Source organism: Pseudomonas sp. B37(2017) (genome assembly GCF_002112885.1).
GTDB classification, from domain to species: domain Bacteria; phylum Pseudomonadota; class Gammaproteobacteria; order Pseudomonadales; family Pseudomonadaceae; genus Aquipseudomonas; species Aquipseudomonas paraglycinae.
The window spans coordinates 168360-283202 of record NZ_NEIX01000002.1 but is presented as its reverse complement, the minus strand read 5'-3'; the positions used below and the strand labels follow the sequence as shown (position 1 = coordinate 283202).

Annotated in this window: 106 protein-coding genes, 1 tRNA gene and 1 riboswitch (2 of these 108 running past the window's edge); of the genes, 52 read left to right on the top strand and 55 right to left on the bottom strand. The window is 60.8% G+C overall.

What is annotated here, in order from left to right:
- Both CAF90_RS07845 and CAF90_RS07840 read right to left on the bottom strand, forming a co-directional pair.
- Window positions 1-328, bottom strand: the 5' portion of a protein-coding gene (locus CAF90_RS07845; RefSeq protein ID WP_085605530.1) for a sensor histidine kinase. Its footprint begins 1058 nt before the window's first position; only the first 328 of its 1386 coding nucleotides appear in the window; it begins with the start codon at window positions 326-328; its stop codon lies off the left edge, out of view.
- Entirely contained in the window at window positions 321-992 is a 672-nt protein-coding gene (locus tag CAF90_RS07840; protein WP_007957980.1) for a response regulator, read from the bottom strand. The genes CAF90_RS07845 and CAF90_RS07840 overlap by 8 nt, the downstream gene beginning before the upstream one ends.
- Before the next feature lie 450 nt (window positions 993-1442).
- Between CAF90_RS07840 and CAF90_RS07835 the strand changes: the two genes are divergently transcribed.
- From CAF90_RS07835 to CAF90_RS07820, 4 genes are read left to right on the top strand one after another with little or no spacing between them, the layout of a single operon-like run.
- Window positions 1443-2420: a tripartite tricarboxylate transporter substrate binding protein gene (locus CAF90_RS07835; protein ID WP_085605528.1), complete on the top strand. Its 978-nt coding sequence runs from the start codon at window positions 1443-1445 to the stop codon at window positions 2418-2420.
- A gap of 58 nt (window positions 2421-2478) precedes the next feature.
- Complete coding sequence (locus tag CAF90_RS07830; RefSeq protein WP_007957976.1) at window positions 2479-2937, top strand: tripartite tricarboxylate transporter TctB family protein; 459 nt, start codon at window positions 2479-2481, stop codon at window positions 2935-2937.
- 1 nt (window position 2938) lies between these two features.
- A complete protein-coding gene (locus CAF90_RS07825) occupies window positions 2939-4453 on the top strand; it encodes a tripartite tricarboxylate transporter permease (RefSeq protein ID WP_007957974.1) in 1515 nt (504 codons plus the stop codon).
- Entirely contained in the window at window positions 4446-5483 is a 1038-nt protein-coding gene (locus tag CAF90_RS07820; protein WP_085605526.1) for an AbrB family transcriptional regulator, read from the top strand. Before CAF90_RS07825 ends, CAF90_RS07820 begins: the two co-directional genes overlap by 8 nt.
- Before the next feature lie 136 nt (window positions 5484-5619).
- On the opposite strand, the gene ung is transcribed toward CAF90_RS07820, so the two are convergent.
- Complete coding sequence (gene ung / locus CAF90_RS07815; protein ID WP_085605867.1) at window positions 5620-6315, bottom strand: uracil-DNA glycosylase; 696 nt, start codon at window positions 6313-6315, stop codon at window positions 5620-5622.
- A gap of 132 nt (window positions 6316-6447) precedes the next feature.
- Between ung and CAF90_RS07810 the strand changes: the two genes are divergently transcribed.
- Window positions 6448-7560: an enoyl-CoA hydratase/isomerase family protein gene (locus tag CAF90_RS07810; protein ID WP_085605524.1), complete on the top strand. Its 1113-nt coding sequence runs from the start codon at window positions 6448-6450 to the stop codon at window positions 7558-7560.
- A gap of 77 nt (window positions 7561-7637) precedes the next feature.
- Here the strand turns inward: CAF90_RS07810 and CAF90_RS29805 are convergent, their stop codons facing one another.
- The 5 genes from CAF90_RS29805 to CAF90_RS07785 all read right to left on the bottom strand — a co-directional run bounded on the left by CAF90_RS29805 (window position 7638) and on the right by CAF90_RS07785 (window position 16340).
- Window positions 7638-13196 carry a calcium-binding protein gene (locus CAF90_RS29805; protein ID WP_085605522.1) on the bottom strand — a complete coding sequence of 1853 codons (5559 nt, stop codon included), beginning with the start codon at window positions 13194-13196 and terminating at the stop codon, window positions 7638-7640.
- 2 nt (window positions 13197-13198) lie between these two features.
- Window positions 13199-14059, bottom strand: a complete 861-nt coding sequence (locus CAF90_RS07800) for a hypothetical protein (protein ID WP_085605520.1) — start codon at window positions 14057-14059, stop codon at window positions 13199-13201.
- Window positions 14060-14105: 46 nt separating this feature from the next.
- Window positions 14106-15305: a glycosyltransferase family 4 protein gene (locus CAF90_RS07795; protein WP_085605518.1), complete on the bottom strand. Its 1200-nt coding sequence runs from the start codon at window positions 15303-15305 to the stop codon at window positions 14106-14108.
- Between the two features lie 203 nt (window positions 15306-15508).
- A complete protein-coding gene (locus CAF90_RS07790) occupies window positions 15509-15913 on the bottom strand; it encodes a hypothetical protein (RefSeq protein WP_085605516.1) in 405 nt (134 codons plus the stop codon).
- Between the two features lie 178 nt (window positions 15914-16091).
- Window positions 16092-16340, bottom strand: a complete 249-nt coding sequence (locus CAF90_RS07785; RefSeq protein WP_256578466.1) for a hypothetical protein — start codon at window positions 16338-16340, stop codon at window positions 16092-16094.
- 298 nt (window positions 16341-16638) lie between these two features.
- A riboswitch (guanidine-I (ykkC/yxkD leader) is annotated at window positions 16639-16739 on the top strand.
- Window positions 16740-16802: 63 nt separating this feature from the next.
- Here CAF90_RS07785 and CAF90_RS07775 point away from each other — a divergent pair.
- From CAF90_RS07775 to CAF90_RS07705, 16 genes are all read left to right on the top strand, one after another.
- Window positions 16803-17870, top strand: a complete 1068-nt coding sequence (locus tag CAF90_RS07775; protein ID WP_085605512.1) for a putative urea ABC transporter substrate-binding protein — start codon at window positions 16803-16805, stop codon at window positions 17868-17870.
- An 18-nt stretch (window positions 17871-17888) separates the two neighbouring features.
- A complete protein-coding gene (locus CAF90_RS07770) occupies window positions 17889-18704 on the top strand; it encodes an ABC transporter permease (protein WP_085605510.1) in 816 nt (271 codons plus the stop codon).
- A complete protein-coding gene (locus CAF90_RS07765; RefSeq protein WP_085605508.1) occupies window positions 18701-19489 on the top strand; it encodes an ABC transporter ATP-binding protein in 789 nt (262 codons plus the stop codon). Before CAF90_RS07770 ends, CAF90_RS07765 begins: the two co-directional genes overlap by 4 nt.
- A gap of 12 nt (window positions 19490-19501) precedes the next feature.
- Window positions 19502-20227, top strand: a complete 726-nt coding sequence (locus CAF90_RS07760) for an urea amidolyase associated protein UAAP1 (RefSeq protein WP_085605506.1) — start codon at window positions 19502-19504, stop codon at window positions 20225-20227.
- 11 nt (window positions 20228-20238) lie between these two features.
- On the top strand, window positions 20239-20880 hold the full coding sequence (locus tag CAF90_RS07755; RefSeq protein WP_007957962.1) for an urea amidolyase associated protein UAAP2: 642 nt from the start codon (window positions 20239-20241) through the stop codon (window positions 20878-20880).
- A gap of 175 nt (window positions 20881-21055) precedes the next feature.
- Window positions 21056-24670 (top strand): urea carboxylase, encoded by a 3615-nt coding sequence (gene uca, locus CAF90_RS07750; RefSeq protein ID WP_085605504.1) that lies wholly within the window; start codon window positions 21056-21058, stop codon window positions 24668-24670.
- Window positions 24671-24695: 25 nt separating this feature from the next.
- Window positions 24696-26468: an allophanate hydrolase gene (gene atzF / locus CAF90_RS07745; RefSeq protein WP_085605502.1), complete on the top strand. Its 1773-nt coding sequence runs from the start codon at window positions 24696-24698 to the stop codon at window positions 26466-26468.
- A gap of 157 nt (window positions 26469-26625) precedes the next feature.
- Complete coding sequence (locus CAF90_RS07740; RefSeq protein WP_085605500.1) at window positions 26626-28113, top strand: sensor domain-containing diguanylate cyclase; 1488 nt, start codon at window positions 26626-26628, stop codon at window positions 28111-28113.
- Window positions 28114-28118: 5 nt separating this feature from the next.
- On the top strand, window positions 28119-28337 hold the full coding sequence (locus CAF90_RS07735; protein WP_085605498.1) for a cysteine-rich CWC family protein: 219 nt from the start codon (window positions 28119-28121) through the stop codon (window positions 28335-28337).
- 33 nt (window positions 28338-28370) lie between these two features.
- Window positions 28371-29063, top strand: a complete 693-nt coding sequence (locus CAF90_RS07730) for a pseudouridine synthase (RefSeq protein ID WP_085605496.1) — start codon at window positions 28371-28373, stop codon at window positions 29061-29063.
- Window positions 29064-29380: 317 nt separating this feature from the next.
- A complete protein-coding gene (locus CAF90_RS07725) occupies window positions 29381-30265 on the top strand; it encodes an alpha/beta fold hydrolase (RefSeq protein ID WP_085605494.1) in 885 nt (294 codons plus the stop codon).
- A 170-nt stretch (window positions 30266-30435) separates the two neighbouring features.
- Window positions 30436-30509, top strand: a tRNA-Gly gene (locus CAF90_RS07720).
- Window positions 30510-30857: 348 nt separating this feature from the next.
- Window positions 30858-31592, top strand: coding sequence for a zeta toxin family protein (locus tag CAF90_RS07715; RefSeq protein WP_085605492.1), 735 nt, complete (start codon window positions 30858-30860; stop codon window positions 31590-31592).
- Complete coding sequence (locus CAF90_RS29545; RefSeq protein WP_167443763.1) at window positions 31580-31747, top strand: hypothetical protein; 168 nt, start codon at window positions 31580-31582, stop codon at window positions 31745-31747. Before CAF90_RS07715 ends, CAF90_RS29545 begins: the two co-directional genes overlap by 13 nt.
- A gap of 611 nt (window positions 31748-32358) precedes the next feature.
- The gene (locus CAF90_RS29685) at window positions 32359-32838 is read left to right on the top strand and encodes a hypothetical protein (protein ID WP_256578465.1); all 480 of its coding nucleotides are present in this window, start codon (window positions 32359-32361) and stop codon (window positions 32836-32838) included.
- Window positions 32839-33068: 230 nt separating this feature from the next.
- Window positions 33069-33479, top strand: coding sequence for a PaaI family thioesterase (locus CAF90_RS07705; protein WP_039772722.1), 411 nt, complete (start codon window positions 33069-33071; stop codon window positions 33477-33479).
- A 253-nt stretch (window positions 33480-33732) separates the two neighbouring features.
- Here CAF90_RS07705 and CAF90_RS07700 read toward each other — a convergent pair whose 3' ends face one another.
- Both CAF90_RS07700 and CAF90_RS07695 read right to left on the bottom strand, forming a co-directional pair.
- Window positions 33733-34896, bottom strand: coding sequence for an ATP-binding protein (locus CAF90_RS07700; protein ID WP_085605488.1), 1164 nt, complete (start codon window positions 34894-34896; stop codon window positions 33733-33735).
- A gap of 257 nt (window positions 34897-35153) precedes the next feature.
- Window positions 35154-35522, bottom strand: coding sequence for a DUF6124 family protein (locus tag CAF90_RS07695; RefSeq protein WP_085605485.1), 369 nt, complete (start codon window positions 35520-35522; stop codon window positions 35154-35156).
- Between the two features lie 519 nt (window positions 35523-36041).
- Here CAF90_RS07695 and CAF90_RS07690 point away from each other — a divergent pair.
- The gene (locus CAF90_RS07690) at window positions 36042-36770 is read left to right on the top strand and encodes a bifunctional 2-polyprenyl-6-hydroxyphenol methylase/3-demethylubiquinol 3-O-methyltransferase UbiG (RefSeq protein ID WP_085605483.1); all 729 of its coding nucleotides are present in this window, start codon (window positions 36042-36044) and stop codon (window positions 36768-36770) included.
- Between the two features lie 40 nt (window positions 36771-36810).
- On the opposite strand, the gene tam is transcribed toward CAF90_RS07690, so the two are convergent.
- Window positions 36811-37581 (bottom strand): trans-aconitate 2-methyltransferase, encoded by a 771-nt coding sequence (tam, locus tag CAF90_RS07685; protein WP_085605481.1) that lies wholly within the window; start codon window positions 37579-37581, stop codon window positions 36811-36813.
- 216 nt (window positions 37582-37797) lie between these two features.
- On the opposite strand from tam, the gene CAF90_RS07680 reads away from it, so the two are divergent.
- Window positions 37798-38208, top strand: a complete 411-nt coding sequence (locus tag CAF90_RS07680; protein WP_011332870.1) for a low affinity iron permease family protein — start codon at window positions 37798-37800, stop codon at window positions 38206-38208.
- 49 nt (window positions 38209-38257) lie between these two features.
- Here the strand turns inward: CAF90_RS07680 and CAF90_RS07675 are convergent, their stop codons facing one another.
- From CAF90_RS07675 to CAF90_RS07640, 8 genes are all read right to left on the bottom strand, one after another.
- A complete protein-coding gene (locus CAF90_RS07675) occupies window positions 38258-38761 on the bottom strand; it encodes a DUF4142 domain-containing protein (protein ID WP_085605479.1) in 504 nt (167 codons plus the stop codon).
- Window positions 38762-38836: 75 nt separating this feature from the next.
- A complete protein-coding gene (locus CAF90_RS07670) occupies window positions 38837-38992 on the bottom strand; it encodes a KGG domain-containing protein (protein ID WP_077045875.1) in 156 nt (51 codons plus the stop codon).
- A 118-nt stretch (window positions 38993-39110) separates the two neighbouring features.
- Window positions 39111-40460, bottom strand: a complete 1350-nt coding sequence (locus CAF90_RS07665) for a bifunctional diguanylate cyclase/phosphodiesterase (RefSeq protein WP_085605477.1) — start codon at window positions 40458-40460, stop codon at window positions 39111-39113.
- Window positions 40461-40537: 77 nt separating this feature from the next.
- Entirely contained in the window at window positions 40538-41176 is a 639-nt protein-coding gene (locus CAF90_RS07660) for a LysE family translocator (protein ID WP_007957940.1), read from the bottom strand.
- Between the two features lie 60 nt (window positions 41177-41236).
- Window positions 41237-41653: a fosfomycin resistance glutathione transferase gene (fos, locus tag CAF90_RS07655; RefSeq protein WP_085605473.1), complete on the bottom strand. Its 417-nt coding sequence runs from the start codon at window positions 41651-41653 to the stop codon at window positions 41237-41239.
- A 4-nt stretch (window positions 41654-41657) separates the two neighbouring features.
- Entirely contained in the window at window positions 41658-42380 is a 723-nt protein-coding gene (locus CAF90_RS07650; RefSeq protein WP_085605471.1) for a hypothetical protein, read from the bottom strand.
- Window positions 42381-42415: 35 nt separating this feature from the next.
- A complete protein-coding gene (locus tag CAF90_RS07645) occupies window positions 42416-43153 on the bottom strand; it encodes a hypothetical protein (RefSeq protein ID WP_085605469.1) in 738 nt (245 codons plus the stop codon).
- Between the two features lie 21 nt (window positions 43154-43174).
- Window positions 43175-44086, bottom strand: a complete 912-nt coding sequence (locus tag CAF90_RS07640; RefSeq protein ID WP_170929364.1) for a LysR family transcriptional regulator — start codon at window positions 44084-44086, stop codon at window positions 43175-43177.
- Between the two features lie 79 nt (window positions 44087-44165).
- Between CAF90_RS07640 and CAF90_RS07635 the strand changes: the two genes are divergently transcribed.
- Window positions 44166-44654: a DMT family transporter gene (locus CAF90_RS07635; RefSeq protein ID WP_085605465.1), complete on the top strand. Its 489-nt coding sequence runs from the start codon at window positions 44166-44168 to the stop codon at window positions 44652-44654.
- 140 nt (window positions 44655-44794) lie between these two features.
- Here CAF90_RS07635 and yiaY read toward each other — a convergent pair whose 3' ends face one another.
- Window positions 44795-45943 carry an L-threonine dehydrogenase gene (gene yiaY / locus CAF90_RS07630; protein WP_085605463.1) on the bottom strand — a complete coding sequence of 383 codons (1149 nt, stop codon included), beginning with the start codon at window positions 45941-45943 and terminating at the stop codon, window positions 44795-44797.
- 154 nt (window positions 45944-46097) lie between these two features.
- Between yiaY and CAF90_RS07625 the strand changes: the two genes are divergently transcribed.
- Complete coding sequence (locus CAF90_RS07625) at window positions 46098-47117, top strand: DUF4917 family protein (protein WP_085605461.1); 1020 nt, start codon at window positions 46098-46100, stop codon at window positions 47115-47117.
- On the opposite strand, the gene CAF90_RS07620 is transcribed toward CAF90_RS07625, so the two are convergent.
- Window positions 47118-47660 carry a helix-turn-helix domain-containing protein gene (locus CAF90_RS07620; protein WP_007957913.1) on the bottom strand — a complete coding sequence of 181 codons (543 nt, stop codon included), beginning with the start codon at window positions 47658-47660 and terminating at the stop codon, window positions 47118-47120.
- Between the two features lie 108 nt (window positions 47661-47768).
- Here CAF90_RS07620 and CAF90_RS07615 point away from each other — a divergent pair, with 108 nt between their 5' ends.
- Both CAF90_RS07615 and CAF90_RS07610 read left to right on the top strand, forming a co-directional pair.
- The gene (locus CAF90_RS07615) at window positions 47769-48551 is read left to right on the top strand and encodes an aldolase (protein ID WP_007957912.1); all 783 of its coding nucleotides are present in this window, start codon (window positions 47769-47771) and stop codon (window positions 48549-48551) included.
- A gap of 26 nt (window positions 48552-48577) precedes the next feature.
- Window positions 48578-49459 carry a dihydrodipicolinate synthase family protein gene (locus tag CAF90_RS07610; RefSeq protein ID WP_085605459.1) on the top strand — a complete coding sequence of 294 codons (882 nt, stop codon included), beginning with the start codon at window positions 48578-48580 and terminating at the stop codon, window positions 49457-49459.
- A gap of 142 nt (window positions 49460-49601) precedes the next feature.
- On the opposite strand, the gene CAF90_RS07605 is transcribed toward CAF90_RS07610, so the two are convergent.
- Together CAF90_RS07605 and CAF90_RS07600 are read right to left on the bottom strand one after the other, a co-directional pair.
- Entirely contained in the window at window positions 49602-49946 is a 345-nt protein-coding gene (locus tag CAF90_RS07605) for a YegP family protein (RefSeq protein WP_085605457.1), read from the bottom strand.
- 22 nt (window positions 49947-49968) lie between these two features.
- Complete coding sequence (locus tag CAF90_RS07600; protein WP_085605454.1) at window positions 49969-50550, bottom strand: DJ-1/PfpI family protein; 582 nt, start codon at window positions 50548-50550, stop codon at window positions 49969-49971.
- 169 nt (window positions 50551-50719) lie between these two features.
- On the opposite strand from CAF90_RS07600, the gene CAF90_RS07595 reads away from it, so the two are divergent.
- Window positions 50720-51634 carry a DMT family transporter gene (locus tag CAF90_RS07595; RefSeq protein WP_085605452.1) on the top strand — a complete coding sequence of 305 codons (915 nt, stop codon included), beginning with the start codon at window positions 50720-50722 and terminating at the stop codon, window positions 51632-51634.
- Here CAF90_RS07595 and CAF90_RS07590 read toward each other — a convergent pair.
- The 4 genes from CAF90_RS07590 to CAF90_RS07575 all read right to left on the bottom strand — a co-directional run bounded on the left by CAF90_RS07590 (window position 51624) and on the right by CAF90_RS07575 (window position 54967).
- Complete coding sequence (locus CAF90_RS07590; RefSeq protein WP_085605450.1) at window positions 51624-52856, bottom strand: SAM-dependent methyltransferase; 1233 nt, start codon at window positions 52854-52856, stop codon at window positions 51624-51626. The two genes, CAF90_RS07595 and CAF90_RS07590, sit on opposite strands and share 11 nt — an antisense overlap.
- Before the next feature lie 90 nt (window positions 52857-52946).
- A complete protein-coding gene (locus CAF90_RS07585; protein ID WP_085605448.1) occupies window positions 52947-53564 on the bottom strand; it encodes a TPM domain-containing protein in 618 nt (205 codons plus the stop codon).
- A gap of 28 nt (window positions 53565-53592) precedes the next feature.
- Complete coding sequence (locus tag CAF90_RS07580) at window positions 53593-54345, bottom strand: YgcG family protein (RefSeq protein WP_085605446.1); 753 nt, start codon at window positions 54343-54345, stop codon at window positions 53593-53595.
- 13 nt (window positions 54346-54358) lie between these two features.
- Window positions 54359-54967 carry a LemA family protein gene (locus CAF90_RS07575; RefSeq protein WP_007957897.1) on the bottom strand — a complete coding sequence of 203 codons (609 nt, stop codon included), beginning with the start codon at window positions 54965-54967 and terminating at the stop codon, window positions 54359-54361.
- A 259-nt stretch (window positions 54968-55226) separates the two neighbouring features.
- On the opposite strand from CAF90_RS07575, the gene bglX reads away from it, so the two are divergent.
- The gene (gene bglX / locus CAF90_RS07570; RefSeq protein ID WP_085605443.1) at window positions 55227-57518 is read left to right on the top strand and encodes a beta-glucosidase BglX; all 2292 of its coding nucleotides are present in this window, start codon (window positions 55227-55229) and stop codon (window positions 57516-57518) included.
- A 147-nt stretch (window positions 57519-57665) separates the two neighbouring features.
- Here the strand turns inward: bglX and CAF90_RS07565 are convergent, their stop codons facing one another.
- The 9 genes from CAF90_RS07565 to CAF90_RS07525 all read right to left on the bottom strand — a co-directional run bounded on the left by CAF90_RS07565 (window position 57666) and on the right by CAF90_RS07525 (window position 66805).
- Entirely contained in the window at window positions 57666-58823 is a 1158-nt protein-coding gene (locus CAF90_RS07565; protein ID WP_007957893.1) for a phosphatidylserine/phosphatidylglycerophosphate/cardiolipin synthase family protein, read from the bottom strand.
- A 1-nt stretch (window position 58824) separates the two neighbouring features.
- The gene (locus CAF90_RS07560) at window positions 58825-59415 is read right to left on the bottom strand and encodes a YceI family protein (RefSeq protein ID WP_085605441.1); all 591 of its coding nucleotides are present in this window, start codon (window positions 59413-59415) and stop codon (window positions 58825-58827) included.
- A gap of 81 nt (window positions 59416-59496) precedes the next feature.
- On the bottom strand, window positions 59497-60267 hold the full coding sequence (locus CAF90_RS07555) for an IclR family transcriptional regulator (protein WP_085605439.1): 771 nt from the start codon (window positions 60265-60267) through the stop codon (window positions 59497-59499).
- 59 nt (window positions 60268-60326) lie between these two features.
- Window positions 60327-61784, bottom strand: a complete 1458-nt coding sequence (locus CAF90_RS07550; protein ID WP_085605437.1) for an amidase — start codon at window positions 61782-61784, stop codon at window positions 60327-60329.
- On the bottom strand, window positions 61781-63091 hold the full coding sequence (locus CAF90_RS07545; protein ID WP_085605435.1) for a citrate-proton symporter: 1311 nt from the start codon (window positions 63089-63091) through the stop codon (window positions 61781-61783). The genes CAF90_RS07550 and CAF90_RS07545 overlap by 4 nt, the downstream gene beginning before the upstream one ends.
- A gap of 79 nt (window positions 63092-63170) precedes the next feature.
- Window positions 63171-64346 carry a M20 aminoacylase family protein gene (locus CAF90_RS07540; protein WP_085605433.1) on the bottom strand — a complete coding sequence of 392 codons (1176 nt, stop codon included), beginning with the start codon at window positions 64344-64346 and terminating at the stop codon, window positions 63171-63173.
- A 143-nt stretch (window positions 64347-64489) separates the two neighbouring features.
- A complete protein-coding gene (locus CAF90_RS07535) occupies window positions 64490-64792 on the bottom strand; it encodes an amidase (protein ID WP_085605431.1) in 303 nt (100 codons plus the stop codon).
- Window positions 64789-65868, bottom strand: coding sequence for a serine hydrolase (locus tag CAF90_RS07530; RefSeq protein WP_085605429.1), 1080 nt, complete (start codon window positions 65866-65868; stop codon window positions 64789-64791). Before CAF90_RS07530 ends, CAF90_RS07535 begins: the two co-directional genes overlap by 4 nt.
- 31 nt (window positions 65869-65899) lie before the next feature.
- The gene (locus CAF90_RS07525) at window positions 65900-66805 is read right to left on the bottom strand and encodes an acyl-CoA dehydrogenase family protein (RefSeq protein ID WP_085605427.1); all 906 of its coding nucleotides are present in this window, start codon (window positions 66803-66805) and stop codon (window positions 65900-65902) included.
- Window positions 66806-66958: 153 nt separating this feature from the next.
- On the opposite strand from CAF90_RS07525, the gene olsB reads away from it, so the two are divergent.
- Window positions 66959-67714 (top strand): L-ornithine N(alpha)-acyltransferase, encoded by a 756-nt coding sequence (gene olsB / locus CAF90_RS07520; RefSeq protein ID WP_007957877.1) that lies wholly within the window; start codon window positions 66959-66961, stop codon window positions 67712-67714.
- A complete protein-coding gene (locus CAF90_RS07515; protein ID WP_085605425.1) occupies window positions 67714-68508 on the top strand; it encodes a 1-acyl-sn-glycerol-3-phosphate acyltransferase in 795 nt (264 codons plus the stop codon). The genes olsB and CAF90_RS07515 overlap by 1 nt, the downstream gene beginning before the upstream one ends.
- A 14-nt stretch (window positions 68509-68522) precedes the next feature.
- Here the strand turns inward: CAF90_RS07515 and CAF90_RS07510 are convergent, their stop codons facing one another.
- The gene (locus CAF90_RS07510) at window positions 68523-69095 is read right to left on the bottom strand and encodes an ACP phosphodiesterase (protein ID WP_085605423.1); all 573 of its coding nucleotides are present in this window, start codon (window positions 69093-69095) and stop codon (window positions 68523-68525) included.
- A gap of 171 nt (window positions 69096-69266) precedes the next feature.
- Here CAF90_RS07510 and CAF90_RS07505 point away from each other — a divergent pair, with 171 nt between their 5' ends.
- From CAF90_RS07505 to CAF90_RS07495, 3 genes are read left to right on the top strand one after another with little or no spacing between them, the layout of a single operon-like run.
- Window positions 69267-69569 (top strand): helix-turn-helix transcriptional regulator, encoded by a 303-nt coding sequence (locus tag CAF90_RS07505; RefSeq protein ID WP_007957866.1) that lies wholly within the window; start codon window positions 69267-69269, stop codon window positions 69567-69569.
- A 33-nt stretch (window positions 69570-69602) separates the two neighbouring features.
- On the top strand, window positions 69603-70766 hold the full coding sequence (locus tag CAF90_RS07500; RefSeq protein ID WP_007957864.1) for an MFS transporter: 1164 nt from the start codon (window positions 69603-69605) through the stop codon (window positions 70764-70766).
- Between the two features lie 32 nt (window positions 70767-70798).
- The gene (locus CAF90_RS07495; RefSeq protein WP_085605421.1) at window positions 70799-71848 is read left to right on the top strand and encodes an alkene reductase; all 1050 of its coding nucleotides are present in this window, start codon (window positions 70799-70801) and stop codon (window positions 71846-71848) included.
- Between the two features lie 249 nt (window positions 71849-72097).
- Here CAF90_RS07495 and emhR read toward each other — a convergent pair whose 3' ends face one another.
- The gene (emhR, locus tag CAF90_RS07490) at window positions 72098-72730 is read right to left on the bottom strand and encodes an efflux system transcriptional repressor EmhR (RefSeq protein WP_007957850.1); all 633 of its coding nucleotides are present in this window, start codon (window positions 72728-72730) and stop codon (window positions 72098-72100) included.
- Between the two features lie 266 nt (window positions 72731-72996).
- Here emhR and emhA point away from each other — a divergent pair, with 266 nt between their 5' ends.
- The 5 genes from emhA (at window position 72997) to CAF90_RS07465 (ending at window position 81317) form a co-directional block, all read left to right on the top strand.
- On the top strand, window positions 72997-74154 hold the full coding sequence (gene emhA, locus CAF90_RS07485; protein ID WP_007957848.1) for an efflux RND transporter periplasmic adaptor subunit EmhA: 1158 nt from the start codon (window positions 72997-72999) through the stop codon (window positions 74152-74154).
- Between the two features lie 3 nt (window positions 74155-74157).
- Window positions 74158-77322, top strand: a complete 3165-nt coding sequence (emhB, locus tag CAF90_RS07480; RefSeq protein ID WP_085605419.1) for an efflux RND transporter permease subunit EmhB — start codon at window positions 74158-74160, stop codon at window positions 77320-77322.
- Window positions 77319-78779: an efflux RND transporter outer membrane subunit EmhC gene (gene emhC, locus CAF90_RS07475; protein WP_085605417.1), complete on the top strand. Its 1461-nt coding sequence runs from the start codon at window positions 77319-77321 to the stop codon at window positions 78777-78779. The genes emhB and emhC overlap by 4 nt, the downstream gene beginning before the upstream one ends.
- Before the next feature lie 287 nt (window positions 78780-79066).
- Window positions 79067-80326: an OprD family porin gene (locus tag CAF90_RS07470; protein WP_085605415.1), complete on the top strand. Its 1260-nt coding sequence runs from the start codon at window positions 79067-79069 to the stop codon at window positions 80324-80326.
- A 175-nt stretch (window positions 80327-80501) separates the two neighbouring features.
- Window positions 80502-81317, top strand: coding sequence for a methyltransferase domain-containing protein (locus CAF90_RS07465; RefSeq protein ID WP_085605413.1), 816 nt, complete (start codon window positions 80502-80504; stop codon window positions 81315-81317).
- Between the two features lie 104 nt (window positions 81318-81421).
- Here CAF90_RS07465 and pcaC read toward each other — a convergent pair whose 3' ends face one another.
- The 11 genes from pcaC to pcaR all read right to left on the bottom strand — a co-directional run bounded on the left by pcaC (window position 81422) and on the right by pcaR (window position 92382).
- Window positions 81422-81814, bottom strand: coding sequence for a 4-carboxymuconolactone decarboxylase (pcaC, locus tag CAF90_RS07460; RefSeq protein WP_007957838.1), 393 nt, complete (start codon window positions 81812-81814; stop codon window positions 81422-81424).
- A gap of 10 nt (window positions 81815-81824) precedes the next feature.
- Window positions 81825-82616, bottom strand: a complete 792-nt coding sequence (pcaD, locus tag CAF90_RS07455; protein ID WP_085605411.1) for a 3-oxoadipate enol-lactonase — start codon at window positions 82614-82616, stop codon at window positions 81825-81827.
- A gap of 12 nt (window positions 82617-82628) precedes the next feature.
- A complete protein-coding gene (locus CAF90_RS07450; RefSeq protein WP_085605409.1) occupies window positions 82629-83993 on the bottom strand; it encodes a 3-carboxy-cis,cis-muconate cycloisomerase in 1365 nt (454 codons plus the stop codon).
- Window positions 83994-84039: 46 nt separating this feature from the next.
- Window positions 84040-85335 carry an MFS family transporter gene (locus tag CAF90_RS07445; protein WP_085605407.1) on the bottom strand — a complete coding sequence of 432 codons (1296 nt, stop codon included), beginning with the start codon at window positions 85333-85335 and terminating at the stop codon, window positions 84040-84042.
- A 220-nt stretch (window positions 85336-85555) separates the two neighbouring features.
- Complete coding sequence (gene pcaG / locus CAF90_RS07435) at window positions 85556-86122, bottom strand: protocatechuate 3,4-dioxygenase subunit alpha (protein WP_085605403.1); 567 nt, start codon at window positions 86120-86122, stop codon at window positions 85556-85558.
- A gap of 1 nt (window position 86123) precedes the next feature.
- Window positions 86124-86828, bottom strand: a complete 705-nt coding sequence (pcaH, locus tag CAF90_RS07430; RefSeq protein WP_085605400.1) for a protocatechuate 3,4-dioxygenase subunit beta — start codon at window positions 86826-86828, stop codon at window positions 86124-86126.
- Window positions 86829-86864: 36 nt separating this feature from the next.
- Window positions 86865-88070, bottom strand: coding sequence for a 3-oxoadipyl-CoA thiolase (gene pcaF / locus CAF90_RS07425; protein WP_170929363.1), 1206 nt, complete (start codon window positions 88068-88070; stop codon window positions 86865-86867).
- Entirely contained in the window at window positions 88067-88846 is a 780-nt protein-coding gene (locus CAF90_RS07420; protein WP_007957829.1) for a CoA-transferase subunit beta, read from the bottom strand. Before CAF90_RS07420 ends, pcaF begins: the two co-directional genes overlap by 4 nt.
- The gene (locus CAF90_RS07415) at window positions 88846-89703 is read right to left on the bottom strand and encodes a CoA transferase subunit A (RefSeq protein WP_003222404.1); all 858 of its coding nucleotides are present in this window, start codon (window positions 89701-89703) and stop codon (window positions 88846-88848) included. Before CAF90_RS07415 ends, CAF90_RS07420 begins: the two co-directional genes overlap by 1 nt.
- Before the next feature lie 194 nt (window positions 89704-89897).
- Window positions 89898-91244 (bottom strand): MFS transporter, encoded by a 1347-nt coding sequence (locus CAF90_RS07410; RefSeq protein WP_085605396.1) that lies wholly within the window; start codon window positions 91242-91244, stop codon window positions 89898-89900.
- A 295-nt stretch (window positions 91245-91539) separates the two neighbouring features.
- Window positions 91540-92382 carry a pca regulon transcriptional regulator PcaR gene (gene pcaR / locus CAF90_RS07405; protein ID WP_007917109.1) on the bottom strand — a complete coding sequence of 281 codons (843 nt, stop codon included), beginning with the start codon at window positions 92380-92382 and terminating at the stop codon, window positions 91540-91542.
- A 642-nt stretch (window positions 92383-93024) separates the two neighbouring features.
- Here pcaR and CAF90_RS07400 point away from each other — a divergent pair.
- Both CAF90_RS07400 and CAF90_RS07395 read left to right on the top strand, forming a co-directional pair.
- Entirely contained in the window at window positions 93025-93225 is a 201-nt protein-coding gene (locus CAF90_RS07400; RefSeq protein WP_007957826.1) for a hypothetical protein, read from the top strand.
- Between the two features lie 375 nt (window positions 93226-93600).
- The gene (locus tag CAF90_RS07395; RefSeq protein WP_007957824.1) at window positions 93601-95076 is read left to right on the top strand and encodes an inorganic phosphate transporter; all 1476 of its coding nucleotides are present in this window, start codon (window positions 93601-93603) and stop codon (window positions 95074-95076) included.
- 556 nt (window positions 95077-95632) lie between these two features.
- On the opposite strand, the gene ccoM is transcribed toward CAF90_RS07395, so the two are convergent.
- The gene (gene ccoM / locus CAF90_RS29800; protein ID WP_007959205.1) at window positions 95633-95749 is read right to left on the bottom strand and encodes a cytochrome c oxidase subunit CcoM; all 117 of its coding nucleotides are present in this window, start codon (window positions 95747-95749) and stop codon (window positions 95633-95635) included.
- 145 nt (window positions 95750-95894) lie between these two features.
- Window positions 95895-96056: a hypothetical protein gene (locus tag CAF90_RS29540; RefSeq protein WP_007959203.1), complete on the bottom strand. Its 162-nt coding sequence runs from the start codon at window positions 96054-96056 to the stop codon at window positions 95895-95897.
- Window positions 96057-96241: 185 nt separating this feature from the next.
- On the opposite strand from CAF90_RS29540, the gene CAF90_RS07390 reads away from it, so the two are divergent.
- The 3 genes from CAF90_RS07390 to CAF90_RS07380 all read left to right on the top strand — a co-directional run bounded on the left by CAF90_RS07390 (window position 96242) and on the right by CAF90_RS07380 (window position 98875).
- The gene (locus tag CAF90_RS07390) at window positions 96242-97108 is read left to right on the top strand and encodes a LysR substrate-binding domain-containing protein (RefSeq protein ID WP_085605394.1); all 867 of its coding nucleotides are present in this window, start codon (window positions 96242-96244) and stop codon (window positions 97106-97108) included.
- Between the two features lie 88 nt (window positions 97109-97196).
- Window positions 97197-97667 carry a RidA family protein gene (locus CAF90_RS07385; RefSeq protein WP_074691428.1) on the top strand — a complete coding sequence of 157 codons (471 nt, stop codon included), beginning with the start codon at window positions 97197-97199 and terminating at the stop codon, window positions 97665-97667.
- Entirely contained in the window at window positions 97664-98875 is a 1212-nt protein-coding gene (locus CAF90_RS07380) for an aminotransferase class V-fold PLP-dependent enzyme (RefSeq protein WP_085605392.1), read from the top strand. Before CAF90_RS07385 ends, CAF90_RS07380 begins: the two co-directional genes overlap by 4 nt.
- On the opposite strand, the gene CAF90_RS07375 is transcribed toward CAF90_RS07380, so the two are convergent.
- Window positions 98845-99186, bottom strand: a complete 342-nt coding sequence (locus tag CAF90_RS07375) for a hypothetical protein (RefSeq protein ID WP_007959194.1) — start codon at window positions 99184-99186, stop codon at window positions 98845-98847. The two genes, CAF90_RS07380 and CAF90_RS07375, sit on opposite strands and share 31 nt — an antisense overlap.
- Before the next feature lie 243 nt (window positions 99187-99429).
- Between CAF90_RS07375 and rapA the strand changes: the two genes are divergently transcribed.
- Window positions 99430-102276 (top strand): RNA polymerase-associated protein RapA, encoded by a 2847-nt coding sequence (gene rapA / locus CAF90_RS07370; RefSeq protein ID WP_085605390.1) that lies wholly within the window; start codon window positions 99430-99432, stop codon window positions 102274-102276.
- A gap of 69 nt (window positions 102277-102345) precedes the next feature.
- Here the strand turns inward: rapA and CAF90_RS07365 are convergent, their stop codons facing one another.
- On the bottom strand, window positions 102346-103695 hold the full coding sequence (locus CAF90_RS07365) for an MFS transporter (protein ID WP_085605388.1): 1350 nt from the start codon (window positions 103693-103695) through the stop codon (window positions 102346-102348).
- Between the two features lie 304 nt (window positions 103696-103999).
- Here CAF90_RS07365 and CAF90_RS07360 point away from each other — a divergent pair, with 304 nt between their 5' ends.
- Both CAF90_RS07360 and CAF90_RS07355 read left to right on the top strand, forming a co-directional pair.
- The gene (locus CAF90_RS07360) at window positions 104000-104353 is read left to right on the top strand and encodes a YkgJ family cysteine cluster protein (protein ID WP_085605386.1); all 354 of its coding nucleotides are present in this window, start codon (window positions 104000-104002) and stop codon (window positions 104351-104353) included.
- A gap of 163 nt (window positions 104354-104516) precedes the next feature.
- Window positions 104517-106799, top strand: a complete 2283-nt coding sequence (locus CAF90_RS07355) for a bifunctional diguanylate cyclase/phosphodiesterase (protein WP_085605384.1) — start codon at window positions 104517-104519, stop codon at window positions 106797-106799.
- Here the strand turns inward: CAF90_RS07355 and CAF90_RS07350 are convergent.
- The gene (locus tag CAF90_RS07350; RefSeq protein WP_170929362.1) at window positions 106690-107586 is read right to left on the bottom strand and encodes an NAD(P)-dependent oxidoreductase; all 897 of its coding nucleotides are present in this window, start codon (window positions 107584-107586) and stop codon (window positions 106690-106692) included. The two genes, CAF90_RS07355 and CAF90_RS07350, sit on opposite strands and share 110 nt — an antisense overlap.
- 197 nt (window positions 107587-107783) lie before the next feature.
- Between CAF90_RS07350 and CAF90_RS07345 the strand changes: the two genes are divergently transcribed.
- Window positions 107784-109985, top strand: coding sequence for a hypothetical protein (locus CAF90_RS07345; RefSeq protein ID WP_085605382.1), 2202 nt, complete (start codon window positions 107784-107786; stop codon window positions 109983-109985).
- A 293-nt stretch (window positions 109986-110278) separates the two neighbouring features.
- On the opposite strand, the gene CAF90_RS07340 is transcribed toward CAF90_RS07345, so the two are convergent.
- Window positions 110279-110584 (bottom strand): DUF2288 domain-containing protein, encoded by a 306-nt coding sequence (locus CAF90_RS07340; protein ID WP_007959169.1) that lies wholly within the window; start codon window positions 110582-110584, stop codon window positions 110279-110281.
- A gap of 352 nt (window positions 110585-110936) precedes the next feature.
- Here CAF90_RS07340 and CAF90_RS07330 point away from each other — a divergent pair, with 352 nt between their 5' ends.
- The 4 genes from CAF90_RS07330 to livG all read left to right on the top strand — a co-directional run.
- A complete protein-coding gene (locus CAF90_RS07330; protein ID WP_085605380.1) occupies window positions 110937-112064 on the top strand; it encodes a branched-chain amino acid ABC transporter substrate-binding protein in 1128 nt (375 codons plus the stop codon).
- Window positions 112065-112295: 231 nt separating this feature from the next.
- A complete protein-coding gene (gene livH / locus CAF90_RS07320) occupies window positions 112296-113219 on the top strand; it encodes a high-affinity branched-chain amino acid ABC transporter permease LivH (protein ID WP_007959165.1) in 924 nt (307 codons plus the stop codon).
- On the top strand, window positions 113216-114472 hold the full coding sequence (locus tag CAF90_RS07315) for a high-affinity branched-chain amino acid ABC transporter permease LivM (protein WP_085605378.1): 1257 nt from the start codon (window positions 113216-113218) through the stop codon (window positions 114470-114472). Before livH ends, CAF90_RS07315 begins: the two co-directional genes overlap by 4 nt.
- Window positions 114469-114843 carry the beginning of a high-affinity branched-chain amino acid ABC transporter ATP-binding protein LivG gene (livG, locus tag CAF90_RS07310; protein ID WP_007959160.1) on the top strand. 393 nt of this gene lie beyond the right edge of the window, so only the first 375 of its 768 coding nucleotides appear in the window; its start codon is at window positions 114469-114471; its stop codon lies beyond the right edge, outside the window. The genes CAF90_RS07315 and livG overlap by 4 nt, the downstream gene beginning before the upstream one ends.

Sequence of the window (114843 nt, the reverse complement as noted above, 5' to 3'; positions counted from 1 at the left end):
GGGTGCCCGGTGGTGGGCCGGGCAGATTTTCATAGCCGGAAATCAACTTCTGGTTGATGTCGTTGACCTGGTAATAGATGCGACCCGCACTGTCGTAGGCAAAGGTATCGAGCGCCACATACGGCACGTCGGCACTGAGACTGCCATCACGCTGCGACAGACCGGCAGCAATGGTCCGCGCCGAGGCCAGCAGCGTGCGGTCGTAGGCGGTGTCGGCAGCTTCGCGACCGTTCCAGTACGCGCTCAATCCGCTGGCGAGCATCAACACCACCAGCAGCAGCGCGAGGTTCCACAGCAACCGCCAGCGCAGGCTGCTGGGCTTATGCATCGCGGCTTTCCAGCAGATAGCCCAGGCCTCGGAAGGTCACGATGGCCACTGAATGGCCGTCGAGTTTCTTGCGCAGGCGATGCACGTAGATTTCGATGGCGTCGGGGCTGGCCTCTTCGTCTAGGCCGAACACCTGCGCAGCCAGTTGCTCCTTGCTCATCACCCGACCCGGACGGGCAATCAGCGCTTCGAGCACTGCCTGTTCGCGAGAGGTCAGCGTCAGCAATTCATCGCCGAGTGTGAAGCGTCGGGTGTCGAGGTCATAGGCCAGCACACCGCAACGCTGCTGGCGTTCGCCGCCGAGCACGCTACGGCGCAACAGGGCTTTGACCCGCGCTTCGAGTTCGGTGAGTTCGAACGGTTTGGCCAGATAATCGTCGGCCCCAAGATTGAGCCCATGGACCCGATCCTTGACGTCGCTGCGAGCGGTCAGCATCAGCACCGGAAGGTTCTTGCCCCGGGCCCGCAGGCGCGCCAGCACTTCGAAACCGTCCATGCGCGGCAGGCCGACATCGAGGATCGCCACCGCGTATTCCTCGCTGCCCAGGGCCAGATCGGCAGCCACGCCATCGTGCAAGACGTCCACGGTCAGACCGGTGCTCTTGAGCGCCTGGGCGACGCTTTCGGCCAGCGGCAAATGGTCTTCGACGAGCAGGACACGCATGGATCTCTACCTCATTCAGGGATGGCCGACGCCATTCTTTGCGGCGGAGTTTACAGCCGCAACCGCCACTGTGAAGCCCGAAAACACGCGAAAGAATACTGAAAGGTTAGCGAAAGGTTGGGCCGTTAGAGTCGCTTCACCGAGGGTCCCGACTGCCGACCTTCGCCGTTTTGTCTGTCCTTACACCGTAGCTTCAAAACGTAGCTCTCGAAAAACGCCTCGATGCGTTTTCGCCAATAAGAACAATAACGAGGTACTGCACCATGCTGTCCACACAGCTTCAGGTTGACCCGTTTCATTCTTCCTCTCGAATTTCCCCGTTTTCGCTTGTCAGCGCGATCGTCGGCTGCACGGCGTTCAACCCGTCCGGGTCTGAGCCTGTTAGCCTGCGCGCGCGAAACTGCCGCACCTGAAACATCCCCAAAAACAACAACTCCCGTGGAGACACTCATGAACCGATCCCTGCGCCGTTTCGCCCTCGCCGCCGGTTGCGTGCTGTTCGCCGGCCAACTGATGGCCGAACCGAAACGTCCGGAATGCATCGCCCCCGCCTCCCCCGGCGGCGGTTTCGACCTGACCTGCAAACTGGCGCAAAGCGCGCTGGTCAACGAAAAACTGCTGACCAAACCGATGCGCGTGACCTATATGCCTGGCGGCGTCGGCGCGGTGGCGTACAACGCCGTTGTGGCGCAGCGTCCCGCCGATGCGGGCACTCTGGTGGCGTGGTCCAGCGGTTCGTTGCTGAACCTGGCCCAGGGCAAGTTCGGTCGGTTCGATGAAACCAACGTGCGCTGGCTGGCAGCGGTCGGCACCAGCTATGGCGCCATCGCCGTGAAAAGCGATTCGCCCTACAAAACGCTCGACGATCTCGTGCAGGCGCTGAAGAAAGATCCGAGCGCTGTGGTGATCGGTTCCGGCGGCACCGTCGGCAGCCAGGACTGGATGCAGACCGCACTGATCGCCAAAGCCGCCGGGATCAACCCGCGCGACCTGCGCTACGTCGCCCTCGAAGGTGGCGGCGAGATCGCCACCGCGCTGCTCGGCGGCCACATCCAGGTCGGCAGTACCGACATCTCCGACTCCATGCCGCACATTCTCAGCGGTGACATGCGCCTGCTGGCCGTGTTTGCCGAGAAACGCCTGGACGAGCCGGAAATGAAGGACATCCCGACAGCTCGCGAACAGGGCTACGACATCGTCTGGCCGGTGGTGCGCGGTTTCTACCTCGGGCCAAAAGTCAGCGACGAAGACTACGCCTGGTGGAAAGACTCCTTCGACAAACTGCTGGCCTCGGAAGACTTCGCCAAGCTGCGGGATCAGCGTGAACTCTTCCCGTTCGCCATGACCGGTCCCGAGCTGGACACCTACGTCAAGAAACAAGTGGCGGACTACAAGGTGCTGGCCAAAGAGTTCGGCCTGATTCAGTGATCGTCTCTGTCTAGTGCTCACGGCCCTGCCTCGCAGGGTCGTGGCCCAGGAGCTCCCCATGCTTATTCAACGCATTTTTGCCTCGGTGCTGTTGCTGGTCTGCGCCAGCCTGGCACTGATGGCCTGGCCGTATCAGGCGGCTTTTTCCTACGAACCGGTCGGCCCTCGGGCATTCCCCCTGCTGATGCTGGGCCTGATGGGCCTGGCGCTGCTGTACATGGTGTTTCGTCCGGCGCCCATCAAACACAGTGAGGACGAGCCGCCGCTGGATCGCGAAACCCTGACCAAGATCTCGATCTGCGTCGCCCTGCTGCTGGTGTTCGCCGGCTTGTTCGAACCGCTGGGCTTCATCCTCAGCAGCATTCTGATCGGCATCCCGATGGCGCGCCTGTACGGCGGGCGCTGGGTGCCCAGCGTCATTGTCACGACGCTGATGGCGATCGGTTTGTACGTGCTATTCGACCGCGTGATGGACGTACCGCTGCCCCTCGGCCTGCTCGACGTTCTGGAGAACTGATATGGATACTCTCGGTTATTTGGGTCAGGGCTTTGGCGTCGCGCTGAGTCCGTACAACCTGGTCACGGCCCTGACCGGCACGCTGATCGGCACCGTGGTCGGGTTGTTGCCGGGTCTGGGCCCGATCAATGGCGTGGCATTGCTGATCCCGATTGCATTCGCCCTCGGGCTGCCGCCGGAATCGGCACTGATCCTGCTGGCGGCGGTTTATCTGGGTTGCGAATACGGCGGCCGGATCAGCTCGATCCTGCTGAACATTCCGGGCGAAGCCTCAACCGTGATGACCACCCTCGACGGCTACCCGATGGCCCGCAAAGGCCTGGCCGGTGTGGCGCTGTCGTTGTCGGCATGGAGCTCGTTCATCGGCGCCTTCATCGCCACCTGCGGCATGGTGCTGTTCGCGCCGCTGCTGGCGAAATGGGCGATAGCCTTCGGGCCGGCGGAATACTTCGTATTGATGGTGTTCGCGATTGTCTGCCTGGGCGGCATGGCCGGTGACCGACCGTTGAAAACCTTCATCGCGGCGTTGATCGGTCTGTTCCTTTCCAGCGTCGGCATCGACGCCAACAGCGGTGTTTACCGCTTCACCGGCGACAACATTCACCTGACTGACGGCATTCAGTTCGTGGTGCTGGTGCTGGGCCTGTTCTCGATCAGCGAAATCCTTCTGCTGCTGGAGAAAACCCATCGCGGCCAGGAAGCGGTGAAGGCTACCGGGCGGATGATGTTCAACTTCAAGGAAGCGGCGTCGGTGTTCGTGGTGAACATCCGTTGCGGCCTGCTCGGCTTCATCATGGGCGTGTTGCCGGGTGCCGGTGCGACCCTCGCCAGCGCCGTGGCCTACATGACCGAGAAACGCATCGCTGGTGCCAGCGGCAAGTTTGGTCAGGGCGACGCCCGCGGCCTCGCTGCACCGGAAACCGCCATCGGCGCCTCCGCTTGCGGCGCGCTGGTGCCGATGCTGACCCTCGGCGTTCCGGGTTCGGGCACCACAGCAGTGATGATCGGCGCCCTGTCGCTGTACAACATCACCCCCGGCCCGCTGCTGTTCCAGCAACAGCCGGATATCGTCTGGGGCCTGATCGCCTCGCTGTTCATCGCCAACATCATGCTGGTGATCCTGAACATCCCGATGATCCGCATCTTCACCCGCATCCTCGCCGTGCCGAACTGGGCACTGGTGCCGGTGATCGCGATCATTACCGGGATCGGCGTCTACGCCGTGCACGCGACCACGTTCGATCTGTTCCTGATGGTCGGCATCGGCATCTTCGGCTACATCCTGCGCAAACTGGATTTCCCGCTGTCGCCAGTCCTGCTGGGCTTCATCCTCGGCGGCCTGATGGAGCAGAACCTGCGCCGGGCGCTGTCGATTTCCAACGGTGCGCTGGACATCCTCTGGTCGAGCCCGATCACCTTCGGTGTCTGGGTGCTGACCGCGCTGATGCTGGCGTTCCCGCTGCTGCGCATCTGGCGCCGTCGCTCCGCTGCCCGGAACGCGATTGCCGATGTTTGATCGCTCCTCGTTGAAACAGTGGTGGGGAACCCCGCTGGTCGGTCTGCTTGGCGGTTACATCGCCAGCCAGATCGGCTGGCCGCTGCCGTGGATGGTCGGCTCGTTGCTGGCGATCATCCTGGTGCGCTGCCTGACCCCATGGCAATTGGCTGAAATCCCTGGCGGCCGCAAGTGCGGCCAATGGATCGTCGGTATCGGCATCGGCCTGCACTTCACCCCACTGGTGATGGAGCAGGTGCTCAGCCACTTCGGCCTGATCTTCTTCGGCGCGCTGGTCACCAGCCTGTCGGCGGTGGTCGGCGTGTGGCTGATGCGCCGCACCGGCGAAGATCGCGCCACGGCGTTTTTCTCCAGCATGCCTGGCGGCTCCGGCGAGATGGTCAACCTCGGCGCCCGCAACGGCGCGATGCTCAGCCATGTCGCGGCCGGGCAGAGTCTGCGGGTGTTGGTGGTGGTGTTGTGTGTTCCGGCGGCGTTCAAATATCTGCTGGGTGACGGCACTCCGATTTCACACGCTGGCAGCGTCGACTGGCGCTGGCTGGCGATTCTTTTTCCGGCGGGTGGCCTGCTCGCCTGGCTCTGGCAACGTCTGCGTCAACCCAACCCTTGGCTGTTCGGCCCGCTGCTGGTCAGCGCGGCAGTGAGCATCGGCTGGGATCTGCACATCAGTTTGCCCAACGGTGGCAGTCAGATCGGCCAGTGGCTGATCGGCAGCGGGCTGGGTTGTCACTTCAACCGGCAGTTCTTCCGCCGCGCACCGTCGTTCATGGGCCGCACGCTGATCGGCACGGCGCTGACCATGTTGATCGCGACACTGGCGGCGTTGGGGCTGAGTGCACTGACCCACCTGGATCTGCGTTCGCTGACCTTGGGCATGATGCCCGGCGGGATCGCCGAGATGAGCCTGACCGCAGAAACCCTGCAACTGTCGGTGCCGCTGGTGACGGCGATGCAGGTGATGCGGCTGTTGTTCGTGCTGTTTCTGGCGGAACCGTTGTTCAAATACTGGAACCGTAATTCCGAAGCCTGATCCGGTTACTGATCGTTCCCACGCTCTGCGTGGGAATGCAGCCTGGGACGCTCCGCGTCCCAAAGCGGACGCAGAGCGTCCATTGAGGCGTTCCCACGCAAAGCATGGGAACGAGATTAGCTGCCAGCCCTGAGTTTCAGACCACCGACGGCAGGCGCCACTCGATCGGCGCTTCGCCGTTCTGCTCGAGGAATTTGTTGGTGCGACTGAAGTGCCCGCAACCGAGAAAGCCGCGATAGGCCGACAGCGGTGACGGATGCACCGACGTCAGCACCAGATGTTTGGTGGCGTCGATCAGCTTCTGCTTGCTCTGCGCATGAGCGCCCCAGAGCATGAACACCAGATGCGGTTGCTGCTGGCTGACCACTTCGATGATTCGATCCGTGAAGAACTGCCATCCCTTGTCCTTGTGTGCATTGGCGTTGGCGCGTTCGACGGTCATGGTGGTGTTGAGCATCAGCACGCCCTGATCCGCCCAGCTCTGCAGATAGCCGTGGTTGGGGATGTCGATGTTCAGGTCGCGCTTCAGCTCTTTATAGATGTTGACCAGCGACGGCGGCGCCGGCACGCCCGGTTGCACCGAGAAGCACAAGCCGTGGGCCTGGCCCGGGCCGTGGTACGGGTCCTGGCCGAGGATGACCACTTTCACCTTGTCCAGCGGCGTCGAATTCAACGCGTTGAAGATCATCGGGCCCGGCGGATAGATTTCCTTGCCGGCTGCCCGCTCCTGCTGCAGAAAAGTGCGCAACTCTGCCATGTAAGGCTGGTCGAATTCGGCACGCAGTGCCTCCTTCCAGCTCGGTTCGAGTTTGATACGGTCGTCAGCAGTCATGGTCATACCCGGCAAAAACAATGGGGCGAACCCTAGGAAAGCCGACCACGCTTGTCAATTGATCTGACGCAGATCCGGCACTTTCCCACACAGCGATCATACTGATCGTTCAAATTCCCGATCGAGGTCACGATGAATCTGCACTTCGAAGAACTCACCGGCACCGACGGCGCGCGCATCGGCGTGGCCACGCTGGATGCCGAAAAGTCGCTCAATGCGCTGTCCCTGCCGATGATCCACGCCCTGAGCGACAAACTGAACGCCTGGGCCAAGGATCCGCAAATCGTCTGCGTGCTGCTGCGCGGTAACGGCGCCAAGGCCTTCTGCGCTGGCGGCGAAGTGCGCAGCCTGGTGGAAGCCTGTCGCGCCCATCCCGGCGAAGTGCCGCCGCTGGCCGCACAGTTTTTCAACGCTGAATACCGTCTGGACTACAGCTTGCACACCTACCCGAAACCGTTGATCTGCTGGGGCCATGGCTATGTGCTCGGCGGCGGCATGGGCCTTCTGCAAGGCGCGAGCATCCGGATCGTCACGCCGAGCAGTCGACTGGCGATGCCGGAAATCAGCATCGGCCTGTACCCGGACGTCGGTGCCAGTTGGTTTCTGTCGCGGCTGCCGGGCAAGCTCGGTTTGTTCCTTGGTTTGACCGGCGCGCACATGAATGGTCGTGATGCGATCGATCTGGACCTGGCCGATCGCTTCCTGCTCGACGAACAGCAGCAGGAACTGATCGACGGCTTGTTGCAGTTGAACTGGCAGGAACAGACCGCCATGCAGCTCAACAGCCTGCTCAAGGCGTTGCAGCAGGAAGCCGTGGCGCAGATGCCCGAGGCGCAATGGCTGCCGCGTCGGCAGCAGATCGATGAATGGCTGGATGTCAGCGACGTAACCTGCGCCTGGAAAGCCATCAGCCTGCATCGGGACAGCAGCGACCTGTTGATTGCCCGTGCGGCGAAAACCATGAGTGAAGGCTCGCCACTGACCGCGCATCTGGTCTGGGAACAGATCATTCGTGCCCGCCACTTGTCGCTGGCCGAAGTCTTTCAGATGGAATACACCCTGAGCCTCAATTGCTGCCGACATCCGGAGTTCAGCGAAGGGGTCCGGGCGCGACTGATCGACAAGGATCACAAACCGCACTGGCACTGGCCGGACATCGCCCGGGTGCCGGACGCGGTGGTCGAGGCGCACTTTCACAAGGTCTGGGAGGGGCGGCATCCGTTGGCGGATCTGTCGCAATACTAAAACTGATCATTGCCCGCGATGGCACTCTCTTGAGCTCTGTCGCGGGAAGTTTGAGCCAGTTGCGAAACTATCTGCGATCAAACATTCAACTCGTAAAACTCGATTATTTCCTTCATTGCCCGCAACGCCTCTTCATCATTTCTCGGCAAGATATCCTCTACATCCCGTAAGGGAGGTAGAGGGTGCAAAAGCTCAGCGAGCTGGTTCGCCGTGTAATTTTTAACAGCGCCCTCTTCTCCTTGAACGCTGATGAAGCTGATAGCGGCATCGCCTCCTGAAAAGTGTTCGGAGACACGAACCTTTGGAGACATGCCATAACTCACTACGATGACGAGATCATTCCGTTCACGGTGGAACTTGAGTTGACCAATCGACAGTCCGACCTCCGAAAAATCTATACCGTCAGTTCCGCCGCCGGCATTGATTACCAGGTCTCGCCCAAGCCCATCATATTTATAAACATCATTGCCCCCGCCACCGGACAAGGTGTCATTGCCCGGCCCACCGTAAAGCACGTCATCGCCTGAGCCACCGCCGAGCAGATCATCTCCTTGCATCCCTCTTATTTCACCAGTGCCGCTGAGGGTGTCATTACCGCGACCGCCCACGAGCGGTAGAAAACGGTTCTCTCGAAAGGACTTAACCTGAGTAGCGTCCTGAACAGTGACGCCGTGATGATAAATATCGGGGACATTGCCTAATCGGCTAACGAGGTCTTTAAAACTTATGCTCGATCCGTCAGAAAACCTCACTCGTTCAATTCCGGAACCGCCGATGTCATTCGGATTGGGCAAAACGATTCGTACTTTTTGAGTTCCGCCCCATTCGATATCGAGTGTGGTGTACAGCATCTGGGCTCGAGGCGGTTGACGATGAGCGCCACGCAGTAGGGCCGGTGAGAGTTCAATATTTACCGTCTCAACCAACACAGCGCCCCAGGTTAGCTTCAACTTATCTGGTTTCGCCTCTTCCGGAAGAACGACTGTATCAACATCAAGCCCCGCAAACTCTTCATGCCACCCAGAGGCTCCAACCTCGGGGCGCAAAAAAACAGGGTTAAGCACGTCGACAATAATGGTGGTTGCGCCATCATGCGCTTCAACTATGTAAGTGTCGGGACCGTTTTCGCCGTAAAGCCAATCTTTTCCCGGCCCACTGATCAAATAATCGGCACCCGCGGAGCCGAGCAGTGTGTCGTTGCCTGCGCCAGCTGATAAAAATGCGCCTGGGATCCCGTCGCTCACCCCGCCGTACTTAAGCACTGAACCAGCATAGGTAACCACCAAGTCATCTCCTGCACCGCCATGAAAGAGATTACCCACTTCGAGATTTACCCTGCCGCCAGCGTCATTACCATGAACAACTTTATGTTTGATCGTTTGGGTAGTAGAGCTCCAGCGAAACGCTTTACGAACAGTTTCATGATTTTCAAAACTGCCAGCGGGGTACACGTACCACCCCTGAATGGCGCCCGTTTGGTCTATATCTTCAACTACAGCATCGCCCAAATTGAACGAAAACCCCGAATAACTGGAGCCAGACGGATAGTACTTCGGCTTTTGTTTCGGTAATTGCGCTGCTTCAGTTTTTACAAACTTGAACGTGGTTTTCGTTGCAGAATTTGACTGCCTTTCAGTCACCACAGCGTCAGCGGCAATCGCCCCCATCCACTCCGGTGTTTTGGAAAAGACTCCGGCTTCAACGTCCTCATGGATCAGTTCGGCGCTGATGGCATAGCCACTTTTGTCGGTAGCAATATGACTTCTAACCCAAACACCCTGATCGTTCAGTGCAAATCCTGATGCCTGCCGGGCCGCTGAGCGCTCTGTGTTCAGTTCCGAAAGAAAAAGGCTATCCCACCGGGTGTGACGACCCGTTTCACTGCCTTCCCTCTCAGTAGAAGCGGCTAAGTCATCGGGCAGTGTCTGGACGACTGCTTCGCTCTCACTCTCAATGTCCTGCTTTTTTTCGGGATCGGGTACCGCAGCAAATGTCGCAGACGGACCCGTTACATCTACCGGTTGCACCGTTAATTTGATTACATCCTGGAAATTCAGGATCACGCCATCGTTGAACCTGAACGTCGAACCTGCCCACTTTTCATGGTGACGAATCAGAAGCGCGTCACCAATACCATTCGACAGCCGCAACGCCGTGCCCACATCAATATTGACGATCTCGGCCTGCAAGTTCTCCGCAGAAAATCCATCACCAAAACTTACGACATTGTTGCCACCTGTATCGGTAACAACATCCAGTCCATCGCCCACTCCGAAGTAGAAAACATCGTTGCCCTGCATCCCTTCCAGATAATCGTTGCCGGCGCCACCCTCAAACACGTTATCGCCAGGGCCGCCGCGTAAATAATCGACTCCCTCCCCGCCAACCAGCGTGTCGTTTCCACCACTGCCCAGCAAAGTGTCGTTGCCTGAGCCGCCGTCAAGATAATCGGCGCCATGTTCTGCTTCGGATGTTTGCTCGTAGTCCCCCACCAAAAAGTCATCATCGGCACCGCCCAAAAGCGTATCGGCGCCCAAACCTCCCCAGAGCGTATCGTTTCCTGAATTACCTTGAATGTGGTCATCGTTGGTTCCGCCCGCTTTCAAGTTCGGCTCATCGCCATCCAGAGCGTCGGCGCCTGATCCGCCTATCAGTGTGTCGGAGCCACCCAACCCACGGAGTGTGTCGTCACCCACACCGCCATCGAGATAATCATCACCGTGATAACGAATCGGGTGTTCATGGTAATCACCGACCAATTCGTCATTCCCACCGCCACCGAAAAGCGAATCACCGGCACCGCCGCCCCAAAGGGTGTCATTTCCCTCACCGCCATCCAGAAAATCACTTCCGAAAAAGTCTGCGGCATCACCCGAAACGCCTCGCAGCACCTCGTCATCACCTTTCAGAACATCATTGCCGCTGCCTCCGTACAACACGTCGCTACCACCGTTTCCGGCAAGGAAGTCATCGCCACTGCCACCCGCCAACAAATCGTTGCCATGATGGCGACTGTCGAGACCGCCACCCCAATCCAGGTTGTCTCCCGATAATGTGTCATCGCCACTCCCGCCAGCCAGCGTGTCATTACCCTCTTCGCCGTACAGTGTGTCGTCGTCACTTCCGCCATCGAGCAGGTCACCTCCCCTGCCGCCATTGATAAAATCCCGGCCACCCTGCCCATAGAGGATGTCGTCACCGCCCTCGGTAGGACTATTCAATGAAAATTTGTCAAAGACGCTACGCATGCTGATGACGCCATCACTGAGTGGAACGTCGATGCGCTTGACTGTCCAATTTTGCTCATGTGCACCGGTTGTTTGATCACCGGACAAATTGTCATCACCTGCTCCCCCAATCAGCGTGTCTCGACCGTTGCCGCCGAGCAGCACGTCTCGCGAGGCAGTGCCGACAAGCAGGTCATCACCCTGCCCACCATCCAGCCAGTCGCCACGGCTGGCCTTTCCCTTTGTTGCATCGGTAAAGGCATTTTCCAGCGTCGACTGCTTGTCACCGAATAAACGGTCATTGCCGTCCTTGCCGAACAGTCGATCAGACCCGCCAAGACCAACGATGAGGTCATCTTTCGGTGATCCGTAAAGCAGGTCGGCTTTGTTCCTCTGTTTAACATTGGGCAAAAGCAAGGCGTTGCCCAACTCATCGTAAGAAGGCTGATCTCCGCGAACATTGGGGTCGTTATCTTTAATTTTCCAGTCGCCTTGAAGGACCAGATCGGGAGCGGGGAACACCTGGTCCTGGTAATCAGGAAGATCAATGCCGAGCATCCCCGGCTTGAAGTTCTTTACGACGATGAGATCACTCAGTCCGTATTGAATGTTCAGCGTGTTTTCAGCCTGATCTTCAATGAGCGTCAAGCTGATGGCTCGATCCTCCGTAAGCCAGATATTGCTGAGCGGAGCACTGCGTTCGAGAGGTGGGATCGGAAGTCCATTTATCAGCAACGCGCCCTCAACGTCCGCATCAAAAATTTCGTCTATTCCATCTCCGCTGGAGAACTCATACCGATCGTTACCCGGCCCGCCAGTCAGAGAGTCGTTGCCCTTGCCACCCACCAACACATCATCACCGGCCATACCGTACAACGCATCATTGCCATCGCCTCCTGTTAAAGAGTCATTGCCGCGAGCCCCTTGGATAAAGTCATTACCGGACAGTCCGCTGATGGAATCGTTGCCGCCACCGCCGTAAAGATGATCGGTATTCGTTCCGCCACCAAATGATCGACCGCCGTCATCACCAAACATGACCAGAGGGTTCAAGACACCTGTATTCATCGGGGCCTGTTTGCCAGAAGCCAGATCCGAATAGGAAAAGGTCTGGACAGTATTTCGACCGAACGATCCATTGGTTCGGGAAATCAGCCGGGCCAGCATTTCAGAGCGATCGGCAAGCCACTGTTCAGTGATGAAGCCCTCGCCCGTTTCGGGGTCGTAAAGCTCCAGGCCGCGTCCGGAAAAACCGTCGGCCCGCTCAATCACGATTTCACTTAGCTGCTTGAGGGATTTGCGTAACGCGGCGCCGATTGGCGTTGCCTGACTGGCCAACGTTGCCCAGTCCTTGGCACTGCCATACTCGCCAATGGTTCTGGTAACGATGCTTTGCGATTGAGACGGAGAAAGTGCGGAGAAAAATGTGTAGGCGTTGGAGGCGAAGGTTTCGTCGGTGGTAGGCGTGGCAGCCGAGTTCCCGTCGTAGGTTCGCCTGAGCATGTCAAAGAAATCATTCAGGTTATATCGCAATATCAGGCTGACAATGGGTGAGATGGGCGTACCGTTCACCACGTGCTGAATCAGTGGATTGATGCTGCCACTGGCAAGGGCGATATTTATCTGTTCGGGCAGGACTGAAAACAGGCTTTCAACCATATTCGACCCGAAGTTTTTAATCACTGCCTGCAATGCAACAGTGTATGAGTCCACGGCAAACAGAATATTCTTTAGATCGTCCAGCCTATTGAACTTAGCAAGATCATGATTACCTTTGATGTGGGAGTCCGGATCACCGGCAGAGATCAACCTCCAAGTTTCATATGGTTTTTCTCCACCCAACAGGCTGAAGCCGATTGTTCCAGACCATCCGGCGTTATGAAGGGTCGCTGTATCAACGTTGCCAATATCATCACGAAATAGTACTTCACCAATCGCGCTCGCATCGATTTCTGCAATTTGGCTTATGGAGGGCACAGTCCATGGAGCCAAATCATGTTCAACGGAGCCTTTTATCAGCGTATTCATGAGATTGACAGCCACCTGATTAGATGACTCTTGCATCTTGAAATCGCTAAATTTTTTATTTAGCCTCAACTCCCCCTGCCGCATAGTGTAGGCTCGGATCAACGCAGAGTAAGCGCCCACCCCGCCATTTGCATCAATTGCTACATCGAGCCAGAGTTTGGTATCTTTTAAAATGCCCTTTACGTTCTCGTCGAACGCAGAACCGTCTAAAATTTTCTCATCCAGGATATTTGACAATGTGCGGTAAAGTACAGCACAGCTTCGCCCCTCCACTGCCATCGCAAAATACTCTTCCTCCTCGACATTGAATTCCATTCCCTCACAAACATTTGCAGCCTGCAAAATTTCCGACTTTTCCAAATCACTGAATATGTAGCTCATATCTACTTCCCTGTAATAATTGAATGTGAAAGATAGTCACTGACAGCCTTAAGCGCTTCTGGAGCACCCCGCAAACCCTCGGTACCCAAATGTATACGAGCATCCCCACCTGCAAAGTCGAAATGGTGCAACCCGACCGTGCAATACGTACGCAAACTACCAAACTCCAAATTCTCCAGCTGCTCCTTATTCATTTTCAAAAGATATGCTTTACTCAAACCTCTTGCAGAAGCTTTAGATTCTGGCGAATTCAAACCATCACAATTTATCCTCCGTGGTGTTCCATCACGCCGGCGCCAGTCGTGCATAACAAAAGTTCGAACAGAGAATTCATTTTTGATACTGGGTGGAGGCGCGGTAAGCCAAAGTTCCAGGCCTGGATAGTTCTTCAGCTTTACAACCAGCTCATCCGGCCAATCCACATGCCGCCCGCCCATATTGTGCGGTTCCGTGGTATCCCTTCTGGTGTAAAGCCTGGCGGAAACCCGGAAATGCGTCCAGCTGGTGGGTGGTTCTACCCCAAGAGTTTCATACACAGGAAACAGTTCTTCTCCCGTCCACCAGAATGATCCTGAAAGAAGATCGGCAATACAGGACCCGTCGCTCCTTAATGTCGATCCAAAATGGAACCCGGGAATCTTTGTCCGGTCCAGCAGGCTGCCGCCAAGTATCGGGACCTGCTCCATACCCGCCAGCTTCCTGCTGCACGCCCCTTGTTTCTTCTGATAAATCTCCCGCGCTACTGCGGCCTCCTCCCATCGAATACAGAAATCAACGACCCAATAACAGATCGCTAATAACACGCCATATTTAACTCCCCTTCTGCACTGGCGAAAAACCTCCTTGCGAGACATCTTAAGCATTTCAAATCTCCATTTTAAAATGACCAATCACATCACTCAAAACAACTCACCTCATCAACTCCTTAAACACTTCAAAGTAACCGCTTACTCCTTTAACCACATCGAATTCGCTTGCCTTCAACCTCGCCGCATCCTTTATAGATCCAAAACCAGCGAAAGACGTTAAAACCCTGCACACTGCCGTGGCGATTTCTTCAGCGTCAAAAAAATCAACAAGTATCCCGCTGATCCCATCTTCGATAACTTCCTGCACGGGAGCGGTATTTGAACCTACGACAACACAGCCAGATGCCATTGCTTCCAATAAAGACCATGACAGTACAAACGGATATGTCAAATACACGTGAGCCTTTGAAAGACTCAGAACAGACCTGTATGTTTGATAAGGCAACCTCCCAACAAAGTGAACATTGGAAATATCAACATCCACCTCCGCGACCATCTTGCTTCGCCAGTTCGGGTATCCAATGGGCATCCGCCCATAACTGACATCATCCCCACCCACTACAATGACCTGCGCACTCGGGCACTTTTCCTGAATATAGGGAATGGATCTCATCAAACTATGAAAGCCTCGGTACGGCTCGAGGTTTCTGGCGACATAAGTCACGATAGGCTGACCTGCTCTTAACACGCGCCCACTCGGCAGCGTTACAAACTCGACCTTTTCTGATTCGGCAAATTGAACAATGCCTTCATGAATGACGCGAATTTTAGACTGATATATTTTCGGAAAAAGACCGCGCTGCCATTGTGTAGGTGCAATCCCGGCATCGCACTGCTCAATATTCAGGAGATGCATCGAATTCAAGATTCTAAGCCTTGAGGACGTATCCATCGCACAGGGAAACTCAGGATCGAAACCAGAGTCCGCCTCACGCGCTCGGTAATAGTACTCACAGAAATGAACCAGAGGCACGTCGGGATACACATCTTTGACGAATAGCGATTCACCCCACCCAGGATGAGCGAGAACTACATCAGGCCGAAAGCCTGCCTGGCTGAGTCTCTTCAATATTCGTTGAACTTGTTGCCCGTCCGCAACAGCCTCTTCATATCTGTACAAATAGTTATGAACGCCATTAATCATCTTCCTTGAGGGTCGATAACGAAATAATTTTACCCCTGCAATACCTGGCGCTGTATCGCGTCCAATTGCAATGACGCCCAGACGCCTGTGCAATGCTTCCAACGCCACATGACGAAACTGACCGGGAAAATTCTGATGAATGATAAGAAGATTCATATCTGAGCAATAACCCGCGCTTATACACCTCCATGAAATTGAAGTTTTTCAACGTCAACATGTGCATACAAACGCTAACAAATGGTCAGAAATAAAACTGTAGGAGGGTTCCGAGAACCTCCTAGGAGATGGTGCAATCCACACCAACACAAAAAACAGGCACAAAAAAAGCGGCGCTCAATGCGCCGCTTTTTTGCGGGGGGTTACCAGCGGTTGCCGTGTCGGTTGTAGTCGCCGCGTCCACTGTGACGGTCGTAGTTGCCACGACCCCGGCGGTCATCCCAGCCACCGCGACGGTGGTCGTCCCAGCGTCCGCGATCATGACCGTGCCAGCGACGGTTCTCGTAGTAGCGCGGAGCCGGTTGGTAGTAACGAGGCGCCGAGTAATAGCGTGGAGCCGGTTGGTAATAACGTGGCGCTGGCTGGTAGTAACGCGGCGCCGAATAATACGTGCTGCCGCCGGTGTAATAGGTGCCACCGCTGTTGTAGTACGAAGGAGACTGGGAGGTGTAGACCTCTGAGGTGTAGTAGCCATCTCCGTAGGAATAAGGGACGCATCCGCCAAGGGAAAAAAGCATCACGGCAAATAGAGCGATTCGGCGATACATGGCGGCCTCCTGGACCGCGGGTAGCCACACCAGCGACGCTGGCAGGCGTCAGTCTTTCATTCGGCGACTGACGAAATATCTGACAGCGTTTTCGGCATCCGGTGCGTTTCTGCAACAACTTGAAACAAGTGATTCATGAAACCTTGTTCATGCAGAAACGCCGTCATTCAGCCGCTGATTAGTGGTGCCCACCGTGGTATCCGCCGCCGTGATAACCCCGTCCGTAGCCGCCGCGATAGCCATAGCCGCCGTAGTAATAGCGGGCGCCGCCGTAGTAGCGCGGACCGTAATAACCACCGTAGTAATAAGGCGAGTAGTAGCCGGGATAGTAATAGGGCGAGGAGTAAACATCGTAGCCGCCGGCGTAGTAGTAACAACCGGACAGCCCCAGACCGAACACCGCAGCGAACAGTGCTCGACGCAGCATTTTCTTGAGCAGCATGGCGGCCTCCTGAAAGACCTGTGATAGCAGTCGGCACAGACCGGCTGACATCAGGTTTGACTGGCTAACCGCTACCGAGTGCCCACGCCGGACGAGCATCGGATCAGCGGCCATCGCGCTGCATCACGGTGCAAGCGCGCACCAACACAAAGCGTGGCGCGCACCCGCCAACTCAGCCCCTCCACCCACAAGCCACGTGGCAGACGGCTCGTCGCGACTTGGCACGCCTCTCGCTTTATTAAACCCGTGCAGGAGTCATCACAGGTTCGCGGCACCACAATTTGCAATGGCTGACTAGGGTTCCGGCTCGCATCTGCGAGTGGCTGGTCCGAGAGTTGGCGACCTCCAGTTGAGGTTACACGGCGGGACAAAAGCCCGGGAGACAAGCCACCGTTCGCGGTGCCGCGTTGCCTTCCTGTCCGCCCTCGATCAACTGGAGAAGCCACCATGTCCCGACCACGTTTGCCCGCCCTGCTCGCCGCCGCGTTCGCCGCGCTCATCAGCACTCAATCCCCCGCCGCGCAGAAAGACCACTTCAGTGTCTGCTGGACGATCTATGCCGGCTGGATGCCATGGGAATACGCCGGCAGCCAGGGCATCGTCGATAAATGGGCGAAGAAATACGGGATCAAGATCGACGTGGTCCAGCTCAACGACTACGTCGAATCGATCAATCAATACACCGCCGGTCAGTTCGATGGCTGCACCATGACCAACATGGATGCGCTGACCATTCCGGCCGCCGGTGGCGTCGACAGCACCGCGCTGATCGTCAGCGATTTCTCCAACGGCAATGACGGCATCGTCCTCAAGGGTGACGGCAAGAAAGTCGCCGACCTGAAGGGCATGGACGTCAACCTGGTCGAACTGTCGGTCTCGCATTACCTGCTGGCCCGCGCGCTGGACTCGGTCGACCTGACCGAAAAAGACCTGAAAGTGGTCAACACCTCCGACGCCGACATTTCCGCCGCCTTCAACACCGAGCAGGTCAACGCCGTCACCACCTGGAACCCGATGCTCTCGGACATCAAGGCCAAACCCGGCGTGACCGAAGTCTTCAACTCCAGCCAGATCCCCGGCGAAATCATGGACATGATGGTGGTAAACAGCGCCACCCTCAAAGACAACCCGGCGCTGGGCAAGGCGCTGACCGGCGCGTGGTTCGAAGTGGTCGACTTGATGAACGCCAGAAACGCCGCCGGCAAAGCCGCACTTGAGCACATGGCCAAAGCTTCGGGAACCGATCTGGCCGGATTCCAGGCGCAACTGGACACCACCAAACTGTTCGCCACGCCGAAAGAAGCCCTGGCGTTCGCCACCAGCAAGCAACTGCCGGAAACCATGCGCAAAGTTGCCGAGTTCTCGTTCCAGCACGGTTTGCTCGGCGAAGGCGCCAAGGACACCAGCGCCGTCGGCATGTCCTTCGCCAACGGCGTGACCAGCGGTGACACAGGCAATCTCAAGCTGCGTTTCGATCCGACTTACGTGCAGCTGGCCGCCGACGCCAAGCTGTAAGCCACGGAGGATTTGGCCATGCGCCTGATCAATCGTCACCCGGATCGACCGAGTCGCCTGCTGCTGGTGATCCTGCCCTTCGCCCTTGTGCTGTTCGCCTACTTCATGGGCTCGGCCGAGCGCCTGTCGGACAACCCCAACGACAAACTGCTGCCCAGTGCGGTGCAGATGAGCGATGCGGTCAAACGCCTGGCATTCAAAGCCGACAGTCGCACCGGCGAATACCTGCTCTGGCAGGACACCGCGTCGAGCCTCGGACGCCTGACCATCGGCCTCGGCATCGCGGCGCTGGCCGGGTTGTGCCTGGGCATGGCGGCCGGCACCCTGCCGCTGTTCGGCGCACCGTTGTCGCCGATGCTGACGGTGTTATCGATGGTGCCGCCGCTGGCGATACTGCCGATCCTGTTCATCGTCTTCGGCCTCGGCGAGCTGTCGAAAGTGATGCTGATCGTGATCGGTATCACCCCGGCACTCGCCCGAGATCTGGAACAGCGCGCGCGGGACATTCCGGTCGAACTGCTGATCAAGGCGCAGACCCTCGGCGCTTCGACCTGGACCCTGATGCTGCGCGTGGTTCTGCCACAACTGTTGCCGCGCCTGCTGATTTCACTGCGGCTGATGCTCGGCTCGGCGTGGTTGTTCCTGATCGCCGCCGAAGCCATCGCTTCCACCGACGGTCTGGGCTACCGGATTTTCCTCGTGCGCCGTTACCTGGCGATGGATGTGATCCTGCCGTACGTGGTGTGGATCACCCTGCTTGCCTGGCTGATGGATTGGGGCCTCAAGCGCCTGACCCGGCGCGCATTCCCCTGGTATGAGGGGGCGGCCAAATGAGCTTCATCACAGTGAAAAACGTCTGGCAGCAATACGCCGACCAAGTAGTGCTCGAAGGCTTGAACCTCAACGTCAACGAGGGCGAATTCTGCACGCTCGTCGGTGCTTCGGGTTGTGGCAAGTCGACCTTCCTGCGCCTGCTGCTCGGTCAGGAAACCGCCAGTCGCGGCGAGATTCTGCTCGATGGTCAGCCACTGGCGCGCGAGCCGGATGCGAGCCGTGGCGTGGTGTTCCAGCGCTACTCGGTGTTCCCGCACCTGTGCGTGCTGGACAACGTCGCCCTCGGCCTCGAACTGCCGCGTGCGCCACTGCTCGGGCGTCTGTTCGGCAGTGCCAAACAGGACGCCCGCGAGCAGGCCTCGGCGCTACTGCACAAAGTCGGCCTCGGCCATGCGCTGGACAAGTACCCGGCGCAACTGTCCGGCGGCATGCAACAACGGTTGGCGATCGCCCAGGCGTTGATCATGAAACCGCGCGTGTTGCTGCTCGACGAACCGTTCGGCGCACTCGATCCGGGCATTCGCAAGGACATGCACGCGCTGCTGCTGACGCTGTGGCGCGAGACGCAACTGACCGTGTTCATGGTCACCCACGACCTGTCCGAAGGTTTCAGCCTCGGCACCCGCCTGCTGGTGTTCGACAAGGTCCGCCTCGACCCGCACGCCCCCGGCGCCTATGGCGCACGCATCACCTACGACATCCCTTTGAACAGCGACCGCCGCGCCCAACGCGCCGCCGTCGACGCCCTGCCGGTGCAACTGGCGAGCGCCCTTCGAACCGCTTGAGAGGAACTTCCCATGACTGATTCAACCCGAATTTTTCCACCCTTCGCCGAAGAAACCCTGCCCGGTGGCGGCCACCGTTCCTTCGTCCTGAAACGCGGCCAGTTGCTGCGCCTGACCGACCTGCGCGGTGGGGCCAACGTCAGCCTGACCTTGCTCAACGCCAACGAAAAAACCGAACGCCTGAACCTGCCCGACAGCCTCAAATGCCAACACACCGCCAAGCTGACCGCCGGCCATTGCCTGTACTCGGACATGGGTCGTGTGCTGGCGGCAATCACGGCGGATACCTGCGGCTGGAGCGACAGCCTCGGCGGTGTGCTGTGCGCTGAAGAGGTCGCGGAAAAATACGGTCAGGGCCGCTATCAGGAACTGCGCAACGGCTTCTTTCGCAACGGCACCGACAACCTGCTGGTAGAACTGGGCAAGTGGGGCCTGGGCCTGTCCGACCTGCTGATGACCCTCAACCTGTTCAGCCGGGTCAACGTCGATGAAACCGGGCGCTTCCATTTCGTCGAAGGCCATTCGAAGGCCGGCGATTACATCGAGCTGTACGCACCGATGGACACCCTCGTCGTCCTCACCGCCCTGCAACACCCGATGGACCCGTCGCCCGACTACGCGCCTAAACCGCTGAAGCTGAGCTGGATGAACGCCGACCCAAGCGTCGCCGAGCACTGCCGCACCTCGCGCCCGGAGAACGAGCGCGGCTTTATCAACACCGACCGTTTGTTCGCCTGAGGATCGTCGCCATGTCAGTTGCTATCGCCACTTCGCAAAAACAACCCGACGCTGCGGTGTACCGCGCCACCATTCCCGCCGGCGAACCCTGGCTGATGGAGGTCAAGGCCGGCCAGACCCTGCGCATCCTCGATCTGGAAGGCAATCAGGCGGTCGACACCTTGTTCTACAGCGCCGCCAATCCCCGTGAGCGCTACGACGTACAGCGCACATTGCGTCGACAAAACAACGTCTACCTGAGCACCGGCAGCGTTTTGTATTCCAACCTCGGCAAACCGATGCTGACCCTGATTGCCGACACCTGTGGCCGCCACGACACCCTCGGCGGTGCCTGCGCGCAAGAGAGCAACACCGTGCGCTACGCCCTGGAAAAACGCTACATGCACAGCTGCCGCGACAACTACCTGCGCGCCTGCGCCCACGACGGACGCCTGGGCAAAGGTGACATCGGGCCGAACATCAATTTCTTCATGAACGTGCCGGTGACTGCCGAGGGTGGCCTGACCTTCGAAGACGGGATTTCCGCCCCCGGCAAATACGTCGACCTGCGCGCGGAGATGGACGTGATCGTGCTGATTTCCAACTGCCCGCAACTGAACAACCCGTGCAACGCCTACAACCCGACACCTGCGGAGCTACTGGTATGGAACTGAAATTCGTCCGTCTGCGCCGCTGGTTGTTTGCCCTGTGCCAGGCGCGCTCAGGCCAGTGCCTGAAAAAGTGAAGTGATTTCGCCGTCGGGGACGACCCTGGCGCCTGAACAAAAACGGCGGGACGGCCCGCCTCCCAGTCGAGCCCGCACCCTGCGCGGGCTCCAGGGGTTTCTCCATGTTCGAAAAAGTCCTGATTGCCAACCGTGGCGCGATTGCCTGCCGCATTCTGCGCACCTTGCGTGAACTGCACGTCGAAGGCGTCGCGGTGTACTCCGAAGCCGATGCCGCCAGTCTGCACATCCTGCAAGCCGAGCAAGCCCACAGCCTCGGCGACGGCGCAGCGGCCAGCACCTATCTGGCGGTGGACAAGATTCTCGCCATCGCCAAAGCCACTGGCGCCACCGCGATCCACCCCGGCTACGGCTTCCTCTCGGAAAACGCCGCGTTCGCCGAAGCCTGCGCAAACCATGGCATTGCCTTCATCGGCCCGACACCGGAGCAACTGCGGGTGTTCGGTCTCAAGCACACCGCACGGGCCCTGGCCAAACAGCACGGCGTGCCGATGCTCGAAGGTACCGAACTGCTCGACAGCCTCGACGCCGCGCTGATTGCCGGCGCGCACGTCGGTTATCCGGTGATGCTCAAAAGCACCGCCGGTGGCGGTGGCATCGGCATGCGCGTGTGCCGTAACGCCAGCGAACTGAGCGAGTCGTTCGAGGCGGTGAAGCGCCTCGGGCAGAACAACTTCAGCGACGCCGGGGTTTTCATCGAGAAGTACATCCAGCGTGCGCGGCATCTGGAAGTCCAGGTGTTCGGCGACGGCCACGGCGCGGTGATCGCTCTCGGTGTGCGCGACTGCTCGGTGCAGCGGCGCAATCAGAAAGTCCTCGAAGAAACCCCGGCACCGAACCTGCCCGAAGGCATGGCGGATGAGCTGTGCGCAGCGGCGATCAAACTGGCCAAAGCGGTGAATTACCGCAGCGCCGGCACCGTCGAATTCGTTTTCGACAGCGATGCGCAGCGCTTCTATTTTCTGGAAGTGAACACCCGGTTGCAGGTCGAACACGGCGTTACCGAACAGGTGTGGGGCGTCGATCTGGTGCGCTGGATGATCGAGTTGGCGGCCGGTGACTTGCCGCCGCTGGCCGAGTTGTTCGCAGGCCTGCAACCGCAGGGGCATGCGATTCAGGCGCGGCTGTATGCCGAGGATCCGGGCCACGATTTCCAGCCCAGCCCCGGCTTGCTGACAGCGGTCGATTTCCCCGTCGCCGATGGCCGGCATCTGCGCATCGACACCTGGGTCGAGGCCGGTTGCGAGATCCCGCCCTACTTCGATCCGATGATCGCCAAACTCATCAGTTGGGCGCCGACCCGCGAACAGGCGCGTGCCGATCTGCATCAGGCCCTCGGCGACAGCCTGCTGTACGGCGTGGAAACCAACCGCGACTACCTGCGGCAGATTCTGCTCGATACGCCGTTCGCCAGCGGTCAGCCCTGGACCCGTTGCCTGGAAGGCCTGGTGTACCGGGCCAACACGTTTGAAGTGCTGAGCGCCGGAACCCAGACCAGCGTCCAGGACTATCCCGGTCGCCTCGGCTACTGGGCGGTCGGCGTGCCTCCCTCGGGGCCGATGGATAGCCGCGCGTTGCGTCTGGGCAATCGTTTACTGGGCAACGATGAAGGCCTGGCGGCGCTGGAAATCACCATGAGCGGGCCGTTGCTGCGCTTCAATTGCGATGCGGTGGTGGCCGTGACCGGCGCACCGATTGCCCTGACACTCGACGGCCAGCCGCAGGCGATGAACACCGCCCTGCTGATCCCGGCGGGCAGTCAATTGCACCTGGGCAATCTGCCGGGTGCCGGGGCCCGCAGCTACCTGTGCCTGCGTGGCGGCGTGCAAGTGCCGGATTATCTGGGCAGCAAAAGCACCTTCACGCTCGGTCAGTTCGGTGGTCATGGCGGGCGGGCCTTGCGCGCCGGTGACGTGCTGCATCTGGCTGCCCTGAATGAGCGCAGCGCCGGGCAGACATTAGCCGCCCATCACGTCAGCGAATTACCTGCCGTGCGCCGGATCCGCGTCATCTACGGCCCTCATGGCGCGCCTGAATATTTCACTGAAAACTACATCGGCACCTTTTTCGCCACGCAATGGGAAGTGCATTTCAACTCCAGCCGCACCGGGGTGCGCCTGATCGGGCCGAAACCAGAGTGGGTGCGCGCCGACGGCGGCGAGGCCGGGCTGCATCCGTCGAACATCCACGACAACCCCTACGCCATCGGTGCGGTGGACTTCACCGGCGACATGCCGGTGATCCTCGGCCCGGATGGCCCGAGTCTTGGCGGGTTTGTCTGCCCGGTGACGGTGATTGAGGCGGATCTCTGGCAACTGGGTCAGCTCAAGGCCGGGGACAAAGTGCAGTTCGTGCCGGTCGATCTCAAGACCGCACGCGATCTCGCCCTCAAATGGGATACCTGTGGGAGCAGGCTTGCCAGCGATGGGGCCCGACCAGACATCGCACCCACTTCATTACAGGCATTGGTTTCGCCCGTGGTGCTGGATTTGAGTCAGGGGGACACGCGACTGGTCGCCCGACTGTCCGGCGATACCCATCTGCTGCTGGAAATCGGCGCCCCGGAGCTGGATCTGGTCCTGCGCTTCCGGGCGCACGCACTGATGCAGGCGCTGCAAGCCAAAGCCCTGCACGGCGTGATCGACCTGACCCCGGGCATCCGCTCGCTGCAAGTGCACTACCAGCCCGAACAATTGCCGCTGGCCGATCTGCTCGGCATCGTCGCCGGCGAGTGGAACGCCGTGTGCAGCGCCACTGACCTGCAAGTGCCGTCGCGCATCGTCCACTTGCCCCTGTCGTGGGACGACCCGGCCTGCCAGTTGGCGATCGAGAAATACATGACCACCGTGCGCAAGGACGCGCCGTGGTGCCCGAGCAACCTGGAGTTCATCCGCCGCATCAATGACCTGCCCAACCTCGACGAGGTGCAACGCACGGTGTTCGATGCGAGCTATCTGGTGATGGGCCTCGGCGACGTCTACCTCGGTGCACCGGTCGCCACGCCGCTCGACCCGCGCCATCGGCTGGTGACCACCAAGTACAACCCGGCGCGCACCTGGACCGCCGAGAACTCGGTGGGCATCGGCGGCGCCTACATGTGCGTCTACGGCATGGAAGGCCCGGGCGGTTATCAGTTCGTCGGGCGTACCTTGCAGATGTGGAACCGCTATCGCGAAGTCGCCGCGTTCGAAGGTAAACCGTGGCTGCTGCGCTTCTTCGACCAGATCCGCTTCTACCCGGTCAGCGCCGACGAATTGCTGCGCATCCGCCGGGATTTTCCCCTCGGGCGTTTCGACCTGAACATCGAACAGAGCCAGCTCAACCTCGGCGACTATCAGGGGTTTCTCAACCGCGAAGCCGAGAGCATCCACGCCTTTCGCCTGCAACAACAAGCCGCGTTCAACGCCGAACGCGAACGCTGGATCGCCAGCGGCCAGGCGCATTTCGACAGCGAAGAGGCCGTGCCGCAAAGCCACGAAGAAACTCCGCTGGCCAGCGGTCAGCAGAGTGTCGACAGCCACATCGCCGGCAACCTGTGGCAGGTCCAGGTCGAGGTCGGGAGTCGCGTCGCGGCCGGTGATGCACTGGTGATTCTGGAGTCGATGAAGATGGAAATCCCCGTGCTCGCGCCGCTGCCTGGCGTGGTCCGGGAGATTCGCGTGCAACCCGGTTCGGCAGTACGCGCCGGTCAACGGGTCGTGGTGCTGGAACTCGACTGAACCCATTTTTGCAAAGGATGACCTCATGAACCTGCAACTCGATGCCCTGCGCCAGGCCTACCGCGACGGCCAGACCACACCGCGCAAATTGCTGTTGGCTTTGCGGGAAAAAGCCGCTGCGCTCAATCCCGACTATCACCTGTTTATTCATCTGCTCAGCGTCGAGGAGCTGGAGCCGTACCTCGCCAGCCTCGACGGCGGTGATCCAGAGAGTTTGCCGCTGTATGGCGTGCCGTTCGCGATCAAGGACAACATCGACCTCGCCGGTGTCCCGACCACGGCCGCGTGCCCCGCATTCGCCTACCTTCCCGAACGTTCGGCAACCATTGTCGAACAGTTGCTGGCGCTGGGCGCGATTCCGCTGGGCAAGACCAACCTCGACCAGTTCGCCACCGGCCTCAATGGCAGCCGCTCGCCGTATGGCGCCTGCCCGAACAGCGTGTTGCCGGAATATCCCTCCGGTGGTTCCAGCGCCGGCTCTTCGCTGGCAGTGGCGCTCGGCGTCGCCAGTTTTGCCCTGGGCACCGACACTGCTGGCTCGGGACGGGTGCCGGCAGCGCTGAACAATCTGCTGGGACTCAAAGCCACCAAAGGCCTGATCTCTACGGCGGGCGTGGTGCCGGCCTGCCGCACGCTGGACTGCGTCACGACCTTCACCGCGACCGCACGCGAGGCCAGCCAGTTGCTGGCACTGACCGCCCGCTTCGACCCTCGGGATGAATACAGCCGCAGCAATCCGGCGTGGAATGACGGCTCGGCATTCGGTGCTCCCAAACCCTTCCGGTTTGGCGTACCGCGGGCGCAGGATCTTGAGTTTTTCGGTTGCCCCGAAGGCCCGCTGCTGTTCGGCGATGCCATCGACCGTCTGAAGGCTCTGGGCGGCGAAGCGGTCGAACTGGATCTGTCACCGTTCCTCGAAGCTGCGCGGTTGTTGTACGAAGGGCCGTGGGTCGCCGAGCGTTACAGTATCGCCGGCGAACTGATGGAACAGCGTCCCGAAGCAGTGCTGCCGGTGATCCGCGCGGTGCTGGCCAAGGCCCCGGCGGTGACGGGCGTGCAAGCGTTCCGTGCGCAGTATCGACTGCAAGCGCTCAAAGCCGTTTGCGATCAGGCCCTTGACGGACTCGACTGTGTGCTCACGCCCACCATCGGCCGCCCGGTGACCCTGGCCGAACTGGACGCCGAGCCGGTGCTGCGCAACGCCGAACTGGGTTACTACACCAATTTCATGAACCTGCTGGATTACGCGGCCGTCGCCGTGCCCAGTGCGGTCATGGACAACGGTTTGCCGTGGGGCGTGACGCTGTTTGGCCGGGCGTTCACCGACCAGTATCTGCTGGGCCTGGCGGACGCCTTGCAGCGCCAGCAGAATCCGGTGCTGCCGACACCGGCGAGTCCGGCGCGCAATGACCGGGCGCGGCTGGTGGTCTGCGGCGCGCACCTTGATGGACTGGCCCTGAACTGGCAGTTGCAGCAACGCGGCGCCCGCCTGATCGAAGCCACCCACAGCTCTAAGGACTACAAACTCTACGCGCTGGCCGGCGGCCCACCACTGCGTCCGGGCATGCTGCGCGTGGCGGAAGGCGGCGTGGCAATCGAGGTGGAAGTCTGGGAGTTGCCAAGCCGCGAGCTCGGTTCGTTCCTGACCGGCATCCCGGCACCCCTCGGGCTGGGCAAGGTACAACTGGCGGACGGCCGCTGGGAGAGCGGATTCATCTGTGAACCGTACGGCCTGGAAGGTGCGCTCGACATCAGCCATCTGGGTGGCTGGCGCGCCTACCTCGCCAGCCGCGACTGACCCGAAAACCTGGCAAATCGCCGACCTTCTCTGCTGGAGAGGGTCGGTGAGAGAGAGCGGCGTCTGATTACCCGTCATTTCAGGCACAAATCCCGCAGTTTTTTCCCGGCCATCTCACTAGAATGCTGCCATCGGGCCACCGTCGACGGAACTGCCAATGCCGCTCAGATCTGCGTTTTACTCCCAACGTTCGCTGGTATTGACTCTGGTCGCCCTCCTCGGCGCAGGTTTTCTCGCCACCTCGCTGCTCAGCTACTACGCCTCGCGGGCGTCGATCCGCGACAACATCGTCAACACCGAACTGCCGCTGACTTCCGACACGGTGTACTCGGAAATCCAGAAAGACCTCGTCAGACCGATCCTGATTTCATCGATGATGTCCCGCGACACCTTCATGCGCGACTGGGTGGTGAACGGCGAGAAAGACAGCGACCAGATGACCCGCTACCTCGACGAGGTCATGACCCACTACGGCGCCTACACCGCGTTCTTCATTTCCAACAGCACCCACACCTACTACCACGCCAAGGGCGTGCTCAAGCAGGTGAAGATCGACGAGCCGCGCGACGCGTGGTACTTCCGCGTGCGCGACATGAAGGATCCGTACGAGATCAACGTCGACCCGGACCTGGCCAACAAAGACAACATGACCTTCTTCATCAACTACAAGGTCTACGACTACAACGATCGCTTCATCGGTGCCGCCGGCGTAGGGCTGACGGTGGACGCGGTGATCAAGCTGATCGATAAGTACCAGCAGCGCTATCAACGCAGCGTTTACTTCGTCGACACCTTCGGCCGACTGGTCTTGACCGGCGCCGAGGGCGGGCCAGAAGGGGCGCCAGTCGGGAAAAGCCTGAACGACCTCGAGAGCATGAAAAGCCTGGTCAGCCAGTTGCCCAAACCCCACAGCGGCAGCTACGAATATTCCGCCCACGGTCAGGGACATTTCCTCAACGTGCGGTTTATTCCGGAGTTGAACTGGTACCTGTTCGTCGACAAACGTGAAGACGGCGCACTCAGCGAAATCCGCCAGTCGCTGTACCTCAATCTGATGATCTGCCTGCTGGTAACGCTGATCGTGCTGGCGCTGGTCAACCGCTTGATCCGCCGCTATCAGGAAAAAATCCACGCCCAGGCCACCCTCGACAGCCTCACCGAACTGCCCAACCGCCGCGGCTTCGACCTGCTCGCCGTGCAAGCGCTGCACGAAGCCCATCGCGAGCCGAAACCGCTGACCGCGCTGCTGCTGGATCTGGATCACTTCAAGGTGTTGAACGACACCTACGGACACATGGCCGGCGATCAGGTGCTGATCGGGTTCGCCCGGGACCTGCAAAGTTGCCTGCGGCATTCCGACATCGTCTGCCGTTGGGGCGGTGAGGAATTTATCGTGCTGCTGAAGGACACCGACGGCGAGACCGGTCAGAAGATTGCCGAGAAGATCCGCCAGCACGTCGAACAGCATGAATATGCCTACAACGGTCATACCCTGAATCTGACGGTCAGCATCGGCGCCACCACCCTGCAACGGGATGACACCTTGCACAGCCTGCTGTCCCGGGCCGATCATGCGATGTACCGGGCCAAACAGACCGGCCGTAACCGCACCTGCGTGGAAATGCCTCACTCGACCTATGCCTGACACTCATGAACAAACCTGACCTCTGCCCGGCCTGCGGCGCCCGCAACGACTGCACCCTGGCCGACCCGCGCACCGCCAACCGTGCCTGCTGGTGCTACGGCGTATCCATCGATCCGGTAGTGCTCGAAGCTCTGCCGGCGGAACTGCGCGACAAGTCCTGCCTGTGCCCGCGTTGCGCCCAGGTCGAGGCGCAACTGCAAGCGGCCAAGCCGTCGATCCCGTAAGATGCGCGCCCCGCTACCTGCCGATTCCTGATCATGCGTGTCGACCGTTTCCTCAGTAACCTGCCCCGCTACAACCGCAAGCAGGTTCGCCTGTTGCTGGTGGAAAAGCGCGTGCGCATTGACGGAAAAGTCGTCAGCGACCCTCACAGTGAAGTCCTGGAATTCAACCGCGTCGAAGTCGACGACGAAGTGCTGCAAAGCGGCGAACCGGCGCGCTATTTCATGCTGTACAAACCGCAAGGCTGCGTCAGCGCCACCCGCGATCCCGAGCATCCGACCGTGCTCGACCTGATCCACGAGCCGGACAAGGATGACCTGCACATTGCCGGGCGTCTGGATTTCAACACCACCGGGCTGATGCTGATCACCAACGATGGCACCTGGTCGCGGCGCCTGACCCAGCCGCAAACCAAACTGCCGAAGGTCTATTACGTCGAGACCGAACAGGAAATCGGCCCGGAATATGCGATCAAGTTCGCCGAGGGGATCTACTTCGCCTTCGAGGACCTGACCACCCAACCGGCGCAGCTGGAAGTGCTCGGCCCACGAATGGCGCGGCTGAGCATCGTCGAGGGTCGCTACCATCAGGTGAAGCGCATGTTCGGCCACTTCAACAACAAAGTGCTGCGCCTGCACCGCGAATCAATGGGCCCGCTGCCGCTGGATCACGCGCTAAAACCGGGCGAGTACCGCGCTTTGCGCACCGAAGAGATTCATTTGTTCTAAGCAGCCGACCGCTCAGCAGAAGTTGTCCAACAATTTACCAACGGCACTTGCGCGATCCGGATCCCCCTGCTTGAATCAGGACGTCGGCCAAATTGTGACCGATGAGTCACACATAACTTCTAAGAAACTTTTTGCCGGTAGACAGCCCTCAAGGGCTGCGCCTCAGCCGGCAGATTGCCCGCCAATAACAATACCCGTCGACCTGCCGTTCCGGATCGACATGGGCTCCAAAATTCCAGGCGTATGCCTACCTGTCACAAAGCTCGTGCAATCTCTATTTGCGCGCATACCCGCTTGCTTGCCAGGAGTCTTATGACATGAGGCCAGAAATCGCTGTGCTGGATATACAGGGTCAGTATCGGGTTTACACGGAGTTCTATCGCGCAGACGCCGCAGAAAAGACCATCATCCTGGTCAACGGCTCGATGGCCACGACTGCGTCGTTTGCACAAACCGTGAAAAATCTGCACCCGCAATTCAACGTGGTCTGCTACGACCAGCCCTACGCGGGCAAGTCGAAAGTCCACAACCGCCACGAGAAGCATCTGACGAAAGAAGTCGAAGGTCTGATCCTGCTGGAGCTGATCGATCACTTCGCCGCTGAACATGTTTTGTCGTTCTCCTGGGGTGGCGCCGCGACCATGGTCGCCCTCGCCCATCAGCCTCGGCGCATCGAAAAAGCCGTGATCAGCTCGTTCTCCCCGGTGATCAACGCGCACATGCTCGATTACCTCGAGCGCGGCGTCGAATGCCTCGGCCAACGTGACGGCGACCGGGTCGGCCACCTCGTCAACAACACCATCGGCAAACACCTGCCGTCGCTGTTCAAGCGCTTCAACTATCGCCACGTCAGCAGCCTGGCCGAGCACGAATACGGGCAGATGCATTTCCACATCAACGACGTGCTGCACAGCGACCGTCAGTGCTATCTGAACGCGGCGAAGAAAATCAACGTACCGGTGCTGTTCATGAACGGCGAATGGGACGAATACACCGCCGCCGAAGATGCGCGCCTGTTCGGCAGCCACGTAGCGCAGAGCACCTTCACTACCCTGCAGGCCACCGGGCACTTCCTCGACATGGAACACAAGTCGGCCTGCCGTGACAGCCAGAACGCCCTGCTCGGTTTCCTGAAACCGGCGCAACAGGCCAGCCGAACGCGTTACCAGCTCGTCCAGGATCACCATGCATTGGCCATTTGAAACAGTGTCGTCGCGAACAAGCCTGCGAGGCTGAGATTCAGCCGTCCTCCAGCCCGCAACGCTTGCCCGCGATTGACCGATTTCGGCTCTGTCTCAGGACTTTCCGTAGTTCGCGTGCAAAGAAAACTTCAAATCCGTGGCCGAGTCTGGTACAAAGTCAGCCGCTCTGAGCGGGTGTCGTATAATGGCATTACTCCAGCTTCCCAAGCTGATAACGAGGGTTCGATTCCCTTCACCCGCTCCAATCGAATTTATGTCCTGCGTTGTGGTTTGACGGGGGATACGCAAACAGAAAAACCGGCCTTGAGGGCCGGTTTTTTTATGCCTGCGTTTTGAGGTCAACTGCTTGTTCGGCAAAGAACAATTCAGAAACACACCGTTGATTGCAGATACGGTATCCCTCTCTACTCTTCATTCTCTCCAACCACAAGAAACACAGTTTGCTCAAAGGAATGATCCATGAGTACGGTTTCCCATCAAGATTCTGACCGATTGGAAACCACTACACTGCGGTAAATACAGAGCGCAAACCGTAAATGGCCTTTTAATCGAAGAGGGTTCACATCCAGTGCAGGAAGACAAAAGGCTTGAAATGACGGATGAAGAACAGGCCATCTGGGACGATGCGATCAGGTTCGCACGATCAAACAAGAAGGTTATTGGCAAGCGACTCACGGATCAGACCCGGTATCCGCCCGAAAAAGAGCCTGTTTCAGTTTTCATGGCTGGATCGCCGGGCGCTGGCAAGACAGAGGCATCATTAGCCCTGCTGAACCTTTTCTCTGATACGCCGATCCTGCGAATCGATCCAGACGACCTCAGAAACGAATTTGAAGCCTATCAAGGTGGCAATGCCTGGCTTTTCCAAGGCGCCGTTTCAATTCTGGTAGGAAAGCTGATTGATCTTGCCTTGGATCGAAAACAATCTTTCCTGCTCGACGGGACGCTTTCGAATATAGAGATCGCAAGGAAAAATGTCCGGCGCTGCCTGGACAAGGGGAGATTCGTACAAATTCTCTATGTCTATCAAGACCCCAGGCTTGCCTGGTCCTTTGTCAGGGCTCGTGAGGAAGCCGAAGGACGTAGGATTCGACCGGAGCATTTCGTCGACCAATATTTTGCAGCACGTGACGTGGTAAACACGCTTAAGCTAGAGTTTGGCAAGGATCTTCATGTCGATCTGCTTGTGAAGCACATTGATAATTCTGGCCGCCTCTACAAGGCAGGCGTTGACAAGATCGACTACCATATCCCAGAGAAGCATACGAGACACGACCTGATGGCCATGCTTGGGATAAATGACGGAGCAACCCCATGTTTTCCATGAAACTCGGATCCCCAAAGGAGTCCACGAGTCCATTCGCAGACTTCATTCGTAATGCGAAATCGGAAGAAAAAAAGCGCGTTTACAGTGAAGTGCTAACCGAAGCCACCAAAAAACAGAATGAAGTGATGCTGGCTGCACGTGAAAAGCAAGCCTGATTACGTTAGTGGATTCCAAAATTGCCCGGCCAAGTGCCGGGCTTTTTCATTCTGCCGTTGACGTGTTTTACGTGCTCTGGTGTACATCTGACACTGTTCCAACCGGCCTTCGAGCGATTACGCCTCATGTCAAAGGTGGTGCCAAAGGCAACCTTGCAGTAATGCCTAAGCGCCATTATTGTGATTTCCACATGACCTCGACAGAGGCTTGCCTTCGGCACTCAGCGCGCAGGCATTAGCCGCATGCTGAGGTTGTTGCCACGTCGGAGCCAAAGGTTTCGTACCTAATTTACCTGAGGTAAATCCAGCTGTGCGTGGCTGGAATTTCCCTTTTAAGAGACAGACATTTGACGTCCTCGAACGGTAGAGATGAGTTCAAGCGTGAGGTGATTCGCACCCTCCAAGAACGAGTCGGAAACAGATGCTCTGCGCCTGACTGCAGAAAGTTAACAACTGGCCCCAATTTCAATCCTGAAAAGGCAACTCGGATCGGCGTCGGCGCTCACATTACAGCCGCTGCTTATGGCGGCCCCCGGTTTGATGAGTCAATGACACCGGACGAGCGAAGCTCAATAAGAAATGGTATTTGGCTGTGTCAAAATTGTGCCCGGATGATTGATGTAGACCCCAAGCGGTATTCAGTACATCGGTTGCTCAGCTGGAAGCATGACGCAGAGCAGGAGGCCAACGATGAAGTTGAAGGCCGACCAAAGCAATTGCCAGCCGAGGATGACGAGCAGGAGGATGGTTGGATCTGCCCATTTTGTAAGTCATTCGTCGGACTGGAAAACCATGTCTGTCTTGGCTGCAGGGCGGAAGTAATTCGCGGCTCTACTGCGAAAGAGAGAGATAACGCCATGAAGGTGGGCTTGTTAGTCGGTGCGTTGATAGCCTTTGGAGTTTTTGTGCTGATGCCTCAATGGTTGAATTCAACATTTGGATGGCACGTGCCTGCGACCTTCGGTCTGGGGCTGGTTGCATTGGGTATAGGCGGAGGTCTCGCATTACTCAGCGGCTTGGGATGTATTTTCTTCGATGAGCGGCTGCACCGACGCCGTCCGCCACGCTTCTTCCGTCCGACGCTCACCTAATAGATGTGCGTAGTTGTGCTTTTTCCGCTCAGCCTCGGGTTGTGAGGCTTTGTGGTTCAGCACGAACCATGGGGCTGCTGCCCTTACTGCTCCATTGTGATCAGCTTATCGCTGTAAATTCCGCATACGTATGATCCTTCTCCGACGGCGAAGTCAGGTTTAAACCCTCATAAGCAACGCTCCGTATTCAGGCCAAAGAACCTGGTAACCAACCGGCACAGGGATCGACCATGAACGACACAGCTATTCCCGAGGGCTTCACTCCGCTGACCCGCAGCAGTCCGCTGCTCGACTTGCTTGGCCCGATCTATACCAGAGGCAGTGGCTTGCAACTTGAAATCGGTCTGCGGACAGACTCACGACATGCCAATGGACGGGGCACGTTGCATGGCGGTGTATTGGCGACATTAGCGGACGTCGGCATGGGTTACGCCATGGCATTCTCTAGCGACCCTCCCCTGCCATTGATCACGGCGAGTATGACCCTGGACTATCTCAGCGCGGTGCAGATCAATGAGTGGCTCGAGGTACGCGTTGAGCACTCCAAAAAAGGACGGCAGCTGGCGTTTGCCACTGTCGGGTTGCATGTCGGTGATCGAATGGTTGCCCGTGCCAGCGCAGTGTTCGCTGTGCCGCAGTAGTATCCCCCTGCATCCAACCGGTCTTGATGACCGGTTTTTTGTGTCTGGGATCTGGAGCAAGCCGAATGAATCAGAACACACTCAACAATGGTGCACGCGTAACCTCAACTACAGCTAACTCCATTTAATTGTGAGTTATCCCGACTAAACCGAGATAAGCCCCAAACTGTTGGAGTTAGAAGCAGCCAGCGGTTTCCACTTTCACGCGGGATCAGTCGCGCATTCTGGTCTAAGTCTCGCGTCTGAGACCGGTTCATCCTTGTCGACGCATATATTCCGCAAAAAGTGGGACGGTGAAATTCAAGTAGCCGTGATCTGTGCTGTAGATCATTCCTTTAGAGATTATGTTGGCACGAGTCGGACCAAGCGATGACTGTGTACGCCCCATCGCTTTCGCAATATCGGCCATTGCATAGGGGCCATCCCCGAGCTCTGACATCGTCTTCACGAACTGCACTTCCGACTTTGTCAGTCGATCAATACGCACCCTGAAAAAGCCCGCATCAAGAGAAGCCAGCGTCTCCGCGTATGAATGGTCCACATCTTCGACTGTGATTTCAGGCCCTTCAGCGTTGTTCCAAGCAGTGGATGCCCACTCCTGAAGGAAGAAAGGATACCCTCTCGTCCGATCAACAATATTGCCAAGTGCTGCGAGTTCGATCGAAGCCTCTTCATCCGCGATTGGCTTCTGCACTGCTTGAATTGCAGATACTTGGTCAAGCGCATCAACCGCAGGGTATAGAAAAAGCCGCTCTGCATAGGATTTTGCTTCGCCTGCCAAACGAGCAACCTGGGGAAGACCCGCACCGACAAGAAGTACCGGCAGCCCTTCTTGAGACATGTGATGGATCGACACAATAAGCGCAGATAAATCTGCTTCGGAAAGGTACTGAACTTCATCAATCAGAAGAATCCAGCCTTTGCCTGCTGCTTGCGCAGCTTGACCTATCACGGCAAAAAGGTCTGGAAGATCGTATTGAAGATCCCCGCTGTCAGCGAATCCTGGCTCCGGTTCGACACCAATCTCCACGCCTGCGATGTCGATCTTGAAAATAGAGGCGAAACCGCGCAAACCATTCAGTCCACGGGTCGCAATTTGCTTGGCAGCTTCTACAGCAGAAAGTGAGCGCATGACTTTCCGCATTTCAGGAAAGAGAAGGCGTGCAAGACTTTCACGCTCCGGAGCCTCTACCTTTGAAACGAGGAGCCCCTCTTCCCTCGCAATTTTTCCAATCTCGTTCAGCAGTACCGTTTTACCTGTACCTCTCAATCCAAGAAGCATGATGGATCGGGTGCTTCGTCCGTTGATGGCTCGCCCACATGAAATCCTGGCTGCCTCAAGGATTGCGTCGCGTCCTGCCAACTCAGGCGGTCTGCTGCCTGCGCCTGGAGCGAATGGATTACGGTATGGATCCATGAAAGCCTCACAAATGCTTATCTCTACACGAATATATCGATGTATAGCAGATATCCCTATACACCCTTATATTTCACTATATTTTGCTATTTATTGGGCTGAACTCTGTCACCCACAGGAAATTGCGTCTGAAATACTGACTCGAATACTCGCCCGATACGGACTTCGACAACACTCGACGCTTTGCAGCCAGGTTGAAATGAAACTAAAAACCGGTCGCGTGACCGGTTTTTTATGCCTGCCAGAACAGCTGCAATTCAGTCCTTCACCTCAACATGATCCAGCGCCTGATTCACCGCCAACTCCCCCAGCATCACCAACTGCGCAATGCCTATCGCGGTTCTGCGGTGGGTGGGGTCGAGGGTGGCGGCGAAGTTGTTGAGCATCTCGGAGGCCGAGCCCAGTGACTCGCTGGCGTTGGCCAGCAGGGATTCGGTGTCGTAGGCCGGGTTGGCGAAGTACATCGGGTCGGGCTGGTTGGTCGTGCCCATGACATGTGCGCCGGGACAGAGGTAGTGATCGAGGGCGCGGTTGGCCGCGTCGTTGAGCTTTCTGGAGTCAACTGAGGTGTAGGGGGACGTTGGGTCGGCTTCGACTTCGGGGGGATTCGGTGTTGGCTTGAACATGATTTCATCTCTCCAAAAACAGGTTGGAGCTGACCCATTCGGTTCCACGCGAAAGGAGGCAGCTGTACGCAGGTTGGAACCCGGGGAGAGACAACCCGGCAGACCCGAAGGTCTCCCGCGCACAGCCGCCATAACAGAGTGCACACATTCAAGGTGCGCAGCATACGTCATGAATAATGATTGTGCGTTCCAACTCTCCTCGGGGTTCCAATCCCGATCGCCGATTCATCAGCGACCCTCAAAGGCTAGAGCCCGCACTTCCGACGGACAACCTGAAAACCTTGTGGGAAGGTTCAGTAAACATGGCCAACGCTTTAAACATCCCGAATCGAAAAACTGCGTTTACAGATCCCCAACACTCGCCCGGTTCTCACACTCGCCACTACCCGCTAGCATTTCCCCATCGCCCACTACCCTCCCCCTGCGCGGCCATCGACGAATACGCGCCATCATCTTTCGAGGGATTCAAAACCGTGGCCTCCGAGCCACCTAAATCAAATTCAAAAGAGCAGCAAACCCATGACCCAGAACATCTACGACGATCCCGAGTTTTTCCAGGGCTACAGCCAGATGAACCGCTCCATCGGCGGCCTCGATGCCGCGCCGGAATGGCCGGCGCTGAAAGCCTTGTTGCCCTCCCTGCACGGTTTGCAGGTGGTGGATCTGGGCTGCGGCTATGGCTGGTTCTGCCGCTGGGCCAGCGAACGAGGCGCTGCCGAAGTGTTGGGGCTGGATGTCTCGGAGAAAATGCTCGAACGGGCGAAGGAAACCACCTCGGCTGCGAACATCCGCTACGAACGTGCCGACCTGGAACACCTCGATTTGCCCGCGTGCACTTACGATCTGGCCTACAGCTCACTGGCGCTGCACTACATCAAGGATCTCTCGGGGCTGTTTGCCAAGCTGCATGCAGCGCTTAAACCGGGTGCGCATTTTGTGTTTTCCATCGAGCACCCGATCTTCATGGCGCCGCGCAATCCGGGCTGGCTGATCGACAGCGAGGGCAACAAGCGCTGGCCGCTGGACAGTTATCAGGTGGAAGGCGAGCGGGTGACCAACTGGCTGGCCGACGGCGTGATCAAGCAACATCGTACGGTCGGCACGCTGCTCAACGCGTTGATCGACGCAGGTTTCACGATTCAACACGTCAATGAATGGGCCCCGAGCGATGCCGAAGTGGCCGCGCAACCGGCCCTCGCCGAAGAGCGCGAGCGACCGATGATGATGCTGGTCGCGGTACAACGCTGACTCCAAAAGAACGGGCCGATCAAATCGGCCCTTTTTCATTTCAACGTGTGGCGACAATGAACAACCGTGGAAACGGCAACAGCACCGAACCATCCGCCAGCGCCGGATAAGCCTTCGCGACCTCCGCCAGATAGTGCGCCAGATACTCCGCCCGCTCCGCTTCCGTCAACGGACTGAGGAACGGAATCAAACCACTGCCCTTGAACCACTCGACAACACCCGAGGCGCCGCCCGCCAACTGATGGTGATACGTCGTGCGCCACACATCGACCCGCGCGCAATGCGGCCGCAGCATCGAAAAATAGGCACTGGCATCCGCCATCTCGGTCCGCTGCCCCGCCGCGCCCGCCAGTTTGCTAGCCCAAGGCCCGTTGGCAGCCACTTCACGCATCAACCGATGGGACGGCTCGTTGAGGTTGTCCGGCATCTGAATCGCCAGGCTACCGCCCTGCGCCAACTTGCCCGCCAACGCCGGCAGCAACGTCGCGTGATCCGGCACCCACTGCAAAACCGCGTTGGCGAAGATCACATCGAACGGCCCTTCATCGGCCCATTTATCGATGTCCGCCACCTCGAACTGCAACTGCGGCAGACGCTTGCGCGCGGCATCGATCATGTCCGGCGAACTGTCGAGCCCCTGCACTTTCGCCCCGGGAAAACGCTCCACCAACAACTCGGTCGAGTTGCCGGGGCCACATCCGATATCGACCACAGAACGCGCCTCGACCGTGGGAATCGCGGCCAGCAAGTCGCGGGCCGGGCGGGTGCGTTCATCTTCGAAAGTGACGTATTGCTTGGCGGACCAGGTCATTGCGTTCTCCTGTCGTGGACGTTCTGGCGAAACGTGGAAAAGCGGCTGCCGTCACGATACAGCGATCGTGTTTATCTGCCTTCCCCTACGTAGGTCCGATATCGCAGGGAGCGCTGTTTTCGGCCGTGCCCACAGGGACTCAGAAAACTGTAAGTAGAATTTTCCGCCCACCCCCGATGTCTGAATTTCAAGCTCCCCCCAACAAGGAACACGCCCATGAAATTCGCAAAGATTTCGCAAACGCTGGCGCTCTGGGCCGGCAGCCCCAAGACGTTCATGGGGGCTTTGATTCTGATCGGGCTCTGGGGGTTGAGCGGGCCGATTTTCGATTACAACGACACCTGGCAACTGATCATCAACACCTCGACCACGATCATCACGTTCCTGATGGTGTTCCTGATCCAGAACACCCAGAACCGCGACACCGACATCCTGCATTTGAAACTCGATGAACTGCTGCGGGTGAACAAGGAGGCGCAGAACGCGATGCTCGGGCTGGAGTCGCTGGATCTTAAGCAGCTGGAGGCGCTGCGCCGGCATTACCGGGCGATGGGCGAGAATGAGGTGTTTGACCTGGAAGGTCTGGGGGACAAAAGCAAGCCGAAGCAGGATCTGAATGAATGCTGACAGGCAAAAAAAACGGCGCTAAAAAAGCGCCGTTTTCATTGCCACGGATTTAGCGGCTTGCCTGAAGTGCCCGAGCCATTTCCAGATGACTCTGCAGCTTCGGCAGGGTCTCGTCGGCAAACGCCTTGATCTCCGGCACGTCGGTGGTCTGGGCTTGCTGCTGGATCTGTTCGATGGCTTCTTCCGTGGCTTTGACCTGGCTGGCGGCGTAGGCCTGATCGAAGCTCGCGCCCTCTTTGACTTCCGGCATCAACGCCTTGGCCTTGTCGGCGACTTCTTCGCGGGGCGCAACCGGGAGGTCCAGTTTCTTGGCGATTTTCGCCAGGTGCTGGTTGGCGGTGGTGCGGTCGTTGATGACGACGATGGTGTAATCCTTGACCTCTTTGGACTCGGCCTTGCTGTGCGCCAGACGACTGGCCTCGATGTCGGCCATGCCTTTGGCCGAGGCCTCATTGATGAAGTCGGCGGGCGACTGGGCAAACGCGCTGCTGGCAAACAACCCCAACAGGCTGACAAAACTGATGTGGCGTACTCGGGTGGCCATCCGGCTCATGGTCGCGCCCTCCTTCTCTCGAAATTCAAGCGGGAGCTTGCGCCCCCGCCTCTCAATCAAAACAACCTTCGCCGACTACTTCGATTTCTGAGCAGGCTTGCGGCCCATGTCGGTTTTTGGCTCTTTGTCGACAGTCGTTGTGGTGGTTTTCCCACCTTTGCGACCGGCTTCAGACGCCTTCGTTCGATCGTTGGCGAAGTTTCCCGAGTTCGAGTTTCTTGAGTTAGGCATGATTCTCTACCTCTTGGCATTGATCGTAAGCGAGCAGGTGCCCGCCTAGATTGAGAATTTCCTGACCGCCAAAGGTTTAGAAAAGTTGCCGTCGCCGCGACGAACGGTGAACCGCGAATCAGCTGTCCAGCCGCCGATGATTCTGGCGTTTGGCGGTGTACATGTCCTGGTCGGCGTGACGGAACAGTTGCTGTTCCTCGTCACCATGCTCGGGATAACGGGCCACGCCGATGCTCGGTTCGATGTGCAGGTTGTGCCCGTCCAGGCGCATGGGTTGCACCAGTACCTGTCGGATTTTTTCCGCCACGCTGTCGGCATCGTCGGCGGCGTGGACGCTGTGCAGCAGCACCACGAATTCGTCGCCACCGATCCGCGCCACGGTGTCAGTCTCGCGCACACAGCCCTTGAGGCGGTTGGCCACGGTTTGTAGCAGCATGTCGCCGACCCCATGGCCAAAGGTGTCGTTGACCTGTTTGAAGCGATCCAGATCGACGTACAGCAGCGCCATGTGCCCGGACTGATCACGCGCATGGCTCAGCGCGGCCTTGAGCCGGTCGCGCAGCAGTTCGCGGTTGGGCAACTGGGTCAGTTGGTCGTATTGCGCCATGCGTCGCAGGCGGGCGTGCAGTTGCTGGCGTTCGATGGCGGTGGCGACCTGGGCGCAGACGTATTGCAGCAGTTCCTTGTCGCGCTCGGTGTAGCGCTCGCCGCCGGGCAGGCTTTTGACGATCAGCGCGCCGATGGTGCGGTCTTTCGAACTCAGCGGCACGCCGAGCCAGCACGGCGATTGCTGCCCGACCACCAACGCGGCGAACTCCGGCGGCGCGTGGGGGCAATCCGGGGTCAGCAGGATCGGCTGGCCGCTGCGGATCACTTCCGCACACAGGCGCCCGGTGACGGTGCCGGGTTGCTCCGGTTGCAACTCGTCATCGTCGACGTGATAAGGAAAATTCAGCTGCGCGCAGTGTTCGTCGTACAGCGCTACGGAGAAATTCAACGCCGGCAGCCACTCGCCGATGATCATGTGGATGCGCTTGAACAGCGCCAGCAGGTCCTCCGCCGCATGGGCCGCTTCGGAGATCGCATACAACGCCGCCTGACGGGATTCGGCGAGTTTGCGCTCGGTGATGTCCCGGGCCACGGCGATGCGCAGTTGATCGACTTCCGACCAGCGCGCCGACCACAGGATGTGCACGACGCTGCCGTCCTTGCGCACGTAGCGGTTTTCGATGTTGTGCTTGGGCTCGCCGCCCATGATGTCGCTCGCGGCGGCCAGGGTGCGCTCACGATCCGCCGGGTAGACGTAGTCGATCATCGACTGGCCGATCAATTCGTCAGGCGTGTAGCCGAGAATCCGCTCGCACGCCGCGCTGACAAAAACGAAACGACCTTGCTTGTCGACCGCGCAAACGGCGTCCAGCAACAGATCGATGTAACTCGCCAGCGGCGCGGAATTTCGGCTTTCCATGGTTCAGCGTGGGTGTCCGGGCAATGCAGCACTGTTCAACCATCCGTGACCTCGACCTCGCATCCCAGCGAATGTATTCAAGCCTTGTTCGGCATCAACCCCGGCAGCGCATGCACCAGCGCGTTGATGGCAAAACCGATGAACATGATCCCGCACAACCGGGTGATCGCCAGTTCGTGACGCTGGTACAACGTACGCACTTGCCGCGCCCCGACGATGCCAATGAGGATAGCGTAGGCGAGCAATCCGCCGAGGAAACTCAAGGCGATCAGCATTGGCAGCATCGACCAGTTGAGCAGTTCGGCGCGGCTCGACAGCAGCGCAGTGAACGTTGCCACTGCCACCGGGTAAGCCTTGGGGTTGGTCAGCCCGAACAGGATGCCGTGCCAGAACGGCTGACGCGCCGCGCCCTGCGGCTGCTCGCCATTGCTGCGTTTGGCCCGCACCGCGCGCCAGCCGAGCCAAAACAGGTACAGGCCGCTGAGTACGCCGAGTACATCGAACGCGGTGCTGCCGATTTCCCGGGCGCCGACAATCGCGATCAGCGCGGTGCTGCACCAGATCACATCGCCCAGCAGATGCCCGCACAGAAACCCCGCCCCGGCCCGCCGCCCACGTGCCGCACCGATGCCGAACACCGCCAGCACACCCGGCCCCGGCGTGATGCCGTAGATGAAACCCGAGGCCAGCACGGCCATTAGCAACGATGGAGTCATGGAAAACCTGCAAGTCCCGGAAAACGTGGCCGCCAGTCTATCCCAGCGGTTTGTGAATATTCACGACTCGTTGAAAAAACGCATCCCCGCATAGGGCTTTTGCCGACACGCGGCCAGTCGCGAGGCCAGATCGCCGACGTGGGCTTCGAGTTTGTGCCCGTCCGGGTCGAGGAAGTAGAACGACGCGCCTTCGCTGCGGTTGTCGCGCCATTCCTGCACGTTGGCGGCGCGCAGCTGTTGCACGAACAGCGGGAAATCCGCCGCGCCGAGGCTGAAGGCGTAATGGGTGTAGTCGGCGGCGGGCTCGGGTTTGCGTTGCTCATCGAGGGACAGGCACAACCACAGGCCCGGGAGCGACAGATAGGCACCGGCGTCCCAGGTGGCCTCGACTCGCAGCTTCAGCACGTCGCGGTAGAACCCGAGGCTGCGATCCAGGTCGGTGACGGCGAGGGTCAGGTGGTTGAGGCCGGTGAGCATCGGGTCAGTAACCTCTGAGGTCTTCGGGGAGAGTGTATTGCTTGCCGTCGTAGGTCAGGGTGATTTGGGTTTTCTTCAGCGGGGAATCGTGAGAAACGCATTCCTTGCCGGCCTTGACGGTTTTCATCGCCGTGCCGCTTGAGGTGACGATCAGGTCGGAATAGCCGTTGTGGCTGGTCGGGCCGATTTCCACGGTTCGGCGGATTTGCTGACCTTCACCCACACAGTTTTCCAGCCACTCACCGTTGTTCTTGTAGACCACCAGACCATCAAGTACCGGGCGCAGTTTATTACCCTCGCGCACGTAGAGTGTCAGGTCGGTTTTTTCGTAGGGAATGGCACTTGAATTGTGCGAGAACTTTGACCGCAGCCCGAACGCACGAACATCCGAGGCCAGCCGATAGCGAGCGGTATCGACCAGCAGATCAGTGAAACGAATGGCATCGGAGTTGTAGGCACCGGGTTTCGCATACGTCGCCAGCGTCTTCCAGTTGCTGGTATCGATGATCGCCAGATCCAGATCAAACACACCGGCATCGTCACTACCAGCATCCGGCACGTAGGTGGATTTGAGGGCAATCGCCTGATCCTTGAACGCCGGCCATGCCTTGCAGCGTGCCATTGACTGGTCGTTGTAATCCTTGGTGACGCAGGAAACCTGGGCCTGGGCTGGAGCGGTGATGGCGAGAAAGCCGAGGGCGATGAAAAGTCGGGTTGGTGTAAACATTGTTCTTCCTTGAAATAAGTCGTGTTGGCTCTGTATCACTCGATGGCTTTGAAACCTTTAGGCAAGACGTAGGATTTTCCATCGTAGTGAAGGGTTGTCAGTTCAGGACTGCTGACACTGATTTTGTCTTCACAAGTATTGCCTTCGACGACATTGGTTGTCCCCGTCGTCTTGGTTTTGATGATCAGATCGGCATAACCATGGGAGCTGGTCTTGGCGATTTCTACCGTTCTGGTCGTCTCATATCGCTCGCCGGCGCAATCACCGTCCCATTCACCGCCGTACTCATAAACCACTAATTGACTGAGTACAGGACGTAACTTATCGCCTTGCCTTACATAAAGAGAGAGGTGCGTTTCTTCAAGCGGGTTGAGGCGAGAGGCATTGGTGAATTGCACGCGAACGCCAAACGCCCGTACCTCAGGGGTGAGCTTGTAACGCGCGGTATCGAGTGAGAGCTCTCGCAATGCCACCCCACCCGAGAAGAAAGCGGAGGCTTGGTGATAAGTGGCAACTGGTTTCGTTTGGTCGCTTTTCAAGACGGATAAATTGAAATCATAGGTGCCGCTCGTGTCGGCGCCTCCCGGCACGGAGCTGCGCTCAAATTTCGCATTCGCGCTGATGTTCAACCCCGGATAAGCGGGCCACTCCTTGCACACGGAGAAATCCAGATCACCGGTCACCGGCGCAGGCACACAATCAGCCAGCACCTGCCCCGCCATCAACGCCCCACACAGCGCCACCCAACCAACGACCCCAGACTTCACTGTCACGCCCCGCCCCCTTGATGTTTTTCAGCCGCGCACTATCCCCTGCTCAATCCGCCGATTCAACCAGTTCAACGCCTGATCCCCACCCCGCCGTTTGTGCCACGCCGACACAAATGTGAACGGCGCAATTTCAAACGGTGGCGGCACGACGATCAGCGATTCGTCATCCACCTCATTCAACGCCCGCGAAGCCACGGTCAAGATCAGATCCGTACCGCTGATGAAGCGTGGCGCGACGCTCCAGTGCGGCAGGCTGATGGCGACGCGGCGGCGTTCGCGCAGGGCGGTCAGGGTGCGTTCGATTTCCGGAGTGCCGCTGCCGCGCATTTCCAACAAGACATGGGGACGGGAGAGATAGGTTGGCAGGTCGAGAACACCTCCGGCGGGAAGGCTCTGGCGATCCAGGAGGCAGACGTAGCGCTCCTCGAACAGCGGCGTGCTGCGCAGTTCGCCGGGCAATTCGGGGAGTACCCCGGCGGCGAGGTCAATGTCGCCGTTGAGCAGGCCTTCGACCATGCCTTCGCGGCTGGCGTGGCTGATTTGCAGGTCGATGCCCGGTGCTTCCGCGCGCAACGTGCGAATCAGCCCGGGCAGGATGATCGCCGCGCCGTAGTCCGACATCGCGAGGCGAAAGGTCCGACGGGCGCTGGCCGGGTCGAAGGTGTTCGGCGCCAGCAGCGATTGCACCTGAGCCAGAGTTTCCGCCAGCGGCGCCGCCAGCTCCAGCGCCCGCGCGGTAGGCGCCAGCCCCGAACCTGCACGCACCAGCAACGGATCACCGAGCAAGTCGCGCAGACGCGCCAACGCATGGCTGACTGCCGGTTGGCTCAGGTGCAGGCGCTCGGCGGCGCGGGTCACGTGTTGCTCGCCGAGCAAGGCGTCGAGGATCACCAGCAGGTTGAGGTCGATGCGGCGCAGATCATTCATTCGATGCATGTTCCGGATACCAAAACAGAATTTAAATCTGCGCGACGAATACCCTAGAGTCCAGCAAAACCTTTGCCGGAGAACGATCATGGGAACGATGCAGTGGGTCGGATTGCTGCTGTTGGCGGTATTCGCCGGGGCGGTGGTGCCGTTTCAGAGTGCGATCAACATCAATCTGGCGCGGGGGTTGGGGCATCCGCTGTGGGCGACGCTGACCTCGCTGGTGGTGAGCGTGCTGGTGCTGTTGCCGGTGATTGTCGCCCTGCGTCTACCGTTGCCGTCGCTGGCCTTTGCCTACAAGCTGCCGTTGTGGATGTGGACCGGCGGCGCGTTCGGGGTGTGCTTCGTCGCATTGGCGGTGGTGTTGCTGCCGAAGCTGGGGGCTTCGGGATTTCTGGCGCTGGCTTTGGCCGGGCAAATGATCACGTCAATCGTGCTGGATCATTTCGGCCTGTTCGGGCTGGTAGAGAGGCATCTGACATTGCCGCGCCTGTTCGGCGCGGTGTTGTTGATGGCGGGGGTGGTGCTGATTCAGTTTGGTGATACCGCCGCCAAGTCCCTGGCACCGGCGGGATGAAGCGATCACTCGTAAATCGTCAGTGACTGTAGTTCCGTCATCGCGAGCAGGCTCGCTCCCACAGGAAATCGCATTCCAATGTGGGAGCGAGCCTGCTCGCGATGAGGGCAGATCAGTCACTGCTGTTGTGCGATCCGGACTCAGAACGCGCTGCGGAAAATCTCCTCGATCTGCCGCTGATCCGCCGCCCGTGGATTGGTGAAGCCGCAGGCGTCTTTCAGGGCGTTGGCGGCGAGCACCGGGATGTCGGTGCACTTGGCGCCCAGATCACGCAAACCACCGGGAATCTCCACGTCTCTAGCTAAACAACGGATCGCATCAATCGCGGCTTTTGCGCCCTCCTCCGGACTGAACCCGCGAATATCGGCGCCCATGGCGTGGGCCACATCAGTGAGGCGATCGGCACAGACCAGCGCGTTGAACGTCTGCACATGCGGTAACAACACCGCGTTGCACACCCCGTGCGGCAGATCGTAGAAACCGCCCAACTGGTGCGCCATCGCATGCACGTAACCGAGGGACGCATTGTTGAACGCCATGCCCGCGAGGAACTGCGCATACGCCATGTTTTCCCGCGCCGCCAGGTCGCTGCCGTCGCGCACGGCCAGGCGCAGGTTGTTGCTGATCAGGGTCATGGCCTTCAGCGCGCAGGCGTCGGTGATCGGGTTGGCGGCGGTCGAGACGTAGGCTTCGATCGCGTGGGTCAGTGCGTCCATGCCGGTCGCGGCAGTCAGTCCCTTCGGCATGGCGACCATCAGCGCCGGGTCGTTGACCGACAGCAGCGGCGTGACGTTGCGATCGACAATGGCCATTTTCACGTGGCGGGTTTCGTCGGTGATGATGCAGAAACGGGTCATCTCGCTGGCCGTCCCGGCGGTGGTGTTGATGGCGATCAGCGGCAGTTGTGGCTTGGCCGATTGATCGACGCCTTCGTAGTCGCGGATCTGCCCGCCGTTGGTGGCGCACAACGCGATGCCCTTGGCGCAGTCGTGGGGCGAGCCGCCGCCGAGGGACACCACAAAATCACAGCGGCTGTCCTTGAGCAGCGCCAGCCCTGCCTCGACGTTGGCGATGCTCGGGTTGGGTTTGGCGCCGTCGTAAATCACTGAATCGATGTCCTGCATCGCCAGTTTCTCGGCAATCATCGTCGCCACGCCGGCCTTGGCCAGACCGGTGTCGGTGACGATCAGCGCCTTGCGAAAACCGTAGTTGCGGATCGCGTTCATGGCGTCGTCGAGGCAGCCGCTGCCCATGATGTTTACGGCGGGAATGAAAAAGGTGCTGCTCATGGCGCGTCTCCTGACTGGGGCCGAATCGACTCGTGCGATCCGGCGGATACACACAGGATCGACCGATCGGTCACGGCGGATGTTGATCTGGCTCAATGCCCGCTCGTGATAAAGTCGCCGCCCATCTGCCCTTTGTTTTGAGACGTGCCCTGCAATGACCGATTTTCTGGATGTCGACGCCACACTCGAAGACTGGAACGCGTTGCGCGCCACCACCGACTTCAGCGGTCTGCTGCTGGGCAACGGCGCCAGTCGCGCGGTGTGGGACGATTTCGGCTACGACTCGCTGTTCGAAAACGCCCGCACGGTGGAAGAAAAACCGTTGAGCCCGTCGGAACTGAGCGTGTTCGACGCCATGCAGACGCGCAGCTTCGAGCAGGTGCTCGGCGCGCTGAAAACCACCAGCCGGGTCAACAAGGCGCTGGCCGTCAGCTCGGCCGCGCCGCGCAATCGCTACTACGCGATCAAGGAAGCGCTGATCAACACCGTCCACGCAGTTCACATCCCGTGGCGGCTGATCAAAGCCTCGACTTTGGCGACCCTGAACAGTGAACTGGCGCGTTATCGCACGGTGTTCACCACCAATTACGACCTGCTCAATTACTGGGCGCTGCAACATCAGGGCGAGGCAATCGACGACCTGTTCAATGGCCCCGACGCCAGTTTCGATCTGTGCGAAAGCAGCACTGAAAAACCGCGTCTGCTGTACCTGCACGGCGGTCTGCATCTGGTGCGCAATCAGGACGGCACCGCGCGCAAACTGACCGCCACCGAGGGTACGCTGCTCGGCAGTTTCGCGATCAACAACACGATCAAGACGCTGGACGACGTGCCGCTGTTCGTCAACGAAGGGCCGAGCGCCGACAAGCTCAAGACCATCCGCAGTTCCGATTACCTGTCATTCTGCTACGACCAGTTACTCGGTCACGGCGACAACCTGTGCATCTTCGGTCACGCCTTGGGCGAACAGGACAGCCACCTCGTGCGCGCCCTGCGTCTGGCGAAACCGAAGACCGTGGCGATCTCGATCTACCCGCGCAGCGCGGCATTCATCCAGCACCAGAAGCGCCACTACGCGAAGCTGTTCGAGGGCACGGGCGTCGAGTTGCGGTTCTTTGATTCCAAGAGCCACGCCCTGGGCAATCCGAAGCTGTCGGTGCCGGTCGAGGTCTGATCACTCCTCGCTGCTGTGCACCACCACCAGCAACTGCGCCTGCACCTCGCCCACTGAGCGGATGCGATGGGGTTTCTGCGCATTGAAGTGCAGCGCATCGCCCCGCTCCAGCAGCACCCGTTCGTTCACGAAATCCACTTCGACCTGGCCTTCGTGGACGAACAGGAATTCCTCGCCCAAGTGTTCCTTGAAGGTTTTGTCGGTGAATTCGCTCGGCGGATAAATGATGAACGGCAGCAGGCTGCGCTCGCTGACCTGATGGGCCAGCACTGCGTAGCCGGGGCTGTGGTCGTTGGCCGCCAGCGACTGGCGTTCGTGGCTGCGCACCAGGCTGTAGCTGTCGAGGCTGACGTTGTCCTCGGAGAACAGCTCCTCGACTTTCACGTTCAGCGCCTTGGCCAGTTTCAGCGCGGCGGCAATCGACGGCGTGTTCAACCCGCGCTCGACCTTCGACAGGTAACTCTTGGTCATGCCGGATTTCTCGGCCAGTGCCTCAAGTGTTACGCCAAGTTTTTTTCTCAATAATTTCAAACGGATAGACATGCGAAGCGATTAATCCAGCAAAGGAAAGACGATTTGTCCTTGCCAATGACACAAAGTGTCATATAGCCTCTTAAGTGTCATCCATGGCAACCACCACAGGACACGGATATGGCGAAGACATTAGCACTACCCAAAGACGAACTGGTCAAGCAAGCGCTGACCCAGATGCAAAAAAGCCTGGCGGATAATACGTGGACAGACCGGCAAAAGCTGGCCCTGACCTGCCGGATCCTGTTCGAGAACGGCCACGATTCGGGCCTTGCCGGACAGATCACCGCCCGTGGCCCGCAGCCGGGCACTTACTACACTCAGCAACTGGGGCTGGGTTTCGATGAAATCACCGCGAGCAATCTGCTGCTGGTCAACGAAGACCTGGAAGTGCTCGAAGGCCACGGCATGGCCAACCCGGCCAACCGTTTCCACAGCTGGGTGTACCGCGCCCGGCCGGACGTGAACTGCATCATCCACACTCACCCGACGCACATTGCCGCGCTGTCGATGCTGGAAGTGCCGCTGCAGATTTCCCACATGGACCTGTGCCCGCTGTACGACGATTGCGCGTTCCTCGAAGGCTGGCCGGGTGTGCCGGTGGGCAACGAAGAAGGCGAGTTGATTGCCGGGGCGTTGGGCGACAAACGGGCGATCCTGCTTTCCCACCATGGTCAGCTGTCCACCGGCACGACCATCGAGGAAGCCTGTGTCATCGCGCAATTGATCGAACGCGCCGCCAAGTTGCAACTGCTGGCGATGGCTGCCGGGACGATCAAACCGATCATCCCCGAGCTGGGTCGCGAGGCGCATGACTGGGTCTCGAAACCCAAACGCCATGCTGCCGCGTTCAACTACTACGCCCGGCAGAACCTGCGTCAGCACGCCGATTGCCTGAACTGAACACCTCATCCTTGCGGAGCACTCTCATGTCCAATATTCACGGCATCATCGGCTACACCATCACCCCGTTCGGCGCCAACGGCGAAGGCGTTGACCTGCCGGCCCTCGGCCGCTCCATCGACCGTCTGATCGCCGGCGGCGTCCACGCCATCGCGCCACTGGGCAGCACCGGCGAAGGCGCCTACCTGAGCGATGCGGAGTGGGATCAGGTCGCCGAGTTCAGCATCAAGCACGTGGCCAAACGCGTGCCGACCGTGGTCAGCGTGTCCGACCTGACCACCGCCAAAGCGGTACGCCGCGCCCGTTTCGCCGAGGCCCATGGCGCCGACGTGGTGATGGTGCTGCCGGCCTCTTACTGGAAGCTGACCGAGGCGGAAATCCTCGCCCACTATCGCGCCATCGGCGACAGCATCGGCGTGCCGATCATGCTCTACAACAACCCGGCCACCAGCGGCACCGACATGTCGGTGGAACTGATCCTGCGCATCGTCAACGGCGTGGAAAACGTGACCATGGTCAAGGAGAGCACCGGCGACATCCAGCGCATGCACAAGCTGCAACTGCTCGGCGAAGGCCGGGTGCCGTTCTACAACGGCTGCAACCCGCTGGCGCTGGAAGCCTTCGCCGCCGGGGCCAAAGGCTGGTGCACGGCAGCACCGAACCTGATTCCGCAGCTCAACCTGGATTTGTATGAAGCCACGCTGGCGGGGGATCTCGGCAAGGCGCGGGAGTTGTTCTACCGCCAGTTGCCGCTGCTGGATTTCATCCTCAAGGGTGGCTTGCCGGCGACGATCAAGGCCGGTCTGCGACTGACGGATCTGGAAGTCGGTGATCCGCGTTTGCCGGTGTTCCCGCTGAGCGAAGCCGGGCGTAACCAGTTGCAGGCCATTCTCAAAAGCCTGAGCTGATCTCAAGGTACACACCAACCCTTGTGGGAGCGAGCTTGCTCGCGATGAGGCCATTAGATCCGACAACGATGTCGACTGATGAACCGTCATCGTCGGATCGCCGCCCGGAGCAAGCTCGCTCCTACAGGTTTTTGTGCTGGATTCAAAGAACCGGCAAGGTCTTGTCCTTGATCACCTTCGTCGGCCCATTGGCCTTGACGCTGGCGATGCCCTTGTCACACGCCGCATCCGATAAATAGGATTCGCTGCTGCCGATGATCTGGTGATTGGCAGCCTTGAGGTTGAAGTACGGATGCCCGTCCTTCGTCGACTTCTTCTCATAACGCTCGTCCAGCGGGCTGTTGGTCTGCACCGAGGCAATGCCGTTTTCGGCGGCCGTGCGGCTGGTGTACAGCTCACTGGTCAGAATGGTTTCGGCATTCGCCGCTTTCAGCACGAACTTGTACTGGCCGTTGCTGCTTTTGCTCAACTCATACCATCCGGACATGGTGTTTCTCCTTATCGATGTGTCACAGGGTGATTTTGGTTCCAAGCAACCCGAGGAAACCCGCTAGCCAGTTCGGGTGCGCCGGCCAGGCAGGCGCGGTGGCCAGGTTGCCCTGGACGTGGCCGTCCGTGACCGGGATGTCGATGTAGGTGCCACCGGCCAACCGCACTTCCGGGGCACAGGCCGGATAAGCGCTGCACTCGCGGCCTTCGAGAATCCCCGCTGCCGCCAGCAGTTGCGCGCCGTGACAGACAGCGGCAATCGGCTTGCCGGCCTTGTCGAACGCTCGCACCAGTTCGAGGACTTTTTCGTTCAGCCGCAGGTATTCCGGCGCACGGCCGCCGGGCACCAGCAGTGCGTCGTAATCCTTGGCATCGACCTTGGCGAAATCGAAGTTCAGGGCGAACTGGTGACCGGGTTTCTCGCTGTAGGTCTGGTCGCCTTCAAAGTCATGGATCGCGGTGCGCACGGTCTTGCCGGCAGCCTTGTCCGGGCACACGGCATGCACGGTGTGCCCGACCATTTGCAAGGCCTGGAACGGCACCATCACTTCGTAGTCTTCGACGTAATCGCCAACCAGCATCAATATCTTTTTCGCGGCCATGGACAGGACTCCTCTGGTGAATGCGCAGGAATATTCACAGTAGCCCAAGGACCGCGATGGCGTTCGCAAACTGTATGGATAACTCTGCGCCCAGCTGTAACAGCCCGATTGCCGTGGATTGTGGCTAGATGAAGCCACCTCCCTGCCACCCTCGAATCTGGTTGCCCTCATGTCTTCGCGCGAAAACACCGGCATGGCCCTCGGCCTGCTCGGCGTGGTGATTTTCAGCCTTACCCTGCCCTTCACCCGCATCGTGGTGCAGGAACTGCACCCGCTGCTCAATGGCCTGGGCCGCGCGTTGTTCGCGGCGATTCCGGCAGCGGCGCTGTTGTTGTGGCGACGGGAAAAGTGGCCGACCTGGAAGCAAGTCAAAGGCCTGAGCCTGGTGATCGCCGGGGTGATTCTCGGTTTCCCGGTGCTGTCGGCGTGGGCCATGCAGACGTTGCCGGCGTCCCACGGCGCGCTGGTCAACGGTTTGCAGCCGCTGTGCGTGGCGCTTTATGCCGCGTGGCTGTCCCATGAACGTCCGTCGAAAGCCTTCTGGGCCTGCGCCGCGTTGGGCAGTGCGCTGGTGCTGGGTTATGCGTTGTACACCGGCGCCGGCAGCATTCAGGCCGGGGACTTGCTGATGCTCGGGGCGATCGCGGTAGGCGGTCTGGGTTACGCCGAGGGCGGGCGTCTGGCCCGGGAGATGGGCGGCTGGCAGGTGATCTGCTGGGCGCTGGTGCTGTCGACGCCGCTGCTGATCGGCCCGGTGCTGTACCTGGCGTTGCAGCATGAGGGCGCGGTATCGGCAAAAACCTGGTGGGCCTTCGGCTATGTCGCGCTGTTTTCGCAGTTTCTGGGCTTCTTCGCCTGGTACGCCGGGCTGGCCATGGGGGGCATTGCCCGGGTCAGTCAGATCCAGTTGTTGCAGATCTTCTTCACCATCGCGTTTTCCGCGCTGTTCTTTGGGGAACACGTGGAGCCGATCACCTGGCTGTTCGCCTGTGGGGTGATCGCGACGGTGATGCTCGGTCGCAAGACCGCGGTGCGCCCGGCTCAACCGGGCACGTTACCGGCGGGGGTTCAGCTCAAGCCTTGAGCTTCAGCAGGCCGTCAGCGAGCAGCAGGGTTTCGAGGCAGTGCTCGCTGATCTGGTAGAACGCTTTCAATTCCTGGATTTTCACCAGCAGCTGAGTCGGGTCCACCGGCTCGGCGCGCTTCACGGCGAGGATCATCTTGTTCTTGTTGGTGTGGTCCAGCGAGATGAACTCGAACACCTTGGTCTCGTAACCGCAGGCTTCAAGGAACAGCGCACGCAAGCTGTCGGTGACCATTTCGGCCTGCTGGCCCAGGTGCAGACCGTATTGCAGCATCGGCTTGAGCAGCGCCGGGCTCTGGATCTGCAAGCGGATCTGTTTGTGGCAGCACGGCGAGCACATGATGATCGAGGCGCCGGAGCGGATGCCGGTGTGGATCGCATAGTCGGTGGCGATGTCGCAGGCGTGCAGGGCGATCATCACGTCCAGCTCGCTCGGCGCCACGCTGCGCACATCGCCGCATTTGAACACCAGCCCCGGGTGTTCCAGCTTCGCGGCGGCGGTGTTGCACAGGTTGACCATCTCTTCACGCAGCTCGACGCCGGTGACTTCGCCCTCGGCCTTCAGGGTGTTGCGCAAATAGTCATGGATGGCGAACGTCAGGTAACCCTTGCCCGAACCGAAATCCGCCACCCGCACCGGTTTGTCCATGGCCAGCGGCGACGAGGTCAGCGCGTGGCTGAACACTTCGATGAACTTGTTGATCTGCTTCCACTTGCGCGACATCGCCGGGATCAGCTCGTGCTGGGCGTTGGTCACGCCCAGATCCTTGAGGAACGGGCGGTTCAGATCGAGGAAACGGTTTTTCTCGCGGTTGTGCTCGGCGGACGGCACTTCGCGCAATTGCTGAGGTTTGCTCATGAACAGCGAGCTCTTGCCCTTTTTGCTGTATTCGAGCTGGGCTTCGTCAGTCAGCGCCAGCAAATGCGCATTTTTGAACGCCGACGGCAGCAGCCCGGCAATCGTCGTCACCGCTTCGTCCAGCGGCAGGTTCTTGGTGATATCGCGGGTCTTGTAGCGATAAACGAAGGACAGGCACGGCTGCGCCTTGACCGTCACCGGCTTGATGATGATCCGCTGCAGATCCGCTTCTTCGCCGACGTACTTTGCCAGCACCAATTTGATGAAGCCGTTCTGTTCGAGGCTGGTTTGCAGCAGCTCGATGAACCGGGCGTGGTGATCGGGCGCCGGTTTGGCAGATGCGGAGGGAGCGGTAACGGACATGGGAAAAAACGGCCTCGGACGGGCAAATCGGGAATGGGCGCTAGTTTAGGGGGGATGGCGTTCGAGGGCACGGCTAATTTCCCGAACGGCTTATCCCAACACCACCAACCGATTCGGCAACTCATTCCTCACCTGCGTAACCGGCACATGCACCTTGAGCAATTCCCCGCACGCTTCAATGCAGGTAACAAAGCCCTGCAACGTCTGCCCCTGCCTTACCTGCTCGGTAAACGCCGCAACAATCGAATCCCAGCTCTTGTTATCCAGCTTCTTGGAAATCCCCTCATCCACCAGAATCTCCACATACCGCTCCGCCTCGCAGACAAAAATCAGCATGCCGGTGCTGCCCACCGTGTGGTGCAGGTTCTGTTCGAGAAACTGCCGCCGCGCCAGGTTCGAAGCACGCCAGTGGCGGACATGACGCGGGATCAGATGAGTGGTGACTTTGGGCAGACGAAACACCAGGCACAGCACGACAAAACTGACCCACTGCACCAGCAACAAGCTGTGCATCGTCAGCCAGCCGGTCAGGTAATGCACGATCCCCGGCACCACCAGCGCCAGCAGGCTGGCCCACAGCAGCGGGATGTACGCGTAGTCGTCGGCGCGGGCCGCGAGCACCGTCACCAGTTCGGCGTCGGTGTCGCGCTCGACCCGGGCGATGGCCTCGGCGACCTTGCGTTGTTCGTGTTCAGTCAGTAATGCCATGTCGTGAAGTGCCTGCTCATTATTGTTATCACCAGCCGCCGGAGGACCCGCCCCCGCCGAAACTGCCACCGCCGCCGCTGAAGCCCCCGCCTCCACCGCCGCCGCCAAATCCACCACCGCCAAAGCCGCCCCCTCCTCCGGAGCCGCCCCGGCCGGCGGGAAGGATACCGAGCATCTGGCAGACAAAAACAGTCAGGATGAACAACATCACCAGAAATACGAACAACGCCGGGTGCCGCGAGACGAAATCGTCCGCAGGATCGCCGGCCGATTCATACACCGTGGACGGTTCGTCCAGCGGATTGCCGCCCAGCACCACCAGCATCGCCGCCACGCCATCACTGATGCCCTTGCTGAAATTGCCAGTCTTGAACGACGGCGTGATCACCTGATGAATGATCACCGAACTCTGGGCATCGGTCAGGCGATCCTCCAGCCCGTAACCGACTTCGATGCGCAATTTGCGCTCGTCCCGGGCGACGATCAACAGGGCACCGTTATTCTTGTCCTTCTGACCGATGCCCCAGTGCCGGCCGAGTTCGACGCCGTAGTCCTCGATGGTGGCGCCTTGCAGGTTTGGCAAGGTCACGACCACCAGTTGCTCGCCGGTAGCCTGTTCGTGGGCCTGCAACTGCTGGCTCAGTTGCGCGCGCACCGACGGCTCGATCATCTGCGCGTCGTCCACCACCCGCCCGGTCAGCGCCGGAAAGGTCAACTCGGCCCGGGCGCTGACGGCGAACAGCCACAGCATCAGCACCAGGCCCATCTTCAACACACGCATGGGCATCCCCGGGTCAGAACTTCACTTCCGGGGCCTTGTCCGCGCCGGGGCTGGTGGCTTCGAAGGTCTCGCGGATCGGCAGGTCGCTGTACATCACGCTGTGCCACAGGCGACCGGGAAAGGTGCGGATTTCGGTGTTGTATTTCTGCACCGCCAGAATGAAATCCCGTCGGGCCACGGCGATGCGGTTCTCAGTGCCCTCAAGTTGCGATTGCAGGGCGAGGAAGTTCTGGTTGGCCTTCAGGTCCGGATAGCGTTCGGACACCACCATCAACCGGCTCAAGGCACCGGTCAGCTGATCCTGGGCCTGCTGGAACTGCTTGAGCTTTTCCGGGTTGTCGAGGGTGCTGGCATCGACCTGGATCGACGTCGCCTTTGCCCGGGCCTCGATCACGGCGGTCAGGGTTTCTTCCTCGTGCTTGGCGTAACCCTTCACGGTTTCCACCAGATTGGGGATAAGGTCGGCGCGCCGCTGGTACTGGTTCTGCACCTGGCCCCAGGCAGCCTTGGCCTGTTCGTCGAGGGTCGGGATGTTGTTGATGCCGCAAGCGGTCAACAACGTGGCCAGCACCAGCAAGGTGGCGACCTGCAAACGCGAGCGGTAGACAGGACTGACATTCATCGGACGGGTGCTCCCTTGCACATTTCATGAAAATTCGAGCGCGAAACCTTCTCGGTCGGCTCTTGGGGCATAATCGCCCGCGCCACTGGATTGCGGCGGGCCGATGGGCTAAAAAGAGGCCCTGCGCGATCACGCTGCTCGATCCGGCAGCGTTTATTCGGCGTCGTTTTTTGCGTCAACACCCGAACAACAATAGTCGCTCCCTAAATTTTGGCTGGCCGGCATTGCATTGCCGTTTGCGCCCTTGAGAAAACTATTCATGAAGAAGCTGTGTTTGCTGGGCCTGTTCGTCAGCCTGGCCAGTCATCAAGTACTGGCCGCCACGACCCCGGTACCCCTGGAAAACAAGGATGCGTTCATCAGTAACCTGATGAAACAAATGACCCTCGACGAGAAGATCGGCCAGTTGCGCCTGATCAGCATCGGCCCGGAAATGCCCCGCGAGCTGATCCGCAAAGAGATCGCCGCCGGCAACATCGGCGGCACGTTCAACTCGATCACCCGCCCGGAAAACCGTCCGATGCAGGACGCTGCGATGCGCAGCCGCCTGAAGATCCCGATGTTTTTCGCGTACGACGTGATCCACGGTCACCGTACGATTTTCCCGATTCCGCTGGCCCTGGCCTCGAGCTGGGACATGGACGCCATCGGCCAGTCCGGTCGCGTCGCTGCTAAAGAAGCTGCCGCCGACAGCCTCGACATCACCTTCGCGCCGATGGTCGACATCTCCCGCGACCCGCGCTGGGGCCGCAGCTCAGAAGGTTTCGGTGAAGACACCTACCTGACCTCGCGCATCACCAAAGTCATGGTCAAGGCCTATCAGGGCGAGACCCCAAGCGCGGCCGACAGCATCATGGCCAGCGTCAAGCATTTCGCCCTGTACGGCGCTGTCGAAGGCGGTCGCGACTACAACACCGTCGACATGAGCCCGGTGAAGATGTACCAGGACTACCTGCCACCGTACCGCGCGGCCATCGACGCTGGCGCCGGCGGCGTGATGGTGGCGTTGAACTCGATCAACGGCATCCCGGCCACCGCCAACACCTGGCTGATGAACGACCTGCTGCGCAAGGACTGGGGCTTCAAGGGCCTGGCAGTCAGCGACCACGGCGCAATCTTCGAACTGATCAAGCACGGCGTGGCCCGCGACGGTCGTGAAGCGGCGAAGTTGGCGATCAAGGCCGGCATCGACATGAGCATGAACGACACCCTGTACGGCAAAGAGCTGCCGGGGCTGCTCAAGTCCGGCGAGATCGAACAGAAAGACATCGACAACGCGGTGCGTGAAGTCCTCGCGGCCAAGTACGACATGGGCCTGTTCAAAGACCCGTACCTGCGCATCGGCAAGGCTGAAGACGATCCGGCCGACACCTACGCCGACAGCCGCCTGCACCGCGCCGACGCCCGCGAAGTGGCGCGTCGCAGCCTGGTGCTGCTGAAGAACCAGAACGAAACCCTGCCGCTGAAGAAAACCGCCAAAGTCGCGCTGGTCGGCCCGTTGGCCAAGGCCCCGATCGACATGATGGGCAGCTGGGCTGCCGCCGGTCGTCCGGCGCAATCGGTGACCCTGTTCGACGGCATGAGCAATGTGATCGGCGACAAGGCGAACCTGATCTACGCCCGTGGTGCCAACATCACCAGCGACAAGAAAGTCCTCGACTACCTGAACTTCCTCAACTTCGACGCCCCGGAAGTGGTCGATGACCCGCGTCCGGCCAACGTGTTGATCGACGAAGCGGTGAAAGCCGCCAAGGATGCCGACATTGTGGTTGCAGCCGTGGGTGAATCCCGTGGCATGTCCCACGAATCGTCGAGCCGCACCGACCTGAACATCCCGGAAAATCAGCGCGAGCTTATCCGTGCCCTGAAAGCCACCGGCAAGCCGTTGGTGCTGGTGCTGATGAACGGCCGTCCGCTGACCATCCTCGAAGAAAAAGAACAGGCCGACGCGATTCTGGAAACCTGGTTCAGCGGCACCGAGGGCGGCAACGCCATCGCCGACGTGCTGTTCGGCGACTACAACCCGTCGGGCAAACTGCCGGTGACTTTCCCGCGCTCCGTGGGCCAGATCCCGACCTACTACAACCACCTGAGCATTGGCCGGCCGTTCACGCCGGGCAAACCGGGCAACTACACCTCGCAGTATTTCGATGACACGACAGGCCCGCTGTTCCCGTTCGGTTACGGCCTGAGCTATACCAACTTCAGCCTGAGCGACATGGCGCTGTCCTCGACCACCCTGAACGCCACCGGCAAGCTCGACGCCAGTGTCATGGTCAAGAACACCGGAAAGCGTGACGGCGAAACCGTGGTGCAGCTGTATATCCAGGACGTCACCGGTTCGATGATCCGTCCGGTCAAGGAACTGAAGAACTTCCAGAAGATCATGCTCAAGGCTGGCGAGCAGAAGGTTGTGCACTTCACCATCACCGAAGATGACCTGAAGTTCTACAACGCCCAGCTCAAATACGCGGCCGAGCCTGGCAAGTTCAACGTGCAGATCGGCCTGGATTCCCAGGACGTGACGCAGCAGAGCTTTGAGTTGCTTTAATCCGGCGCCCCGATCGTTCCCACGCTCTGCGTGGGAATGCCTCAATGGACGCTCTGCGTCCGCTTTGGGACGCGGAGCGTCCCGGGCTGCATTCCCACGCGGACGGTTCGACGCCTCGACGTGGGAACGATCAATCAGGGACAGCGACTAGCCGCGTCTATCCAGCAAGTTGACCACCACCCGATCCACCCAGCCCCAGATCCGCTGCTTCACCCGCCGCCACAACGGCCGGCGCTGCCATTCTTCCAGACTCACCTGCTGACTCAGGCCGAAGTCCTTCTCGAAACTCGCCGCCACCGCTGCCGTCAATGACGGATCCAGCGCTTCCAGATTCGCCTCAAGATTGAAGCGCAGATTCCAATGATCGAAATTACATGAACCGATGCTCACCCAATCGTCCACCAGCACCATTTTCAGGTGCAGGAAACACGGCTGGTATTCGTATATTTTTACTCCGGCCTTGAGCAGGCGCGGGTAGTAGCGATGCCCCGCATAGCGCACCGACGGATGATCGGTGCGCGGCCCGGTCAGCAGCAGGCGCACGTCGAGGCCACGGGCGGCGGCCTTGCGTAGGGAGCGGCGGATTTTCCAGGTCGGCAGAAAGTACGGCGTCGCCAGCCAGATGCGTTTTTGACCGCTGTTCAGCGCGCGGAACAACGATTGCAGAATGTCCCGATGCTGACGGGCATCGGCGTAGGCCACGCGGCCCATGCCCTCGCCCGTGTCCGGCACGCGGGGCAGTCGCGGAAGGCCGAAATGCGCGTTGGGCCTCCAGGCCCGGCGATGGCGGTTGGCAATCCATTGGCGGTCGAACAGCAACTGCCAGTCGAGCACCAGCGGGCCGGTGATTTCCACCATGACCTCGTGCCATTCGCTGGTGTCGTGACCCGGCGTCCAGAATTCATCGGTGACCCCGGTGCCGCCGACCACCGCCAGACGCTGGTCGACCAACAACAGCTTGCGATGATCGCGATAAAAATTGCCGACCCAGCGCCGCCAGTTCAGCCGGTTGTAAAAACGCAGCTCGACCCCGGCACCGGTCAGCCGCCGGCGCAACGTGAGGGTGAAGGCGAGGCTGCCGTAATCGTCGAACAGGCAACGCACCCGCACGCCCCGCTCCGCCGCCAGCACCAGCGCCTGCACGATGGTTTCGGCACAGGCGCCGGCTTCCACCAGATACAGCTCCAGTTCGATCTGCTCGCGGGCACGGGCAATCTCGTCGAGCATGCGCGGGAAGAATTGCGGGCCGTCGATCAACAGCTCGAAGCGGTTGCCATCACGCCACGGAAACACCGCGCCGCGCATGTCAGCGCGCCGTGAAGATCAGCACCGCACCCACCGGCACCGACAGACTGATGGCCGACAGGCCGGCCATGTTGCGCAGGCTTTCCAGGCCCGGCAGCAGATCGAAATCCTCGGCGCTGATCACCAGCGGCTCCAGGGTCACTACTTGAAAGCGTCGGTCATCGAGGCGCGTGGCGAGCAGTTCGGCGGGATATTCGTGTTGCTTGCCGTGCAGGTTGACGGTCAGCGGCAGGCGCAATTCAAGCTGCGCGCCGGGGGCCAGATCGTTGATCGGGCGCAGGTCAATCTGGGTGGTGATGGTCGCTTCGGGGAACTGCTCGATCTGGAACAGTTCCTTGCGCATGCGCTCGTCACGCAGCGGGATGCCGCTGTTGATCGAGTCCAGCTCGACTTCGACCACGGCGCGGCCATCGGGATCGACCTTGCCGTGCAGCACCAGAAAGCGCTGCACTTCGGACACGTTGGCGTTTTTCGTGCTGACGAACGACAGCCGCGACGACTCGCCGTCCAGATACCAGTTGGCCTGGGCCGGCAGCGCAGCGGCGCCCAGCAGCAGGCCGGCGAAGGCGTTGCACAGAGAACGGTTGAACATTGAAGACTCGTGGGGCCGATAAACCTGCACGAACCTTAACTGGCCGTGGCGTTATTGCAAACTGTCAGTCTCTGCAAACGCTCAGGCCAACGCCTGCTGCACCTCGCCGATGGTCGACGCGAGGCTGTTGAGGTGCAGGCTCAGCACCCGCTCCACCGGCGCCTGATCCATCGGCCAGTGCAGCGCCATGCTGCCGACCAACCGCCCTTGGGCACGTATCGGCAACGCCACCGCGCGAATCAGGAACGGCAGGCGCACGGGGTATTCCCAGTAACCTTCGGTGCGCTGGCCGAAGCCCTGATGCAAGGCTTGCTCGGTGGCCTGCAATACACCGTCATCCGCCAACTGTTCGCGTTCGGCCAAGCGCTTTACGTCCTGGCTGTCGAGTTCGCCAAGGCACGCGCGACCCATGGCCGAATGAAACAGGCTCGCGTGATGGCCGACGATCTGACAGTTGGTTGGATAGCGTTTGCGCAGCACTTGCGGGATCGCACTTTCCATCACTTCGACCCGCTCGCCGTCGAAGCAGGACAAATCCGCCACCAGCCCGGTGCGCTCGCTGAGCTCCAGCAGCATCGGCGCGGCGCTTTCCACCAGGTGGCGCTTGAAACGTTGCTGACGATCACCGAACAGCCGCTTGGCGCACAACCGGTAGCGGCGGTCGCTGAGGCCGCGATAGACCCAGCCCTGCTCCTGCAAGGTCGCGAGCATCCGCGACACCGTGGCCTTGGGCAGGGTCGTCAGGTAGTGCAATTCCTCCAGCCCCAACGCCTGATGCTCGCCGAGCAAATCGACGATGGCCAGCGCCCGTTCGACCGAGCGCACGCTGCCGGTGTCTGCCTTGCTGCCCATGTGTTCGACCTCCGTGGATGCGGGTGAAAGATCACTTCGTGCAGCAAGATGCGGGCCGCTCAGGCCGATTGCAGGCATGCCGGCGGTCGCCGTTCGACCCAGCGGGTCAGCTGTTCATGGGCGTAGGCCAGTTGCAGCACCGCCCGATCCGCCTGGGCCGGGCCGATGATTTGCAGGCCCATCGGCAGCCCAGCCGGGTTGAAACCGACCGGCACGCTGATGCTCGGCAGCCCCGCCAGGGTCGGGCCGATCACCACTTCCATCCAGCGGTGATAGGTATCCATGGTTTGCCCGCCGACGACTCGCGGCCACGGCTGCTGTGCATCAAAAGGGAACACTTGGGCGGTGGGCAGCAGCAGGAAATCGTAACGTTCGAACAACTCGCTCAACGCGCGATACCACTCGCTGCGCGCCACAGACGCCTGATAGACCTCGGCAGCGGTCAGACGCAGACCGCCCTCGATTTCCCACTGTGCTTCGGGTTTGAGCAGCGCGCGTTTTTGCGGGTCGGCATAGGCCGCGCCGAGGCTGCCCTGCACCAGAAAATGCCGGTGGGTGAGCCAGGTCTGCCACAGGCGTTCCATGGAAAAGTCCGGCTGGCAGGCCTCGACCTGACAACCCAGCGCACTGAAATCCGCCAGCGCCGATTCGCACAGGCTCAACACGCCGTCGTCCATCGGCAGGTAGCCGTTGTAATCGCCGAGCCAGCCGAGGCGCAGACCGCTGCAATCCTGTTGCAGATCCAGCCCGAAATCCCGTGGTTCATCAGCCAGCGACAGCGGCACGCGCGGATCGTAGCCGGCCTGGGTCGAAAGCAATCGCGCAACGTCGGTGACCGTGCGCCCCATCGGCCCTTCGGTGGCCAGTTGCTGGACGAACACTTCCGGCATCGGCCCATGAGGTACGCGGCCCTGGGACGGGCGAAAACCGAACACGTTGTTGAACGCCGCCGGGTTACGCAGCGAGCCCATCATGTCGCTGCCGTCGGCCACCGGCAGCAGACGCAGGGCCAGCGCCACCGCCGCCCCGCCGCTGCTGCCGCCGGCGATCAGACCCGGATCGTAGGCGTTGGTGGTGGTGCCGAACACGCTGTTGTAGGTTTGCGAGCCGAGGCCGAACTCCGGGACGTTGCTCTTGCCGATGATGATCGCGCCGCAGTCGCGCACCCGCGCCACGCTGATCGCATCGTGCTGCGGCACTTGCTCGGCGAACAGCGGCGAGCCGAGGGTCGTGCGCAGCCCGGCGGTGGCTGCCAGGTCCTTGATCGCCTGGGGCATGCCGTGCATCCAGCCCCGGGATTCGCCACGATCCAGTTGCCGATCACACTCATCGGCCTCGCTCAGCAGCACGTCTTGCGGGCGCAGCGAGACCAGCGCGTTGACCGCCGGATTGAAGCGATCAATGTGCGTCAGATAGGCCTGCATCACCTCGCGGCACGACACCTTGCGGGCATGGATCGCCCGGGACAGCGCATCGGCGTCGAGGGCGACAATCGGATCAATGGCTAACGGACTCACGGTTTCACTCCCAGGTTGAGCGCAACGGATTTCTTTGCACGTGGTGCCTCCTGCAAACAGTAAGTACCGAGCAGGGTCAGCAGGCAAGCGAACAAGACATAGAACGACGGCGCCACCGGGGTGTTCAGAACTTTACTCAGCCAGGTGACGATCAGCGGCGCGAAACCACCGAACACCATCACCGCCACGTTGTAGGCCACCGACACGCCGGTGGAGCGCACTTCAATCGGGAACTGCTCGGCCAGCGCCGTCGGAGCCGGGCCGAAGAACCCGCCAATCGCCGTGCACAGCAGCAGTTGCATCACCAGCAGGCGCTCGATCGAAGGCGCCGCCGCGACCCACACGTAAAGCGGATAGACCATGACGAAAAACGCCAGAGTGAAGGCCATCAGCACCGGCCGCCGACCGAGGCGATCCGACAGTGCGCCGGAGAATGGAATCACCACGGTCATCAGCCCCACCGCAAGCATCTGCACCAGCAGCACCTGATCCAGCGGCAGGCCGAGGTTCTTGTGGGCGAAGGTCGGCATGTTCACCAGCACCACGTAAAACGACACCGTCGCCCCGCACGCCAGGCCCATCGACACCAGCAGGCTGCGGCGATGTTCGCGCAGCACCTGCCACAGGCCCGGCGCGGCGCCTTTGGCTTTCTTGCGCGCTTCGAGAAATTCCTCCGGCTCTTCCATGTGCTTGCGAATCCACAAGCCCACCGGGCCGATCAACAGGCCGAGCACGAACGGAATCCGCCAGCCCCAACTGTCCATCGCCTCGGGGGAAAACAGGTGCGTGACCAACGCCACCATCGCCGCGCCGCTGAACACCGCCAGGCATTGCCCGACCAGTTGCCACGAACCGTACAAACCCTTGCGATGGGCCGGCGCACTCTCCACCAGAAATGCGGTGGCGCTGGCGTATTCACCGCCCGTGGCAAAACCCTGAAGCATCCGCGCCACCACGATCAGCAACGGCGCGCCCATGCCGATGGCGGCGTAGTTCGGCGCGAACGCGATCAGGGCGATGGACACGGTCATCAGGCGGATGATCATCTGCATCGCGGCCTTGCGACCTTTGCGGTCGGAGTAGATGCCGAGCAGGATGCCGCCCACCGGGCGCATGAAAAAGCCGACGCCGAAGGTCGCCAGCGCCATCAGCAGCGAGGCGTAGTCGTCTTCGGACGGGAAAAATTGCCGGGCGATGATGCTCGCCAGAAAGCCGTAAACGATGAAGTCGTACCATTCCAGGGCATTGCCGATGACGGCGGCGACCACTTGCCGGGTGCGCGAAACGCCTGCGTTCGAAGTCTGCATGGGGATTCTCCAGAAGCTGTTGGTTGACCACGCAGGCGCGTGCGCACCTGCGTTCCAGCGGCAGCAAAAAGTGAAGAAATCAGACCGGCTTGAGCCAGCTCTCGGTGAGCGCGCCCCAATACGCCGCGCCGGTCAGCAAGATGTCATCGTTGAAGTCGTACGCCGGGTTATGCACCATCGGCCGCGCCACGCCGTTGCCGATGAACAGGTAGGCGCCGGGGCAGCGCTGGAGCATCCAGGCGAAGTCTTCGCTGCCCATCAGCTTGGGTGTGTTGCCATCGACGGCGTCGGTGCCGACCAGTTCGACGCCGACCTGACGGGCGAACTCGGTTTCAGCGGCGTGGTTGACCAGCACCGGGTAGGCCGGGCGGTGTTCGATGGTCGAGGTGCAGCCGAAGCTTTCGGCCTGGGCTTCGATGATCGAGCGCACGCGGTTCAGGGTCTGTTCGCGGACCTCGGCATTCAGCGCACGCAGGCTCAGGCGCAGGATCGCCTGTTGCGGAATCACGTTGGCCGCCTCGCCGGCCTGCAATGCGCCGACCGTTACCACCGCTGCCTGCTGGGCATCGATGTTGCGCGCGACCACGGTTTGCAAAGCCATCACCACACTGGCCGCAGCGACCAGCGGATCCACCGCCAGATGCGGCATCGAACCGTGACCGCCGACGCCTTCGATGGTCACCGTGAGCAGATCCTGCGAAGCCATCATCGGCCCTTCGCGAAAGCCCAGGTGCCCCGCCGGCAAGCCCGGCATGTTGTGCATGCCGAACAGCGCATCGCACGGGAAGCGTTCGAGCAGGCCGTCGGCGAGCATCGCTTCGGCCCCGCCCTGGCCCTCTTCGGCGGGCTGGAAAATCAGCGTCAGCGTGCCGTCGAACTGCCGGGTCGCGGCCAGATAACGCGCCGCACCGAGCAACATCGCGGTGTGCCCGTCGTGGCCGCAGGCGTGCATGCAGCCTTGATGACGACTGCTGTAGGCGACGCCGGTGTTCTCGATGATCGGCAGCGCATCCATGTCGGCCCGCAGCCCGAGTTTGCGTGTGCTGCTGCCGTTGCGCAGCACGCCGACCACGCCGGTCTTGCCGACGCCGGTGTGGACTTCATAGCCCCACTCTTCGAGCGACCGGGCGACCAGCGTCGAGGTGCGGCTTTCTTCGAAACCGAGTTCAGGGTGGGCGTGAATGTCCTGGCGGGTGGCGTGCAGGTCGCTGGCCACGTCGTTGAGCCAGGCCAGAATGTGCTGATGTCGGGGCATGACGGTTCTCCTCGCGCGGGTGTTCCCGGTCTTGTTGTTCGGTGTTGTTTCACGACACGTGAACGGCAGGTCGTGCTCACCGCCAGATAACCGCGAGACACGCGAGAGGACAATCGAATGTGGTTCCACAGGGTGGAACCGGATCAGGGTTGCAGGCGACAGCCCTGGCGTTCGCCTAACCATTGGGCGCTGTTGCTGCGTCCCAGGCCGCTGGCGGTGACGATTTTTTGCGTGCGGTCATCGGTCAGTTCGCTGGGCAGCCACTGCTTGACGTAGCCCCGGCAATACTCGGCGTCGTTGTTCATGACGTAGCGGCACGAACAATATTCCTTGGCGGTGTAGGCGCTGATGATGCCCGGAAAGGCCCACAGGTTTTCGCGCTCGTGCCAGCCCCAGCCCAGCAGCACGATCAACAGCACCAGCAGGATGCGTTTGAACAGTTTCATGGCCGCACCGCCCCGAGCACGCGCTTGAGCAATTCGTTGTGGCGATAGCTGCCGTCGCGGTCATCGGCGTAGCGCACGATCACCAGTTTTTCGCTCGGGATCACGTACAGCGCCTGGCCCCAGTGGCCGAGGGCGGCGAAGGTGTCGGGCGGTGCGTCGGGCCACGGAGAAGGCGCGCCGTCTGCCGGGCGATTGAGCCACCACTGGCCGCCGGGCACGGCTTCGTCCTGATGGGCCTTGTAGCCGGCGAAGGGTTGGCGGTTGAAGGCGACCCAATCCTTGGGCAACAACTGCCGGTCGTTCCAGCGTCCGTCCCGTTCCATCAGCAGACCGATTCGCGCCAGATCCCGAGCTGTCATATAGGCGTAGGAAGAGGCGACGAAGGTGCCCGTCGCATCGGTTTCCCAGGTGGCATGGCGGATGCCCAAGGGATCGAAAAGCGCTGTCCACGGATAGTCCGGATAACGCTGCGGGCCGACGATGGTTTTCAGTGCCGCTGCCAACAGATTGCTGTCGCCGCTGGAATAACGGAACGCCTGCCCCGCTGGTGCGTAGCTGTCGTGATCGGCGGTGAAGGCGGCCATGTCGCGGTGGCCACGGGTGTAGAGCATCGCCACCACCGAGGATTTCAGCGGGGCGTATTCATAGTCTTCCTGCCAGTCGATGCCGGAGGCCCAGTGCAGCAGATCCTGGATCGTGATGGCCGGGTGTTTTTCCAGCGCCGGGTAGAACGTTGCGGCCGGGTCATCGAGCTTGAACAGGCCTTCGCCGTACGCCACGCCGAGTACCGTGGCCATCAGGCTTTTGCTGATCGACCAGGTCAGGTGCGGGGTGTCGGCATTGGTCGCGGCGGCGTAGCGTTCGTAGATGAGCTGGCCGTCACGGATCACCAGCAAGGCGTCGGTGCGGATGCCTTTTCGGGTGCTGTCATCGCGGGTCGGGAAGGCGTAGGCCTCCAGTGCATCGACGGCTGGGCCGGCAATCTTCGGGCCGGTCGGCCACTGCTCGCCCGGCCATTGTTCGGCCTGAACCGTGAAGCTGATCAGCAGCAGAAACAGAGACAGGCCTTTGAACATGGTGAGGGCTCTGGGGATGAACCTGAGAAGACTAGCCGGCGTTCATGACAGATGTGTTTTGGTTTGCCGCCAACGCCTTGGCCAGTCGTTTGGCCCGCGCGCCAGCCGCCAGTTGCATGACCGACTGATCGCGCTGCCACATCGTCGCCCACTCGGGATTGCCGTCACGCAGTGCCTGATCGACTTCAGGTTTGAGCCCGTCGAATTGCGCAAACAATCCGCCGAGCAACACATGCCCAGCGGGATTGTTCGGCGGCTGCCGACTAGCTTCCGCACATCCGGCCAACAGCGCCAGCAAGCGCAATTGCAGTGGCTGCGGCCAACCGCTGTCCTGACCGACGCCGTACAGCCACGCGGTCATTGCACTCAACACGTAAACGTCTTCAAGGGTACGGAACGGTTTGACGTAGGCATCCCAACCATCCCCGGCGAGCAACTCACACAACGCATCGTCGAGATGCAGCCGACCATGGCTGATGTCCGGCATCAACGGCAGCGCCGGCAGTTTTTCCACCCGCACGCCGGGCTCGCCGGGATACACCACCGCCAGACTCAGGCACGGTGATTCCCCGGGTTGTTCACTGCGCGCGGCGATCAGCAGCCAGTCCGCCGCATCGCCGGCGGTGACGAAATCCTTTTGCCCGGTGAGGCGCAGATCCGTGAGCCGGGTCTGCATGTCCGCCGGGCGCAGGCTGCGCTGCTCGGTCGCACACAACGCACCAAGGCTTGGCGGCGCGCTCGGCCAGAGCATCCGCAGCGCCGCCTGATAACCCACCAGAAACGCCAGCCCCGGCGTCGCCATCCGCCGCCCTCCGGCCACCGCCAGTTCGAACGGCGTCACGCTGCCCAGTTGATGCAGCAACGTGGCGAAACCCTCCGCCAGATCGGCAACAGCGGGCAGGCGTTCGCGGCATTCAAGCAGGGTCGACCAGGTCATCAGAGGCTCCTCGTGGGCTGTCATATAAGCATCACCAAACATTCATGGCGATGACACCGGGGCTACATAGCCTGACTTTGCACAACACGGCTGCATAAAGAAAGTCGATCGGCTGCAACCCATGACGGGTTCAAGGCCCGTACGGAGATTCACATGACTCAGATCGCCCGCATCAGCGACACCGGCAATGAACGCCGCCTGCAAGCCGAACGCCTGATCGGCGCCGAGGCCTTGCAGCAAGCCCAGGCCTTGCGCTTCAACGTGTTCAGCGGCGAGTTCAACGCCAAGCTGAACGGCGCGGAGCTGGGTCTGGACATGGATGACTATGATGTTCACTGCAGCCACATCGGCGTGCGTGACCTGAACACCGGCCGCCTGGTGGCGACCACCCGTTTGCTCGATCACACCGCCGCCAGCAGCCTGGGCAAGTTCTACAGCGAAGAAGAATTCAGCCTGCACGGCCTCGCCGGCCTGCAAGGTCCGATCCTGGAAATCGGTCGCACCTGCGTCGACCCGGCCTACCGCAACGGCGGCACCATCGCCGTGCTGTGGGGCGAACTGGCCGAAGTCCTCAATCAGGGCGGCTACAGCTACCTGATGGGTTGCGCGAGCATCCCGATGCAGGACGGCGGCGTGCAGGCCCACGCGATCATGCAGCGCCTGCGCGAACGCTATCTGTGCACCGAACACCTGCGCGCCGAGCCGAAGAATCCGCTGCCAAGCCTCGACATTCCGTCGAACGTGATCGCCGAAATGCCGCCGCTGCTCAAAGCCTACATGCGCCTGGGCGCGAAGATCTGCGGCGAGCCGTGCTGGGACGAAGACTTCCAGGTCGCCGACGTGTTCATCCTGCTCAAGCGCGACGAACTCTGCCCGCGCTACGCCAAGCACTTCAAGGCGGCTGTGTAATGAGCCGGCTGCGGGTGTACGCGCGGATTGCGCGAGTGCTGCTGGTGGTGACGCTGGGCTTGAGCATGGCCAGTGTCTTCGGAGTATTCGAACGTCTGGGGCTGGCCCATTCGATGGAGCGTCGGCAGCGCTGGTCGCGGTTTTTCATGGCGCGTTTGAGCAATGCCCTGCCCTTTCGCGTGACCGTGCATGGTGAGCTGCCGAAGCAGCCGATGCTGTGGGTCAGCAACCATGTGTCGTGGACCGACATTCCGCTGCTGGGCATGCTCACACCGCTGTCGTTTCTGTCCAAGGCCGAAGTGCGCACCTGGCCGGTGGCCGGTTGGCTGGCAGCGAAGGCCGGCAGCCTGTTCATCCGTCGCGGTTCGGGCGACAGCCAGCTGATCCGCAAGCAGATGACCCGTCACCTGCAAACCGATCATCCGCTGCTGATGTTCCCGGAAGGCACCACCACCGATGGCCGTTCGCTGCGCACCTTTCATGGTCGCCTGCTGTCGGCGGCAATCGATTCCGAGGTGAAGCTGCAACCGGTGGCGATCCGTTATCTGCGCGAGGGCAAGATCGATTCGCTGGCGCCGTTCATTGGTGACGATGATCTGCTGTCGCACCTGATGCGCCTGTTCAGCAACGACTGCGGCGATGTCGAGATCCATCTGCTCAAGCCGATTGTCTGCCAGGGCCGGGAGCGCGCGGCACTGGCGTACGAGGCGCAGCAAGCGGTGCAGAAAGCCTTGTTCGGCGATGTGCTCAAACCGGTCGAAGCGCAACACGCCCGCGATCTGATCGCGGCCTGATCGGCGACATCTATCTACAGCTGCCGGCCGGCAAAGTCCTGCAGCTGTGGGTAGAACAAACGAAAGTCTTCGCTCAACGGTTCATACAACCGGCGCAATTCCTCCATCGCCCCCGCCAGTTCTTCAGGCCGGGTCAGGCGCCGGGAGATCCCGCGCAACACCTGCTCCAGCACTTCGAATTCCTGATACGAACCCAACCAGTCATTGGCGACCATGTGCGGGGCGATCTTCGCCAGGCGCTCGGGCAATTGCCGCTCGCTGGTCAGCACGCGGTAAACGTCGGTGGTGAATTGGCCGAGCGGCCGGTCGGCGTATTGCGTCCAGTCCCGCGCCAGACAATGGTCGAAAAACACGTCGAGAACGATGCCCGCGTAACGGCGGCGAGTCGTGGAAAACCGCGCCAGTGAAGCGTCCACCAATGGATGGCGATCAGTGAACACGTCGATCTGTCGATGCAGGGCAATCGCCGCTTCGATCTCCGGGTCGAACTGCCCTTGCAGCCGCCCTTTGACGAAATCGCCATACAGACTGCCGAGCAGTTGACCGGGGCGCTGGCCACCGAGGTGTAAATGTGCGAGATAGTTCATGGGCGCAGCTTAGCACCGCGCCCGCGTTTGTTTACACCTCACATATCGTTATAACCCGATATACCGATTTATGCGGTCATCAGATCAAATTCATATTGGTGTATCGCGAAGCACCGATATAAAGTTCGCCTCATCGCGATATAGCGCTACACACATCACGAGCACCCAGCCATGAACATTGACCTCGACGAAATAATAAAAGCCCTGGCACACCCAGTACGGCGAGACATCCTCAACTGGCTGAAAGACCCGAAAGCCCAGTTTCCGGAACAGATCCACAACCACGAGTACGGCATCTGCGCCGGGCAGATCGATCAACGCTGCGGCCTGTCGCAGTCGACCGTCTCCGCCCACCTGGCCACCCTGCAACGGGCAGGACTGATCAGCAGCCAGAAAGCCGGCCAGTGGCACTTTTTCAAACGCAATGAGGACGTGATCCAGGCGTTCCTCAGCACCCTCAGCAAAGAGCTCTGACCCTTAACGTCAGCCAGCCAAAAGGAACCAACGATGCCCCTCTCGCTACTCATACTCGCCTTGAGCGCCTTCGCCATCGGCACCACCGAGTTCGTCATCATGGGCCTGCTGCCCAATGTCGCGGCTGACCTCGGTGTGTCGATCCCAGGCGCCGGCTGGCTGGTGACCGGCTACGCCCTGGGCGTGGCGATTGGTGCACCGTTCATGGCAATGGCCACTGCAAAACTGCCGCGCAAGGCTGCACTGGTAACGCTGATGGGCATCTTCATTATCGGCAACCTGCTCTGCGCCATCGCCACTGATTACGAGGTGCTGATGTTCGCCCGGGTCGTTACAGCCCTCTGCCACGGTGCGTTCTTCGGCATCGGTTCGGTGGTCGCGGCCAACCTGGTGGCACCGAACAAACGCGCCTCGGCCGTGGCCCTGATGTTCACCGGCCTGACCCTGGCCAACGTGCTGGGTGTACCGCTGGGCACCGCCCTCGGTCAGGAAGCCGGCTGGCGCTCGACCTTCTGGGCAGTGACGGTGATCGGGGTGATCGCGCTGATCGGCCTGATCCGCTTCCTGCCGGCCAAGCGTGACGAAGAAAAACTCGACATGCGCGCCGAACTGGCCGCGCTCAAGGGCGCCGGCATCTGGCTGTCGCTGAGCATGACCGCGCTGTTCGCCGCTTCAGTATTCACTCTGTTCACTTACGTCGCGCCGTTGCTGGGCGATGTCACCGGTGTCTCGCCCCGTGGCGTGACCTGGACCCTGATGCTCATCGGCCTGGGCCTGACTGTCGGCAACATCATCGGCGGCAAACTGGCCGACAAGGGCCTGGCCGCGACGCTGATCGGCGTGTTCATCGCGATGGCCGTGACCTCCACCGTCCTGACCTGGACCAGCATCGCGCTGATCCCGACCGAAATCACCCTGTTCCTCTGGGCCACCGCGTGTTTCGCCGCCGTGCCGGCCCTGCAAGTGAACGTCGTGACCTACGGCCAGGCCGCACCGAACCTGGTGTCGACCCTGAACATCGGCGCCTTCAACGTCGGCAACGCCCTCGGCGCCTGGGTCGGCGGCAGCGTCATCGCCCACGGCTACGGCCTGACCAGCGTGCCTCTCGCCGCCGCAGCACTCGCGGTCCTGGCCCTGCTGGTGACCCTGATCACATTCCGCCAGAACGGCAATCCCGAGCTGGCCACCGCTAACTGATTCACTCACTTACCTCACGAGGGTTGTATCTCATGGCAACAATTTTCGATCCGATCAAACTGGGCGACCTCGAGCTGTCCAACCGCATCATCATGGCGCCGCTGACCCGCTGCCGCGCCGACGAAGGCCGCGTACCGAACGCACTGATGGCCGAGTACTACGTACAACGCGCCTCGGCCGGCCTGATCCTCAGCGAAGCCACCTCGGTGACCCCGATGGGCGTCGGCTACCCGGACACCCCGGGCATCTGGTCCAACGACCAGGTGCGCGGCTGGACCAACGTGACCAAAGCCGTTCACGCCGCCGGCGGCAAGATCGTCCTGCAACTGTGGCACGTCGGCCGGATCTCCCACCCGTCGTACCTGAACGGCGAAACGCCGGTTGCACCGAGCGCCATCCAGCCAAAAGGCCATGTCAGCCTGGTTCGCCCGCTGGCCGACTATCCAACCCCGCGTGCGCTGGAAACCGCTGAAATCGCCGACATCGTCGACGCTTACCGCGTCGGCGCGGAAAACGCCAAGGCAGCCGGTTTCGACGGCGTGGAAATCCATGGCGCCAACGGCTACCTGCTCGACCAATTCCTGCAAAGCAGCACCAACCAGCGCACCGACATCTACGGCGGCTCCCTGGAAAACCGTGCCCGTCTGCTGCTGGAAGTAACCGACGCCGCGATCGAAGTCTGGGGCGCCGGCCGTGTCGGTGTGCACCTGGCACCACGCGCCGACTCCCATGACATGGGCGACGACAACCTGGCCGAAACCTTCACCTACGTCGCTCGCGAGCTGGGCAAGCGTGGCATCGCCTTCATCTGCTCCCGCGAGAAAGAAGGCGCCGACAGCCTCGGCCCACAACTGAAAGAAGCCTTCGGCGGCGCGTACATCGCCAACGAACGCTTCACCAAGGACAGCGCCAACGCCTGGCTGGCCGAGGGCAAGGCTGACGCGGTGGCATTCGGCATCCCGTTCATTGCCAACCCGGACCTGCCGGCTCGACTGAAGGCCGATGCGCCGCTGAACGAACCGCACCCGGAAACCTTCTACGGCAAAGGCGCGGTCGGCTACCTCGACTACCCGACGCTGTAAGCCGCACCGCAGAAACACAAAAGCCCCCGACTCGCGAGAGTCGGGGGCTTTTTATTGATCGCCGGGTGGGCGAGCCGCTCACATTCGTTCACAGGCTCGACACAAAATCCCTACAAAATACGTAGCTCGCTACATATCAACCCGTGCCGCAGAGGTATATAAAAGCATCCCATTGCAGCGGGGCGAGTGAACAGGGATCTTCACCCTCCTCCGTCATTGACACAAACTGATCCAATAACGAATTTTGTTTCATTTGCGCAGGCTGGGGCTCAGGCGCAGCATATCCAGCCCGGTATCGACCCAGCGCTCGGCCTCGGCGTACAGTTCGAAGCTGTCCGGCGCCAATAGCCATCCATAAAGGAGGCCATCAATATAGGCGTGAATGCTGATGGCTGCCCGGGCAGTGTCGAGGTCTGCCGGCAACTGCCCACGATTGACCGCATTACTCAATGTCAGCGCGATCCGCACATTGCAATCGAGGCTGGCGGTCCGGCGCTGTTGGCGCAGATCGCACATTTCATCGGTGAACTCGCACTTATGAAACAGAATTTCGTTGATGCGCCGGGTCTTCGGGTCCAGCGCAACTTGATGAAACAAATGAATCAGCAATTTGCGCATGCAGCCCAGCGGATCGGGTTCGTCCTCGCTCTCGCTGGCTTTGGCCAGTTCGTCCAGCGGCTCATGCAGGGTATCGAGCATCGCTTGCAGCAGATCGGCCTTGTTGCTGAAGTGCCAGTAGATGGCACCGCGCGTCACCCCGGCCAGGGTGGCGATGTCCGACAGGGTCGTGCGGGCCACGCCTCGCTCATAGAAGGCCTTCTCGGCCGCTTCGAGAATCTGGCTGCGCGTTTCCTGAGCTTCCTCTTTGGTACGACGAACCATGGCAGTAAAACCTCAAACAGGATGTTTCAGGGATGGCTGAATATCCGCTGAATAAAAAAGGGTTGATCTCTCGCGGATCGGCTCCCCGGCCTACAATTTCAGACCTTGCGACGACTTTTGTAACAGGGTGGATACGACGCCAAGGTGTTTACAAACAACCATGAACGTAAGTATATTCCTTAGCAAGCTACTTATCCACCCGGTAACCCTTTTTTACCCTTCCACACTTCTTGTGCGCTTTTCGCGCGCCTGACCCGAGGATCTTCATGCAATTCAAGCCAGCTGTTACCGCTCTGGTCACTGCCGTCGCCCTGGCATCGCTGCTCAGCGGATGTAAAAAGGAAGAGGCGGCTCCCGCCGCACCACCTCCTCAGGTCGGCGTCGTCACCCTGCAACCACAAGCCTTTACCCTGACTTCCGAACTGCCGGGCCGCACCAGTGCGTTCCGCATCGCCGAAGTTCGTCCGCAGGTCAACGGCATCATTCTCAAGCGTCTGTTCAAGGAAGGCGGCGATGTCAAAGCCGGCCAGCAGCTGTATCAGATCGATCCGTCGGTCTATGAAGCGACCCTGAAAAGCGCCGAAGCCAACCTGCGTTCGACCAAGTCGATCTCCGACCGCTACAAGCAACTGGTCGACGAGCAGGCCGTCAGCCGCCAGGAATACGACACCGCCGTGGCCAACCGCCTGCAATCGGAAGCGTCGTTGCAGACCGCACAGATCAACGTGCGCTACACCAAGGTCTACGCACCGATCTCCGGTCGTATCGGCCGTTCTTCGGTAACCGAAGGCGCGCTGGTCAGCAGCGGCCAGACCGATGCGATGGCCGTGATCCAGCAACTGGACCCGATCTACGTCGACGTCACCCAGTCCTCGGTCGAGTTGCTGGAACTGCGCCGCGAACTGGAAAGCGGCCGCCTGCAAAAGGCCGGCGACAATGCCGCTGCGGTCAAGCTGACCCTGGAAGACGGCAGCCAGTACAAGCTCGACGGTAAGCTGGAATTCTCCGAAGTGTCGGTCGATCAGACCACCGGTTCCGTGACCCTGCGCGCCGTGTTCCCGAACCCGGATCACACCCTGCTGCCGGGCATGTTCGTCCACGCGCAGTTGCAGGCCGGTGTGAACAGCGCCGCGATCCTCGCGCCGCAACAAGGCGTGACTCGCGACCTCAAAGGCACCCCGACCGCGCTGGTTGTGGGCCCGGACAACAAGGTCGAACTGCGTCAGCTCAAGGCCAGCCGCACCGTCGGCAGCCAGTGGCTGATCGAAGACGGCCTGAAGGCTGGTGATCGTCTGATCACCGAAGGGCTGCAATTCGTCAAACCGGGTGTTGAGGTCAAAGCGACCGAAGCCACCAACGTCGGCAACAAGAACCCGGCCCCCGCTCAGGCAGCTGACAAAGCCGCCGGCGGCAAAGGGGAGTAATCCATGTCAAAATTTTTCATCGACCGTCCGATTTTCGCCTGGGTAATTGCCCTGGTGATCATGCTGGTCGGGGCACTTTCGATCCTGAAACTGCCGATCAACCAGTACCCGAGCATTGCGCCACCGGCCATTGCCATCTCCGTGACCTACCCGGGTGCTTCGGCACAGACGGTTCAGGACACCGTGGTGCAAGTGATCGAGCAGCAGCTCAACGGTATCGACAACCTGCGTTATGTGTCCTCGGAAAGTAACTCCGACGGCAGCATGACCATCACCGCGACCTTCGAGCAAGGCACCAACTCCGACACCGCGCAGGTCCAGGTCCAGAACAAGCTGAACCTGGCCACCCCGCTGCTGCCGCAGGAAGTGCAGCAACAGGGTATCCGCGTGACCAAGGCAGTGAAGAACTTCCTGCTGGTGATCGGTGTGGTGTCGCGTGACGGCAGCATGACCAAGGACGACCTGTCCAACTACATCGTGTCGAACATGCAGGACCCGATCTCGCGGACCGCCGGTGTCGGTGACTTCCAGGTCTTCGGTGCCCAGTACGCAATGCGTATCTGGCTCGACCCGGCCAAGTTGAACAACTTCAACCTGACCCCGGTCGACGTGAAAACCGCGATTGCGGCGCAGAACGTCCAGGTGTCGTCCGGTCAGCTCGGCGGCTTGCCTGCCGTGCAGGGCCAGCAACTGAACGCCACGATCATCGGCAAGACCCGTCTGCAGACCGCCGAGCAGTTCAAAGAGATTCTGCTCAAGGTCAACAAGGACGGCTCGCAGGTTCGCTTGAAAGACGTCGCCGACGTCGGCCTGGGTGGCGAGAACTATGCGATCAGCGCCCAGTTCAACGGCAGCCCGGCTTCCGGTCTGGCGGTGAAACTGGCCAACGGTGCCAACGCTCTCGACACCGCCAAGGCACTGCGCAAGACGATTGACGACCTCAAGCCGTTCTTCCCGCAAGGCATGGAAGTGGTGTTCCCGTACGACACCACCCCGGTGGTGACCGAGTCGATCAAAGGCGTGGTTCACACCTTGGTCGAAGCGATTGCGCTGGTGTTCCTGGTGATGTTCCTGTTCCTGCAGAACTTCCGCGCTACCGTCATCACCACGATGACCGTGCCGGTGGTACTGCTCGGTACGTTCGGCATCCTCGCGGCGGCCGGTTTCAGCATCAACACCCTGACCATGTTCGGCATGGTACTGGCCATCGGCTTGCTGGTGGACGACGCCATCGTCGTGGTGGAAAACGTCGAGCGGGTGATGAGCGAAGAAGGCTTGTCACCGAAGGAAGCGACCAAGAAATCCATGGGCCAGATCCAGGGCGCTCTGGTCGGTATCGCCCTCGTTCTGTCGGCGGTATTGCTGCCGATGGCGTTCTTCAGCGGCTCCACCGGTGTGATCTACAAGCAGTTCTCGATCACCATCGTGTCGGCCATGGCCTTGTCGGTACTGGTCGCGCTGATCTTCACCCCGGCGCTGTGCGCCACCATGCTCAAGGCGATTCCGCACGGTGAGCACGGCGCGCCGAAAAAAGGTTTCTTCGGCTGGTTCAACCGCAACTTCGACCGTGGCGTCAACAGCTACGAGCGCGGTGTCGGCAACATGCTGTCGCGCAAGGCGCCGTACCTGCTGGCCTACCTGCTGATCGTGGTCGGCATGATCTGGCTGTTCACCCGCATTCCGACCGCGTTCCTGCCGGAAGAAGACCAGGGCGTTCTGTTTGCCCAGGTGCAGACGCCAGCCGGTTCCAGTGCCCAGCGCACTCAGGTGGTGGTGGATGAAATGCGTGAATTCCTGCTGCGTCCGACCAAGGACGGCGGTGAAGGCGACGCAGTAGCCTCGGTGTTCACCGTGACCGGCTTCAACTTCGCCGGCCGTGGCCAGAGCTCGGGTATGGCGTTCATCATGCTCAAGCCGTGGGACGAACGTAACGCCGACAACAGCGTGTTCAAACTCGCCGCCCGCGCCCAGCAGCACTTCTTCAGCTTCCGCGATGCGATGGTGTTCGCTTTCGCTCCGCCGGCCGTACTGGAGCTGGGTAACGCCACCGGTTTCGACGTGTTCCTGCAGGACCGCGCCGGTATCGGTCACGAGAAGTTGATGGCCGCACGCAACCAGTTCCTCGGCATGGCCGCGCAGAGCAAGGTGCTCACGCAGGTCCGTCCGAACGGTCTGAACGACGAGCCGCAATTCCAGCTGGAAATCGATGACGAGAAGGCCAGTGCCCTGGGCATTACCATCGCCGACATCAACAACACCCTGTCGATTGCGCTGGGCAGTAGCTACGTCAACGACTTCATCGACCGTGGTCGAGTGAAGAAGGTGTACGTGCAGGGCCGGCCAGACTCGCGCATGAGCCCGGAAGACCTGAAGAAGTGGTACGTGCGTAACGCGACCGGCACCATGGTTCCGTTCTCCGCATTCGCCAAGGGCGAGTGGATCTACGGTTCGCCGAAGCTGGCGCGTTACAACGGCGTTGAAGCGGTCGAGATCCTCGGTGCCCCGGCTCCGGGCTACTCCACCGGTGAAGCGATGGCCGAAGTCGAGGCGATTGCCAAGAAACTGCCGGCCGGCGTGGGTATCTCGTGGACCGGTCTGTCGTACGAAGAACGACTGTCCGGCTCGCAGGCTCCGGCGCTGTACGCCCTGTCGCTGCTGATGGTGTTCCTGTGTCTGGCGGCGCTGTATGAAAGCTGGTCGATTCCGATCGCGGTCATGCTCGTGGTGCCACTGGGGATCATCGGTGCACTGATGGCCACCAGCCTGCGCGGTCTGTCGAACGACGTGTACTTCCAGGTGGGTCTGTTGACGACCATTGGTCTGGCGGCTAAAAACGCCATTCTGATCGTCGAGTTCGCCAAGGAATTGCACGAGCAGGGACGCAGTCTGCGCGATGCGGCCATTGAAGCCTGCCGCATGCGTCTGCGACCGATCATCATGACGTCGCTGGCCTTCGTCCTCGGTGTTGTACCGTTGGCTATCTCCACCGGCGCCGGCTCGGGCAGTCAACACGCGATCGGTACCGGCGTGATTGGCGGTATGCTCACCGCAACGATCCTGGCGATTTTCTGGGTTCCACTGTTCTTCGTCACTGTGTCGTCCATGGGTCAGCGCAAAAACGCCGGCAAGGATGACACCATAGAAACTCCTAAAGAGGCTGGCCAATGAGCAAGTCGCTACTCTCCATCGCAGTCGCCGCCTTCGTGCTGAGCGGTTGCTCGCTGATACCGGATTATCAGCAGCCGGAAGCACCGGTGGCGGGCCAATACCCGCAGGGTCCGGCGTACTCGCCGGCCCAGGCACCGGCGCAGGCCGCTGCCGAACAGGGCTGGAAGCAGTTTTTCCATGACCCTGCCCTGCAGCAGCTGATCCAGGTTGCCCTGGAAAACAACCGCGACCTGCGTGTCGCGGCGCTGAACATCGACGCCTACGCGGCTCAATACCGCATCCAGCGTGCCGACCTGTTCCCGGCCGTGTCGGCCAATGCCAGCGGCAGCCGTCAGCGGGTTCCGGCCCGTGCGTCGCAGACCGGTGAGTCGAGCATCACCAGCTCGTACTCCGCCACCGTCGGCATCAGCGCCTACGAACTCGACCTGTTCGGTCGGGTTCGCAGCCTGAGCGAACAAGCGCTGCAACAATACTTCGCCACCGAAGAAGCGCGCCGCAGCACCCAGATCAGCCTGGTGGCCAGCGTGGCCAACGCCTACCTGACCTGGCAGGCCGACAAGGAACTGCTCAAGCTGACTCAGGACACCCTCGGTGCTTTCGAGGAAAGCTACAAGCTGACCAGCCGCAGCAACGAAGTCGGTGTGGCTTCGGCACTGGACCTGGCGCAGTCGCGTACCTCGGTTGAAAACGCCCGGGCACAACTGGCGCGTTACACCCGCCAGGTCGCCCAGGACGAAAACAGCCTGACCCTGCTGCTCGGCACCGGCATCCCGGCCAACCTGCAAGCGGCCAAGCCGCTGTCGGATGACCTGCTGGCCGATGTGCCGGCCGGTCTGCCGTCGGATCTGCTGCAACGTCGTCCGGACATCCTGCAGGCCGAGTACAACCTGAAGGCGGCCAACGCCAACATCGGCGCGGCCCGTGCAGCGTTCTTCCCGAGCATCAGCCTGACCGCCAACGCGGGCAGCCTGAGCCCGGACCTGTCCGGCCTGTTCAAGGGCGGTTCGGGCACGTGGCTGTTCCAGCCGCAGATCAACCTGCCGATCTTCAACGCCGGCAGCCTGCGCGCCAGCCTCGACTACGCCAAGATCCAGAAGGACATTGGCGTGGCGAACTACGAGAAGTCCATTCAAACGGCCTTCCAGGAAGTCGCCGACGGCCTGGCCGCCCGCCAGACCTACACCGAGCAGTTGCAGGCCCAGCGTGATTTCGTCGCCGCCAACCAAGATTACTACCGCCTGGCCGAGCGTCGCTACCGCATCGGCGTCGACAGCAACCTGACCTTCCTCGATGCCCAGCGTCAGCTGTTCAGCGCGCAACAATCGCTGATCACCGACCGCCTCGCGCAGCTGACCAGTGCGGTCAACCTGTACAAGGCCCTGGGCGGTGGCTGGAATGCGCAGACCGCGCAGAACGAGCCGCTCAAGGAAGAAGCGCCGAAGATGAAGTTGTTCTGATCATCCGCTGAACACAAGAAGCCCGCCGATTGGCGGGCTTTTTGTTGCCTGCCAATCTTGCGTTCGATAATCGCCCGAATTCCACTTTCGCCGATTGAATCGCCTCGCCCGCGCCCCGCACCATTCGAGCCACAAAACCAATAACAACAGGTTCGACACCATGCTCCCGCGCCCTGCTCCATCCGGCTGATCGCCGCCGCTCGCCCCCTGATCCCATTGAATTCCTGCGCCCCAGAAACGGCTGCAGCGCCCCCGTTCGCCCAAAAAAACAAGAGAGACCCGAGCCCATGACAACGTCCCCTGCGCCCTACGCACTTCCCGGCCTGATCGCCCTCGCCCTGGCCGGCGTCGCGCTGCCCGCTGCGGCTGAAGAAGCCGGTTTCATCGAAGGGGCCAAGGTCAACCTGAACCTGCGCAACTTCTACATCAACCGCAACTTCACCAACCCGACCAAGGCTCAGGGCAAGGCTGAAGAATGGACGCAGAACTTCATCCTCGACGCCAAATCCGGTTTCACCCAGGGCACCGTCGGGTTTGGCATGGATGTGCTGGGGTTGTACTCGGTGAAACTCGATGGCGGCAAAGGCACCGGCGGCACCCAGGCGTTGCCGCTGGATCATGACGGGCGTCCGGCGGACACCTTCGGCCGCACCAACGTAGCGTTCAAGGCCAAGCTGTCGCAGACCGAAGTGAAGGTCGGCGAGTGGATGCCGGTGCTGCCGATCCTGCGTTCGGACGACGGTCGCTCGCTGCCGCAGACCTTTCGCGGCGGCCAGATCACCTCGAAGGAAATCGACGGCCTGACCCTCTACGGCGGCCAGTTCCGCGCCAACAGCCCCCGTGACGACAGCAGCATGAGCGACATGTCGATGTTCGGCAAAGCGGCGTTCACCTCGGACCGCTTCAACTTCCAGGGCGGCGAATACGTGTTCAACGACAAGCGCACCCAGATCGGCCTGTGGAACGCCGAACTCAAGGACATCTACAGCCAGCAGTACGTCAACCTGATCCACAGCCAGCCGCTCGGCGACTGGACCCTCGGCGCCAACCTCGGTTTCTTCTACGGCAAGGACGACGGCAGTGCTCGCGCCGGCGACCTCGACAACAAGACCTGGTCGGGGATGTTCTCCGCGCGATACGGCGGCAACACCTTCTACGTCGGCCTGCAAAAACTCACCGGCGACAGCGCCTGGATGCGGGTCAACGGCACCAGCGGCGGAACGCTCGCCAACGACAGCTACAACTCAAGCTACGACAACGCGCAGGAACGTTCCTGGCAACTGCGCCACGACTACAACTTCGCCGCCCTCGGCGTGCCCGGCCTGACCCTGATGAACCGCTACATCAGCGGCGACAACGTGCACACCGGGACCATCACCGACGGCAAGGAATGGGGCCGCGAATCGGAACTGGGCTACACCGTGCAAAGTGGCGCACTCAAGGACCTGAACGTCAGATGGCGCAACTCGACCATGCGTCGTGACTTCAGCAACAACGAGTTCGACGAAAACCGCCTGATCGTCAGCTATCCGATCAGCCTGCTCTAGGGCGCTGCACCATCCGTCAGGATTAATGGCACGGCGCCAGCCGACGCGTAGAGTGGATCCACCTGAAGGACTCAGGTGCTCCACCCTCTTCGCTTCCGTTATCTGTGGATGTCGGTCCCCAGGACTTGGCCAGGTTGTCATCGGAAGACCCTGCTGATCACCGGAGGACGACCTCATGATCACCCGACTCAACCCCGCTCCCGTCGACAAAGACTGGGATGCCAGGGCGTACGAGCAGTTTTCCCGTCTCAGGCAACAACCGGTCGATGAATTGCTCGGCCGCGTCGAGCTGGACAATCCTCAACGCATTTATGACCTCGGTTGCGGCACCGGGATTGCCACGAAGGTTCTGGCCGATCGCTGGCCGCAGGCAAATCTCAAAGGCATCGACAGTTCGAAAGACATGCTTCAGGTCGCCCGTTGTCTGCCGATCAAGGCGCGCTGGCAACACGCCGAACTGCGGCACTGGAAACCCCGCAAGCCAGCCGACCTGTTGTTCGCCGCGGCCGTGCTGCATTTCATCGATGACCATCGAACGCTATTGCCGGGATTGCTTCGCCACCTCAACCCCGGTGGCTGCCTGGCCGCACACATGCCGGACTGGCGCGATGCGCTGTGGTACCGGCTGATGCTCGACACCCTCGACGATGCCGGACCCTGCGGTCGCCCCATCGGCACTGCGCAGTTGCGCCAGCGCATGGCCGCGCGCCCGTTGTTGTCGCTGGAGGATTACTACCGATTGCTCGCGCCGCTGACCCGGTCGCTGGATATCTGGGAAACAGAGCAATTGCAGGTGGTCGACGGCAAGTCGCCGGTTTATGACTGGGTGAAGGTGTCGGCGCTGCGGCCGGTAATGCAGGGACTGACGTCAGAGGAACAGGCGCGCTTCATTTACCACTACCTGATGCGGGTGCACGCGCATTATCCGCAGGAGGAAAACGGGCACACATTGTTTGCGTTCAAGCGGATTTTCATTGTCGCCAAGGTTTGAATCGGCGCGGCAAATACCGCCATCGCTAGCAGGCTAGCTCCCACAATGGACCGCATTTCACTGTGGGAGCTAGCCTGCTAGCGATGGCGTCCGCTCAGTCGCCGTCAATCCCGGGATTCGACACCCAGCTCATCCCACACCGATTCGGCCAGATGAAAGGTCGCATTGGCTGCCGGAATCCCGCAGTAGATCGCGCTCTGCATGATCACTTCCTTGATCTCGCCGCGGCTCACGCCATTGTTGGCCGCCGCCCGCAGGTGCAACTTGAGCTCACCCTCGCGGTTCATGCCGATCAGCATGGCGATAGTGATCAGGCTGCGTGTGTGGCGTGGCAGGCCCGGGCGGGTCCAGATGTCGCCCCAGGCGTGACGGGTGATCATCTCCTGGAATTCCGAGTTGAACTCGGTCAGCGTGGTCAGGCTGCGATCGACGTGAGCGTCGCCGAGCACCGCGCGGCGCACTTGCATGCCGTCGTCGTAACGTTGTTTCTCGTCCACGGAAATCCCCTCAATCGGCCAGCAAAAAGGTCAGCACGCGGTCGCTGAACGCGTCGCCGGCCTGAACGTTGGAAAGGTGCGCCGCATAGAACTCGGCGTACTCGGCGCCGCGCACATGCTCCTGAATGAAATGCCCGCCGGACGGTGGCGTCACCGCATCTTCGGTACCGGCGATCACCAGCAGCGGCGCCTTGATCGACGACAACTGCTCACGGAAATCCGCATCGCGCACCGCCCCGCAGTTGGCGGCGTAACCTTCAGGATTGGTCGCGGCCAGCATGTCGGTGATCTGCTTGGCTGCGGCCGGATTGGCGGCGGAAAAGTCCGGGGTAAACCAGCGGGCAATCGATGCATCGCGCAACGCGACCATCGCCGCCGGGCCGTCGCGCAGCACGGTTTCGATGCGCGGATTCCACACCGACGGATCGCCGATTTTCGCCGCCGTGTTGCAGACGATCAGTTTGTTCAACCGCTGGCCGGCGTTGATCCCCAGCCACTGGCCGATCAACCCGCCCATCGACAGACCGCAGAAATGCGCGCGTTCAATGTGCAGCGCATCCAGCAGCGCCAGCACGTCGCGACCCAGTTGCTCGATGCTGTAAGGGCCCGGCGTCACCAGCGACTGGCCGTGCCCGCGCGTATCAAAGCGCAGCACCCGAAAATGTTCGGTGAAGGCCGGCATCTGCACGTCCCACATGTGCAGGTCGGTGCCCAGCGAGTTCGACAGCACCAGCACCGGCGCATCGACCGGGCCTTCCAATGTGTAATGCAGTTCGCCATCGGCGAGTTGAACGAAAGCCACAGCCCTCTCCTTTCAGTCAGACAATGCGTTGTGTTCGGCCACCGCACGCTCGACCCAGACCTGCGCCTGACCGAGGTAATGGGCGGGATCGAGCAGATGATCCAGTTCGGTTGCGCTCAGTTCGGCGGTCACCTGCGGTTCGTCACCGAGGACCGCACGCAGGTGGCGCTGTTCGGCCACCGCTCGCTTGCAGCATTGTTCGAGCAGATGATGCGCGGTGTCGCGGCCGACCCGTTGTGCGAGCACGATGCTCACTGCTTCGGCCAGCACCAGACCTTGAGTCAGTTCCAGGTTGCGGGCCATGCGCGCGGCATCGACCTCCAGACCGTCGGCCAGCAGCCGCGCCTGTTGCAGCGCGCCCGACACCAGGCAGCAGATCTCCGGCAGGGTTTCCCATTCGGCGTGCCACAAACCGAGGCTGCGTTCATGTTCCTGGGGCATGGCGCTGAACAGCGTCGAGACCAGCCCCGGCACGCGGGTCGCCGCGCCGATCAACACCGCCGCGCCCACCGGATTGCGCTTGTGCGGCATGGTCGAGGAACCGCCCTTGCCCGGCGCCGACGGTTCGAACACTTCCGCCGCTTCGGTCTGCATCAACAGGCTGATGTCGCGGCCGAATTTGCCGAGGCTGCCGGCGATCAGACCGAGCACCGCGCCGAATTCAACGATGCGATCACGCTGGGTGTGCCACGGTTGTTCCGGCAGGGTCAGTTGCAGTTCTTCGGCCAGTGCATGGGCGATCGGCAATGCCTGTTCGCCGAGCGCCGCGAGGGTGCCGGACGCACCGCCGAATTGCAGCACCAGCAGTCGCGGCTTGAGCTCGCGCAGACGCTGACGACTGCGAGTCACGGCACCGAGCCAACCGGCGATCTTCATGCCAAGGGTCACCGGCGTCGCGTGTTGCAGCCAGGTGCGCCCGGCCAGCGGCGTCGCAGCGTGGCGCTGCGCCTGACTGGCGAGGGAGTCGGCCAGTTGCGCCAGCTCCCCTTCAATCAACGCCAGCGCCTGACGCAATTGCAGCACCAGCCCGGAATCCATCACGTCCTGGCTGGTGGCGCCCAGATGCACATAACGCTCGGCCTCGGCATCAGTCGCGGCGATCTGTTTGCCCAACGCCTTGACCAGCGGAATCGCCGAATTGCCGGCCGTGGCAATCGCCTCGCCCAATGCTGCGAAATCGAACAGCCCGGCGCGGCAGGCGTTTTCGATCGACGCCACAGCACCCGCCGGAATCAACCCGACCCGCGCTTCGGCCCGGGCCAGCGCCGCTTCGAAGTCGAGCATCGCCTGCACCCGGCCCTGATCGCAGAACACGTCGCGCATATCGCGGGCAGTAAAGTAGGCATCGAACAATTGATTGCCCGGTCGCTGAGTCATAAACAGTCCTTGCCGGCGCGGGCCGGTGTGGCCCGCGCGCATCGGTTTAAAGGTCGTGGTGCAAATACTTCGCTTCTTTGGGCAGGCGCAGGCTGAACAGGAACGCCACGGCCATCATGATCGTGACATACCAGTAGAACGCGTTTTCCATGCCGCCGGCCTTCAGGCTCAGGGCCACGTACTCTGCCGAACCGCCGAAGATCGCGTTGGCCACCGCATACGCCAGACCAACGCCGAGGGCGCGGACTTCCGGCGGGAACATCTCGGCTTTCACCAGACCGCTGATCGAGGTGTAGAAACTGACGATCGCCAGCGCCACGGTAATCAGCACAAAGGCCAGGAACGGGCTGCCGACACTTTTCAGGCTGAGCAGGATCGGCACTGTGAACAGCGTGCCGAGGCCGCCGAACCAGAGCATCGAGTTACGCCGGCCGATCTTGTCGGCGAGCATGCCGAACAGCGGCTGCATGCACATGTACAGGAACAGCGCGCCGGTCATGATGTAGCTGGCGGTCTTGGCGTGCATGCCGGCGGTGTTCACCAGGTACTTCTGCATATACGTGGTGAAGGTGTAGAAAATCAGCGAGCCGCCGGCGGTGTAGCCGAGCACGGTGATGAACGCAGCCTTGTGGTCGCGGAACAGTGCGCGGATGCTGCCGGCGTCCTTGTTCTCGCGCATTTCCTTGCTGGTGGTTTCTTTCAGCGAACGGCGCAGGAACAGCGAAATCAGCGCGGCGGCCGCACCGACCACGAACGGAATCCGCCAGCCGTAGGCACGCAATTCTTCTTCGGTGAGGAACTGTTGCAGGATCACCACCAGCAGCACCGCCAGCAGTTGCCCGCCGATCAGGGTCACGTACTGGAACGAGGCGAAGAAACCGCGCTGGCCCTTGAGCGCGACTTCGCTCATGTAGGTCGCGGTGGTGCCGTACTCACCGCCCACCGACAGGCCTTGCAACAGACGCGCGAACAACAGCAGCAGCGGCGCCCAGACGCCGATGTCCTTGTAGGTCGGCAGACAGGCGATCAGCAACGAGCCGAAGCACATCATCAGGATCGAGATCAGCATCGAGTTCTTGCGCCCGTGCTTGTCCGCCACCCGGCCGAAAATCCAGCCGCCGATCGGTCGCATCAGGAACCCGGCGGCGAAAACGCCTGCCGTGTTGACCAGCTGCACCGTGGGGTTGTCGGAGGGGAAGAACGCCGGGGCGAAATAGATCGCGCAGAAGGCGTAGACGTAGAAGTCGAACCATTCGACGAGGTTGCCGGACGACGCGCCGACAATGGCGAAGATGCGCTTGCTGCGCTCTTCACCGGTGTAATGGGAGGTGAGGGTTGTCATTGTTTTTCACTCGATAGGGACAGTGAGAGTCTAGACACACTTTGCAACAGTCCCGTTCCACATTGGATCAGCAACACGGACCTCAGATCGTTCCCACGCTCTGCGTGGGAATGCATACCGTGACGCTCCGCGTCACAGTGGACGCAGAGCGTCCATGGCGGCATTCCCACGCGGAGCGTGGGAACGATCACTACTCTGCGCGGGAACGATCGGTGTTCTTTCAATAATCGAAGAACACGGTTTCCGCATCAGTGCCCTGCAGAATCACATTCCACTGATAAACCCCCGCTGCATCCGGCTTCGCCAGCAACGTGGTGCGGCGCTCGGCCGGTACGCATTCGAGCAGCGGGTCATCGACGTTCGCCGGATCGCCCTCGAAATAAATCCGCGTCAGCAAGTGCTTCACCAACCCGCGCGCGAACACCAGCACCACCAGGTGCGGCGCCTGGGTCGAGCCTTTCAGGCCTTCGACCGTGCCCGGCTTGATGGTGGTGAAACGGAAGCGCCCTTCGGCATCCACCGGCACCCGGCCGAAACCTTCGAAATTCGGATCGAGCGGTTTGGCCTGCTCGTCTTCCGGATGATCGTATTTGCCGGCGGCGTTGGCCTGCCAGACTTCGAGCATGGCGTCGTTGACGACATCGCCGTTGCCATCCACCACTTGCCCGCTGATCGCCACGCGCTGGCCGAGGGTCAGTTCGTTGGCGAGGTTTTCACGGTTCAGCCAGGTCAGGCCGATGTGGTAATACGGCCCGACAGTGTGGGACGTGGTCGCAGTCAGGGTCATCTCATTTCTCCATCGGCGTGGCTTCGCGGCCGCGCAGCACGATGTCCCAGCGATAAGCGAGGGCGTAGGACGGAATGGTTTTTTCCAGATCGAAAGCGGCGATCAGGCGTTCCTTGGCCGAGGTGTCCGGCACGCAGTTGTAGATCGGGTCGTACGGCAGCAGCGGGTCGCCCGGGAAATACATCTGCGTGACCAGGCGCGTCAGGATGCTCGGCCCGAACAGCGAAAAATGCACATGCGCCGGGCGCCAGGCGTTGTGGTGGTTGCCCCACGGATAGGCGCCGGGCTTGATGGTCTGGAACTGATACCAGCCATCGGCGTCGGTCACGGTGCGGCCGGTGCCGGTGAAGTTCGGGTCCAGCGGTGCGTCATGCAGGTCGCGAGCGTGGTTGTAGCGACCGGCGGCGTTGGCCTGCCAGATCTCCACCAGAATCCCCGGCACCGGCAGACCGTCTTCGTCGAGCACACGCCCGTGAATGATGATCCGCTCGCCGAGCGGTTCACCCTGATGCTGGGCGGTCAGATCGTTATCGGTGTCGGCCACACGCTCGGCGCCGATGGTCGGGCCGGTGATTTCCGACAGCGAATGCGGCAGAAACACCAACGGCTTGGACGGCGAGCGCAGATTGGTGGATTGATAGGTCGGGTGCAGGTACGGCGGCTGGGTGCCTTCCTGCGGGCGGCGGTAGCCAGGCTTGTCAGTCATTTCGCTTTCCTCTGTTCTTGTTCGTCACGGCTTGCGTCAGACGCGTTCGATGGCCAGGGCCAGACCCTGGCCGACACCGACGCACATGGTCGCCAGACCTTTCTTGCCACCGGTCTTTTCCAGCTGATGCAGCGCAGTCAGCACCAGCCGCGCGCCGCTCATGCCCAACGGGTGACCGAGGGCAATCGCGCCGCCGTTCGGGTTGACCTGGGCTGCGTCGTCCGCCAGCCCCAGCTCGCGCAGCACCGCCAGACCCTGGCTTGCAAACGCCTCGTTGAGTTCGATCACATCGAAATCGCTGACCGCCACGCCGAGGCGTTCGGTGAGTTTGCGCACCGCCGGCACCGGGCCGATGCCCATCACCCGTGGCGCGACCCCGGCGCTGGCCATGCCCAGCACTTTGGCGCGGGCGGTCAGACCGTGTTTTTTCACTGCTTCGGCCGAAGCCAGAATCAGCGCGGCGGCACCGTCGTTGACGCCCGAAGCGTTGCCGGCGGTGACGGTCTTGTCAGGGCCGTTGACCGGTTTCAATTTGGTCAGGGCTTCAAGCGTGGTGTCGGCGCGAGGGTGTTCGTCCTGGCTGACCACGGTTTCACCCTTCTTGTGGGCGATCCGCACTTCGACGATTTCCTCGGCGAAGTAGCCGGCAGCCTGGGCAGCGGCAGTACGTTGCTGACTGCGCAGGGCGAAAGTGTCCTGATCCTCACGGGAAATTTCGTAATCGTCGGCGACGTTGTCGGCGGTCTGCGGCATCGCGTCGACGCCGTACTGGGCCTTCATCAACGGGTTGATGAAACGCCAGCCGATGGTGGTGTCTTCCAGTTTCATGTTGCGCGAAAACGCCGCGTCGGCCTTGCCCATCACGAACGGCGCGCGGGACATCGACTCGACGCCGCCGGCAATCGCCAGCTCCATTTCGCCGCTGGCGATGGCGCGGAACGCCGTGCCGATGGCGTCCATGCCCGACGCGCAAAGGCGATTGAGGGTGACGCCCGGAACGCTGTCCGGCAGACCGGCCAGCAACAGCGCCATGCGCGCGACGTTGCGGTTGTCTTCGCCGGCCTGGTTGGCGCAGCCGAGGAATACTTCGTCGATGGCGTTCCAGTCCACCGACGGATTGCGCTCCATCAGGGCCTTGATCGGCACAGCGGCCAGATCGTCAGCGCGAACAGCAGCCAGACCGCCACCGAAACGGCCGATGGGGGTACGAATCGCATCGCAGATATAAACGTCGCGCATCATGCTTCTCCCGGTGCCTGACCGTGGGCCGCTGCAGTACGGGCTTCGAGATCGCGCAGGGCGGTCAGCTCGACTTCAGTCGGTTCGGCGGTAGTGGCCACGCTGTCGGCAAAACGGATCGCCCAACCGGTGGCGGCAACCACTTGCTCGCGGGTCACGCCCGGGTGCAGCGCGGTGACCACGAATTCATGGGTGCCCTCTTCCGGCTCCATGATGCACAGGTCGGTGATGATCCCGACCGGGCCGGCGCCCGGCAAGCCCAGACGTTTGCGCGAGTCGCCGCCCTCGCCATGTCCGACCGAAGTAATGAAATCGAGCTTGTCGACAAACGAACGTGCCGACTGTTTAAGGATGATCAGCACGCTTTTAGCGGAGCCGGCAATTTCCGGCGCGCCACCGGCACCGGGCAGGCGTACTTTCGGCTGGTGATAGTCGCCGACCACGGTGGTGTTGATGTTGCCGAAACGGTCGACCTGGGCTGCGCCAAGGAAACCGACGTCGATGCGTCCGCCCTGCAACCAGTAGCGAAAAATTTCACCGGTCGGCACGACAGTGTCAGCGGTTTCCGCCAGTTCGCCATCACCGATCGACAGTGGCAACACGCTGGGTTTGGCGCCGATAGGGCCGGATTCGTAGATCAGCACCACGTCCGGCGACGAGGTCAGGCGCGCCAGGTTGGCGGCTTTCGACGGCAGGCCGATGCCGACGAAGCACACCGAGCCGTTCTTCAGGCGACGGGCCGCCGCAACGGTCATCATTTCATTGGTGGTGTAAGTCATTACTTGGCCTCCGAAGCAGCGGCCAACTTGGCCTGGAACTCGCTGAAGTCAGCGCAGCCATGGATGTATTCGTTGATCCACGCGGTAAACGTCTCACGGTCGCGGGCGATCGGATCCCACGCCTGATAGAAACGGTTGTCACGCTCGGTGTAACCGTGGGCGTAGGACGGATGCGCGCCACCGGGTACATGGCAGACCGCGCTCAAGGCCCAGGTCGGCAGCACGCAGGCGTTCATCGGGGCGTTGAGGTTGTCGACGATTTCTTCGACTGTGACGATGCAACGCTTGGCGGCCAGTGCGGCTTCTTTCTGCACACCGAGGATGCCCCACAGCAGCACGTTGCCCTGACGGTCGGCCTTCTGGGCGTGGATCACGGTCACGTCCGGACGCACCGACGGCACCGCCGCCAGCACTTCACCGGTGAACGGGCACGTTACGGATTTGATCAGCGGGTTGACCTTCGGCAGGTCGGAACCGGCGTAGGCCCGCAGTACCGCGAACGGTAGGCCGGAGGCGCCGGCGACGTAGGCATTGGCCAGGTCGGCGTGGCTGTGTTCTTCGATTTCCAGCGCATGCGGCCATTGCTTCTCGACCGCGTCGCGCAGACGGTGCAGCGAACCCACGCCAGGGTTGCCGCCCCAGGAGAAGATCAGCTTGCGTGCACAGCCGGCGCCGATCAGTTGGTCGTAGATCAGGTCAGGCGTCATCCGCACCAGAGTCAGATCTTTCTTGCCCTGACGAATGATTTCATGACCCGCCGCCGTAGGGATCAGGTGAGTGAAGCCTTCGAGCGCGACGGTGTCGCCGTCGTTGACGAATTGCTTCACCGCGTCGTGCAGCGAAAGGATCTCAGCCATGGAGCGGGCTCCTGTTTTTGTAATGAATCGCCAGTGATAAAAAGGCGCGAGGTTCTGCGCCGGAGTCACTGAAGATTAAGCCGCTGATTTTCGCCAAACAATCCGATAATCGACTGAGTGTTCGTTTATCGAACAGATTGTTATCTGCCTAATGATCACTCCCGCACCGCGTGCGGGAGTGAAGGAAGTGGATATCACGTCGCGTCCGCGTGACTGACCAGGCCCTTGATCACTACCGCTGCGGTAGCCAGGCCCGCCGGAATCACCAGCGCCGTAAGCACCTGTTCGAAATTCCAGCCCAGGCCCAGCAAGGTCGCGCCCATCCACGCCCCGAGAATCGCGCCGAACCGGCCGATCCCGAGCATCCACGACACACCGGTCGCCCGACCCTGCGTCGGATAAAACCGCGCCGCCAGCGACGGCATCGCCGATTGCGCGCCGTTGACGCACATGCCCGCCACCAGCACCAGCGTTGCCAGCAGCGTGATGTCGCCCAGGCTCTGCCCCACGGCGTAGGCAAACACCCCGGCCAGCAGGTAGAAAATGCCGATCACCTTGTGCGGATTGAACCGGTCCATCGCCCAGCCTACGCCCACCGCGCTCAACACCCCACCGAACTGGAACAGCGCGCCGATGAACGCCGCCTGCTCCATGCTCGCGCCACTGTCGCGCATCAGGGTCGGCAGCCAGCTGGTCAGCAGGTAAACGATCACCAGGCCCATGAAGTAGGTCAGCCACAGCAGCAACGTGCCGACGCTGTAGGTGCCGGAGAAAATCACCGCGAACACATTGCGCGCTTTGACGGTTTTCTGTTCCGGCACGCTGAAACTCGCGGCCTGAGCGACGGTGGACGGGTCAATGGGCGCGAGGGTCTTGCGCACTTTGTCGGTGCCGCGATTGCGCACCACCAGATAACGCGCCGATTCCGGCAGCCAGAGCAGCAACACCACGGTGAGGATCAGCGGCAGGATCCCGCCGATCAGCAGCAGGCTGTGCCAGCCGAATGCCGGGATCAGCTTGGCCGAGATGAATCCGCCGCCGGCCATGCCGAGGTTGAAGCCACAGAACATGCTGGTCACCAGAAGCGATTTTTTGCGCTCCGGGGTGTATTCCGACAGCAGCGTGGTGGCGTTCGGCATGCCGGCGCCCAGGCCCAGACCGGTAAGGAAACGCAGCACCAGCAGTTGATCGACATTGGTGGCGTAGGCCGAAGCCAGGCTGAAAGCACCGAACAGAAAAACCGCGCCGACCAGTACGACTTTTCGCCCGAAGCGGTCAGCCAATGGCCCGGAGCCCAGCGCGCCAAAGACCATGCCGATCAGCGCGGCGCTCATCACCGGGCCAAGGCTGGCGCGGTCGATGCCCCAGTCCTGGGACAGGGCCGGCGCGATAAAACCCATGGCCGCGGTGTCGAGGCCATCGAGGAACACAATCAGGAAACACAGAATCACCACTCGCCATTGATAGCGCGAGATCGGTTGGGCATTGATGAAGGACTGCACGTCGAGGCAGTGACCCACAGCGGACTGAGGCTGGTTCATTATTTTTATTCCACGCAAGAAAACGCAGTCGAACGGCGGCCGGCCAGAGAGCGGCACGGTCACAACTATATAAGGAAGGAATCTGGCGTTGCGCTAATACCGGCAACAGGAACGGGAGCGGCGACAGTCGGGGAACGTGCGCATGGGAAGTTGCCTCTTGTCATTATTATGGGAGTCGACAATCCGGCGGGCTCATTCACATTCGCGCCGGATGACGCTGCCGCGACATTAATGATCCGGGGGTTTTAGCGTCAATTCGATAAACGCAACTCTGTGCGTTTATCGAACACCTTCATCAGGCAAACAATTGCGCGCTGAGGTCGCGACTGGCGCTCAACAGGCCCGGCAGAAAGCGCTGCTCCAGCTCGGTACGACTGACGCGACCGGCGTGGGTGCTGACATTGAGCGCGGCCACCACCTGGCCGGAAGCGTCGTAGACCGGCACGGCAATCGAACGCAGGCCCTGCTCCAGTTCCTGATCGACGATGCACCAGCCCTGCTGCCGCACTTCCTGCAGGCATTCGAGCAAGGCGTCGGGGGTGTGAATCGTGCGGCTGGTCTTGGCGACCAGTTCGGCGTGGTCGAGGTATTCGCGCAGCGAGGTGTCGTCCAGCGCCGCCAGCAGGATCCGTCCCATGGACGTGCAGTACGCCGGCAAACGCCCGCCCACCGAGAGGTCCACCGAAATCAGACGCTGAGTGGTGGCCGAACGGGCGATGTAGAGAATGTCGTCGCCTTCCAGCGTGGCCATGTTGCAGGCCTCGTGCAGTTGCTCGCTCATGCGGTCGAGGTACGGCTGGGCCGAGACCGCCAGCGGCGTCGAAGACAGATAGGCGTGACCGAGAGTCAGCACTTTGGGCAAAAGCGAATAAGTGCGCCCGTCGGTGGTGGCATAACCGAGTTTGATCAGTGTGTGCAGGCAACGGCGCACGGCGGCGCGGGGAATTTCCGTGCGGTGGCTGATCTGGGCGATGGTCAGGTGGCGCTTGCGCTCCTGAAACGCCTGCACCACCGCCAAGCCACGGGCCAGGGAGGTCATGAAATCCGGATCACCGGTCAGGGCCTGGATACGCTTGGCCGGCGAAGCGACGATCGGCGGCGCTACCGAGGTGAAGGAATTGCGCATTTGATCGTTCATGTCAGGTCCTTTTTTTCTTGTTCGGATCAACGGCTATACAAGCGGCTCGCCGGCGGATACACAAGCGACAGACCGCCAACACCGGGCGATTATCGAACCGTCGACCGATAATCGCAATCGCCCTCGCCTCCTCGGCCGGGCTGTGCAGGCCGGATTTGAACTTGGAACGCCGGTGCGGTTTAAGCGCCTTAGTTGTTCGACTAAATGGCGCCAGAAACCAAACACTGCGCAACAACGATGCAACTATTGATGAAAGTTGCACGTCACAAAACAATCACACATCCGGAACCGTTTTTAACTTGGCAAAGATAGTCAATCCCGATTCGGCCGCTATAATGCACCTCAGTGACACCGCGCTTTTATTTGCCGACGGTGCCACCCGCTGGCGCGATGTCCATCGCCGCCGGCCCCGGCCAGCGCCTGATGCTCATTACTCACGCACCGCCAGCGCGCTCGCTGAAACAGGAAACTGATGCTGCGTCAGTTTTAATCTGGTGCCGTAGCCGCCTGCAACATGGAAGTCCTGACCGTCTTCCCGACAACACCGCTGCCTGTCCGGGCGAGCGCTTGTTGGTGAACCGGTTAAATGATTCGTTGCAGTGCGTTCACCAGACATTTATCTCAACTCATACAGGTAGCACTGTGACGAAAGACGAACTGCGCGCGGAACTTGAGCGCCAGGAACAACGTTACAAGGAAGTTTACGGCGGGGAAGTCACCACCTACGCCGCCCAGCCCGAACCAGAACGCAAAGCCTGGCGTAAACGCCCTACCGTTCAGGATCAGGTCTTCCAGCAAGAACTGAAAAAAATGGAAGAGGAACTCAAAGCCGAAGAGCCGTGATGCCTTCCTTTGAGACTTTCGAGGGTAAGCGTACTCACCGGGTTACAAGCACGGTGGACTGACGATGCCTTGCGCGCCCGCTACCCGCGGGCAGCGGCCAACTCCCCTGTATTGCACAGGTCTGGAGCATGTCAGACGCGTTTCTCAGATATTTCATACAAGTTTCAGCCCCCTCCCGACAACCGGCCAATCCGCCGGCGCATCGCATTTTTCTCAATTGAATCAACACCTTGCAAAACCCTGTAAAAAGCTTGGGTAATGCACCTTGATACAAATTAATTTGGCGAAGACGCTTACCGATGAGCAGGTAGGGGATCGATTTCCAGTCTTTTCTGGCATAATCGCGCCCCCTTATGACCGGGTCAGAAAACCTTCATGATCGATTTATTCAGCGGACTGGATGCCTGGGTGCTTGTGAGCCTCCTGCTCGCCCTGACATTTGTCCTCGCCTTCGAGTTCATCAATGGATTTCATGACACCGCTAACGCGGTAGCCACTGTTATCTACACCAAAGCGATGCCGCCTCACCTGGCGGTGTTCTTCTCGGGCGTGTTCAACTTCCTCGGCGTACTGCTGGGCGGCGTTGGCGTGGCGTATGCCATCGTGCACCTGCTGCCGGTAGAACTGTTGATCAACGTAAACACCGGCCATGGTCTGGCAATGGTGTTCTCGCTGCTCGCCGCCGCGATCGCCTGGAACCTGGGCACCTGGTACTTCGGTATCCCGGCCTCCAGCTCGCACACGCTGATCGGTTCGATCCTCGGTGTCGGCCTGGCCAACGCCCTGATCAACGAAATTCCACTGGCCGACGGCGTCAACTGGCAGAAAGCGATCGATATCGGCGCCTCGCTGGTGTTCTCGCCGATGGCCGGATTCCTGATCGCCGCGCTGGTGCTGATCGGCCTGAAGTGGTGGCGCCCGCTGTCGAAGATGCACAAGACGCCGGAACAGCGCCGCAAGATCGACGACAAGAAGCACCCACCGTTCTGGAACCGCCTGGTCCTGGTGATCTCGGCCATGGCCGTGAGCTTCGTGCACGGCTCCAACGACGGCCAGAAAGGTATCGGCCTGATCATGCTGGTACTGATCGGTATCGTGCCTGCGCAGTTCGTACTCGACCTGAACAGCACCACCTACCAGATCGAACGTACCCGCGACGCTACCCTGCACCTGAGCCAGTTCTACAAGCGCAACGCCGACACCCTGGGCGAATTCCTGGCCCTGGGCAAAAGCGTGGAAGGCGACCTGCCGGAGAAATTCCGTTGCAACCCGCAACAGACCGAACCGACCATCGCCGCCCTCCTCGACACCCTCAAAGGTGTAGCGGACTACCACTCGCTGTCCTCGGAAAGCCGCATCGAAGTGCGTCGCTACCTGCTCTGCCTGGACGACACCGCGAAGAAAGTCAGCAAACTGCCAGGCCTGGCACCGCGTGAAAAGGCTGACCTGGACAAACTGCGCAAAGACCTGACCACCACCACCGAATACGCCCCGTTCTGGGTAATTCTGGCGGTCGCACTGGCCCTGGGCCTGGGCACCATGGTTGGCTGGAAACGCGTGGTACTGACCATCGGTGAGAAGATCGGCAAACAAGGCATGACCTACTCGCAAGGCATGTCGGCCCAGATCACCACCGCCAGCCTGATCGGCATGGCCAACATCTTCAGCCTGCCGGTGTCCACCACCCACGTCCTCTCCTCGGGCGTTGCCGGCACCATGGTCGCCAACAAAAGCGGCCTGCAAGGCGGCACGGTGAAAACCATCCTGCTGGCCTGGGTCCTGACCCTGCCAGCCACCGTGGCCCTGTCGGCCGGCCTGTTCTGGCTGGCATCGAAAGCGCTGGGTAGCTGATAGACCGCTGAAATGAAAAAGGCGTGATTCGAAAGGATCACGCCTTTTTTGTTGCCTTCAGAAATGGGACGCGGAGCGTCCCGGGCTGCATTCCCACGCAGAGCGTGGGAACGATCAAGCTGTTAGCTTCCGCTTCCCACCACTCACCACGATGAGCGTTAGCTCGAGTACCGCTCTTGACGTGCCGGCCCCATCGGAAGGCTGAGTGGAGGGATTTATCCGGGGGTGGGCGCGTAGCGCCGTTTGGCGGAGCCAAACACATCGAGAGGAGGTGCAGCGAAGCAAACCGTAGGCGATGCCCCCGGATGAATCCCGGAACGAAGGAACGCCGAGCCTAAGCGAGGCGCCGAACGCAGGGGCCAAGCCCTTTGGTTACTTTGGGGCGTTTGCCAAAGTGACCCGCCGTAAGGGCGGAACCATAAGCGGCAACACCCACAAAAACGGATATTCACAAAAAACACCCAAAGCATGGTCGGCCCAAAGGCCGCCAATACACAAAAAAAAGGGCAACCGAAGTTGCCCAAAATGCCTTGCGTGCTCATCAAACCCGAAAGAATCAAGGCTTCTTGCGCTTATTCGCATCCTTCCAGATAAAAAATCCAAACCCTGCAAAAAACAGAACCATCAGCCCCACAGTCAGGACCCCGGCAAACACCACGTTATCGAAAAACATGACTGGCCTCCTGGCCCCTGCTCTGCTGCGATGGAGCTAAGTTAACCAATCAGGCAGGCGCAGGAATTGACCGGGATCAATGCCGGTCACCATGGGGAGGGAAGGAAGGGAAATAACTGACCTGCATCAACGGATGCAGGGGAGATCAACGCTTTTTCGGTTTGTTTTTCGGCTTTTTCTTCGGTTTACCCAAAGGCATGGCCTGCTCGAAAGCCTGGCGTACTTCATTCAGGCGCTTCTCGTTGAGGTCATGAACCCGCTTGGCGCGTTCGGTGTTGAGGTCGATCAGCTTGTCGTCTTGGCTCATGGCGTTCGGTGCATCACTTGGACTGAATCACAACTGCCGGATCACCGACAGGACTGCGCCAATAATGCGGCCTGACGCAGGCGCTGACCAGCCACTGACCTAAACGCTCTACAACAATTCATGTACCGCCCACCGGATTTGCCCGCACAATCGGCGCCTCGCCCTGAACCCGAAGGATCTGCGCCGTGCCCCTGCATCAGGATCTGCCACCGCTGATGGCCTTGCGCGCCTTTGAGGCCGTGGCCCGCCATTTGAGTTTCATCAAGGCTGCCGATGAGCTGTCGGTGACCCAAAGCGCGATCAGCCATCAGGTGCACAAACTCGAAGAATTCCTCGATCAGCGACTGTTCGTGCGCCGCACCCGGGCGATCGATCTGACACCCGCCGGCGAACAATACTACCGGCAGATCGAGCCGGCCCTCGCCGCGATCGCCGCCGCCACCCACGACCTGCGCGGCGAGCGCCCCACCACCCTGCGCATCGGTCTGCTCGCCTCTTTCGCCACTTTATGGCTGGCGTCGCGTCTGGCGGATTTCAACGCGAAATACCCGAACATCCATGTCGAACTGCTGCCCGCCGTGCAACTGGCCGATGTCGACGCCGGCGAGGTGGATCTGGCGATCCGCTACGGCAAGGGCGGCTGGCCGAAAGTCCAGGCCCGGCGGTTCATGGTTGAAACCCTGACGCCGGTGTGCAGCCCGGCCTTCAAGGCCAAAGGCGTGAACAACGGGCCGTTGCTGATGGCCAAGTCGCACCAGCCGTTCGAATGGATCGACTGGCAGCAACACAGCGGCATCGATCTGGCTCATGTGCCCAGCGTCATGCTCCACGACTACAACATCGTCGTCGAAGCAGCCGTCGCCGGTCAGGGTATTGCCATGGGTCGCCAGCGAATGATCGAACGGCGGATCAAGGAAGGCGCGCTGGTGCCGGCCTTCGACACGCCGCCAATGCTCGGCGAGATCGGTTATTGGCTGGTCACCCCGCAACGCCCACAAACTCCGGCTGCGCAAAGTTTCTGCGAGTGGCTGGAGGAAACCGCGAACGCATGAGTTTTTTGGATGCGTCGGATTAAATCTATCCGTTTGTCGCCCTTCGCTCGCATCAACATGCTGAAGCCCTCACTCAGGAGGACTTCCCATGACCGATTCCCTCAGCCAACGCGTTCAACAACTCGGCTTGCGCCTGCCCGAACCGAGTCAGCCAATCGCCAATTACGTCAACCATGTGGTCAGCCAGAATCAGTTGTTCATCTCCGGGCAGATTCCATTGCTCGACGGCAAACCTGCGTTCATCGGGCGACTGGGCGAAGCGATCTCCGATGAAGAAGGGGCCAACGCCGCCGAACTGGCTGCCTTGGGCCTGCTCGCCCAGTTGAGCCATGCGCTGGGCGATGACCTGTCGAAACTGGTACGCATCCTGCGCCTCGGGGTTTTCGTGGCCGCCACACCGGACTTCAAGGCTCAGGGCGTCGTCGCCAACGGCGCCTCGAACCTGCTGGTCAACGCCCTCGGCGACAAGGGCCGGCACGTGCGCACCGCGGTCGGTGTGGCGAGCCTGCCGGCCGGCGTCGCGGTGGAAATCGACGCGATCTTCGAGCTCAAACCGTGAACATCGACGACCTCTCGCGCCTGCGCGCCGCCACGCCCGGCTGCGCTCAGGTGGTCCACTTCAACCACGCCGGCGCCTCGTTGCCGAGTCAGGCGACCCTCGACGCGGTGATCGAACAGTTGCAACGCGAAGCGCTCGGCGGGCCGATGGAAGTGGCGAACAACCGGGTACAGGAACGCGCGCGCATCGCGGCCGCCACCTTGTTCAACGCCCAGCCCGAGGACATAGCCTTCGCCAGCAGCGGCTCGGCGGCCTGGAGCCAGGCGTTCAACGCGCTGGGGCCGTGGCAGCCCGGCGAGCGGATTCTGGTGGGGCGCCATGAATGGGCCGGCAATCTGGCGTGCATCGCCGAAGCGGTGAAGGCCGGCGCGCGGCTCGAAGTGATTCCTTGTGACGCCCATGGCGCGGTCGACCCGCAAGCCTTGGCGCAGATGATCGACAGCCAGGTACGCCTGATCGCCCTGACCTGGCTGCCGGCCAACGGCGGCCTGATCAACCCCGCCGCGCAGATCGGCAGTGTGGCGCGGCGCCACGGCATCCCTTATTTCATCGACGCCGGTCAGGCGCTGGGCCAGTTGCCTTGCGATGTTCAAGACTTGCAGTGCGACGTGCTCAAGGGTGCCGGGCGCAAATTCCTGCGCGGGCCGCGCGGCACGGCGCTGATGTACATCCGGCCGCAATTTTTGCAACGGTTGCTCCCCGTGCAACGCGATGTTTTGTCGGCGCCATGGGACGGCAAGCGCTTCACCTTGCGCGACGACGCGTGCCGCTTTGAAACCAGTGAAGTGTCACTGGCACTGCTGGCCGGGCTGGCCAATGCGCTGGAAGAGTACAACCGCCTCGGCGCGATCCCCGTCCGCCGGCGCATCGAACAACTGAGCAGCGGATTGCGCCAACGCCTGAAGGCGATTCCCGGCCTGACGCTGCGGGATCTCGGAACGGCGAATCAACAATCCGGGCTGATCGCCTTCACGCTCGAAGGCTGGGACAGCATGGCGCTCAAGCAGACGTTGGCCGAACGACGAATCAACATCGGCGCCAATGGCGTGGCCTACACGCCGCTGGACATGCAGGCGCGCGGGCTGACGAATATTGCGCGGGTGGCGGTGAGCTACTTGAACACGCAAGAAGAGATCGACGTGTTGCTGGAAAACCTGACGGAGCTGGCCGCCCGGCCTCAGATCTCGATGTCGACCCAAAGCCCCTGACGCGGCTGATCTTCCATCAGCGGCGCCACCGGCACGGTGTTGTCGGCATTCAGTTCGGTGCCGGGCACGGCGAGGTGTGCTTCCGGGTCGTCGTCGGCTTCGCGGCGCCGGCGATCGCGTTCCTGCTGGCGACGCTGCTCTTCGCGCAGCAGATAGCCGTCCTCTTCCGGATCGCGCTTTTGCAGGTCGATGGTGCTTTCGTTGGAGCTTTCCTGCACCGGCACCACAGGGGGAATGTCCGGTCGCTGGCGGATCGGATCCTGCTGGGAGGTGATCGGCACGGCGCTCAGGGGGAGCATCGGTGGCAGCATATGAAGGGTCTCCTGTCAGCAGGTTATCGGCGGCGCCAGGGGTGCCTTGAGCCATCGGTCGCAAACTTGTGACCGGTTTGGCACTCAAGGGTGCCGCAACATCCCGTAAAACCGATGCATGACCTAATCTTCCCTGCAATTGGCCGATTGCGGTTAAAAGCCGGGCCGAGGCTCCTTATCCTTTGGCCTCGGGCCCTCATTCCGTTAAGATAGCCCGCTTTTTCAAGGTGGGAGTCAGGCAGCATGGCGCAGCAGTATCAACCGGGGCAACGCTGGATCAGTGACAGCGAAGCAGAGCTTGGTTTAGGCACCGTTCTGGCACAGGACGGCCGCTTGTTGACCGTGCTTTACCCGGCCACTGGCGAGACTCGCCAGTACGCGCTACGGAATGCGCCCCTCACCCGCGTGCGGTTCTCGCCCGGCGATTCGATCACGCACTTCGAAGGCTGGAAGATGACTGTCCAGCAAGTCGACGACGTCGACGGCCTGATGGTCTACCACGGCCTCAACGCGCAGAACGAAGCGGTCACCCTGCCGGAAACCCAGCTGTCGAACTTCATTCAGTTCCGTCTGGCCAGCGACCGTCTGTTCGCCGGCCAGATCGACCCGCTGGCCTGGTTCTCCCTGCGTTATCACACCCTGGAACACACCAGCCGCCAGTTGCAGTCTTCGCTCTGGGGCCTGGGTGGCGTGCGCGCACAACCGATCGCCCACCAGTTGCACATTGCCCGTGAAGTCGCCGACCGCATCGCGCCGCGCGTATTGCTGGCGGACGAAGTAGGTCTGGGCAAGACCATCGAAGCCGGCCTGGTGATCCATCGCCAGTTGCTGTCGGGCCGCGCCAACCGCGTGCTGATCCTCGTACCGGAAAACCTCCAGCACCAGTGGCTGGTGGAAATGCGCCGCCGTTTCAACCTGCAGGTCGCGCTGTTCGACGAAGAACGCTTCATCGAAAGCGATGCCACCAACCCGTTCGAAGACACTCAGCTGGCCCTGGTGGCGCTGGAGTGGCTGGTCGACGATGAGAAGGCACAGGACGCCCTGTTCGCTGCCGGCTGGGACCTGATGGTGGTCGACGAAGCCCACCACCTGGTGTGGCACGAAGAGAAAGTCAGCCCGGAATACTCGCTGGTTGAACAGCTGGCCGAAGTCATTCCCGGCGTGCTGCTGCTCACTGCCACCCCGGAACAACTCGGCCAGGACAGCCACTTCGCCCGTCTGCGCCTGCTCGATCCGAACCGTTTCCATGACCTGGCCGCCTTCCGCGCCGAGAGCGAAAACTATCGCCCGGTGGCCGAAGCCGTTCAGGAGCTGCTGGACAAGGGTCGCCTGTCGCCGGCCGCGCACAAGACCATCCACGGTTTCCTCGGCAACGAAGGTGAAGCCCTGCTGACCGCCGTCAACGATGGCGACACCGAAGCCAGCGCCCGCCTCGTGCGTGAACTGCTCGACCGCCACGGCACCGGCCGCGTGCTGTTCCGTAACACCCGCGCCGCCGTGCAGGGTTTCCCGGAGCGCAAACTGCACCCGTACCCGCTGCCGTGCCCGGACGAATACCTCGAACTGCCGCTGGGCGAACACGCCGAGCTGTACCCGGAAGTCAGCTTCCAGGCCCAGCCGGACGCCAGCGAAGAAGAACGCTGGTGGAAATTCGACCCGCGCGTCGAGTGGCTGATCGACCAGCTGAAAATGCTCAAGCGCACCAAAGTGCTGGTGATCTGCGCCCATGCCGAAACCGCGATGGACCTGGAAGACGCTCTGCGAGTGCGCTCCGGCATCCCGGCCACGGTGTTCCACGAAGGCATGAACATCCTCGAGCGTGACCGCGCCGCCGCCTACTTCGCCGACGAAGAGTTTGGCGCGCAGGTACTGATCTGCTCGGAAATCGGCAGTGAAGGTCGCAACTTCCAGTTCGCTCACCACCTGGTGCTGTTCGATCTGCCGTCGCACCCGGACCTGCTGGAACAACGGATCGGTCGTCTCGACCGGATCGGCCAGAAACACATCATCGAACTGCACGTGCCGTACCTGGAAACCAGCCCGCAAGAGCGCCTGTTCCAGTGGTACCACGAAGCGCTGAACGCGTTCCTCAACACCTGCCCGACCGGCAACGCCTTGCAGCATCAGTTCGGCCCGCGCCTGCTGCCGCTGCTTGAAGAAGCCGACGACGGCGAGTGGCAAGCGCTGATCGACGAGGCGCGCACCGAGCGCGAGCGTCTGGAAGCCGAGCTGCACACCGGTCGTGACCGCCTGCTGGAGCTCAATTCCGGTGGCGCCGGCGAAGGTGAAGCGCTGGTCGAGGACATCCTCGAACAGGACGATCAGTTCGCCCTGCCGATCTACATGGAAACCCTGTTCGACGCGTTCGGCATCGACAGCGAAGACCATTCGGAAAACGCCCTGATCCTCAAGCCGAGCGAGAAGATGCTCGACGCCAGCTTCCCGCTGGGCGACGACGAAGGCGTGACCATCACCTACGACCGCAACCAGGCGCTGTCGCGCGAAGACATGCAGTTCATCACTTGGGAACACCCGATGGTGCAGGGCGGCATGGATCTGGTGCTGTCCGGTTCGATGGGCAACACCGCCGTCGCGCTGATCAAGAACAAGGCGCTCAAGCCGGGCACCGTGCTGCTGGAACTGCTCTACGTCAGCGAAGTGGTTGCCCCGCGTTCGCTGCAATTGGGCCGTTACCTGCCGCCGGCCGCCCTGCGCTGCCTGCTCGACGCCAACGGCAACGACCTGTCATCGCGCGTGGCGTTCGAGACCTTGAACGATCAACTGGAAAGCGTGCCACGCGCCAGCGCCAACAAGTTCATCCAGGCCCAGCGCGATCAGCTGACGCCACGGATCAACGCCGGTGAAGACAAGGTCACCCCGCGCCACGCCGAGCGCGTGGCCGAGGCCCGCCGCCGTCTGGCAGCCGACACCGACGAAGAACTGGCACGCCTGACCGCGTTGCAGGCAGTCAACCCGACCGTGCGCGACAGCGAACTGGACGCCCTGCGCAAGCAGCGTGAACAGGGTCTGGCGATGCTCGACAAGGCCGCGCTGCGACTGGAAGCGATCCGGGTGCTGGTAGCGGGCTAAACCGCCCTGCTCCATCGCCAAAAATGAAAAGGCCCGCAGCGATGCGGGCCTTTTTGTTTGCCTGTCCGATCAAGCGGTAACGGCCTGACTCTGCGGCTCAACCACCGCCACCAGCCCCTCCTTCATCCGCTTCGCATCCCGCACAAAACAGCGCGAGGCGAGGAACAGGAACACCATGGTCAGGAACAACGCCACCGGAATCAGGTACATCGCATCATGCAGGCCGACGGCCTTGAACGCTTCGGTCATCTGCTCGGCGCCCGCCGAGACCATCGCCGACTTGGCGAAGTGATCCGACAAACCACCAACTACCACCGGCCCCAGACCGCCGCCGAGCAAATACAAACCGGCAAAGAACAGCGCCATCGCCGTGGCCCGCAGGCGCGGCTCGACCACGTCCTGAATCGCCGTGTACACGCAGGTGTAGAAGTTGTAGGCGAACAGCCAGCCAACGCTGAACACTGCGACAAACACCCCGATCTCGATGCGCCCGGCATGCAGCGCCCACGCCGTGCACAGGGTCGAGATGATCAGGCTGAACGCGGCAAACAGCAGTCGCCCGTTGGCCACCCGCTGGTGAATCTTGTCGGCGATCCAGCCACCGAGGGTCAGACCGATCAGCCCGGTCACACCGACGATCACCCCGGTCGCCACCGCCGCTTCCTGCAACGGCATCAGGAAATAACGCTGCAGCATCGGCACCAGGAACGAGTTGCAGGCATAGGTCGCAAAGTTGAAGCACAGCCCGGCCATCACCAGCCACAGGAAGGTCGGCACGGCGAGGACGCGGCGAATCGGCCTGTCGACTTTCTCCTGGGACACCTGCACGGTTTCCGCCGCGCCGCGCTTGGGTTCCTTGATGAAGAACATGAACACCGCCAGCACCAGCCCCGGCACGGCGGCGATGAAGAACGGCGCGCGCCAGCTGTCGAACGCCTTGACCATCCAGCCGATGGTGAAGAAGGCCAGCAGCAGCCCCAGCGGCAGGCCGAGCATGAAAATGCCCATGGCCCGGGCCCGGCGGTGAGCGGGGAACAGGTCGCCGATCAGCGAGTTGGCGGCGGGCGCGTAACTGGCTTCACCGATGCCGATGCCCATGCGCACCAGCAGGAAACTCCAGAAACTGCCGACCAGACCGTTGACCGCCGTCAGCGCGCTCCAGGTCGCCAGGCCCCAGCCCATCAGTTTGCTGCGCGAACCAGTGTCGGCCATGCGCCCCAGTGGTAAGCCGGCAATCGCGTAGACCAGGGTGAACGCCGTGCCGACGATCCCCAACTGAAAGTCGCTGAGGTGCCATTCCATGCGGATCGGTTCGATGATGATCGCCGGAATGGTGCGGTCGAAGAAGTTGAACAGGTTGGCGAGGAACAGCAGGAACAGAATGCGCCAGGCATTCGCCGCTTGGGTCGAGTTCTGCATGGGTCCGTCTCTTTATTGTTATTAGGGCTTCACTGCCAACGCATCCGAGCCCGGAACCTGCAATCTAGTCACGCTCGTCGGGGCTGTCTGTGATCATTCGTCAGCCTGATGACGGGCCATGGCCGTGTAACGAAACGTAAGCCCTTGAAATGCTTCGAATCCCCCTAAAACCGGGGGTTTTGCGGAAAAATCCGGCAATGAAAAAATACTTTCTCGCCCCCCCTTCCCAACGCCGTGGCAAAGCCTAGAATGGCCGCCGGATCCGTCCGGATCCTGCCGATCAATCCCTTTGATACCCCCGCCCATGTCCGAAGTCAGTCCGTGTCTGAATTGCGGTGCCTGCTGTTCCCATTTTCGTGTTTCTTTTTTCTGGGGTGAATGCGCATCCTCCGGCGGGACCGTGCCCGATGAACTGGTCACCCAGATCACGCCCAGCCGGGTCGCGATGATCGGCACCGACCGCAAGGCGCCGCGCTGCACCGCGCTGGAGGGCGAGGTCGGAAAATCGGTGGCTTGCACGATCTACGAGAAGCGTTCCAGCCCCTGCCGCGAGTTCGAGGCGTCGTGGGAAAACGGCGAACAGAACACCGACTGCGACAAGGCGCGGGCACGTTTCGGCCTGCCGCCGCTGCAACCGCACTGGAACGAAGTCGCCTGAGTTCAGGCGTTTCAACGCTTAGCGCCAAACGCTATGACGCTCATGCCAAAATCATTAGCGCCAATGTGCCACTACCGCTTGCACGCCAAAAACCGCCTCTATACTGCAAACATTCGCCTGCGTTGATGACGCAGTAAGGACGTACTCAGAGACGGGGCATGCTATGGAGTGGCTTGGTTTGCAATTTGTTGCCGAGCAGCCGGAGAGCGGGCAGGTCATCCTCAATTGCACACACAATCCCCTGCTGGTGCTGGTGGCTTACCTGGTCGCCTGCGCCGCGAGTTTCGCTACCCTCGATATGGCCGAACGGGTCGCCCACGCTGAAGAACCCGGTTCGCAGCGACTGTGGCGCTGGATCGGCGCAACCTGCCTGGCCGGCGGCATCTGGGCCATGCACTTCATCAGCATGCTGGCGTTCCAGGCGCCGATCGACATTCAGTACGACCTGCCCGTGACCCTGTTTTCCCTGGTGATCGCGTTACTGGCGTCCTGGCTGGCCATGCACACCCTCAGCCATCCGCAGCCGAGTCTGCTGCAATACCTCAAGACCGCCATCGTCATCGGCCTGGGCATCGCCGGCATGCACTACGTCGGCATGGCCGCCATCGAATCCGCCGCCACGGCTTATTACGACCCGACCCTGTTCGTGTCATCGATCGTGATCGCCATCGGCGCCAGCTTCGCCGCACTGTGGGTCGCCGGTTATCTGCGCGAAGGCAGCGGCCTGCACATCCAGATGCTCAAATACCTGGCCGCGGTGATTCTCGGCGCCGGCATCCTCAGCATGCATTTCACCGGCATGGCAGCGCTGCAACTGGTGCTGCCCGAGGGGCAATTGCCGACATTGGCGTCGCAAACCGGTCACTTGCAGCTGGGCCTCACCGTCGCGCTGATCACGCTGCTGATTCTTGGCAGCGCCATCAGCGCCGCCTTGGCCGACAAGAAACTGCAAAACAAGGAACACGATCTGCGCCGGGTCAACGCCCTGCTCAGCCAACTCGATCAGGCGCGCATGTCGCTGCAGCACGTGGCCAACTACGACGCCCTGACCAACCTGATCAACCGGCGCGGTTTCAATCAGATCTTCGCCGAAAAACTCAGCCAGAAAACCAGCGAAGGCGGGATGCTGGCGGTGATGTTTCTCGACATCGACCACTTCAAGCGCATCAACGACAGCCTCGGCCATGACGCCGGCGACGAACTGCTCAAGGTCATCGCCCAGCACATCAAGGGTTCGGTGCGCAGCCATGAAGATGTGGTCGCGCGGTTCGGCGGCGACGAGTTCTGCATCCTCATCGGCCTGCGCGACCGCGAGGAAGCGCGCAACCTGGCCCAGCGCATCATGCTCAAGATGAAAGAGCCGATCGAACTGGCCGGACGACGCATGGTGATGACCACCAGCATCGGCATCAGCCTGTTCCCCGAGGACGGCTCCACTTGCGATGAACTGCTCAAACACGCGGATCTGGCGCTGTACCAATCCAAGGGTGCAGGGCGCAACGGCGTGCACTTCTTCGATTCCAACCTGAAGAACCGCGCCAGCCTCGAACTGCAACTGGAGGAAGAACTGCGCCACGCCCTGCGTCAAGAGAACGGTCTGCTGCTGTATTACCAGCCGATCTTCGAACTCAAGACCGGCAAGGTCACCAAGCTCGAAGCGCTGATCCGCTGGCAGCACCCGGTGCACGGCCTGCTCACCCCGGACCGATTCATCGCCATCGCCGAAAACAACGGGCTGATTGCCGAGCTCGACAACTGGGTCCTGCGCAAAGCCTGTGAAGACCTCGGCGAACTGTCGCGCCATGGCTGTGAAGAACTGAAGATTGCCTGGAACTGCTCACCGCTGAATCTGGCCCGGGAAGAACTGGCCAATGAAATCGAGCAGGCCCTGCGCAGCGCCGGGGTCGCCCCGGAACGGCTGGAACTGGAAGTCACCGAAAACGCCTTGATGGGCAACATCGCCAACACCCTGGTGCTGCTGCGGCAGATCCGTGCCCTCGGCGTGTCACTGTCGATCGATGACTTCGGCACCGGTTATTCGTCGCTCGCCTATCTCAAGCGCCTGCCGCTCAACACCCTGAAAGTCGACCGCTCGTTCATCCTCGACATTCCCAAGGCCACCGCCGACATGGAGATCGTCCAGGCGATCATCGTCATGGCGCACACCCTGCATTTGCAGGTGGTCACCGAAGGCGTCGAAAGCCTGGAGCAATACGAATTCCTGGAGCGCTCGGGCTGCGACTTCATTCAGGGTTACCTGCTCAGCCGCCCGGTACCACTGGCCGAACTGCGCCCGGTGCTGGAGGAAATCAACCAGCGCAAACACGCGCACACGCTCAATCCGTTGAGTCTGGCGCGCGGTACATTTGCACCAGTGTCGCTGGATCCTTCTGCAAAAAGCCTTGTGCCCCATGCAGGCGCATCAGTTGTGCGGCCAATCCGCTGATCGGCGTGGCCGAACCGGTTTCCCGGGAAAACTTCACTGCGGTATCCAGATCCTTCAGCAGCGTGCGCACGTGCCACTTCACCGGCTCGAAACGGCTTTCGGCCATTTGCGGGGCGAGGATCTGCAACGGTCTGGAATCGGCAAAACCACCGGCCAGCGCTTCGGCGATCAGACTGGCATCGACCCCGGCCTGCTCGGCCAGCGCCACTACCTCGGCGATCACCAAGGCATTGCAGGCGACGATCATCTGATTGCAGGCCTTGGTCACCTGACCGGCGCCGACGCCGCCCATGTGCGTGACGCGCTGCCCGAGTTCGAGCAATACCGGTCGCACGCGATCAAGGTCCGCTGCATCACCGCCGACCATGATCGCCAGACTACCGGCTTCGGCCCCGACTACCCCGCCGGACACCGGCGAATCGAGCCAGGCCATGCCTTTCTTGTCGGCCAGCTCGGCCGCCATTTCACGGGTGGCCGTCGGTTCGAGGCTGGAAAAATCCACCAGCAACTGACCGGGTTTCGCCCCTTCGGCCACGCCGGCCGGGCCGAACACCACCTCGCGCACCACCGCCGTGTCCGCCAGGCACAGCATCACAACGTCAGCCTGTGCACAGAGTTCAGCGGGGGTCGCCACCTGCCGGGCGCCAGCCTCGACCAGCGGCGCGCACTTGGCCGGGTTGCGATTCCATACGGTCAGCGGATAACCGGCGGCCAGCAGACGGCGGCACATCGGCAGGCCCATCAGGCCGATTCCGGCAAACCCCAACGAAGGTCGCGTTGACATCATTTAGCCTCCTTTTGATTAAAGATCGCCGAATAATGGCCGATTCATCATCGATCAGGAAAGGATTCCCCCGCGCGGCACTCAGGCAAAGTCCCTGACGCACGGGCAAAACACGCGCAGAAAAAAGACGCGAGATTCCCATTCCGTGAGGCTCGACGACAGCGGTCGTTGATCCAACCAGTCCAGGTATATGGCGCACAATGACTTCTAAAAACAATCCGGCCACTGCGGTATCCGATCTGACTCTGAGCCCTGCGGCGAACAGCCCTGCCCCGATGAAGCCATTGCCACCCTCGCGCCCGCTGGGCACCCAGCAATACCTGTACTTCACCGAAACCAATACCGACCGCATCCTCGACAACCTCGATGGCCTGCGTGACCTGGTGTTCCCGCGCCCGCCGCACCTGGAAGGCGACAACGAACAGCACAACGACCAGGAATTCCCGTCGGTGTGCCTGATCGGCCTCGGTCGCTGCGGCTCCAACATCGCCCTCGACGTGGCGGAGCTGGTGTACAACGCGCGCAAGTTCTACCTCAACGAATTCAACAATGAGGATCGCCCTTCGAGCGATCGTCGCTTGGCCGACAAGGGCTACAGCCCGGCCCAGTGGATCAAGACCAACCTGCGGATCGGCCCGAACAAGGGCAGCAAACCGGTGTTTCTGGTGGAACCGCTGGTGATGCTCGGCGACCTCGACAAGGACATCGCCGGCCGTATCCGTTTCTCGCGCAAGGGCGAGAAAAGCGGTTTCCTGCGCGACTACAGCAAGATGAAGATCATGGACTTGTCCGAAGTCCACGCCGGTGGCGCCGGTAACGCGCCGATCCTCGGCCAGTACCTGGCGAAGATCATCCTCAACAAGGACACCCAGCGTTTCTCCAGCCCTGACTGGAAAATGATCCACTCGTACCTGATCGACAGCTGCGGCATCAAGGCCAACCAGTCGCGGCTGTATTTCTCGATCTTCAGTGCCGGCGGCGGTACCGGTTCGGGCATGGCTTCGGAATTCGGTCTGGCCCAGCAGCACTCGTACATGAACAAGACGTTCGACACCAAGCCGATGGACGAACATGACGGCAAGAGCGGTCATTCGTTCGTGTTCGAACCGATCTTCACCAGCGGCATCTGCGTGCTGCCGAACATTTCCGACCACCGCAGCGAAATGTCCGAGGCGCTGCACATCAACGCCGGTCGCCTGCTGTGCAAATACCTCTCGGAAGAATGGGATTTCTCGTACAACTTCGCCAACGAAGACAGCAGCGAAGCCAGCGTCATGGGCCGTATCCGCCCATGGAACGCGATGATGCTGATCTCCAACGACATCATGCGTTACGCCGAAGAGAGCGATGACGGCAACATCCAGAACATTGATGTCAATGCGATGGAAAAGCACGCCAACCAGTACATCTCGCAGCAGATCTTCAACATTCTGACGGCCCAGGCGGTCACGACCGACTACGACCAGAACTATTTCCGTCGCGCCGGCATCGACATCGGCGAGACCATTCGCCTGGACGCCAACGACCTGTTCATGAGTCTGGCCGGCCCGGTGGCGATTGCCTACGCCGAATCCGTGGTGCCGGAAACCCCGCCGCCGAGCAGCGACAAGTTCAAGGTGTTCGACAAAGAGCCGCAGCGCCTGAACATCGACGACCTGTTCTTCCGTTCGATCGACCTGCCGCACTTCAACAAGGTGACCCAGGCCATCGAAGGCATCAGCCTGCTGCCGATCGAGTCCAAGCGCTATCGCGCGTCGCTGGAGCAGTACAAGAACTCCGGCTACGACGCGGCCGCGCTGCATGACCTGCACTTCTTCAAGAACTGCTCGTCGGTGGTCTCGATCGTTTCGCTGCCAAAAGACTACAAGCTGTCGTACATGGACCTGAACCGGTTGAAGACCCACCTCAACAGCCTGTTCCCCAACACCACGCTCAAGCGCTATGCGCTGGTGATCGGCGCCTCGGCCAACCTGTCGCTGACCACCCTGATCGCCAAGAGCCCGTGCCTGTCGGACGACTTCCTGACGCTGATCGTGGCGTTCATCAAGCGTTGCTTCGCCAAGACCCCGTACCGTTTCGACGAGACCCTGGACAACTCGATCCTCGACTTCATCATCAACGAAGAATTCGACGAAGACCGCATCGACGACCTGCTCAACGAATTCGAGAACCCGGCGAAGATCCTCGATACCAACTGGTACGCGATCAAGCCGATGTACGAGAAGAAGTACCGCGAGCTGATCAACGACAAAGAGAAGTTTGTCTCGATCAACGACATTCGCCTGTCGCGCGATTGCGTGAAGAAGTCAATCAAGTACCTGCGCGAGATCTACCGTCACCGGATCGGCAAGACCAAAGTCATCTCGCTGAATAACCATACTGGCAAGTCTTACTCGGTCTGACACCAGACCGAGGCGCCCCCATCGCGAGCAGGCTCGCTCCCACAATGGAATGCATTTCCTGTGGGAGCGGGCTTGCTCGCGAAGAGGCCCGCTAATTCACTGAAGATTTCAGCCTTTCCAACATCCCGAAACAATTAAGCAGCCGTCAGGCTGCTCAATAAACTGTGCCCGTTACGTTTACGTCACCGTTATGCCACCCCCGCCTGTGGCATTTCTCTACGGCAATCGGCCATCACGCTACTCCGCTACACACTTTTCGCCGGCCGGCACTCGCACCAACAAGGTGCAACCCGTCAGGCCGCTGCCCTTTCCTGGACCAGGATCCATGGCCGGACCACCACCGCCCACATCTCTGGATCACGCTCGAAAATATCCAGCGCCCGCGTTTCAGACAGCTTGGCGACCTTGTCTTCGGCCAGCCAGGCAGCGACTTTCTCGCCTTGATCCGACGCCACGGCCTCGGCGACCGCGATCAAATCCAGGCTGGCGTCGACCCACAATAGGGCACCCTGGGCGTAGAAGCGCTCCAGCTCTTTCCAGGTAATAGATGCGGTTTCACCAAGCAGCTTGGCATAGAGGGTGCTAGGTTCTTGATTCATGGGACTGTCCGGAAAAGAAATCGGCGCGAATGATAACGTCGGTGGTCCGGCAGAAAAACCCGGTTGCAAAAGGCCGTACCGAACGAAAAGAGCAGGAACGCCAAGGAATGCTGATGATTGGGGTATAAGCCCTCTGAACGTCCCGCCGCAATTCTGTCTTTTTCTTTCATTTAAGCGACACCCTCAGGTTTTGCCCCCTGGCGCCAGCTTCCCAGGCCAACAACCGGCGCTCTACACTGTACCGGTACAGTTGCCGGGGGCTTTTCCGGAGGGTATCGCCTAGATATCTGTCCCGGTTCTGCTGCTACGGCGTCAGGACTCTAAAAAAATACAACAGTAAGAGTGGAGCACTATGACTAAGGCTACTAAGCAGATTTCCAAACTGTTTGCCGCTATGGTTCTGGCCGGGGTTGCCAGCCATTCGTTCGCAGCTGACACCATCAAGATCGGTATTGCCGGCCCTAAAACCGGTCCAGTAGCCCAGTACGGCGACATGCAGTTCAGTGGCGCGAAAATGGCCATCGAGCAGATCAACGCCAAAGGCGGCGTCGACGGCAAGAAGCTTGAAGCCGTTGAATACGATGACGCGTGCGATCCTAAACAAGCGGTAGCGGTTGCGAACAAGGTCGTCAACGACGGCGTCAAGTTCGTGGTCGGTCACCTGTGCTCCAGCTCCACCCAGCCTGCTTCGGACATCTACGAAGACGAAGGCGTGATCATGATCACCCCGGCTGCCACCAGCCCGGACATCACCGCTCGTGGTTACAAAATGATCTTCCGTACTATCGGTCTGGACAGCGCCCAGGGCCCTGCCGCCGGTAACTACATCGCCGATCACGTGAAGCCGAAAATCGTCGGCGTGCTGCACGACAAGCAGCAGTACGGTGAAGGCATCGCCACCGCCGTCAAATCCACTCTCGAGAAGAAAGGCACCAAGGTTGCCGTGTTCGAAGGTATCAACGCCGGCGACAAGGACTTCTCCGCGATCATCGCCAAGCTCAAGCAAGCCAACGTCGACTTCGTCTACTACGGCGGCTACCACCCGGAGCTGGGTCTGATCCTGCGTCAAGCCCAGGAAAAAGGCCTGAAAGCCAAGTTCATGGGTCCGGAAGGCGTGGGTAACGACTCGATCACCCAGATCGCCAAGAGCGCTGCCGAAGGCCTGCTGGTGACCCTGCCGAAATCCTTCGACCAGGATCCGGCCAACGTGGCCCTGGCCGATGCATTCAAGGCCAAGAAAGAAGACCCGAGCGGTCCGTTCGTGTTCCCGTCCTACTCGGCAGTTGAAGTAATTGCCGAAGGTATCAAGGCTGCCAAGTCCGAAGATGCTGCCAAGGTGGCTGAAGCCATCCACAAAGGCACCTTCAAGACGCCTACCGGTGACCTGAGCTTCGACGACAAGGGCGACCTGAAGGACTTCAAATTCGTGGTTTACGAATGGCACGAAGGCAAACCTAAAACCGAAGTGTCGCCTCAGTAAGGCCCTGCCTGACTGACTGCCAATAAAGCCCACGGCGTGCCGTGGGCTTTGTTTTACGAATGTATTGGGCCGCGCTGGCGTGATCCGCCAGTCTCCCCACCTGAAAATCTCAAAACCGTCATCAGCGGTTCGCTGGCAAAACCCGGATTCGAAGTGGATAAAGATCCACGGGACCGGGCGGGAAAATGACTCCACCAGTGAAATGCGTATCAGGTTTTTAGGAGCGCTGTAATGCCTGACATCTATCACTTCTTCCAACAGCTGGTTAACGGCTTGAACGTTGGCAGCATGTATGCCCTGATCGCCATCGGCTACACGATGGTCTACGGCATCATTGGAATGATCAACTTCGCCCACGGCGAGGTGTACATGATCGGTTCCTACGTGGCGTTCATCGCCATCGCCGGGCTGACCATGATGGGACTCGAAAGCGTCCCGCTGTTGATGACCGTGGCGTTCATCGCCAGCATCGTCGTCACCAGTTCCTACGGATACAGCATCGAACGCATTGCCTACCGCCCGTTGCGCGGCAGCAACCGTCTGATCCCGCTGATTTCCGCGATCGGTATGTCGATCTTCCTGCAGAACACCGTTCTGCTGGCGCAAGACTCCAAGGACAAAGCAATCCCCAACCTGATTCCGGGCAACTTCGCCTTCGGCCCAGGTGGCGCACATGAAGTGCTGATTTCCTACATGCAAATCGTGGTGTTCGTGGTGACCCTGATCGCCATGCTCGGCCTCACGCTGTTCATCTCCCGCTCTCGCCTGGGCCGCGCCTGCCGCGCCTGCGCCGAAGACATCAAGATGGCCAACCTGCTGGGCATCAACACCAACAACATCATCGCCCTGACCTTCGTCATCGGTGCTGCGCTGGCCGCCGTCGCGGCCGTGCTGCTGAGCATGCAATACGGCGTGATCAACCCGAACGCCGGTTTCCTCGTCGGCCTCAAGGCCTTCACCGCCGCGGTACTGGGCGGGATCGGCAGCATCCCCGGCGCCATGCTCGGCGGGCTGGTGCTCGGGGTCGCGGAAGCCTTTGGCGCCGATATCTTCGGCGACCAGTACAAGGACGTCGTGGCTTTCGGCTTGTTGGTTCTGGTGCTGTTGTTCCGTCCGACCGGCATTCTGGGCCGTCCGGAGGTTGAGAAAGTATGACTAGGAATCTTAAACAGGCGCTGTTCAGCGCCTTGCTGGTCTGGGCCGTGGCCTATCCGGTACTGGGTCTGAAACTGACCATCGTCGGCATCAACCTGGAAGTGCACAACACCAGCCCGGCCATTCTGGCGACCATCGCCATCTGCTCGGTGCTGATGTTCCTGCGGGTGCTGTTCAACCAGCAGATCAGCAAGGCGTGGCGGTCTTCGCCGGGCATGCCGCTGATCCCGGCCAAGGCCAGCAACTTCCTGACCCTGCCGACCACCCAGCGCTACTTCATCATCGCGCTGATCATCGGTGCGCTGGTGTGGCCGTTCTTCGGCTCCCGTGGCGCGGTGGACATCGCGACGCTGATCCTGATCTACGTGATGCTCGGCCTGGGCCTGAACATCGTGGTCGGTCTGGCCGGTCTGCTCGACCTGGGTTACGTCGGCTTCTACGCCGTCGGCGCCTACAGCTACGCGCTGCTGTCGCACTACTACGGCCTGAGCTTCTGGATCTGCCTGCCGATTGCCGGCCTGATGGCGGCGACGTTCGGCTTCCTGCTCGGCTTCCCGGTGTTGCGTCTGCGCGGCGACTACCTGGCGATCGTGACCCTGGGCTTCGGGGAAATCATCCGCCTGTTCCTGCGTAACCTGACCGACATCACCGGCGGCCCGAACGGCATCAGCAACATCGAGAAACCGACGTTCTTCGGCCTGACCTTCGAACGTAAAGCCGCAGAAGGGATGCAAACCTTCCACGAATATTTCGGCCTGCAGTACAACTCGATCAACAAGGTGATCTTCCTCTACCTGGTTGCCCTGTTGCTGGCGCTGGCGGCGCTGTTCGTGATCAACCGCCTGCTGCGCATGCCGATCGGCCGTGCGTGGGAAGCGCTGCGTGAAGACGAAATCGCCTGCCGTGCGCTGGGCCTCAACCCGACCGTGATCAAGCTCTCAGCGTTCACCCTCGGCGCGGCATTTGCCGGTTTCGCCGGCAGCTTCTTCGCCGCCCGTCAGGGTCTGGTGACGCCGGAGTCGTTCACCTTCATCGAGTCGGCGATCATCCTCGCCATCGTGGTGCTGGGTGGCATGGGCTCGCAGCTGGGCGTGATTCTCGCGGCCGTGGTGATGATCCTGCTGCCGGAAATGATGCGTGAGTTCAGTGAGTACCGCATGTTGATGTTCGGCGCCCTGATGGTGCTGATGATGATCTGGCGACCTCAAGGTCTGCTGCCCATGCAACGTCCTCACATGGAGCTGCGCAAATGAGCCGCGAGATCCTGAAAGTCGAAAATCTGAGCATGCGCTTCGGCGGCCTGCTGGCGGTCAACGGCGTGGCCCTGACCGTGAAGGAAAAACAGGTGGTGGCACTGATCGGGCCGAACGGCGCCGGCAAGACCACCGTGTTCAACTGCCTGACCGGTTTTTACCAGCCATCGGGCGGCAGCATCCTGCTGGACGGCGAGCCGATTCACGGCCTGCCGGGCCACAAGATCGCCCTCAAAGGCGTGGTGCGCACCTTCCAGAACGTGCGGTTGTTCAAGGACATGACGGCGGTCGAGAACCTGTTGATCGCCCAGCACCGTCACCTGAACACCAACTTCCTGTCCGGCCTGTTCAAGACCCCGGCGTTTCGCAAG

Excerpts from the sequence above, each read along its gene's own strand:
- CAF90_RS07635 (WP_085605465.1), top strand. The coding sequence starts at position 44,166 with ATGGGAACGATGCAGTGGGTCGGATTGCTGCTGTTGGCGGTATTCGCC.
- CAF90_RS07345 (WP_085605382.1), top strand. The coding sequence starts at position 107,784 with ATGACTTCTAAAAACAATCCGGCCACTGCGGTATCCGATCTGACTCTG.
- CAF90_RS07530 (WP_085605429.1), bottom strand. The coding sequence starts at position 65,868 with ATGTTCAAAGGCCTGTCTCTGTTTCTGCTGCTGATCAGCTTCACGGTT.
- CAF90_RS07600 (WP_085605454.1), bottom strand. The coding sequence starts at position 50,550 with ATGGCCGCGAAAAAGATATTGATGCTGGTTGGCGATTACGTCGAAGAC.
- CAF90_RS07620 (WP_007957913.1), bottom strand. The coding sequence starts at position 47,660 with ATGTCTATCCGTTTGAAATTATTGAGAAAAAAACTTGGCGTAACACTT.
- CAF90_RS07715 (WP_085605492.1), top strand. The coding sequence starts at position 30,858 with ATGACGGATGAAGAACAGGCCATCTGGGACGATGCGATCAGGTTCGCA.
- CAF90_RS07590 (WP_085605450.1), bottom strand. The coding sequence starts at position 52,856 with ATGTCCGTTACCGCTCCCTCCGCATCTGCCAAACCGGCGCCCGATCAC.
- CAF90_RS07705 (WP_039772722.1), top strand. The coding sequence starts at position 33,069 with ATGAACGACACAGCTATTCCCGAGGGCTTCACTCCGCTGACCCGCAGC.
- CAF90_RS07585 (WP_085605448.1), bottom strand. The coding sequence starts at position 53,564 with ATGGCATTACTGACTGAACACGAACAACGCAAGGTCGCCGAGGCCATC.
- CAF90_RS07560 (WP_085605441.1), bottom strand. The coding sequence starts at position 59,415 with ATGTTCAACCGTTCTCTGTGCAACGCCTTCGCCGGCCTGCTGCTGGGC.
- bglX (WP_085605443.1), top strand. The coding sequence starts at position 55,227 with ATGAAGAAGCTGTGTTTGCTGGGCCTGTTCGTCAGCCTGGCCAGTCAT.
- CAF90_RS07510 (WP_085605423.1), bottom strand. The coding sequence starts at position 69,095 with ATGAACTATCTCGCACATTTACACCTCGGTGGCCAGCGCCCCGGTCAA.
- CAF90_RS07755 (WP_007957962.1), top strand. The coding sequence starts at position 20,239 with ATGTCAGTTGCTATCGCCACTTCGCAAAAACAACCCGACGCTGCGGTG.
- CAF90_RS07420 (WP_007957829.1), bottom strand. The coding sequence starts at position 88,846 with ATGACTTACACCACCAATGAAATGATGACCGTTGCGGCGGCCCGTCGC.
- CAF90_RS07730 (WP_085605496.1), top strand. The coding sequence starts at position 28,371 with ATGCGTGTCGACCGTTTCCTCAGTAACCTGCCCCGCTACAACCGCAAG.
- pcaR (WP_007917109.1), bottom strand. The coding sequence starts at position 92,382 with ATGAACGATCAAATGCGCAATTCCTTCACCTCGGTAGCGCCGCCGATC.
- CAF90_RS07665 (WP_085605477.1), bottom strand. The coding sequence starts at position 40,460 with ATGGAAAGCCGAAATTCCGCGCCGCTGGCGAGTTACATCGATCTGTTG.
- ccoM (WP_007959205.1), bottom strand. The coding sequence starts at position 95,749 with ATGTTTTTCGATAACGTGGTGTTTGCCGGGGTCCTGACTGTGGGGCTG.
- pcaH (WP_085605400.1), bottom strand. The coding sequence starts at position 86,828 with ATGACTGACAAGCCTGGCTACCGCCGCCCGCAGGAAGGCACCCAGCCG.
- CAF90_RS07375 (WP_007959194.1), bottom strand. The coding sequence starts at position 99,186 with ATGCTGCCACCGATGCTCCCCCTGAGCGCCGTGCCGATCACCTCCCAG.
- CAF90_RS07445 (WP_085605407.1), bottom strand. The coding sequence starts at position 85,335 with ATGACAACCCTCACCTCCCATTACACCGGTGAAGAGCGCAGCAAGCGC.
- CAF90_RS07810 (WP_085605524.1), top strand. The coding sequence starts at position 6,448 with ATGAATCTGCACTTCGAAGAACTCACCGGCACCGACGGCGCGCGCATC.
- CAF90_RS07625 (WP_085605461.1), top strand. The coding sequence starts at position 46,098 with ATGACCGATTTTCTGGATGTCGACGCCACACTCGAAGACTGGAACGCG.
- CAF90_RS07680 (WP_011332870.1), top strand. The coding sequence starts at position 37,798 with ATGAAATTCGCAAAGATTTCGCAAACGCTGGCGCTCTGGGCCGGCAGC.
- CAF90_RS07410 (WP_085605396.1), bottom strand. The coding sequence starts at position 91,244 with ATGAACCAGCCTCAGTCCGCTGTGGGTCACTGCCTCGACGTGCAGTCC.
- CAF90_RS07415 (WP_003222404.1), bottom strand. The coding sequence starts at position 89,703 with ATGGCTGAGATCCTTTCGCTGCACGACGCGGTGAAGCAATTCGTCAAC.
- CAF90_RS07700 (WP_085605488.1), bottom strand. The coding sequence starts at position 34,896 with ATGGATCCATACCGTAATCCATTCGCTCCAGGCGCAGGCAGCAGACCG.
- CAF90_RS07775 (WP_085605512.1), top strand. The coding sequence starts at position 16,803 with ATGTCCCGACCACGTTTGCCCGCCCTGCTCGCCGCCGCGTTCGCCGCG.
- CAF90_RS07840 (WP_007957980.1), bottom strand. The coding sequence starts at position 992 with ATGCGTGTCCTGCTCGTCGAAGACCATTTGCCGCTGGCCGAAAGCGTC.
- CAF90_RS07785 (WP_256578466.1), bottom strand. The coding sequence starts at position 16,340 with ATGCTGCGTCGAGCACTGTTCGCTGCGGTGTTCGGTCTGGGGCTGTCC.
- CAF90_RS07820 (WP_085605526.1), top strand. The coding sequence starts at position 4,446 with ATGTTTGATCGCTCCTCGTTGAAACAGTGGTGGGGAACCCCGCTGGTC.
- CAF90_RS07360 (WP_085605386.1), top strand. The coding sequence starts at position 104,000 with ATGTCCGAAGTCAGTCCGTGTCTGAATTGCGGTGCCTGCTGTTCCCAT.
- CAF90_RS07355 (WP_085605384.1), top strand. The coding sequence starts at position 104,517 with ATGGAGTGGCTTGGTTTGCAATTTGTTGCCGAGCAGCCGGAGAGCGGG.
- CAF90_RS07605 (WP_085605457.1), bottom strand. The coding sequence starts at position 49,946 with ATGTCCGGATGGTATGAGTTGAGCAAAAGCAGCAACGGCCAGTACAAG.
- CAF90_RS07830 (WP_007957976.1), top strand. The coding sequence starts at position 2,479 with ATGCTTATTCAACGCATTTTTGCCTCGGTGCTGTTGCTGGTCTGCGCC.
- CAF90_RS07575 (WP_007957897.1), bottom strand. The coding sequence starts at position 54,967 with ATGAATGTCAGTCCTGTCTACCGCTCGCGTTTGCAGGTCGCCACCTTG.
- fos (WP_085605473.1), bottom strand. The coding sequence starts at position 41,653 with ATGCTCACCGGCCTCAACCACCTGACCCTCGCCGTCACCGACCTGGAT.
- CAF90_RS07615 (WP_007957912.1), top strand. The coding sequence starts at position 47,769 with ATGGCGAAGACATTAGCACTACCCAAAGACGAACTGGTCAAGCAAGCG.
- CAF90_RS07825 (WP_007957974.1), top strand. The coding sequence starts at position 2,939 with ATGGATACTCTCGGTTATTTGGGTCAGGGCTTTGGCGTCGCGCTGAGT.
- CAF90_RS07580 (WP_085605446.1), bottom strand. The coding sequence starts at position 54,345 with ATGCGTGTGTTGAAGATGGGCCTGGTGCTGATGCTGTGGCTGTTCGCC.
- CAF90_RS07545 (WP_085605435.1), bottom strand. The coding sequence starts at position 63,091 with ATGCAGACTTCGAACGCAGGCGTTTCGCGCACCCGGCAAGTGGTCGCC.
- CAF90_RS07740 (WP_085605500.1), top strand. The coding sequence starts at position 26,626 with ATGCCGCTCAGATCTGCGTTTTACTCCCAACGTTCGCTGGTATTGACT.
- CAF90_RS07660 (WP_007957940.1), bottom strand. The coding sequence starts at position 41,176 with ATGACTCCATCGTTGCTAATGGCCGTGCTGGCCTCGGGTTTCATCTAC.
- CAF90_RS07800 (WP_085605520.1), bottom strand. The coding sequence starts at position 14,059 with ATGCTTAAGATGTCTCGCAAGGAGGTTTTTCGCCAGTGCAGAAGGGGA.
- CAF90_RS07650 (WP_085605471.1), bottom strand. The coding sequence starts at position 42,380 with ATGTTTACACCAACCCGACTTTTCATCGCCCTCGGCTTTCTCGCCATC.
- CAF90_RS07735 (WP_085605498.1), top strand. The coding sequence starts at position 28,119 with ATGAACAAACCTGACCTCTGCCCGGCCTGCGGCGCCCGCAACGACTGC.
- CAF90_RS07610 (WP_085605459.1), top strand. The coding sequence starts at position 48,578 with ATGTCCAATATTCACGGCATCATCGGCTACACCATCACCCCGTTCGGC.
- CAF90_RS07670 (WP_077045875.1), bottom strand. The coding sequence starts at position 38,992 with ATGCCTAACTCAAGAAACTCGAACTCGGGAAACTTCGCCAACGATCGA.
- uca (WP_085605504.1), top strand. The coding sequence starts at position 21,056 with ATGTTCGAAAAAGTCCTGATTGCCAACCGTGGCGCGATTGCCTGCCGC.
- olsB (WP_007957877.1), top strand. The coding sequence starts at position 66,959 with ATGACTCAGATCGCCCGCATCAGCGACACCGGCAATGAACGCCGCCTG.
- CAF90_RS07675 (WP_085605479.1), bottom strand. The coding sequence starts at position 38,761 with ATGAGCCGGATGGCCACCCGAGTACGCCACATCAGTTTTGTCAGCCTG.
- tam (WP_085605481.1), bottom strand. The coding sequence starts at position 37,581 with ATGACCTGGTCCGCCAAGCAATACGTCACTTTCGAAGATGAACGCACC.
- emhR (WP_007957850.1), bottom strand. The coding sequence starts at position 72,730 with ATGGTTCGTCGTACCAAAGAGGAAGCTCAGGAAACGCGCAGCCAGATT.
- CAF90_RS07540 (WP_085605433.1), bottom strand. The coding sequence starts at position 64,346 with ATGCCCCGACATCAGCACATTCTGGCCTGGCTCAACGACGTGGCCAGC.
- CAF90_RS07385 (WP_074691428.1), top strand. The coding sequence starts at position 97,197 with ATGACCGATTCCCTCAGCCAACGCGTTCAACAACTCGGCTTGCGCCTG.
- emhC (WP_085605417.1), top strand. The coding sequence starts at position 77,319 with ATGAGCAAGTCGCTACTCTCCATCGCAGTCGCCGCCTTCGTGCTGAGC.
- CAF90_RS07640 (WP_170929364.1), bottom strand. The coding sequence starts at position 44,086 with ATGCATCGAATGAATGATCTGCGCCGCATCGACCTCAACCTGCTGGTG.
- CAF90_RS07525 (WP_085605427.1), bottom strand. The coding sequence starts at position 66,805 with ATGACCTGGTCGACCCTGCTTGAATGCCGCGAACGCCTGCCCGCTGTT.
- CAF90_RS07795 (WP_085605518.1), bottom strand. The coding sequence starts at position 15,305 with ATGAATCTTCTTATCATTCATCAGAATTTTCCCGGTCAGTTTCGTCAT.
- CAF90_RS07695 (WP_085605485.1), bottom strand. The coding sequence starts at position 35,522 with ATGTTCAAGCCAACACCGAATCCCCCCGAAGTCGAAGCCGACCCAACG.
- CAF90_RS07835 (WP_085605528.1), top strand. The coding sequence starts at position 1,443 with ATGAACCGATCCCTGCGCCGTTTCGCCCTCGCCGCCGGTTGCGTGCTG.
- CAF90_RS29545 (WP_167443763.1), top strand. The coding sequence starts at position 31,580 with ATGTTTTCCATGAAACTCGGATCCCCAAAGGAGTCCACGAGTCCATTC.
- CAF90_RS07535 (WP_085605431.1), bottom strand. The coding sequence starts at position 64,792 with ATGAAACTGTTCAAACGCATCCTGCTGGTGCTGTTGATCGTGCTGCTG.
- pcaF (WP_170929363.1), bottom strand. The coding sequence starts at position 88,070 with ATGATGCGCGACGTTTATATCTGCGATGCGATTCGTACCCCCATCGGC.
- emhA (WP_007957848.1), top strand. The coding sequence starts at position 72,997 with ATGCAATTCAAGCCAGCTGTTACCGCTCTGGTCACTGCCGTCGCCCTG.
- CAF90_RS29540 (WP_007959203.1), bottom strand. The coding sequence starts at position 96,056 with ATGAGCCAAGACGACAAGCTGATCGACCTCAACACCGAACGCGCCAAG.
- CAF90_RS07595 (WP_085605452.1), top strand. The coding sequence starts at position 50,720 with ATGTCTTCGCGCGAAAACACCGGCATGGCCCTCGGCCTGCTCGGCGTG.
- CAF90_RS07515 (WP_085605425.1), top strand. The coding sequence starts at position 67,714 with ATGAGCCGGCTGCGGGTGTACGCGCGGATTGCGCGAGTGCTGCTGGTG.
- CAF90_RS07565 (WP_007957893.1), bottom strand. The coding sequence starts at position 58,823 with ATGCGCGGCGCGGTGTTTCCGTGGCGTGATGGCAACCGCTTCGAGCTG.
- CAF90_RS07365 (WP_085605388.1), bottom strand. The coding sequence starts at position 103,695 with ATGCAGAACTCGACCCAAGCGGCGAATGCCTGGCGCATTCTGTTCCTG.
- CAF90_RS29805 (WP_085605522.1), bottom strand. The coding sequence starts at position 13,196 with ATGAGCTACATATTCAGTGATTTGGAAAAGTCGGAAATTTTGCAGGCT.
- CAF90_RS07725 (WP_085605494.1), top strand. The coding sequence starts at position 29,381 with ATGAGGCCAGAAATCGCTGTGCTGGATATACAGGGTCAGTATCGGGTT.
- CAF90_RS07770 (WP_085605510.1), top strand. The coding sequence starts at position 17,889 with ATGCGCCTGATCAATCGTCACCCGGATCGACCGAGTCGCCTGCTGCTG.
- CAF90_RS07790 (WP_085605516.1), bottom strand. The coding sequence starts at position 15,913 with ATGTATCGCCGAATCGCTCTATTTGCCGTGATGCTTTTTTCCCTTGGC.
- CAF90_RS07760 (WP_085605506.1), top strand. The coding sequence starts at position 19,502 with ATGACTGATTCAACCCGAATTTTTCCACCCTTCGCCGAAGAAACCCTG.
- CAF90_RS07500 (WP_007957864.1), top strand. The coding sequence starts at position 69,603 with ATGCCCCTCTCGCTACTCATACTCGCCTTGAGCGCCTTCGCCATCGGC.
- CAF90_RS07470 (WP_085605415.1), top strand. The coding sequence starts at position 79,067 with ATGACAACGTCCCCTGCGCCCTACGCACTTCCCGGCCTGATCGCCCTC.
- yiaY (WP_085605463.1), bottom strand. The coding sequence starts at position 45,943 with ATGAGCAGCACCTTTTTCATTCCCGCCGTAAACATCATGGGCAGCGGC.
- CAF90_RS29685 (WP_256578465.1), top strand. The coding sequence starts at position 32,359 with ATGATTGATGTAGACCCCAAGCGGTATTCAGTACATCGGTTGCTCAGC.
- CAF90_RS07505 (WP_007957866.1), top strand. The coding sequence starts at position 69,267 with ATGAACATTGACCTCGACGAAATAATAAAAGCCCTGGCACACCCAGTA.
- CAF90_RS07330 (WP_085605380.1), top strand. The coding sequence starts at position 110,937 with ATGACTAAGGCTACTAAGCAGATTTCCAAACTGTTTGCCGCTATGGTT.
- CAF90_RS07465 (WP_085605413.1), top strand. The coding sequence starts at position 80,502 with ATGATCACCCGACTCAACCCCGCTCCCGTCGACAAAGACTGGGATGCC.
- emhB (WP_085605419.1), top strand. The coding sequence starts at position 74,158 with ATGTCAAAATTTTTCATCGACCGTCCGATTTTCGCCTGGGTAATTGCC.
- livH (WP_007959165.1), top strand. The coding sequence starts at position 112,296 with ATGCCTGACATCTATCACTTCTTCCAACAGCTGGTTAACGGCTTGAAC.
- pcaG (WP_085605403.1), bottom strand. The coding sequence starts at position 86,122 with ATGACCCTGACTGCGACCACGTCCCACACTGTCGGGCCGTATTACCAC.
- CAF90_RS07315 (WP_085605378.1), top strand. The coding sequence starts at position 113,216 with ATGACTAGGAATCTTAAACAGGCGCTGTTCAGCGCCTTGCTGGTCTGG.
- CAF90_RS07395 (WP_007957824.1), top strand. The coding sequence starts at position 93,601 with ATGATCGATTTATTCAGCGGACTGGATGCCTGGGTGCTTGTGAGCCTC.
- CAF90_RS07450 (WP_085605409.1), bottom strand. The coding sequence starts at position 83,993 with ATGACTCAGCGACCGGGCAATCAATTGTTCGATGCCTACTTTACTGCC.
- rapA (WP_085605390.1), top strand. The coding sequence starts at position 99,430 with ATGGCGCAGCAGTATCAACCGGGGCAACGCTGGATCAGTGACAGCGAA.
- CAF90_RS07555 (WP_085605439.1), bottom strand. The coding sequence starts at position 60,267 with ATGGGCAGCAAGGCAGACACCGGCAGCGTGCGCTCGGTCGAACGGGCG.
- CAF90_RS07495 (WP_085605421.1), top strand. The coding sequence starts at position 70,799 with ATGGCAACAATTTTCGATCCGATCAAACTGGGCGACCTCGAGCTGTCC.
- CAF90_RS07340 (WP_007959169.1), bottom strand. The coding sequence starts at position 110,584 with ATGAATCAAGAACCTAGCACCCTCTATGCCAAGCTGCTTGGTGAAACC.
- atzF (WP_085605502.1), top strand. The coding sequence starts at position 24,696 with ATGAACCTGCAACTCGATGCCCTGCGCCAGGCCTACCGCGACGGCCAG.
- CAF90_RS07350 (WP_170929362.1), bottom strand. The coding sequence starts at position 107,586 with ATGATGTCAACGCGACCTTCGTTGGGGTTTGCCGGAATCGGCCTGATG.
- CAF90_RS07765 (WP_085605508.1), top strand. The coding sequence starts at position 18,701 with ATGAGCTTCATCACAGTGAAAAACGTCTGGCAGCAATACGCCGACCAA.
- ung (WP_085605867.1), bottom strand. The coding sequence starts at position 6,315 with ATGACTGCTGACGACCGTATCAAACTCGAACCGAGCTGGAAGGAGGCA.
- CAF90_RS07690 (WP_085605483.1), top strand. The coding sequence starts at position 36,042 with ATGACCCAGAACATCTACGACGATCCCGAGTTTTTCCAGGGCTACAGC.